Below are 113831 nucleotides of genomic sequence, written 5' to 3'. Positions count from 1 at the left end.
CTGCTGACCATGTCCATGGCGTCGGACGGCGTCATCAGCCGCCTGTGCGGCGAGGTGTTCGGCTCCGCCGCCACCTTCGGCATGGTGGGCCAAGGCTCAGCCCCCGGCCAGATCCCGGCGGATCAACTGGAACAGGTGCTGGAGATCCTCCACAGAGCGCTGTGAGCCCTGATATTTTGTCTGAACAAGGGGGAGAATAGAGCATGAACATCTACGATGACCGGCGCTTTTTTGAAAAATACAGTCAGATGTCCCGTTCCCGCCTGGGACTGGAGGGAGCTGGGGAGTGGAGGACACTGGAGCGCATGCTCCCCGATTTCTCAGGAAAGCGGGTGTTGGACCTGGGGTGCGGCTTCGGATGGCACTGCGTCTACGCAGCGCGGCACGGGGCGGTCCGCGTGCTGGGGCTGGACCGCTCAGAGAACATGCTCCGCCGTGCCCGGGAGCAGACCCGAGAGACGGCGGTGGAGTACCGGCAGATGGAGCTGGAGGAGTACGAATACCCGGAGGGGGCTTTCGACGTGGTCCTCAGCTCGCTGGCCCTGCACTATGTGAAAGACTTCTCCGATGTGTGCCAGAAGGCGGCCCGCACCTTGGTCCGGGGCGGGGACTTCGTCTTTTCTATCGAGCACCCCGTCTTTACGGCCTATGGGGAGCAGGAGTGGATGTACGGCCCGGCGGGGGAGATTCTCTGCTGGCCGGTGGACCGGTATTTTGAGGAGGGGGAGCGGGACGCCGTCTTTTTGGGGGAGCGGGTAAAGAAACAGCACCATACCCTGACAACACTGGTCCGGGGACTGCTGGAGAGCGGGTTTCAGATCACGGATCTGGCAGAGCCTCAGCCGCCGGAGGAGATGATAGATCTGCCCGGCATGGCAGACGAGCTGCGCCGCCCCATGATGCTGCTCATCTGCGCAAAAAAATTGTAAAACACAGCCATGTCTGCCCCGATTTACCGGCAGTAAAGGGCAACGCTGTGGGCACAATAAAGCTCGGATGGAACTTCCGTATGAGAAAAGTGTGGGATCAGGTCCCGTCTGGAACGTGTGCCAGGCGGGACCTGACAGCCCCGGCCGGACCGGCCGGGCTGGAACGGAAAACGGGAGGATTTGGAATGAAAAAAGAGCTGATCGCCCTGGGGGCGGCTCTGGCCCTGGTGGGGACCCTGACCGCGTGCAGCAGCACGCCGGCGGACCAGAATAAGGGGAGCGCCGGCAGCGGCGCTACCGGCAGTACTACCGGCAGCGCCGCCGGGACTGCCTATCCCCGGTCTACCCGCTACGGGATGAACGGGACCGCCAGCGGCCATGACTACACCTATGACGGCCGCTATACCGCCTTCCCCGACGGCAGAGTGGCACCGGGCCGGGGCAATGCGGCCCGGGACATGGAGCGAGTGGGAAAAGGCGTGGCTGACGGGACCCGGGACTTGGTGAACGGCGTGGGCGACGTGGTGCGCGACGCCGGGAACGGTCTGCGGGATGCCGGCCAGGCAGTGAAAAACGCGGCTGACCGGGACATGTGACCCATAAAACGCTGAGAAAAGACCGCGCGGAGATCACTCTCCGCGCGGTCTTTTACTTTGGAGGCCGCTTGCCCCGCTGGTGCGCCGGCTTTGCCCGGCGGCCGGTATGGGAGGCGCGGCCACCGGCTGCCGGGGCCGGGCGGCCCTTCCATGGGGCCTGCCTGCCTTGCCGGTCCTCCTTCCGGCCGGAGCTGCCCCGGGCCTGCTTGGCGGGGGCATCCCCCCGGCGTCCCTGCCGGCTCCCCGCCCCGGAGGCGGGGGCATCCGGACGGATCAGGCACCGCTTCCCATAACCGATCAGATCCTCACGGCCCGTGCGGTGGAGAGCCTCCAACACCAACTTCCGGTTTTGGGGCTTGCGCCACTGCATCAGTGCCCGCTGGAGGGCCTTGTCGTGGGGCGTGCGGGGGACGAAGACCGGCTGCATGGTGCGGGGGTCCAGGCCGGTGTACCACATGCAGGTGGACAGGGTGCCGGGGGTGGGATAGAAGTCCTGCACCTGCTCCGGCATGTGTCCCTGCCGGTTGAGCCACTCCGCCAGCTGGACCGCATCCTCCAGGGTGCAGCCGGGGTGGGAGGAGATGAGGTAGGGGACCAGGTACTGGTCCTTGCCGTAGCGGCGGTTGAGCTTGAAGTACTTCTCCCGGAACTTTTCATAGACCTGGATGTGTGGCTTACCCATATAGTCCAGGGTGTGGGCGGAGCAGTGCTCGGGCGCTACCTTCAGCTGGCCGGAGATGTGGTGCTGGATCAGGTCGGTGAAGAACTCGCCGCTGGGGTCCTTCATCAGAAAATCGAACCGGATGCCGGAACGGATGAAGACCTTTTTTACCTTGGGGAGCTGCCGCAGCTTGCGCAGGAGCATCATATAGTCAGTGTGGTCGGCGTCCAGGTTGGGGCAGGGCTCCGGCGCCAGACAGGCCCGGTTCCTGCACATACCGTGCTTGAGCTGTTTCTGGCAGGAGGGACGGCGGAAGGTGGCAGAGGGGCCACCCACGTCGTGGATATAGCCCTTGAAGCCGGGGTGGCGGGTGAGGGCCTCTGCCTCCCGGAGAACAGACTGGTGGCTGCGGGCGGAGATGGTGCGCCCCTGGTGAAAGGCCAGGGAGCAGAAGCTGCACGCCCCAAAGCACCCCCGGTTGTGGGTGATGGAGAAGCGCACCTCCTCAATGGCGGGGACGCCCCCCATGGAGTCGTACATGGGATGGGGCTCCCGTACATAGGGAAGCTCGGCCACCGCATCCAGCTCCGCCGTGGTCAGGGGATAGGCGGGGGGATTGACCAGCAGGAACTGGCGCCCGTGCTTCTGAAGGATGGCCTTTCCCACGAAGGGGTCGTGCTCGTCATATTCCACCATGTTGGCCCGGGCGTAGGCCTCCTTGGAGGCGGACACCTCCTCAAAGGAGGGGACCTCCACGAAGGGGTAGGCACATGCACCGGGGTGGGGGACGGCGGCGCATGTGCCGCGAACATCGGTGATCTCCCCCACCGGTGTGCCGGAGGCCAGCCGGGCGGCGATCTCCCGGGAGGCGGTCTCCCCCATGCCGTAGGTGAGAAGGTCCGCCTGGGCATCGAAGAGGATGGAGCGGCGCACCTTGTCTTCCCAGTAGTCGTAGTGGGCGAAGCGGCGCAGGCTGGCCTCCAGCCCACCGATGACGATGGGGATGTCGCCGAACACCTCCCGCACCCGGTTGGAGTAGACGATAGTGGCCCGGTCGGGGCGCAGGCCCGCCTTCCGGCCGGGAGAGTAGGCGTCATCGTGGCGGCGCTTTTTCGCCGCCGTATAGTGGGCCACCATGGAGTCCAGGTTCCCGCCGGAGATCAGCACCCCCAGCCGGGGGCGTCCCAGGGCGGAGAAGGCCTCCGGCCGCCGCCAGTTGGGCTGGGAGAGAACGGCCACCCGGTAGCCCTCCGCCTCCAGTACCCGGCCGATGATGGCGGGGCCGAAGGAGGGGTGATCCACATAGGCATCCCCAGTGATGAGGAGAAAGTCGTAAAAGTCCCAGCCCCGGCGGGCCATGTCCTCCCGGGAGACCGGGAGAAAAAGATCGCGGTCAAGTTCCATGGTGAACCTCGTTTCTCAGTGTGATCAGGCATGGGTCCCTCAGAACCAGAGGGCCCTTTCCTCCCGGAACATGGGCGGATCTCCGTTCCGGTAGGGGTCATAGGTGTCCAGGTTGCAGCCGAACTCCTGGAGACGGCGGATGGTGCCCTCCTGGGTCCACTCCACCAGAGAGAGGCCGTCAAAGGTCTGGACCGCGCCGTCGTTCATCACACAGCGGAAGCGCCACTCCACAATGGTGGCGTCCTCCCGGTGGAAGAAGCGGCCGCTGTCCCAGACCTCCACCCGGCCCCGGGTGTTCCACTCCTGGAACCAGTGACGGATGGCGGCGGCGCCGTGGTACTCGGGGCCCCAGCTTTCAAGATAAACGGCATCAGGAGCAAAGAGCTCCAGAATACCCAGGTCTTCCCGCCGCAGCCACATGTCCAGCCAGAGGCGGATCTTTTGTTCCCGTTCCTGCGTATGGTGCATATGGGTCTCTCCTGAAAATATAAAGATGTTTGAGATCGGGGTCCCGGGAGCGTCCTTATCCCTGTGCAGTCAGGACCTCCTGGTAGATGCGCTTCATGGTAAGGGCATCTTTGGCCTGCGTGCCGGCGCTCTCGCAGATGAAAGTGGGGGACCAGCCCCGGCGGGCGATCGCCCGGGCCAGCGGAGCCCAGTCAGGGCCGTATCCGTCGTCGTCGTCAAAGGTGCGGTGGCACTTTTCTCCCCCGCCGGGGGTGAACTGGATGTGGGAGAAATGGCTGTGAAAGACGCTGGCCCTGGACTGCCCCAGAACGGACTCCACCCGGTCCAGCATCCGCCCGAAGGCCTCCGCTCCGTCATCCGCCCCCAGGGAGCGGGCGTACAGGTGGCCGAAGTCGATGCAGGGGATCAAGCGCTCGTCCAGGGTGCACAGCTCCAGCACCTCCTCCAGATCCCCCAGTTGGTTGATCTTGCCCATGGTCTCGGGACACAGGGCGATGTGGCCGAAGCCTTGGCCGTCGCAGGTCCGGATCACCTCCCTCAGGGAGCGGAGGGCAGTGTCCAGCGCCTCCCGACGGGTGCGCTTCATCAGGGCGCCGGAGTGGATCACAACCCGGGAGGCCCCCATCTGACTGGCCACCAGGCAGGCGGAGGTGATATAGCCGATGGTCTTTTGCAGGCTGTCCGGGTCCGGGTTGGCCAGATTGATGAAATAAGGGGCATGGAGAGAGAGGGAGATCCCGTGCTTCCGGGCGTTCTCCCCTACCCTCCGGGCGGTGTCCTCCCCCACATGGACCCCCTTGCCGCATTGATATTCGTAGCAGTCCAGCCCCTGCTCCGCGATCCACTGGGGGGCGGCCAGGGAGGACTTGTGGACGGCGGAGAAAGCGTCGCTGTTGCCGGCGGGCCCGAATTTGGCGCTCATAGGAAGGGCCTCCTTTTGCCCAGCAGGCGGAAGGGGGTCTCCGCCGCGTAGCGGAGATAGCGCCCCGGGTTGCCCGCCAGCTGGATGGGTTCCACCAGCAAAGGGGTAACTCCGGCGTTGTTGGCCCCCAGGGTGTCGGTGAAGATCTGGTCGCCCACCATCACCGTCTGAGCGGGGGTGCAGCCCATGCGCTCCATGGCCTGAAGATACCCCCGGCGGCGGGGCTTGCCTGAGCGGCCCTGAAAGGGCACACCCAGGGCCTGGGCGAAGTTCTGGGCCCGGCCCGGCTTGCGGCTGTTGGAGAGGATGAACAGGGCGATGCCCTGGGCGGCCAGGGCGTCCCGCCAGGCGGTCAGCTGGGGGGAGGGCTGGGCGACCCGGTAGGGGACCAGAGTGTTGTCCAGGTCAGCCAGCACCAGCCGGATGCCCCTGGCGGCCAGGGCCTCTGGGTCCAGGGCGGAAAAACCGGGGTAGACCCCCCGGGGAATGGGTGAGAATCGCAATGAAGGTCGTCCTCCTGTCGGTGTTCTAGGATGGAGCGGGACGGCATAGAGTGGGGGTGTGAGGCGGCGGGGCCGGGCGGAAGCCCGGGCCGGACCGCTCCGTTGAGGTTGAGATTATATCATTATATCATTTCCAAAGAAAATGGACAAGGGGGAGCTAGATATGAGCATGGAACCGCTGATCGTCACCGTCCCGCCGGCCCGGATCGGGGAACTGAGGGGGCTGCGGGCCGTGCCGGCCCACCAGGGTTACCGGATCGGCCGGGGGCCCCACCTCTTCCGGGCGGCGGCGGGGCCGGTCCCTCAGGGCGGACTGATGGCCCTGGACTGCGTGGGCTTTGACGGCAGAGGGGAGGCCGCTCCCCTGTGTGATGAGGTGGTGCGGGAGTGCGCCGCCAGGGGCTTCCGGGGCGCGGTGTGCGACTTTGAGCAGGGCGGTGTGCCGCTGCTGGATCAGGTGGTGCGGCGGCTGGGGGAGGGCTTCGCCCGCCGGGGCTGGACGTTGTATGTGACGGAGCCCTATGGACACAGTTCTCCCCGGGCCCGGGTGATGATCCCGTCGGCCCTGTCCGGAGGCTCGCTGTCCCGGCGTCTGGAGGAGGCGGCGGAGCGCTTCGGCCGGGAGCGGGTGACCCTGGCGGTGCAGCGGGTGGCGGAGGACTTTTTTCTGCCCTCCCCCACAGGGAGCGGGGTGCCCCTGAGCCGGCGGGAGCTGGAGGAGAAGCTGGAGCAGCTGCACCCCTCGGTGTTCTTCTCCCATGAGCTGTGCGCCCGCTACTTCACCTACATGAGCCGGGAGAGCGGGGCCCACTTCGTCCTCTTTGACGACAGGGACACCCTGCGCAAGAAGCTGGAGGTGGCCCAAGAGCTGGGCATCACTTCGGCGGTGGCGGCGCTGCCTGAGGTGCTGGACGCGGCGGGGGAGCTGGGAATTCGGAATTGACGGCAGGGGGGCCAGGGAGTAAAATTGGGGTACAACAACTGTGAGGAGGCGGCCCCAATGGTACGTCATATCGTGTCCTGGAATTTCAAGCCCGAGCTGAGTGAGGAGGAGCGCAGGGCGGCGGCGGAGACCCTGGTGGCCCGGATGACCGCACTGCGGGATCTGGTGCCCTGCGTGGAGAGGCTGGAGGTGTTTCAGCCCCCCATCGGTCTGAGCAACTGCGACCTGTGCATGTACACGGAGATCGACAAGGAGGAAAATCTGGTGGTCTACCGGGACCACCCGGAGCACCAGAAGGTGGTCAAGCTGATCCATCAGTGGTGCTGTGACCGGCGGTGCACCGACATGCCCATGTGATGGGAAAAAGAGAGGCAGGCGGAGGGCGTGAGCCCTCCGCCTGCTGGCAGTTTTGAGGGGATGGATATGATGGGGAGCGGGGCCGGGTCTCTGTACTACATGGGGAACGGTGCCCTGCCCCGTCTGGGTGTGCGGCCCGATGGGGCAGGGGGCCCTGTATGGTGCACAGTTCTCCCTCAGTCCTTTGCAGGGGGGGCCTGCCCCCGCCCGCAGTTCCTGGATTTGCGGCGTAGCGTAGGGGCGAGTCCCAGACCGGCCCCTTCCGCCGATGCCGGCGGAAGGACACCCCTCATCCGTCACGGCTTCGCCGTGCCACCTTCCCCCCGGAGGGGGGAAGGCTTTGGGGGGCGGCTCTGGGGGCCGCCCCTGCGGGGTATCTCCGCCCTTTGCGTGATCCTTGAGGTGCAGGGTCCGATGGGGGCATCGGGCCCTGCATGGCGGGCATTTCTCCTGGTTTTGGTGTAGGGCGGATTCGGGGGTATTGAAACGCTCAGGCAGGGTCCTGGGCGTTTTCAGCATTTCGGCTGTCCATCATCTCCTGCAGGTGGCGGAAAAATTCCTCTGGAGGCATGATGGATTTAAAGCGGCGGTAGAAGGCCACGCCGAACCCCATGGACAGGAAAAGACTGACCTCTTTGTTCTCCTCGGTATTCGGGAGCATCTTGACGGCGGACAGGATGGTGGAGCCCAAAATGTCCACGATCTCCCCCGCCTCCTCCATTGTGGCGGGTCGTTTCAGATATGTTTGGAATTCTTCCAATGTCATAACACTCACCTCAACTCCTAACATACCAAAAACAATTAGAAAAAACAAGTTGTAATTTTGATTATATTAAACATCAAAAGAACAAAATATAATTTCCTCATAGAATAGTGAGGAGAAAGTGCAATGGCCTTTACGATAAAACCAACAAAGAGGAAAAAGGAATCCGTAAACCGTTCTATTTATTTGAGCAAAGAAGTTCATGACAAGGTGTTGAAAATTGCGGCAGAGAACGACACCAGCTTCAGCAACGTGGTGGTCAGCATGATCGAATACTGCCTGAAGGAGCAGGAGTCAGAGCAGGAAAGAGAGACATAAAACAGCGGGCGCCGGGATCTCCGGCGCCCGCTTCAATTTGCTAAAATTCGCGCCCGCAGGCGCGGATCAAGTTGAGAAGTGTTTTCCCCGGCGGCATGTGCGTCGGGGAAAACACTTCTCAGGCTGCAGGTGTGGGGTTTGTCCGCCTGCGGCGGACAAACCCTGCGCGCGGCAGACTGCATCTTTCTCCTCGAAAAAGCGGCAAAGCCGCTTTTTCGACAGTTTCCGGCGCCCGCTCCAGCTTTTGGAAAAACCTCGCAGAGTCCGCGCCCGCCGGCGGGGCGGGGCGTTCTCAATAGGTGTGGGTGCACAGCTCCTGGATCTTGGCCTGGAGCTTTTTCAGGTCCTCAAAGGTCTCGGGCCTGCGCCGGGGGTCACGGAGGATGGCGGCGGGGTGGAACAGGGCCATCATCTGGACGCCGGACTTCTCGAACCACTGGCCGTGCTCCTTGGTGATTTTGAAATCCTCCTTGATGATGCGCATGGCGGCGATGCGGCCCAGACATACGATGATCTTGGGGCGGATCAGGGCCGCCTGATTGCGGAGATAGCCGATGCAGGCATCCTGCTCCGTATTCAGGGGGTCCCGGTTCTGAGGCGGACGGCACTTGACGATGTTGGCAATGTAGACGTTCTTATGCCGGTCCAGGTCGATGAGCTCCAGCATGTCGTCCAGCAGCTTGCCCCCCCGGCCCACAAAGGGCTCGCCCTGAAGGTCCTCGTTCTCGCCGGGGCCCTCACCGATGAACATGACCTCGGCGTCCCGGGGGCCTACGCCGAACACCACATTGGTGCGCTTATCCGCCAGGGCGCACTTCTGACAGGAGAGGCACTGGGCCTCCAGCTCGTTCCAATTCAGCATCATGAAAAACCTCACTCCAAATGATCCGGGTCCGGGGGCGCGGCCCCCTCCTTTGTGCCAGTCTAGCATAAAATTTCCTCGTGTGCAACCAAAAATCGGATACGGATTCTGTATAAAATGACCATTGACAGGGAAAAGTAAAGAAGCGTATAATCCGACCATGAAAAATCCATATGGCAAAAGCGCTGATGAAGACCGCGCTCCAAGGCGTCCAACAGAGAGACCGGGTCACCGACTGAAAGCCTGGTTGGGAAAGACGGAGCTGCGCAACACTTCTGAGCTGGCGGTTCGAACCGGAGAGATCCGGCTGAGGGCCGCACGTATTCCCCACGTTAGCGGGGCTCGAAAGAGGTTCCTTGTTGGAGGAGCAACGCGGGTGGCACCGCGGAATGATTTGAAATTCCGTCCCGGGTCGTATCATTTTTAGATACGGCCCGGGATTTTTGCGTTCCTCCGGAAAGATCGATCAGGAAAGGATGAGATCAGCATGAAGTATGTCACGGAAACAAAGCACGTCCCCCTGGGGTTCGGGGAAATCGCGGGAGGAGCGCTGGACGGGCAGGCCGTCACCCTGAAGGGGGCGGTCCACAGCCTGCGGGCCATGGGCGGGATCACCTTCCTTGCCCTGCGGGTGCGGGACGGGGCGGTCCAGTGCGTATGCCGGCCGGAGGAACTGCCGGAGGGGCTGTGCGAGGAGTGTGCCGCGGTGGTCACCGGGACGGTGCGGCGGGAGGAACGGGCCCCCGGGGGCCGGGAGCTGGCGGCGGAGGAGGTGCGGGTGCTGTCCCGGCCCGCCGCGCCCATGCCGGTGGCCGTCTCCAAGCGGCGGCTGAGGCTGAACCTGGACACGGAGCTGTCCCTGAGGCCCCTTGTGCTGCGCAGCCTGCGCATCCGCTCCGTCTTCAAGGTGCAGGAGGGGATCAGCCGGGCCTTCCGGGAGTACCTCACCGCCCAGGGCTTCACCGAGATCCACACCCCCAAGATCGTCCACGCCGGGGCCGAGGGGGGCAGCAATATCTTCCGGCTGGACTACTTCGGGCGCAAGGCATTTCTCGCCCAGTCCCCCCAGTTCTATAAGCAGACTATGGTGGGCTCCTTCCAGCGGGTCTTTGAGATCGGCCCCGTCTTCCGGGCGGAGAAGCACTCCACCCCCCGGCACCTGAATGAGTACACCGGCCTGGACCTGGAGATGGGCTTCATCGACTCCTTCTACGATGTGATGGAGGTGGAGGCCGGGTTTTTGAAATACTGCATGGAGCTGCTGGCGCGGGAGTACAGCGAGGACCTGAAGCGGCTGGAGGCGGAGCTGCCCCGGGTGGACCGTATCCCCTGCGTGCGGTTCGATGAGGCCAAGCGGCTGGCCGCGGAGAAGTATGGCCGCCCTATCCGGGACCCCTTTGACCTGGAGCCGGAGGAGGAGGCCAACATCGGACGCTATTTCCAGGAGGAGTATGGAGCGGACTTTGTCTTTGTCACCCACTACCCCAGCAAGAAGCGCCCCTTCTACGCCATGGACGACCCGGAGGACCCCCGCTGCACCCTGTCCTTCGACCTGCTGTTCCGGGGGATGGAGGTGACCACCGGCGGCCAGCGGGTCCACGACTACCAGGCCCAGGTGGCCAAGATGGAGGCCCGGGGGATGCACCCGGAGGAGTTCCGGGACTTCCTCACCATCCACCAGCACGGCATGCCGCCCCATGGCGGCCTGGGCATCGGCCTGGAGCGGCTGACCATGAAGCTGTGCGGCCTGGAGAACGTGCGGGAGGCCAGCCTGTTCCCCCGGGACCAGAGCCGCCTGGAGCCGTGAGTTTGAAAACATGCAGAGAGGTGAAACAGAATGAAGATCACAACGGAAATGGCGGCCCATATCGCCGCCCTCTCCCGGCTGAAGCTGTCGGAGGAGGAGGCCGGGCGGATGGCGGGGGAGCTGGAACAGATCCTCTCCTATATGGACGTGCTGGACGGCCTGGACACCAGCGGGGCGGAGCCCATGAGCCACATCGTCCCCCTGAAGAACGTGCTGCGGGAGGATGAGACAGCCCCCTCCATGGACCGGGGGGAGCTGCTGAAGAACGCGCCGGCCACCGACGGAGGGACCTTCCTGGTCCCCAAGGCCGTGGAATAGGAGGGAAGGACGATGCAGGAGATCATGAAACTCACCGCGCTCCAGCTGGGGGCGGCCATCAGGCGGGGCGAGGTCAGCCCCACGGAGGCGGTGAAGGCGGCGCTGGAGCGCATTGAGGAGACGGCGGGGGACAACGCCTTTACTGAAATTACGGCGGAGCGGGCCTTGGAGCGGGCCGCCTGGGCGGAAAAGGAGCTGGCGGCGGGGCGGCTGGCGGGCCCCCTGGCGGGGGTCCCCATGGCCCTCAAGGACAACATCTGCACCAGAGGGGTGTCCACCACCTGCGCCTCCCGGATCCTGGCCGGGTTCCGCCCCCCTTATGACGCCACCCTGGTAGAGCGGCTGGAGGGGGCGGGGGCCGTCTCCCTGGGCAAGCTGAACATGGACGAGTTCGCCATGGGGTCCACCAGCGAGACCTCTTTCCTGGGGCCGGTGCGCAACCCCTGGGACCGGAAGCGGGTTCCCGGCGGCTCCTCCGGCGGTGCCGCGGCGGCGGTGGCCGCCCGCTCCAGCTGGTACGCCATCGGGTCGGACACCGGCGGCTCCATCAGCCAGCCAGCCGCATTCTGCGGCGTCACCGGGATCAAGCCCACCTACGGGACCGTGTCCCGGTACGGGCTGATCGCCTACGCCTCATCCCTGGACCAGATGGGTCCCCTGGCCCGGGACGCAGCCGACTGCGCCGCCGTGCTGGACCTGGTGATGGGCCGCGACCCGAGGGACGGCACCTCTCTGGATGTGCCCGCTGGGGGGCTGCTGGCCTCCCTGACCGGAGACGTGAGGGGCCTGCGGATCGGGCTGCCCCGGGAGTGCTTCGGGGAGGGGCTGGACAGTGCGGTGCGGGCCTGCGTCCTGGCGGCGGCGGACGTGCTGCGGGACCGGGGGGCAGAACTGGTGCCCCTGTCCTTCCCCATGATGGAGTATGTCATCCCGACCTATTATATCATTGCCTGCGCGGAGGCGTCCTCAAACCTGTCACGGTTCGACGGGGTGAAGTATGGCTGGCGGGCGGAGGGGTACGGGGACCTGCGGGAGCTGTATCAGCAGACCCGCACCGAGGGCTTCGGCCCCGAGGTCCGGCGGCGGATCCTGCTGGGCACCTTCGTGCTCTCCTCCGGCTACTACGACGCCTACTACCTGAAGGCTCTGCGGGCAAAGGGGATGATCAAGAGGGCCTTGGACGAGGCATTCTGTCAGTGTGATGTGATGCTCACTCCCACCGCTCCTGCCGCGGCCCCCCGGCTGGGGGAGAGCCTGTCCGACCCCTTGCGGATGTACCTGAGCGACATCGACACCGTGCCGGTGAACCTGGCGGGGCTGCCGGGGCTGTCTATGCCCTGCGGCTTTGACGAGACGGGGCTGCCGGTGGGCGCCCAGCTCATCGGCCCTCCGCTGGGGGAGAAGAACGTGCTGAACGCCGCCCACGCCTTCCAGATGGAGACAGACTGGCATACGCGGGCTCCGGCGGAAAAGGAGGTTGGATGACATGACCTGGGAAACTGTGATCGGGCTGGAGACCCACGCGGAGCTGGCCACCCGCACCAAGATATTCTGCTCCTGCACCACCCGGTTCGGGGGAGAGCCCAACACCCACTGCTGCCCCATCTGCACTGGAATGCCGGGGACCCTGCCCATGGTGAACCGAAAGGTGGTGGAGTACGCCTGCCGTGCCGGGCTGGCGCTGAACTGCGAGATCACCCGGCGCAGCCGGTTCGACCGGAAAAACTACTTCTATCCCGACCTGCCCAAGGCGTACCAAGTCTCCCAGCTCTACCTCCCCATTGCCCGGAACGGGCGTGTGAGCATCGCCACGGCGGCGGGGGAGAAGGTGGTCCGCATCCACGAGCTGCACATGGAGGAGGACGCGGGCAAGCTGGTCCACGACCCCTGGCTGGACCAGACCCGGGCGGACTACAACCGCTGCGGCGTGCCGCTGGTCGAGATCGTCACCGAGCCCGACTTCCGCTCCGCTGAGGAGGTGATCGCCTATCTGGAGAAGCTGAAGTCCATCCTGGAGTATCTGGGGATCTCGGACTGCAAGATGCAGGAGGGCTCCCTGCGCTGTGACGTGAACCTCTCCGTCCGGCCGGCGGGCTCCCGGGAGCTTGGGGCCCGGACGGAGATGAAGAACCTGAACTCCTTCAAGGCCATTGCCCGGGCCATCGCCTACGAGGCCCGCCGCCAGGCGGAGCTGCTGGAGGAGGGCGGGCGCGTGGTCCAGGAGACCCGGCGCTGGGACGACAACAAGGACGCCACCTTCTCCATGCGCTCCAAGGAGGACGCCCAGGACTACCGCTACTTCCCGGAACCGGACATCCCGCCTCTGGAGCTGTCGGAGGAGTACCTGGAGGGGCTGCGGGCGGAGCAGCCCGAGATGGCGGAGGAGCGGAAGCGGCGGTATCAGACCCAGCTGGGCCTGCCGGAGTACGACGCCGGCATCATCACCGGGCAGAAGGCCCTGGTGGACTTCTTCGAGGAGGTGACGGCCCTGGGGGTGCCGGCCAAGGAGGCGGCCAACTGGATGCTGGGGGACATGATGCGCCGCCTGAAGGAGGAGGAGCTGGAGCCAAAGGACATGAGGCTGACCCCCGCCACCCTGGTCAAGCTGATCGGGATGGTCCAAGCGGGACGGATCAACCGAAACACCGCATCCAAGGTGTTCCGGGGCATTTTCGCGGAGGACCTGGACCCGGAGGAGTGGGTGACGGTCCACGGCCTGGAGCAGATCCGGGACGAAAGGGTCATTGCCGGCGCGGTGGCCCGGGTCCTGGAGGAGCATCCCCAGTCTGCGGCGGATTATCGGGCGGGCAAGGAGAAGGCCCTTGGTTTCCTCATGGGCCGGGTGATGAAGGAGCTGAAGGGCAAGGCGGACCCGGGGGCGGTGAACGCTCTGCTGAAGAGCCGCCTGGAGACAGGAGGATCGGAGGGGGGATAAAAGAGTGCCCCGGAAAGGGAAAAAAGCCCGGTGTATCCTGAACGGAGGGGCGGTGCCACATATTGTGCGCTGAAAACCGGTCTATACAACGCCTTGCATGGGTCAAAAGATGTAAACCAAAATCGGGCGGCGGAAACACAGTTTCCGTGCCGAAAAACCGCTGATTTTCTGAAAAATCAGCGGTTTTTTTCTGTGCCGAATTGAAAAAAAGTCTTGCATTTTATGTAAAGTGCTTTTATACTAAAAGGCAGAGTGGGGCAAAGTGGAGTAAAATCCCGCTGAGATCCATCAAAGTGGGGAGGGAGAGCGATGACCGGCACCTATGAACACAGCATCGATGCCAAGGGCCGTCTCTTTATCCCTGCCAAGCTCCGTGAGGAGCTGGGCGTGACCTTCTACCTGGCCATGGGGGTGGACGAGTGTCTGGCCATCTACCCCCAGGAGACCTGGAACCGCTTTACGGAAAAATTTGCCTCCCTGCCCATGAGCCAGTCGGCCGCCATGCGCCCCCTGTTTGCCAACGCCTCGAAATGCGAGCTGGACAGCCAGGGCCGCATCGTCATCCCCCAGAAGCTGAGAAAATACGCGGGCTTGGAGAAGGACGCCGTCATCATCGGCGTCAACGACCGGGCCGAGATATGGAGCGCTGAGACTTGGAATGCCCGGGAAGAGGAGGAGATGACCCCGGAGAAGATGAAGGCCTGTCTGGCCGCACTGGGGTTCTGACGAAATGAGTGAGACCTTTACCCACCGCCCGGTGCTGCTGAATGAGTGCATCCAGGCGCTGAACATCCGCCCGGAGGGCGTCTATGTGGACGGGACCCTGGGCCGGGCAGGACACAGCCGGGAGATCGCCCGGCGGCTGACCACCGGACGGCTGATCTGCGTGGACCGGGACCAGGCCGCCCTGGAGGCGGCGGAGGAGCGGCTGGCCCAATGGCGGGACCGGGTGACCCTGGTCCACAGCAATTTCGACCAGATCGATAGGATCTTGAACGAGCTGTCCCTGTCCGGCGCGGATGGGATGCTCTTTGACCTGGGGGTGTCCTCGCCCCAGCTGGATGACAGCACGAGAGGATTCTCCTACATGGCGGACGCGCCCCTGGACATGCGGATGGACCAGAGCGGCGGGATGACCGCCGCAGAGGTGGTCAACCAGTGGCCGCAGGAGGAGCTGCGGCGCATCCTGTACCAGTATGGAGAGGAGCGGTATGCCCCCCAGATCGCCGCCGCTATCGTCCGGCGTCGGCAGGACAGGCCCATCCAGACCACCATGGAGCTGGCGCAGATCGTCCGGGAGGCCATGCCTGCCCGGGCACTGAAAGAGAAGCAGCACCCGGCCAAGCGGTCTTTCCAGGCCATCCGCATCGCGGTCAACGACGAGCTCGCCTCGGTGGACCGGATGCTCCAGGCGGCTGTGCCCCGGCTGAATCCGGGGGGACGGCTGGCCGTTATCACCTTCCACTCCCTGGAGGATCGGATCGTCAAGACCGGCCTTGCGGAGTTTGCCCGGGGCTGTACCTGCCCGCCCGATTTTCCGGTATGCGTATGCGGGAAAAAACCCCAGATCCGGTTGGTGAGCCGCAAGCCGATCCTGCCCTCGGAGGAGGAGGTCCGGGACAATCCCCGGGCCCGCAGCGCCAAGCTCCGGGCAGCGGAAAAGCTGTAAAAAACGACTCTGCGGTCGTCTGTGATATGTGTGTTATAAAGGATACTGAAGAGAAATGGAGTGAATGCCATGGCCACCCGCCGGCACAGTCAGCTAAGCTCATACCGAACCTATGGCAGTGTGGCCTACGCCCCCGCCTATGACGGCACCGCTGTCCGGGCGCCGAGGCGGGAGGAGGTGCTCCGTCCCAAGCCCCGGGTCCGCCCCAGGGAGCGGGTCCTCACCCGTACCCAGGTCCAGGTCCGAGAGGCGGGGCAGGCCTCGGTATTCGCGGTGATCGGCTTTTTAGCAGTGGGGGTGTTCGCCGCCCTGCTGCTGCTGAGCTACACCCAGTACGCCGTGCTGACTGACCAGGTGGTGACCCTGCGCAGTGAACTGACCACCCTCCAGACGGAGAACGCTACGCTCAGCGCAGAGTATGAGAAGGTATTTGACATGGAGCGGATCCAGGCGGCTGTGGGAGATACCATGATCCGGCCCACCGGTGACCAGGTGGAGTATATCGATCTGTCCGAGCCTGACAGCGTGGTGGTGTACGGGCAGGAGGACGCCAAGACCGGCATCCCGGGCCTGCTGGCGGGGCTGGAGGAGATCATCTCCAGTCTGATCGAATATTTCCGGTGACCCGCCGCATATAGTGATCCATGGGTGGACGAAAGAGATAGACCGGGCGGAAGGGGCTCCCCCCGCGCCCGGAGCAAGGGGGCGCAAGAAAAGAGAGCTTTTCTTGCGCCTCAGATTATCAAGGCAGAGCGGAACGCACGGCAAAGCAGGGAAACGGACCCGGAGGAGGAGACCCCAGGATGGACGATCGCAGAGAACGAAATACCGGCCGCAGTGGACGGGAGAGCGGCTCCAAGCGCAAGATATTCCGTCGCACGGTTTTTCTGATGCTGGTGTGCGGCGTGGGTCTGTTCATCCCGCTGATCGGCCAGCTGTGGAACATCGCCATCGTCCACCATGAGGAGTATCAGGCTGAGGCGGTGGAGCAGCAGACACGGGATGTAGAGGTGGCTGCTTTCCGGGGGAGCATCTACGACAGCAGCGGAGACGTGCTGGCCATGTCAGCCACCGTCTACAACCTGATCCTGTCTCCCAGGGACCTGGAGGCCAGCGTGGACGAGTCCAAATACAAGGATGAGGAGGGCAATGCGGACCTGACAGCCTATCAGGCGGCCCTCCAGGCCAAGAAGGACCTGGTGCTGGACGGCGTGCTGGTCGTGCTGGACCTGGACCGGGAGGCTCTGGCGGACCGATTGGAGCGGACCTACTCCCAGTATGAGGTCCTGAAGACCAACATCGAGAAGGAGCAGGCGGAACAGCTGCGCGCCTTTATCACGGAAAACAAGCTGTCTCATTTCCTGTACCTCACCCCCACCACCAAGCGGTATTACCCCTACGGCGACTTGGCGGCCCATGTGCTGGGCTTCTGCAACAGCGAGGGAGGCGCCTACGGTGTAGAGGCCATCTACAACGATGTGCTGGAGGGCACGGTGGGCCGGGTGGTCACCACCCGCACCGGCACCGGCGTGGAGATGTACGACAGTTACTCCGAGTATGTGGACGCAGAGGACGGCTGCGATCTGACCCTGACCATCGACACCACCATCCAGTCCTATGCCGAGCGCATCCTGGAGGAGGGGATCAAGGCCTATGACGTGCAGCGGGGCGGCTGGTGCATCGTGCTGGACCCCCAGACCGGGGCAGTGCTGGCCATGGCCAGCTCCCCGGACTACGACCCCAACCAGTACGGGACCATCCGGGATGAGAGCCTGCGGGCCCAGGTGGAGGCCGATGTGCAGGCCGAGCTGGAGAAGCGGCAGGGCGAAAAGGCGGAGGGCAAGACCGACGAGGAGATCTACCAGGAGGCGGTGAACGCCGCCACAGGCACGGCCCAGAACAAGCAGTGGAGGAGCCAGGCGGTGAACGACACCTACGAGCCGGGCTCCACCTTCAAGGCCCTGGTGCTGGCCGCAGCACTGGAGGAAGGCGTGGTGTCAGAGAGCGATACCTTCTACTGCCCCGGCTATTACATGGTGGAGGGCTGGCCAAAGCCTATCAGCTGCTCCAAAAAGGCGCCGGGCCACGGCACCCAGACCCTGGCGGAGGCGGTGCAGAACTCCTGCAACCCGGCCTTTATGCAGATCGGCCAGCGGCTGGGCATCGAGAAGTTTTATGAATATTTCCAAGCCTTCGGCCTGACAGAGCCCACCAATATCGATCTGAACGGGGAGGGCGTGAGTACGGTCTGGCCCCTGAACACGATGACCGGCGTGGACCTGGCGGTAGGCTCCTTCGGCCAGCGATTCACCGTCACCCCCATCCAGATGATCACAGCCTTCGCCGCTACCATCAACGGCGGCAAGCTGCTCCAGCCCTATGTGGTCCAAACGGTGACGGCCGCCGACGGCACGGTGGTGGAGAACACGGAGCCCACCGTGGTGCGGCAGGTGGTCAGCCAGGAGACCAGCGACAAGTGCCGGGAGATCCTCACCAGCGTGGTGATGGCCGAGAAGGGCACCGGCAAGAATGCCCGCCAGGCGGGCTACACCATCGGCGGCAAGACGGGCACCTCGGAGACCACCGTCCCCGGCGAGGTGGTGGTGTCCTTCATGGGCTTCGCCCCCGCCGACGACCCCCAGATCCTGGTCCTGCTGGCCTACAACACCCCAGCCCGGTCCGCGGAGGGGAGCAGCATCGGCACCACCGGCACCTGGATCAGCGGCGGCAACATGGGTGCCCCCATGGCGGGCAAGCTGATCGGCGAGATCCTGGACTATCTGGGAGTGGAGAAGGAGTACACCGCCGACGAGGCGGCCCTGGCCGACCTCCAGACTCCCAAGGTCACCGGGATGACCCCCGCCGACGCGGAGGCTGCCCTGGAAAAGAAGGGGCTGGACTCCCGCACCGTGGGTGAGGGCGAGACAGTCACCGCCCAGGTGCCCGCGGCCGGCTCCGTCATCCCCGGTGAGAGCACCGTGATCCTCTATCTGGGCGGCGCGGAGCCGGAGGAGACGGGCACCGTGCCCGACGTCACCGGGATGAGCTTCGCAGCGGCCCGCTCTAAGCTGGAGTCCGCCGGGTTCTTCATGCGGGCAGCAGGAGCGGCCACCTATCTGGGCTCCTCCAGCAAGGCTCAGGGCCAGAGCGTGGCCGGCGGAGAGACTGCGGCCATCGGCACCATCGTAGACGTCACGTTCAGCACACCTCAGGTGGAGGACGGATACCTCTACGACGGATAAGAAGACACAGGCGGAGAAAGACCTGATTTTTTGCGGCGGTCTTTCCTTATTTCGCACCTCTTAAAGAAAATGAAACCCACCCTTGAGGGGTGACACCATGAAGCTGCGAGATCTGCTCGCCGGCGTCCCCCTCACGGGGGGCAACGCCGACCTGAATATGGAAATAAATTCCATATCGTATGACAGCCGGACCCTGGAGCCGGGCGCCCTGTTTGTGACGCTCTCAGGGTCCAAGACAGACGGACACCGGTATGTGGCCCAGGCGCTGGAAAAGGGCGCCGCCGCCATCCTGTGCCGGGAGCCGCCCCGGACAGGGAGCTGGCTCTCCACTCCAGACCCCAGGGCCGCCCTGGCCCGGGTGTCCGCCGCTTGGTTCGGATACCCGGGGGAGGAGATGACCCTGATCGGGGTCACCGGCACCAACGGGAAGACCACCACCACCTATCTTATCAAGGCCATGCTGGAAGGGGCGCTGAAGACCCGTGTGGGCCTGATTGGCACCAACCGGAATCTGATCGGTGCCCTGGAGCTGCCTGCCCACCGCACTACACCGGAGCCCTATGAGCTCCAGGCGCTGCTGCGGCGCATGGCAGACGCGGGATGCACCCATGTGGTGATGGAGGTCTCCTCCCACGCCCTGGCCCAGAGCCGGGTGGAGGGACTGACCTTCCAGGCGGGGGTGTTCACCAACCTGACCCAGGACCATCTGGACTACCACGGGACCATGGAGGCCTACCGGCGGGCTAAGGGGAGGCTGTTCCGCCAGTCGGAGCGTGCGGTGCTCAACCTGGACGACGAGGCGGGCCGGTGGTACCGGGAACGGATCGCCTGCCCCTCCCTGACCTACTCTGAGAACAAGGACACGGCGGACCTGACCGCTAAGAACATCCGCCTCTTTCCCGGCCACGTGGAGTTCGAGGCGGTGGCCCGGGGGCAGATCACCCGGGTCCATCTGCCCATCCCCGGCGGCTTTACCATCTACAACGCCCTGGCGGCGCTGGCATGCGGGCTCTGCCTGGACATCCCGCTGGACAAGGCGGCCGCCCCCCTGCGTGCGGTGCGGGGGGTGAAGGGCCGGGTGGAGGTGGTGCCTGTCCCCACGGCCTACACCGTCATCATCGACTATGCCCACACGCCGGATGCCCTGGAGAACATCCTTACCACCGCCCGGGACTTCACTGCGGGCCGGCTGATCTGTGTGTTCGGCTGCGGCGGAGACCGGGACCGGGGCAAGCGCCCCCTCATGGGGGCGGTGGCCGCCGAGCTGGCTGACCTGGTGGTGGTCACCTCTGACAACCCACGCACCGAGGGGCCGGAGGATATCATCGAGGATATCCTGCCGGGCATGGAGGGGATGGACACCCAGTGCCACGTGGAGCCCGACCGTCCGGAGGCCATCTGCTGGGCCCTGTCCCAGGCGCGCCCGGGGGACGTGGTCGTGCTGGCTGGAAAGGGGCATGAGACCTATCAGGAGATCAACGGCGTCCAGTACCACTTGGACGAGCGGGAAGTCGTGGCCGGCTATTTCCGCGGCCAGCGGGAAGGCGCGGGAAAAAAGCAGGGACAGGGGACAGAAAACGGTGGAAAAGTCCCTGCGTATGTGGTAAAATAATACGCCATTGAGCACAGACCTGTGTGTGATACCCAAGAGAAAGAATGCCTGGAGGGTGGCAGCTATGTCATATATTCTCAGCTTTATCGTGGCCTTTGGAGTGACCTTTATTGCGGGACAGATCTTGGTCCCCCTGCTGCGCAAGTGGAAAGCGGGGCAGAGCATCCGGGAGGACGGACCCACCTGGCACATGTCCAAGCAGGGAACGCCCACCATGGGCGGACTGATGTTTATCCTGGGGATCGGGGTGGCCATTGTGACCGCGGGCTGGGAAGAGATCCAGCGGGGGAACTTTATCTATCTCTTCGTGTACCTCTTCGCTCTGGTGTTTGGAGCCATTGGCTTTGTGGATGACTTTCAAAAGCTGCGCCATCACGCCAACGAGGGGCTGACGGCCCTGCAGAAATTTCTTCTCCAGCTGGCGGCGGCGGTGGCGTTCACCGTGCTGCTGCGCAACTACGGATATCTGACCCCGAGTCTGTACATCCCCTTTTTTAATGTGGAGCTGGCCATGCCATGGGTGGTCTATATGATCTTCGCCGCCTTCGTCATGGTGGCTACCGTCAACGCAGTGAACCTGACGGACGGCATCGACGGGCTGGCCACCGGGGTCACCATCCCCGTCGCCCTCTTCTATGTGGCGGTGTCTGCCTGGTTCAACCGCAGCGACCTGACGGTGGTGTCTGCGGCCCTGGCGGGCGGCCTGTCCGCCTTTCTGATCTATAACTTCCATCCAGCCAAGGTGTTCATGGGGGACACCGGCTCCCTGTTCCTGGGGGGGGCGGTGTGCGGTCTGGCCTTTGCCCTGGACGTCCCCCTGGTCATCCCTCTGGTGGGACTGATCTATGTGCTGGAGACTCTCTCTGATATCATCCAGGTGATCTACTTCAAAGCGACCCACGGCAAACGCTTTTTCCGGATGGCGCCCCTTCATCACCACCTGGAGCTGGGGGGCTGGAGCGAGACCAAGCTGTTCTGCGTTTTCTCCGGCGCCACCCTGGTCCTCTGCGTGCTGGCCTTCCTGGGCGTCATGAACCGATATCCCATGTGACGGACGGGGCGGAGCGCTTTTCTCTCCGGCGGGTCACTGTCACAGTATCTCAGAACAGGGGGTGGTCCTCGTGGCCCGAAAACCAAAGCGCGACCTCACGGTGGAGGAACAGCTGGCCCGGGGGCCGCTGGATCTGCCCTTTCTCATGCTGACCATGCTTCTATTGGGCGTGGGACTCATCATGATGTTCTCCGCCTCCTTTGCCACGGCCTATTACAACGACGGCGACCCGCTGGTATATATCAAAAACCAGGCGGTCTATGCCGCGGCTGGGGTAGTGGTCATGTTCCTTGTCTCCAAGATCAACTACCAGACTTTCCGACTGCTGTCCGTACCTGGCATCGTGGCCGCTATCCTTCTGCTGGTGCTGGCCCTCAGTCCCCTGGGAGTGGAGCTCAATGAGGTGAAGCGCTGGGTGCGCATCGGCCCTATCCAGTTCCAGCCCTCGGAGGTGGCCAAGGTGGCGGTGATCCTGTTTTTTGCCACCCGCCTGTCCAAGCGGGACACAGAGAAAAAGAAGAAGTGGAGCCGCCGCACCCTCACCGGTCGGACGCTGGAGCGGCTGGACCGCATCGGCTTTCTGGAGCTGGTGCCCTATGGGGCCATCCTGATGGTGATCGCCCTGCTGATGCTGATGGAGCCCCACATGTCGGGCACCATCCTAGTGCTGGCGGGGGGAGCCTCGGTCCTCTTCGCCGCCGGGATCAGCCTGGGCTGGTTCGCCGCCGGCGGGACCCTGGTGGCGGGAGCCATGTGGTTCATCATCACCCAGACCCCCTATATGACGGCCCGCATCAATCTGTGGCTGGACCCATGGGCCCAGCGGCAGGGGGACGGCTTTCAGACGGTGCAGTCCCTGCTGGCCATCGGCTCCGGCGGCCTGCTGGGCCTGGGGCTGGGCAAGAGCCGACAGAAATTCCTCTATGTCCCCGAGCCGGAAAACGACTTTGTATTCCCCATCGTGGCGGAAGAGCTGGGATTCATCGGGGCGGTGGTGGTGCTGCTCCTGTTCTCCCTGCTGATCATGCGGGGGTACTGGCTGGCACTCCACGCACGGGACAAATTCGGAGCACTGACCATCGTGGGCATTATCACACTGCTGGCGGTCCAAGTTTTCCTGAACGTGGGCGTGGTCACCAATCTGATCCCCAATACCGGAATCTCCCTCCCCTTCTTCAGCTACGGAGGAACAGCGCTGATGATCCAGCTGGCGGAGATGGGGATCGTATTGAGCATATCCAGACAGATCCCTGCACCCAAAAATGACTGATCCGGAGGAAGACAGGCGGCGGGGCAGCCCCGTCGGAGCGCGCGCCTTCGGCCTAAACGAGAGAGTGGAGTGATACCATGAATATCCTTTTTACCTGCGGCGGCACGGCGGGACATGTCAATCCGGCGGTGGCGCTGGCCCGGATCTTCCAGGAGCGGAACCCGGACTGCAAGGTCCTGTTCGTGGGAGCGGATGGCGGGATGGAAAACCACCTAGTCCCCAAAGAGGGCTATGAGATCCGCTCGGTGACCATCACCAATTTTCACCGCTCCTTCGCGCCGGCGGATATCGCCCACAACCTGGGCACGGTGCGGAACATGGTCCGATCCAAGCAGCAGGCGGCCCGCATCCTGGACGAATTTCAGCCGGATCTGGTGGTGGGCACCGGGGGCTACGCCTCCTACCCCGTAGTGAAGGAGGCCGCCCGGCGGCACATCCCCACCGCCATCCACGAGTCCAACGCCGTGCCCGGCCTGACCACCAAGGGATTGTCCAAGGTGGTGGACCGGGTGATGGTGGGCTTTGAGGAGAGCCGGAGCCACTATGACCACCCGGAGAAGGTGGTGGTCACCGGAACCCCGGTGCGGGGCGACTTTTTCAGCTATACCCGGCAGGAGGCCAGGGAAAAGCTGGGGTTGACCGATGAGCGGCCTCTTCTGCTGTCCTACTGGGGTTCCCTGGGGGCGGAGGTGATGAACCGGAAGATGAGCGAGTTCATTGCCCGTGAATGCTATGACGGAGCCCCCTTCCACCACATCCACGGGGCCGGGCGGGACTATGGCTGGATGCAGGAGGAGATCGGCCGCCGGGGCCTGGCTCTGGAGGGCACGGGCATCGAGGTTCGGGAGTACATCTATGATATGCCCCTGGTGATGGCCGCCGCCGATGTGGTGCTGTGTCGGGCGGGTGCCTCCACCATCTCGGAGCTCACCGCCATCGCCAAGCCCTCTATTCTGGTCCCCTCCCCCAACGTCACCGCCAACCACCAGGAGAAGAACGCCCGGGTGCTGGCCGACCAGGGGGCCGCGGTGCTGCTGCTGGAGCGGGACTGTGTGGAGAACACCCTCTATGACGCAGCGGACCATCTGCTGCGGGACCGCCGCCGCCGGGATGACATGGTCCGGGCACTGACGGCTATGGCGGTGCCCGACGCAGGGGAGAAGATATACTGGACCCTCCGGGCCCTGATGAAGTAACCAAGATCCTCTTTTTTCCATAGAATGACCTGAATCCATAAGGATTGGAGGCCATTCCATGAGCTGTTATCAAATCAACGGCGGAACCCCCCTGCGGGGGCGGCTCGCTGTTCAAGGGGCCAAGAACAGTGTGCTGCCCATCCTGGCCGCCGCCCTGCTGGCCCCCGGAGAGAGCGTGATCCACAACTGTCCGGACCTGTCCGACGTGACCGCTACCCTGGACATCCTGCGCCTGCTGGGCTGCGGGGTGAGCAGGGAGGGGGGCACCGTCGCGCTGGACGCGAGGGAGCTGGATGGGACGGTGATCCCCGCTTCCCTGATGGGGGAGCTGCGGTCCTCTGTGATCTTCCTGGGGGCGCTGCTGACCCGGATGGGGGAGGTGGAGCTGTCCTACCCTGGGGGCTGCGAACTGGGCCCGCGGCCCATCGACCTCCATCTGGGCGCGCTGCGCCAGCTGGGGGCGGAGATCCGGGAGNTGGATGGGACGGTGATCCCCGCTTCCCTGATGGGGGAGCTGCGGTCCTCTGTGATCTTCCTGGGGGCGCTGCTGACCCGGATGGGGGAGGTGGAGCTGTCCTACCCTGGGGGCTGCGAACTGGGCCCGCGGCCCAGCGACCTCCAGCTGGGCGCGCTGCGCCAGCTGGGGGCGGAGATCCGGGAGGAGGGGGGCAGCCTCCTGTGCCGGCGGGGAAAGGAGATGCGGGGGCGGGAGCTGTGCCTCTCCCTGCCCAGCGTGGGGGCCACAGAGAACATCCTGCTGGCCGCCTGTGGCTGTCCTGGCCGGACCACTCTGGTGGGGGCCGCCCAGGAGCCGGAGATCGTAGACCTTCAGGAGTTCCTGAGGGCCATGGGTGCACAGGTGGAGGGGGCGGGGACGCCGGTCATCTCCATAGAGGGCGGACTGCCCCTCCACCCCGCGGAACATACCGTAATCGGAGACCGAATTGCCGCTGCGACCTATCTGTGCGCAGTAGGAGCCGCGGGGGGCGAGATCGTGACCACGGGAGTGGACCCGGACCACCTGACAGCGGTGCTCTGCGCACTCCAGGAGGCGGGCTGCCGGGTGGAGACCGGGGCGGGGGAGATCCGTCTGACCTGCTACAGCCCCTTGAGGGCTATCCGCCCAGTGCGCACCGCCCCCCACCCGGGCTTCCCCACCGATGCCCAGGCCATCCTCATGGCCGCCCTGGCCGGCGGGACTGGGAGCACTATGTTTGTGGAGAACATCTTCTCCAGCCGTTACCACCACGTAGATGAGCTGTCCCGTATGGGGGCTGACATCCAGGTAGCCGGCCGGGTGGCAGTGGTCAACGGGCGCAGGCTCCACGGGGCACGCGTCCGGGGCTGTGACCTGCGGGGCGGCGCTGCGCTGGTAGTGGCCGCCTTGGGGGCGGAGGGGACCTCCCGAATCTCGGGGCTGAAGTACATCCGGCGGGGCTATGACGGACTGGATACCGCCCTGCGCGCCCTGGGGGCGGAGATCACCACGATTTTGTAAGAGAAGGCCGGGCACCCGCTGCGGAGGGCCCGGAGGAACGGAGAGACCCATGTCATCCAGAAGCAAACGAGGGAGAAGGAGAAACCGGGGCCGCTTCAGCCTGCTGTTCAAGCTGCTGGCCGGAGCGGCACTGGTGGCTGCCCTGACCTTCGGGGCCACCGTCTTCTTCCAGGTGGAGCACATCCTGATCGCTGGGAACAGCCGCTACACCGCCCAGGAGGTGGAAGAGGCGTCCGGCATCCAGCTGGGCGACAACCTGTTCCGGCTGAACAAGGGGCAGATCTCAGAGGATATCCGGCGAAAGCTGCCCTATGTGGAGGAGCTGACCATCGTCCGGCACCTGCCCAGCACCATTGCCATCGAGATCCGGGAGTGGGACGCGGTGGCCAGCATCCTGCCCTCCAGCGGGACTTCAACGGCAGAGGCACCAGCGGCGGAGGAGGCAGAGGACACTGAATTGCCCGAAGAGACCGGGACGGCGGCCGGGGAAGCTTGGCTCATCAGCGTGGGCGGCCGTCTGCTGGAACCCGCTCCGGAGGACAGCACAGCGCTGACCGTCACTGGCCTGACCGTCCTCTCCCCCCAGGCAGGGACCCAGATGGCGGTGCCTCAGGCGGAGGAGACACGGCGCCAGGGCCTGATGGCCCTGCTCGCTGCCCTGGAGGAGCGGGGGACCCTGGAGAAGGTGTCCTCCATCGACCTGTCTGCGGGGACGGAGATCCTCCTGCGCTACGACGGCCGGTTCGATGTGAAGCTGCCCATCAGCGGCGATTTTATTCACAAGCTGCGGGCACTGGAGGCGGTGGTGGAGAAGCGGGAGAGCTATGAGACCGGGACAATGGACCTGACCCGGCAGGACTATGATGTGGTCTTCAGCCCCGGATGAAGAGAATTACTGGAAAGTTTGCGAAAAATCCCTGTTTTCTCTTGACCTGTCTGAAAAAGAGCGATACAATGTAACAAAATATAGACTGCGATAGGGCTTCCCCCACAACATGTCAGATCGTGGGGCCCCTAGTTTTTTACATAGGAGGAGCGATCAATGGCCTTCGGATTGGATATGGGTCCCGACAGTGTGGTAAATATCAAAGTAGTGGGTGTCGGCGGCGGCGGAAACAACGTGGTCAACCGGATGGTAAAGACGGGGACCAAGGGCGTGGATTTCATCGCGGTGAATACGGACAAGCAGGCGCTGGCCGTATCCAGCGCAACCTATAAGATCCAGATCGGCGAAAAGCTGACCAATGGCCAGGGGGCGGGCTCTGACCCCGAAGTGGGCCGCAAGTCCGCAGAGGAGAACCGCACGCAGATCTCCAAGGCCCTGGAGGACGCGGATATGGTGTTCATCACCGCCGGCATGGGCGGCGGCACCGGTACGGGAGCGGCTCCCATTGTAGCCGACATCGCCAAGGAACTGGGCGTGCTCACCGTAGGCGTGGTCACCAAGCCCTTCCGCTTCGAGGGTATGCGCCGCATGAAGCAGGCGGAGGGGGGCATTACGGAGCTGCGCAACAAGGTGGACTCCCTGGTCATCATCCCCAATGAGCGGCTGAAGCTGGCCACCGATCAGAAGATCACCATGGTCAACGCTTTCGAGATCGCTGACGACGTGCTTCAGCAGGCCGTCCAGTCCATCTCGGACCTGATCAAGAATACCGGATTCATCAACCTGGACTTTGCTGACGTGTCCGCTGTCATGAAGGACGCCGGCCGGGCCCACATGGGCGTGGGCCGCGCCGCGGGCAAGAACAAGGCGGAGGAGGCCGCCCGGATGGCCATCTCCAGCCCCCTGCTGGAGACCTCCATCAACGGCGCCAAGGGCGTGCTCATCAACGTCACCGGTTCCATGGATATCGGCCTGGAGGAGGTGGAGACCGCCGCCAACCTGGTACAGGAGGCCGCCCACCCCGAGGCCAACATCATCTTCGGCGCCGCCTTCGACGACACCTTGGAGGACGAGCTGCGGGTCACTGTCATTGCCACCGGCTTTGACGAGGTGGAGAGCTCCATGCCCAGCAAGCCCTTCACCCAGGCAGGGGCCAAGGTGGAGGAGAAGAAGGCGGGAGAGCCGGCCGCCCCTGTGGAGGAGCCTGCCCCCGCCCAGGAGAAGGCCGTGGTCAGCGACGACGACTGGGACATCCTGGAGCGTATTTTCAGCAAAAAGCGCTGATCTCATCCCGTTTTATGCACAGCCGCCCGGCGGAACTTTCCGCCGGGCGGTTTCTTATAGATAGATCAGCATTTATAAGGAGCGCATGCGCTGCATAACGACACGACCCTCTCCCTGGTCAGGCTCGTCCGTGCTGTGCTTCTGCCCCTGTTACATTGTCCACCTCATCCTCTATATCCCTCAACTGAAACTTTGCGGTCAGCTCTTTCAGGATTCGGGACTGGTTCGCCATCTCCTGGCTTGCTGCGGCGCTCTGCTCTGCTGTGGCGGAATTCGTTTGGACCACACTGGATATCTGGTCCACGCCCTGGGTGATCTGAGCCAGAGCCTCAGCCTGCTGATCGGACGCCTCGGATATCTGCTGGATCGTCTCTGTGATCTCCTGTGCGCTCTGGACTACCCTCTGCATATATTCCGCCGTCTCATTCATACTGGTTGTGCCCTGTTGGATCGCTGACAGAGACCTTTGGATCAGCTCTGCTGTGTCCTGGGATGCAGCAGAGGACTTCTGCGCCAAATTTCGTACTTCTTCTGCCACCACGGCAAATCCCTTCCCGGCAGTGCCGGCTCTGGCAGCCTCCACCGCTGCATTCAGGGCCAAAATGTTAGTCTGGAAGGCAATGTCCTCGATCGTCTTGATGATATTTCCGATTTCGCCGGAGCTGCGCCGGATCTCCGTCATTGCGGACAGCGACTCCTGCATCTTCTGGTTGCTGTCCACGATTTCACGGCCCACCGTCACCGCCTTTTCGCTGACATTCCGCGCATGCTCCGCATTGCTTTGTACATGCTCCAAAATGTCAGAGGCCGTGGCCGCCAGTTCCTGAATGGCGGATGCCTGCTCCGTGGCGCCCTGCGCCATAGACTGAGCGCCTACAGATGCCTGCTCTGACCCAGAAAAGACATGATTGGCCGCGCCATCGATCTGCCTCAATGTGTGGCTGAGTGTCCGGTTGATACGCCGTATCGAATCCAGGATACGTCCGTACTCCCCGACATAGCGCGCTTCCTCCCGGGTATTGATGCAGAAATTTCCCACGCTCATTTCATCCAGCATATAGTCGATATCCTGAATGATCGCCCTCAGGTTTTCTGTCATCGTCTGGAAGGAACCGGCGAGCAGTCCGATCTCATCATGACGGCTGACATCCAACTGGATCTCCAAGTTACCGCTGGCGATCTCATCTGCGGCCCTGGCCACCCTCTGGACAGGCCGCAGCATTTGCCGGAGAACTACGATCACAACGGCCAGGATCAGCAAAAGGCTCGCCAGGGAGAGGAGCAGGAGCAGGCGCGTCGTCTGGACCAGGGTGCTCTCCGCGTCGGCGGTGTAGAGGCCGGTCATAGACCACCAAGTCTCGTCCCCGGCCTGAAGTGGGTTAAAAAAGCAGGAAATATTTTTTCCTTCCTCAGCGGGTATCTCCGCCTGAAAAGCAGTTCCCTGGGCCATCAGGGACCTCAGCTCCTCCAGCCGGTCAGGGTCTGGCACCATATCAGACAGATTGAGCCCGGTGGACTCCGCGCTTTTACTGTTCCAGACAATGATCCCATCCTGATTGAACAGGGTGGCCCACATGGAATCATAATTCGTGCTTGTGGTTTTTACAGAAGAAAAGGCGCCCAGGTCCACACTGGTGATCACCACACCTACGACCCGTCCCCCGTAGGTGATAGGCGTGCCATAGGCCACCACCATGCCATCTCCATCCTGATAGGGCTGGGAGATGTAGGGATGTCCCTCTCCAGCGGGAATGCGGTAGGAGTCCTCTTTCGCATATCCCTCGTAGGCGTCATAGATATGAATGGAAGTATCCGCTGTATCCATGGTGACGTAAAATCCGTATTCTTCCATATCGCTCTGAAGCTGGTAGGGCTCAAACATAACGCCGAGCATCTTGATCTCGGGGGTGTTTTTCACTGTATTTCGGGCGGTCTCTACGACAAATTGTTCCAGATTATAGGCGGCGGACGTCAGAGCTCTCCCTGGATAAAGCATGCTCTGCTGCAGGTCAGCGTCGCCTTCTTCCGTGACCTGGCCGCTGTAAAGTCGTCCTATGTAGTCCTGGATGCCCAGGGCCGCCCGCTCCACTGTGTCAAACCCGCTCTGGATCTCCCCGCCGTTGAACTCCGCGATTGAGGCAAGCTCGCCGGAGATCCCCGTGTAAATGCTGGCCCTGGACGTAACGACAGTTATGGTGATGAGGACCGCGAATACCGCCATCACGACCGCGCTGATGACCAGAGTCAATTTTGTCGTGAGCTTCAATTTTTTGAACAATTTTTTCTTCTCCCCTCGTGCTGCCATCGATGATCCATACAGACCCCCATGGCAACTGATCTGTTTCTCCCATGTTTTATTTATTATATCGTCCCCTATTTTAAAAAAATAACATTTGTCATCAATTTTCTTCCTGAAAATGCGTTTTTTTCCGCTGCTTCAAAAAATACAGCAGAAGGGGACGGAGCAGCTCTCTTTCTGCTGGCTTCTTGCGGATTCCGTTCCTGTTCTGTATAATTAAGATATATTGAGTTTTGGGGAGATCCTATGTGTGATATCATTGAGGTGACAGACCTGGACGCGCCGGAGCTGGACGTGTACGCCCGGCTGACACAGGCTCAGCTGCGCAGCCGGCGGGAGCCGGAAAAAGGTATTTTTATTGCGGAAAGCCCTAAGGTGATCGGACATGCCCTGGACGCGGGCTGCGTCCCCCTCTCTCTGCTGATGGAGCGCAGGCAGCTGGAGGGACAGGGCCGGGACCTCGTAGAGCGGTGCGGCCAGGTGCCGGTCTACACCGGGGACCGTGCGGTTCTGGCCGGGCTGACCGGCTATGAGCTGACCCGCGGCATCCTGTGCGCCATGCGCCGGCCCAGGCTCCCCTCTGTGGAGGAGCTGTGCGCCCGGGCCAGCCGGGTGGCGGTGCTGGAGGGCATCGTGGACCCCACCAATGTGGGGGCTATCTTCCGCTCCGCCGCTGCCCTGCATATGGACGCCGTGCTGGTGACCCCCACCTGCTGTGACCCCCTCAGCCGCCGGGCGGTGCGGGTCAGCATGGGCACCCTGTTCCAGATCCCCTGGACTTTTCTGGGCACCGACGCATCCCAGTGGCCCCAGCCGGGGCTGGAGAGGCTGAAGGAGCTGGGCTTCCAGACTGCGGCCATGGCCCTGGACAGCACCGCCCTCAGCATCGAGGACCCCCGGCTCCGCGCGGCGGAGAAGCTGGCCATCCTCCTGGGGACAGAGGGGGACGGCCTGGCCCCCCGGACCATCGCCCAGTGCGACTTCACCGTGTGCATCCCCATGGCCCGGGGGGTGGACTCCCTGAACGTGGCGGCGGCCAGTGCTGTTGCCTTCTGGGAGCTCCGGGCCCGGTAGCGTCCCCATTGTATGGAAAAACGGCGGACCGTCTGGCGGTCCGCCGTTTTCCGGCTTGTGAAAAAAGCCTCGCAGAGTTCGCGCCCGCAGGCGCGAATCCAGTTTTGATCTGTTTTCCCCGGCGACACGTGCGTCGGGGAAAACACTTCTCAGGCTGCAAGTGTGGGGTTTGCCCGCCGCAGGCGGTCAAACCCTGCGCGCGGCAGACTGCTGTTTTCTCGCAAACGTGGCACAGCCACTTTTGCGACAGTCTCAAAAACGGCGGACCGTCTGGCGGTCCGCCGTTTTTCTTGTTTGATTCAGATCACGCCCGCCAGCACCAGGGCAAAGACCACGAAGGTGGCCAGCAGGGACAGGGCAAACAGCACGAATCCGGCGTTGATCCGCTTCTCCTGGGTGCTCTGGGAGGAGGGCACCACTCCGGCTCTCCGCATGGCGGACACCACCGGGGGGTAAAGCAGCAGGGTGGCCGCCATGTTCATCCCGCCCTTGGCCAGATTGAAGGGGAGGAACAGGGTGGGCAGCAGCCCGGCCACGTCGGCCCGGGAATAGCCGGTCATATACAGGGGGGTGATGAGGTAGTTCCACAGCAGCATCACCGCGACCAGGCACGCCACGCCGCAGGCCAGGCCCAGGACCGCGCCCTTCTTGGAATGGACCTTCTTGTAGATGAAGCAGGCGGTGCAGGAGAAGGCGCAGGTGGCCAGGACATTCATGATAAAGCCAATGGGGCCGGTGTGGCTGATGGTGAGCATCTCGATGAAGGCCACCAGGATGGAGATGATGGCGGCGGCGAAGGGGCCGAAGGTGAAGCCGCCGATGCAGACCACCACGTCCTTGAAGTCGAAGTCCAAAAACATGACGCTGGGCATCAGCTTGGACAGGAGCATCACGATGTAGGCGATGCCGGTGAGCATGGCGATGCTCACCATGGTCTTGGTGTCCATCTTGGGACGGGAGGGGGTCTGGACTGCGGAAGGTGCGGACATAAAAAACACTCCTTTTTGTTTTGGTACACCTGAAAGCCCATGTCTTCCAGGTGTAAAACAATAAAGGAGGTGCGCAGGACCGCGCGCCTGACGGCGCACGACATTGTTTTGACACACATCTTCTTCCATCCGGACTTTAACCGTTGGTCCCGGAGTTTCACCGGGTCAGCGGGCGCATTGCTGCGCCCGGTCGCGGACTGTACCGCCAGTGGGGGATCTCACCCCGCCCTGAAGACATTCGATTCAGTTGCCCGAACTCATTATAGTGCATCCCCGCGCCAAATGCAACAAAAATTTTGTTCCCCACTCCCACAGCCCCTGCGGTTCCGCGCCTCCTTCCATATGCCGCTTCCTTTTTTCGTCGAAATCTGATATAGTAGTCAGGTCACAGCCCCGGCCCTGCCGGTCTGGGGCCGCATGGGAGGGATCTTATGACCGGCATCGGTACGCTCGTCAATGTGTGCGCCATTATTTTAGGCGGATTCCTGGGCCTGCTTTTTAAAGGCGGCCTGAAGCAGCACTACCAGGATGCGGTCCTGCGATGTCTGGGCCTGTGCACCCTGTTCATCGGCGCGGCCGGCGGTTTGTCCGGCCTGCTGTCCGTCTCCGGCACCCGCCTGGAGTCCGGCGGCTCCCTGGGGATGATCCTCTCTCTGGTGCTGGGCACCCTGGTGGGGGAGCGCTTGAACTTGGAGGGCCGGCTGGAGCAGTTGGGCGAGTGGCTCAAGGCCAGGGCCTCCCGCGGGGAGGACAGCCGCTTTGTGGAGGGCTTCGTCACTGCCTCCCTGGTGGTGTGTGTAGGCGCCATGGCTATCGTGGGTTCCCTTCAGGACGCACTGGACCACGATCCCTCCACCCTTTTCACAAAGGCCATCCTGGACTTCATGATTATCATGGTATTCTCCTCCACCTACGGCAGGGGGGCCATCTTTTCTGCCCTTCCCGTAGGGGTCCTTCAGGGGAGCGTCACCCTCTTTGCCGGCCTTCTCGCACCCCTGCTCAGCGGCACCGTTATCGACAGTCTCTCCTTTATCGGCTCCCTGCTCATCTTCTGCGTGGGCGTCAACCTGGCTTTCGGGGATCGGTTCCGCGTGGCCAATATGCTCCCCGCGCTGATTTTCGGCGGCATCTGGGCTTCCCTCATGGGATGATTTAAAAAATGGCATGCCGGCAGACTGACCCAAACACTTGTTCAGTAACATGAATCATTCAAATCGCTCCAATCTTGTACTGAATGGGCTGAATCGCTCTTATCATGTCCCATACGAATGACTTCTTTTGCTCATGTATGCTGATAAGAATATTTTTCTGGATATCGCTAAAAAATTTTGAACACCACCGATACAACCGGTGGTGTTCATTTTGGGCGGCTTCCAGAGCCATCTCTACAAAAAATTCGGACGGCCGTGGCATCGGACCCTGCGTGGTTTGTACCATTCCTGCTCCCTGTCCGTGATATTGCTTTAAATTTTCTTTCCGTCCAGCTACATGGACCATTCTCTACCTGTACCGATATATAATGCATAACAGAGTCCTGTCTGTGTACAAGTATGTACTCGAACAGGCACACCGGAAAAGTCTTTTTTGTACATTACCTTAGTTTGAAAAGTATGGTAAATTGGATGCAGAACATGTCGAAGCGGGTGATTTTATGGATGATTTTTGGATCGAGCGGGCCCCGGAGAAACTTTCCAGCATCAGCCGGACCATCCGCTTGGATGCGGCGCTCTTTGAGCGCATCATGGAGGAGAGCGAAAAAACAGGGGTCTCATTTAATAAGATAGTCAACCAGTGCATTACATATGCGTTCCAGCACTACCGGGAACCGAAGGTAACACCGGATGGAAGATAAGACGATCCTGTATTCTGTGCGCTATCCTTCGGCCCAGGAGGAGGGGGAGCGCATCAAGGTCCGGGGGGACAGGCAGGCGGCAGAGGCGAAGCTGACCGAATTCCTGCGCCGCATGAGGGAGGAGCGGACTTATGAGCCCATCCCGGGGCGGGAGGAGAAGGGCAGGCGCTTCGCCGCCCTGGCCCGGGAGCTGTCCCAGATCTATGAGGTGGGCCTGGACATCCTGCGGACGCCCGACTCCATCGAGGCCGCCCTGCACCTGTACTGTTCCGCCTATTCCAGGGATATGACGCGGCGGCTGGCAGAGCTGTTGGGGATGTGTGATGTCTGTGCCGCCAGCCGGCCCAGAACGGAGCCCAGTGATCTCACCCTCTCCCTCATGCTGTACACCCACCGCTGTTATGTGTCCGGCCGGCTGATCAGCGGCTGACCGGCCCAAGGGATAAAAAGGCGCGCCGCCCGGCTGGGCGGCGCGCCTGTCTGCGTCCATCAATAGTTCATCTGCTTGCGGCGGGACAGGTTCATGGTCCCGTCCTGCATGTGGTCCAGGTCATCCAGGGACTTGCCCGTGCCGTAGGCCACACAGGAGATGGCGTCGTCGGCCACATGGGTCTCGATGCCGGTGTGGGACTCCACCAGCTTGTCGAAGCCCCAGATCAGGGAGCCGCCGCCAGTCATCACGATGCCGTTGGTGGAGATGTCGGCCACCAGCTCGGGGGGCGTGCGCTCCAGCACGCCGTGGATGGCCTCCAGGATGCGGGTGGAGGGCTCCTCAAAGGCCTCGATCATCTCGCTGGAGGAGACGGTGAACACCCGGGGCAGGCCGGTCATCAGACAGCGGCCCTTGATGTCCATGGTGACCTCCTCCGGGCGGGGGAAGACACAGCCGATGGTCATCTTCAGCTCCTCAGCAGTACGCTCACCGATGAGCACGTTGTGCTTGCGGCGTATGTACTTGATGACAGCCTCGTCGAACTTGTCGCCGGCGATCTTGATGGAGGCGGACTCCACCACGCCGGACAGGGAGATGACCGCGATGTCGGCGGTGCCGCCGCCGATGTCCACCACCATGTGGCCGTCGGGCTTGGCGATGTCGATGCCAGCGCCGATGGCGGCGGCCACAGGCTCCTCGATCAGGTAGACCCGGCGGGCGCCCGCCTGGATGCCCGCATCAATGACGGCGCGCTCCTCCACCTCCGTGATGCCGGAGGGGACGCAGATGACCACACGGGGCTTGAACAGGCGGAAGGAGGTGACCTTCTTGATGAACTCCTTCAACATCCGCTCCGTCATATCGTAGTCGGAGATGACGCCCTCCCGCAGGGGGCGCATGGCGATGATGTTGCCGGGGGTGCGGCCCAGCATGGCGTTGGCCTCGGCCCCCACCTTCAGCAGCTTGCCGGTGTTCTTGTCCATGGCCACCACAGAGGGCTCGCGGAGAACCACGCCTTTTCCCTTGACATATACCAGAACGGAGGCGGTACCCAGGTCGATACCGATGTCCTTGCTAAACCAATTCATATCATTACCTCATTCGATTTATCTTGTATTCCAGGAGAGTATAACCCTGAAACTGGAAAATATGCAAAAACAGGAGCTTTCTTATTTATTATAACGGCAAGCAGGCTGCATTTCAACTGTTATTTCGCAGTTTTTCGCGGCTTTTCCGGCCTGTCCTTCCGGGCTTGTGCCAGGGTGACGCACACCACCTCCGCCGCTCCGGCGGTGAGGAGGGTCCTGGCACATTCGGACAGGGTGGAGCCGGTGGTGACCACGTCGTCGGCCAGCAGGACCCGGAGGCCGGCGGCGGCATCAGGCGCTCTGTACACCCCCAGCACGTTGGCCCGGCGCTGGCCCGCCTCCTCCAGACCGGACTGGGGCGGGATATCCCGGGTCTTGTTCAGCAGGGGGAGGGCGGGGACCTCCAGCACCCGGGCGGCCTCCTCCGCCAGCAGGCGGGCCTGGTCATAGCCCCGCTGCCGCAGGCGCCTGGCGCTGAGAGGAGCCCAGGTCACGCAGTCGAACCGTCCGTCCAGCTGGTCCCGGACGCACTGGGCCATGAGCTGGCCGAAGGGGCGGGCATAGCTCCGGCTGCCGGAGAATTTGTAGCGGTGGACGGCCTCCCGCACCGGGCCCCGGTAGGCCAGGGGAGAGACGCACACCCCGAAAAATTCCCCCGTGCGCCGGGCGGAGTCCCCCTCCAGCCAAGGCAGCGTCCGCTGACAATCCGGGCAGAGCAGGGCGTGCCGCTCCGTCAGGAGCCGGCGGCAGAAGGGACAGCGGGGCGGGAACAGGAGGTCGAGGAGCGCGCTGCCCATCTTCACGGAACATCAGCCCTTTCCGGTCCGGCCTGCCGCGGGGGCACGGCAGCCGGGGATCATGCCCTCATGATAATACGCATCGGAAAAAGACGCAAGTGAAAGCGGAGAAAAATGACAGAGATCGGGGAAAAAGCAAGGGTGCCAGCCCCGTGGGCGGGCACCCTTGCTTCTTAAAAACACCCTCCCCGGAGGAGGGCGGAGGTCAGGTGGACTGGACAGAGGGGTCCTCCAGATCCTCTTTGGTGATCTTTCCATACTCCTTTTCATGCTCCTGAACGCATTTCCGAAGCAGATAGAGGACCTGACCGCTCATGGAGCGTCCCTCATAGGCCGCCACGTACTGGAATTTATCGTGAAGTTCCCCGTCCATTCGAATACTCAGATGTTTTTTGACGTTCAAAGCGCACTGCCTCCTTTCACCTGCTGCTTCAAAGCATAGCCTGCGCCGTTTTTTCGTCATTTAATCTTAGTGCAAATGTACGGCTTAAAATCTTAAACCGCTGGAAAAATATCGAAATTTGGCCGAATTGCAGGAGAAAAATGGTATGTTTTGGGCCGGGGAGAACTCAGGGCCCGGACAGGGGGAAATCTTAAACTGGGATGCAGGGAATATGAAAAAAAGATTAAATCGCGGCTGCCTGCCTTGCGCTGGCCGGGAAAGTAGTATAAAATGAAGCCACCAAGCGGAAGGACCGCGTTTGAAGCATTTGAAGGAGGTTTTGACCATGGCATTTTCTTTTGATGATCTGCGGGAGAAGGTCACGGACCTGGCCCAGAGCGGTGTGGCGAAGTCAAAGCAGCTGGCGGAGATCGCGAAGCTGAAGACCAGTAATATGGGCGAGGAGGACACCATCAAGAAGGCGTACCTGGAGCTGGGCCGGCTGTACTACGCGGAGCGGGGCGCCGCCCCGGCGGGGGCCTATGCCGCCGCCTGCGGACGGATCAGCCAGGCTAAGGCGGCCATTGAGACCAACAACGCCCGCATTGCGGAGCTGAAGGCCCAGGGCTGTGTGGAGGAGGAGGCAGAGAGCGTCACCGCTGAGCCGGTGGTGGAGGATGTCCCCCCCGAGGAGCCCGCCCCCGAGCAGGAGGTCCCGGAGACCCCGGCAGAGGAGGCCGCTGCCCCCGAGGGGGCGCCTGCGGCCCCGGAGGAGCCCAAGCAGGACGTATGACCCCATAGGCCAAAGGCCCGGACAGCTTCTGTCCGGGCCTTTTCCGCATAGGAATGGGGCCGGCGGGGGACACTGTGGGCGGAGGAGGATGACTATGAAGCAGTATTTCCGCCGACCCCAGGACGTGGTGGGGGAGGACCGCGACCTGCTCACCTACTGGAACACTATGTCTGGCAAGGTCCAGCTCCGGCTGCTGGAGAGCGGACTGTCGGTGTCCACCCTGGGGGAGCTGAAGATGCTCCAGGAGCAGATCGAGCACGAGGGCTGAGGAAGGGGCCGCGGGTTGCAATCCGCGGCCCGTTTCGGTATAATGGAGCAAGAAAACTGCGGTCCCGGTCCGGGGCCGGGATGGAGTGGGAGACATGCTTCTGGCTATTGATATTGGGAACAGCAACATCACCCTGGGGGGGATCCAGGAGGGGGAGATCCTCTTTGAGGCCCGCCTGGCCACTGACGCCACCAAGACCTCCGACGAGTATGGGGTGGAGATCAAGGACATGCTGGATCTCTTCGGCGCCAGGGTGGAGGAGATCCGGGACTGCATCGTGGCGTCGGTGGTGCCGCCGGTGTTCAACTCCGTCCGCAACGGCATCGTGAAGCTGACGGGGAAGGAGCCCATGGTGGTAGGCCCTGGCATCAAGACCGGGATCAACATCCTGCTGGAGGACCCGGGGGCCACCGGGGCGGACCTGATCGCGGCGGCGGTGGCGGCGGTGGACGCCTACCCCACCCCTCTCACCGTGGTGGACATGGGGACGGCCACCACCATCGCGGTCATCGACGACGGGAACGCCTTCCTGGGCGGGGCTGTGCTGCCAGGCCTGCGCATCTCCGCAGAGGCCCTGTCCAGCCGGGCCTCCCTCCTGCCGGGCATCCAGCTGGAACGGCCCCGGCGGGCCATTGGGAAGAACACTGTGGAGTGCATGCAGAGCGGCCTGATGTTCGGCGCCGCGGCCATGGTGGACGGCCTTATTGACCGGATGGAGGCGGAGCTGGGCCGGCCCACTACCGTGGTGGCCACCGGGGGAGTGGCACGGTTCGTGGTCCCCCTGTGCCGGCATGAGATCGCCCTGGAGCGGGACCTCCAGCTGAAGGGGCTGGACCTCCTGTATCGAAAGAACCGCCCTCGGAAGGAGGCGGCCCCCAATCCACGGTGAAGGAAAAAGGAGACTGTCGAAAAAGCGGCTTTGCCACATTTTTGAGAAAGCTTCAGTCAACCGCGCCCAGGGTTTGACCGCCTGCGGGCGCGAACTCTGCGAGGCTTTTCCGCAAGCTGAAAGGACCTCCCGGCCCAGGCCGGGAGGTCCTTCGCGTCCTATAGAGGCCTCACGAGAAAAAGGGGACATACCAGCCGCCAGGGACGCATACATTGGGAGCAACAAACGATAGGGGTGTTGCCGCAATGCAGACTGAATGGAATGAAAATCGGATCGTCCTCCACGGGCGGGTGTGTCAGGCCCCCGTGCCCTCCCATACAAACCACGGGGAGTCCTACCTGAAATTCCCCCTGGCGGTGTGCCGGCTGTCCGGAGCGGAGGACCGGGTCAATGTGGTGGCCTCGGCCGCCCTGCTGGAGCGCTGCCCGCTGACGGAGGGAGAGGAGCTGTCCGTAGAGGGGGAGGTCCGCTCCTTCAACAACAGGAGCGGGGTGGGCAGCCGGCTGGTGATCTCGGTCTACGCCAGACAGATGCACCGGGAACCGGGGGAGGAGGAGAACCGCCTGCGGCTGACGGGCACTCTGTGCAAGGTACCGGTGTACCGCAGGACCCCGCTGGGCCGGGACATCTGTGACCTGATGCTGGCGGTGAACCGGCGGTACGGGCGGACGGACTATCTTCCCTGCATCGCCTGGGGCTCCCTGGCCAGAAGATGCGCGGAGCTGGCTCCCGGCAATCGGGTGGAGCTGGAGGGCCGCCTCCAGAGCCGGGTGTACACCAAGCGCCTGGGGGAGACCAGCGAGGAGCGGACGGCCTTTGAGGTGTCGGTCTCGGTGCTGGAGCGGCTGGATGCCCCGGCTCCGGCGGAACAGCCCTGCGGATGAGCGCACGTGCCTGTGAATGAAATGTGAATTTTTTGACATAGTTCCAAAAGAACGGTTGCGCTTCGGCGGAGAAGCTGGTATGATATATCACAAATGAAAGGGGCGCGTCCACGGCTTTCCCGCCGCGCCCCCCGGCGGCCCGGGCCACCGGAGAGAAGCGGCTCGCGGAAGGCGGGCGGGAGGGACACTTACATGAGCAAAAAATATCGGATGGGGAAGCGGTTCCAAAAGGTGCTGACCATGGGCATCCTGGCGGAGATCGCGGTCCTGGTGGTCGCCTACTTTGTCTATGACTGGCTGCTTGGCGAATGGATCCCCAGTCTGACCGGCGGGCCTCTGCTGGCCATCTTCGGTTCCATCGGCATCCTGGCTGTCTGGTGCACCAATAAGTTTCTCCGGCGTTTTAACGAGAACTACTGGTATGAGGTGACGGAGAAGGGCCTGCGGATGAATCGCGGACAGACGGCCCGGTTCTATCCCTGGGAGGACTTCAAGGGAGCGCGGGTGAACCGCTTCAGCTTCCTCAGCGCGCTGCCGGTGATCTTTGACATGACCAACGGCCCCATGGAGCTGGACCGGAGCCTGGAGGACTCCTACGGCCTGACGATGGAGGTGCTCCGACACATCAAGGACCATGCGGACATCTCCCAGGACGTGAAGGATCGGATCAATCTGGTGGACCTGATGGCGAAATAAATGCAGAGATCCCGGCAGAGACCATGTCTCTGCCGGGATCTTTTAGATTCTGGCCGCACCGATCAGGCCAGGGCCTTCTTGGCGGTCTCGGTCAGCTGGGTGAACGCGGCCTTGTCATTGACGGCCATCTCAGCCAGCATCTTGCGGTTGATGGCGATACCGGCCTTCTTCAGTCCGTTCATGAAGGTGGAGTAATTCATGCCGTTCAGCTTGCAGGCGGCGTTGATCCGGGTGATCCACAGCTGCCGGAAGTCGCGCTTCTTCAGCCGGCGGCCGGTATAAGCATAGGTCAGGGACTTCATCACGGCCTGGTTGGCCATCTTGAAGTGCTTGGACTTGGAACCCCAGTAGCCCTTGGCCATCTTGAGGATCTTATTTCTTCTCTTGCGCGTCATCATCGCGCCTTTCACACGTGCCATTTGTCTGTTCCTCCCTCTATCTTACTTGTACAGGATCATGCGCTTGATGGCGGCCTCGTTGGTCTTGTCGGCGTAGGTGGTGCCGCGCAGAGCCCGCTTGAGCTTGGTGGTCTTGCCGTGGCCGTTGAGCAGGTGACGCTTCTTGGTCATGGCGCGCTTGACCTTGCCGGTCTTGGTGAGGGAAAAACGCTTCTTGGCGCCGCTGTGGGTCTTGATCTTGATCTTCGGCATAACAGAGAACTCCTTTACTTACTTTTTCGCGTCCTTGGCGGGTTTGGGGGAGAGGAAAATGGACATGTGCCGCCCCTCCAGCTTGGGGCTCTTGTCCATCACGGCGATCTCGCCGCACTCCTCGGCAAACTTCAGAAGCAGGTCCTGACCGATGTTGGTGTGGGCCATCTCCCGGCCGCGGAAGCGCACGGTGATTTTGCACCGGTTGCCGTCGGCCAGGAATTTCTGCGCGTTGCGGAGCTTGACGTTGAAATCGTTGACGTCGATGCTGGGAGACATCCGGATCTCCTTGATCTCTACCACGCGCTGATTCTTGCGGGCTTCCTTCTCGCGCTTGGTCTGCTCGAACCGGAACTTGCCGTAATCCATCAGCTTGCATACGGGGGGGACAGCGTTGGGAGAGATCTTGACCAGATCCAGCCCCTGCTCCTCGGCCATGCGCAGCGCCTCCTGAGAGGACATGAGGCCAAGCTGCTCGCCGGACTCAGAGATCAGACGGACCTCTTTATCCCGGATCTCTTCATTGGTTTGATGACCTGTGTTAGCGATGGGAAAGCACCTCCTGACAAAAAATAAATGCAGCTGCCAGAACAGGCACCCGCATCACGTGAAGACTACCGCCGGGAGACCCGGCGGAGCAGATCCATGTTGACCCTTCGGCGCTGGCCTGGGGTGAGGACGGGGTACCGTTCCTGCTTTGTTTTGCTCAACTACTATATCAGAAAGTTCCGTCCTTGTCAAGGGTGATTTTCAGAGATTACCCAGTGTATTTCAAAAGGGGCCGGGCAGAGAGGGCGGGACTTCTCCCTGCTCCGGCCTTCTCTGAGGCGCCTAAAAAATCCGGAGTTTCCAGCCAAATAAGGCAGCGCACCGACTGGCTTTTTATTTTACATAATACAGACATGGAATTTTTGTTTACGGAAAGTTATACACATTTTCCACAGGGTTATCCACAGCCTGTGTGGAAAACTCCGGCTCTCCAACCGGGGAGCGTAGGACTGTGGCGGGGAAGGAGGGCCGGGCGGCGGAGGGCCGGTAAACGAAACGCAGGTGACATAATGACAAAAAAGGTGTCATCCCAGGGAGATGTCCCGAGTGGCATAGGCATTCAGGTCCAGGCCCGCAGTGCGGCCGGCCAGAAATTCGTAGTACCCCTGGCAGCCGATCATGGCAGCGTTGTCGCCGCAGTATTTGAGCTCCGGGAGGAAGAGGCGGTCACCGCTCTGCCGGCAGGCAGCCTCCAGGTCGGCCNGCCGGCAGGCAGCCCCCAGGCCGGCCCGGATGCGGCGGTTGGCCGCCCCCCCTCCGGCCACCGCCAGCCTGCCGTATCCCTTCCGGCGGGAGGCCTCCATGGCCCGGGGGACCAGGCTCTCGCTCACCGCCCGGCCGAAAGAGGCGGCAAAGGAGGGCAGGTCCAGGGCATCCCCCTTCTGCTGGGCGTTGTGGATCAGGTTCAGGCAGGCGGTCTTCAGGCCGGAGAAGGACATGTCCAGCTCGGCCCCCTGGACGTGGGCCCGGGGCAGCTCATATTTGGCGTCGTCCCCCCCGTCAGCCAGGCGGTCCATGGGGGCACCGCCGGGATAGCCGATGCCCAGCACCCTGGCCACCTTGTCGAAGCACTCCCCGGCGGCGTCGTCCCGGGTCCCGCCCAGCACCTCCATCTCTGTATAGGAGCGAACATCAACGATGGCGGTGGTGCCGCCGGAGACGCACAGACAGACGAAGGGGGGCTCCAGGTCCGGGTGGGTAAGGTAGTTGGCGGCGATGTGGCCCCGCACATGGTGAACAGGAATCAGGGGCCGGTCCAGGGCCAGCGCGGCCCCCTTGGCAAAGTTGACCCCCACCAGCACCGCACCGATCAGGCCCGGGGCATAGGTCACCGCCACACCGTCCACCTCCTCCCGGCTCAGGCCGGCCCGCTCCAGGGCCTCCCGGGCCAGACCGCTCACTGCCTCCACATGTTTGCGGGAGGCGATCTCGGGCACCACGCCGCCGTAGATAGTGTGCATCTCAATCTGAGAGGCCACACAGTTGGACAGCACGGTCCTGCCGTCCCGCACCACCGCAGCGGCGGTCTCGTCGCAGGAGGACTCAATGGCCAGAATGTTCATTGGGAAACACCGTCCTTTTCCTCTTCCATCCAGCGTCCGGGGGGATTGGGCCGCTCCCCGGGCCGGAGGGGGATCTGTATGAAGCGCTGATAGAGTGCCGGCGGGAAGTGCCGGCGATAGATGGACTGATGGACCTGGAGCAGTTCCTCAGCCGTCACATCCTCCGCCCCACGGATCAGGGCCCGGTAGTGGACGCCGAACAGGGCGCAGTCGTACCCGCCGTAGCGGAAGCCGTTGCGCTGATAGAAGGCCAGCCGCCTGCGGCGCAGGGGCTCCCCGGCGGGGTCCCCGTTTTCAGGGGCCTCCGCCTCCCCGAAGATGCCCCGGAAGTGGGCGTAGTGCTCCGCAAGCAGGTCCAGCATCCGGCCGCCCAGGCCCCGGTCCCGCAGGCCGGCCATGGTGCCCAGGTAGTCCAGCAGGGCAAAGGGACAGCCCGGATCCAGCCAAATCAGGGCGTAGGCGACCAGATCCTCCCCGTCGTACAGGCCCAGGGCCTGGTAGCGTCCCTGCTCCATGAGGGAGAGCATGGAGCGCAGGGGCTTGAGCTCCTCTGGGGGAAAGGCGGAGGTCAGCTCCTGACGGTACAGCTGGGCCAGCTGCTGGGGGGAGAGCTCATTCAGCTTCATGGTGTTCAAACTCCCTTGTCATGATGATGGCGTCCTCCCGGGGCTGCTGGTAGTAGTTTTTCCGGCGGCCCGCCTCCTGAAAGCCATGCTTGCGGTACAGGGCGATGGCGGGGGCGTTGGAGGCCCGCACCTCCAGGGTCAGGAAGGAGAGATGGGCCTGCCCGAAGCGGCAGAACACGTCCAGAAGGGCATCCCCCACCCCGTGACGGCGGGCGGCCTCCTCCACGGCGATGTTGTCGATGTAGCCCTCGTCCAGCACCACCTGGAGACCGGCGTAGCCCAGCACGCCGCCCTCCCCGTCCTCGGCGACAATGAAGCTGGCCTTGGGGTCAAAGAGCGCGTCCGAGAGCATGTTCTCGCTCCAGGGCGTGGAGAAGCACTCCCGCTCCAGCGCCGCGATCTGGGGGATATGGCCCCGGTCCATGGGGACGATGATGTATTCCATAGGGTCCTCCTGTTCTCCCGGTGTGACGGGTAGATGTCATATTATCATATACCAGAGGCAGGCGTTTTGTAAAGGGAGAAGGGGGGGCTTTTCAAGAGGACCGGCGGCGCAAAGCCCGCCAGTCCAGTATGATCGGTGCTGCAGGGCGTAGAGAGGGGGCCCGGGAGCCATGCGCACTAAGCAGGACACGATGCCGGGAGGCCTCCGCCAGGAAAGACGGGCTTGTTGCGGGGGTATCTCATATGGTAAAATACAGCCAAACCACAGAGAAGAAGGGATCGGTGGAGATGAAGGGAATCAGAGCGGCGGTCCTGGCACTGGGGGGCGCCTTCCTACTGGCTGGATGCGGTGGGGAGAGCGGCGTTCTGGCGCCCATCCCGGCAGAGGGCTTCTCTCAGGGGGTGTACGACGCACTGGAGGAGAACTGGACGGCCTGGGAGGCGGTGGACGAGTTGGAACGCATGCTGAGCAGCACACTTCCGGGCCACTGCGCCCAGGAGTTTGACAGCTGGGCGCAGTGCGCGGATTTTCTGGGGCCGTCCATCCCGGACCCGGCGGCGGACTGCGGCTGGCTGGAGGAGGCCACCTATGCGGGCATGCCCCTGGAAGCCTCCGACGCCCCGCGGGTGAAGGCCGAGTGGTACGGCACACGGGAGGGCCAGGTGGAGTGGGTCAGCGTCCAGTCGGGCTGGCGGGACGGAGCAGTCCGGGTGATGGTATCCGCGGCCCTGTACGGGACCCGGGCGGAGGACATGCCCTCGGACAAGGGCTGGGGGACAGAGCTGGCGCGGCAGGCCTATCTGGAGGCGGCGGAGGCGGGGACGCCGGTGGTGACCGCAGAGAGCGGGGCGAGCTGGTGCTCCGTCCAGGCGGAGCACGCCCGAGGCAGCGTGCTCTATACCATCCGCGCGGTGGGGGAGTCTGGGACGGAGGAGCAGGTGCGGACGTCTCTGGATCGGGTGCTGGAGACCTGGCTTTCGGCCCCGGAAGGGGAAAAACATCTGAAATATGTTAAATACATACAAAAATTTAGCGATTATAATCTGGAATTATAGATGAAACGGCGATTGCAATTTTCACTTTATCGGGTTAAACTAAGAAAAAATGATTTTCAGTGAGGTGCCACATGAAGCAGCACATCCTCACAACTGCATCTTTCTATTTTACCAACAGCTGGGCTCGATTTATGAGCACCGGCTATTTCGTGCTGGGAAAATACAGAGAGATGGAATGGATGTGCCGGTCCCAGAGTGGGACGGCGGCCCTCTCCGTGTGATCAGATCTGGATGCTGATGCGGGGGACACATCGATTTCATCGGTGTGTCCCCCGTTTTTTTGCAGCACAGCGAGAAAAGGAGCGGAACATATGACAGTGATGATCGAGCCTGGGCTGCTGGCCGGTGCGGTGACGCCGCCTCCCTCCAAGAGCCAGGCCCACCGGCTGCTGATCGCCCGGGCGCTGGCGGGGGAGAACCTGGACGACCCCGCTCACCGGGCGGATTCCCAGGATATCCGGGCCACCCGGGACTGCCTGAAGAGCCTGCGGGAAGGGGAGGGGGAGCTCCCGGTGCTGGAGTGCGGAGAGTCGGGCTCCACACTGCGGTTCCTGATCCCGGTAGCGCTGGCCCTGCGGGGCGGAGGCGTGTTTCGGGGACGGGGGAGGCTGATGGACCGGCCCCAGGAGCCCTACTTCCGGATCTTTGACGGGATGGGGATCACCCACCGCCGGGAGGGGGACTCCCTGACGGTCCGGGGCCGGCTGCGTCCCGGGGAGTATCCCCTGCCGGGGGATGTGTCTTCTCAGTTCGTCACGGGCCTGCTCTTTGCCCTGCCTCTGCTGGAGGGGGAGAGCATCATCCGGCTCACCTCCCCGCTGGAGTCCAGAGGGTATGTGGACATGACCCTCCAGGTGCTGCGGGACCGGGGCATCCGGGTGGAGGAGCTGCCCGAGGGCTTCCGGGTGCCCGGAGGCCAGCAGTACGGCCGCGGTACTCTGGGGGAGGAGGCGGACTACTCCCAGGCCGCCTTCTGGCTGGCCGCCGCCGGGCTGGGGAGCCCGCTGACGGTGGATGGCCTGGACCCGGACTCCACCCAGGGGGACCGGTGTGTTGTACCCTATTTCCAGCAGCTGGCCGGGCCGGGCCGGGTGGAGCTGGACATTGCCCAGTGTCCGGACCTGGCTCCAGCCCTGGCGGTGCGGGCCGCCCTCCGGCCCGGGCAGACGGCCCGGCTGGTCAACGCGGGGCGGCTGCGGCTGAAGGAGTGTGACCGCCTGGCGGCTATCCCGGAGGAGCTGAACAAGCTGGGCGGCCAGCTCACCGAGGGGGCGGATTTTCTGGAGATCCGCGGCGTGGAGCGGCTGCTGGGGGGCGTTGCGGACAGCCACAACGACCACCGCATCGCCATGATGCTGGCGGTGGCCGCCACCCGGGCGGAAGGGACAGTGACCATCCGGGGCGCGGAGAGCGTGGCCAAGTCCTACCCCGACTTCTGGGAGGTCTATGAGAGCCTGGGCGGGCGCGTCCTGCGGCAGAGAGAGGAGCGAGAAGCATGCGATATGTGATCTTTGGAGAGTCCCACGGCCCCGCCATCGGTGTGGTGCTGGAGGGGGTGCCTGCGGGGCTGGAGCTGGACCTGGAGCGGGTATCCGACGAGATGGCCCGCCGGGCCCCGGGGGGAAGTCCCCTGTCCACCGCCCGGAAGGAGGAGGATGTGCCGGAGATCCTCTCCGGCCTGTTTGAGGGCAGGACCACGGGCACCCCGCTGTGCGCGGTGATCGCAAATACCGACACCCGTTCCAGGGACTACGCGAAGCTGAAGGACCTGCCCCGCCCAGGACACGGGGACTACGCCGGCTATGTGCGTTATCAGGGGTGCAACGACTACCGGGGCGGAGGCCATTTCTCCGGCCGGCTCACTGCGCCGCTGGTCTTTGCAGGGGCGGTGGCCAAGCAGCTGCTGGAGCAGAAGGGAGTCCAGGTGGCCGCCCGCATCTCCAACGTGGCGGGCATCCCGGACCCCACGCCGGAGCAGTATGAGCAGGCGGTGCTGGAGGCCAGGAGCCAGCTGGACTCGGTAGGCGGGTGCATCCGCTGTGCCGTCACCGGTCTGCCCGCCGGCCTGGGGGCGCCGGACTACGGGGAGAACGTGGAGGGCATCTTCTCCCAGTACCTCTTCGCGGTGCCCGCGGTGAAGGCGGTGGGCTTCGGAGACGGAGTGGGCTTTGCCTCTCTGCGGGGGAGCCAGGCCAACGACAGCTTTTATATGGATGGAGACACAGTGAAGACCCGGACCAACCACTCCGGCGGGGTGAACGGGGGCATCACCAACGGGATGCCGGTGGAGTTCGAGGTATGCATCCGGCCCACCCCCTCCATCGCCCAGCCTCAGCAGACGGTGGATCTGGTCCAGCGAAAAGACGCGGAGCTGACCATCACCGGCCGGCACGACCCCTGCATCCTGCATCGGGCGCTGCCCGTGATCGAGGCCGCCGCCGCCCTGGCTGCCTGCCAGCTGATGGACCTATGACCGATTTGGACAGAGAGAGGGACGCGATATGAGCGATTTGGAACAGTACAGACAGGAGATCGACGAGCTGGACGAACAGCTGGTCCGGCTCTTCCTCCGGCGGATGGAGGTCACTGGCAAGGTAGGGGAGTACAAGCTGGCCCACGGGATGCAGGTGCTGGACCGGGAGCGGGAGCGCCGGGTGCTGGCCAAGCGGGCCAGCCTGGCGGTGGACATCCGGCAGGAGGAGGACGTAAAGGAGCTATTCCAGACCATCATGGCCATCAGCCGCCGCCGGCAGCAGGAGCTGATCGACCGCAGCGGCACTGGCACGGTCCGAAAGACCAATGTGGTGCTCATCGGCATGCCGGGCAGCGGGAAGTCCTGCGTGGGGGCGGCCCTGGCGGAGCGGCTGGGGATGCCCCTGGTGGAGACGGACGCCATGGTGGTGGAAAAGACGGGGCGCTCCATCCCGGACATTTTTGCCCAGGACGGGGAGGCCGCCTTCCGCCGGGAGGAGACCGCCGCCGCCCGCCGGGCCGCGGCCATGGAGGGGACGGTCATCTCCACCGGCGGCGGGATCATCCTCCGGCCGGAGAATATGGAGATCCTCAGCGCCACCGGCACCGTCTATTTCCTGGACCGGGACCCCAGGGACATCGCCAACACGGAGCTGGACGGCCGGCCCCTGCTCAGCGGGGGGCGGGACCGGGTATTCCTGTTGTATGATCAGCGCATCAACCTGTACCGCAAATATGCCCGGTACACCGTCCCCAGCACCACGGTGGATGAGACGGTGGACTCCGTCCTGGCCCTGGTGCGGCGGGGCCAGGACGTGCGCTGACCGAGAAGGAGCGCCGCCGTGTCCCGCCGCCCGGAGAGGGGCGGGAGACCGGCGTGGGAAAGTGAGGCTGACATCATGATGGAAAAAACGGAGCAGGGCCTGGGCAGGCTGTGCGTCATCGGTGACCCGGTGGAGCACTCCAAATCGCCCCTGATCCAGAACGCGATGATCGCGAAGCTGGGCATCCCTTATCACTACACCAAGCGCCTGGTCCACCAGGGGGATACCCAGGAGTGGCTGGATACCGCCCGCCGGGAGGGCTTCGCGGGCTTTAACGCTACCATGCCCCACAAGGTGGCCCTGGTCCCACTGATGGATGAGCTGGGGGAGGATGCCCGGCTGTACGGCGCGGTCAACACCGTGTGCATCCGGGGAAAGCGGTGCATCGGCCACAACACCGACGGGATGGGTTTCTACCAGGCTCTCACCGACCTGGGGGTGGAGGTGCCGGGCCGCCGCATCACCCTGCTGGGCGCGGGGGGTGCGGCCAAGGCTGTGGCCCTGAAGCTGGTGCAGCAGGGGGCGGGCCCCATCACCGTGTGCAACCGGACCCCCCAGAAGGCGGAGGCCCTGTGCAATCTGGCAAAGGGCCGGATGGGGCACATCGGTTTCGCCCTTGAGGACCTGCGCCGGGGCGCCAGGGACTGCGACATCCTCATCAACTGCACCAGTCTGGGCATGACAGGGACGAACAGCCAGTTCCGGGACCTGAGCTTCCTGGACGAACTGCCCGGGCACGCGGCGGTGTTCGACCTCATTTACAGCCCGGCCGAGACCGAGCTGCTACGGCAGGCCCGGCTGCGGGGGCTGAAAGCGGCCAACGGCCTGGGGATGCTGATCTATCAGGCGGTCTTCGCCCTGGAGTATTTCGCCGGCGTAAGGATCAACGCCAAGGAGATGGAACAGCACGTGATCGAGGCCTGCGGCCTGGGCGGAGAGGCATAAAAACGGTCCCCGCGGAAAAGAAACCCCTTTTCCGCGGGGACCGTTCTCTTTGGGGCGTCGGTCCTTCCAGCCAGTTACGGGAACACAGACAAAATAAAACGAGAAAATCATAATGAGGCCGGTTGCGCCGGGATAACCTATGTGGTAGGATAAAAGAGCAGAAGGATTTTCCATACGAAAGAAGGTTTATGATATGCATTGTGTGCGGAACGTGACAGAGGATCTGATCTGGATCGGCGGCAACGACCGGCAGAGCCCCCGCTTTGAAAGTGACCACCCGGTCCCCAGGGGGATGTCCTACAACTCCTACCTGCTGCTGGATGAGAAGACGGTGCTCTTCGACACGGTGGACCGGGCGGTCCAGCACCAGTTCTTCGAGAACCTGGAGCACGCCCTCCAGGGCCGGAGGCTGGACTATGTATTCGTCCACCACATGGAGCCCGACCACGCCGCTACCCTGGGCGACCTGCTGGTCCGCTACCCCGGGACTACCATCGTCTGTAATGGGAAGTCGATGAACCTGCTCCGCCAGTTCCACTGGAGCGCCCCCAAGGGGGCCATGCTGGTGAAGGAGGGGGACACCCTGTGCACGGGGCGGCACACCTTCACCTTTTACTCCGCCCCCATGGTCCACTGGCCGGAGGTAATGGTGAGCTACGATGCTGCGGACCACATCCTTTTCTCCGCCGATGCTTTCGGCACCTTCGGCGCCCTCAACGGCGTGCTGTTTGCCGATGAGGTGGATTTTGACCGGGACTGGCTGGACGAGGCCCGCCGCTACTACACCAACATCGTGGGCAAGTACGGCCCTCAGGTGCTGGCCCTGCTGAAAAAGGTGGAGGGGCTGGACGTCCGGATGGTCTGCCCCCTGCACGGTCCGATCTGGCGCAGGGACCTGGGCTATCTGATGGACAAATATAAAAAGTGGGCCTCCTACCAGCCGGAAGTGCGGGGAGTGCTTATTGCCTGCGCTTCCATCTACGGGGGGACGGAGACGGCGGCCGGTATCCTGGCCTGCCGCCTGGCGGAGCGGGGCATCCCGGTGGAGCTGTATGACGTGTCGGTGACCCACTGCTCCTACGTGCTGTCTGACGCCTTTAAGTACAGCCATATCGTCTTTGCCTCCGCCACCTATAACAACGGCATCTTCACCCCCATGGAGGAGTTGCTGCGGGACATCGCCCATCACGCCCTCCAGGATCGGACGGTGGCTCTGATCCAGAACGGCTCCTGGGCTCCAGCCAGCGGAAAGCTGATGGCCCAGATACTGGGGGAGATGAAGAACATGGAGCTGCTGGAGCAGACCGTGACGTTGAAGTCCGCCCTGGCTCCAGGGCAGGACCAGGAGCTGGAGGCGCTGGCCGATGCCCTGGCCACCTCCGTGAGGGGGGAGCAGGAAGCGCCGGAGCAGGCGGTGGCGGACGCCCCCAAGGCCAAGGGCTTTATCTGCAAGATCTGCGGCTTCATCTACGAGTCGGACACCCTGCCGGAGGACTTCCGGTGCCCCATCTGCGGCCGTCCGGCCTCTGATTTTGAGCCGGTCACCTGAGAGAATGAGCGGGTCCCCCGGGCGGCATCGCCGCGCCGGGGGACCCGCTGCTCCTCTGGGGATACCCCCAGGGAAACGCCGCTGGCGTTCAGAGCTCAGCCGGCCGGGGTGACCGAGGCGGCGGTGAGCCCCGACTCCTTGGGCTCCGCCGAGACCACACCGGAGACCTCGTCTCCCGTGTCCACCGTGACGGTGGAGGAATCCGCTCCCCCGCCGGTATAGGTGTAGACCGGTCCCTCCTCGCCCTCGCCGTGGACCGAGCAGGTGAGGGTCCAGTCCTGCACACTGCCAGTGACGGTCAGGTCCAGTACGGTGCCCTCACTCTGCTGCTGAAAGGTGTAGTGCCCATCCTGGGCCAGGGCGTCTGTGATGTCCGTCTCCTCCCCGTCCAGAAGGAGGATCGCCCGGCCGTCCCGGTCCTCCAGGCTGACCTCAGGCATGTGGTAGATGGTGAGGTCCACCCCCTCCTCTGTGGTGATGTCCTGGCGGAACACGCCCACCTGAACGGCGGTGGAGATGTGGTACAGGAACTCCTGGACCGGTTCGGTGTTGACAGCGCCCACGGAGATGCCCAGCAGGGCCAGGGCGGCGGCCACCGCGGCCACGGGGCGCAGGGAGTGCGGGATATGTCTGCGGTCATTCTCTTTCATCTTGATGATCTCCTCCAGCTTGTCGGGATCGGCCCGCAGGGCCGAAATGGTGTCAAGGTACGATCTGCGGTCGAACATGCTCAGGTCCCTCCCCTTCCTCTTCCTCAGAAAGTGTGCGGCGCAGGCGGGCCCGGGCCCGCTGCAGCCAGGTCTGAACGGTGGATGGCTTTGCGCGGAGGGCGGCTGCCGTCTCGCTGACGGAGCAGCCCTCATAGTAGTAGAGATAGATGGTCAGGCGGTATTTGGCGTCCAAAGCCATCACGGCCTGAAACAGCTCGGACTGAGCCGGGTCCTGGAACACGGGGGCATCCCGCCACTCATCCAGGGGGACGGCGTGCCTGCGCCAGAAGGAGCGCAGCAGCTTCCGGCTTTCGTTGACGGCCACCCGGAGCAGCCAGTGCTTCATGTGCTCCTCGCTCTCAAAGGGCTGCCGGTGCTCCAGCAGCCGGAGCAGGGTGGTCTGCATCACATCCTCGGCGTCGGCCCGGTTTTTCAGGGCGTGATAGGCCACGCGGTAGACTGTGTCTCCATAGGTCCGAACGGCCGAGGTAAAGGACTCGTCTGTCAGGGGAGCTCACCTCCTTTGCGGGATCTTGAAAAGCTTTTCACCAGGAATATCCCCGGACACGGAAAAATATCTCATAGGGAACAAAAAAATTTCTCCAGAGGGGGAACTTTTTTACCCTTTGACCGTCTATCTCAGTGCAAGGAAAAATTTCCGAGCGTTTGAAAGAAAAAGGAGTGTTATGATATGAAACGAACCTTCTCTGCTCTCGTGATAAGCGGCGCCCTGCTCTGCACCCTTGCGGTCCCCGGTATGGCAGCGGAAGCCGAAGGTCAGCCTGGAGATTCCGCCGCCGCCTCTGCACCTCAGGCCCAGACTCTCCCGGCCAGCGTGCTGTACTTTGGACAAGTGACCCAGGTCGTTCGGGATGAAGCGGGCACAGTCACCCGCCTGGTCCTCTCCTCTGAGCGCTACGGTGAGTATATCATGAATATTTCTTCTGATACAGTATGGATCGACAGCGGGAACCGCACTGCATCAGATCCCGCGGACCTGAAGGAGGGGGAGAGCGTCTATGTGTTCCACAGCCCCATTTCCACCCGCTCCCTTCCGCCCCAGTCCGCAGCCTATGCGGTGGTCCGGAATATCCCTCAGGATATCTCCTGCGCCCAGTACCATGTGGTGGAGGAGATCACAGAGGGGGAGGACGGCGGCCTGATCGTCACGACAGACAACGGCGGACTGCTGATCTATCTGGACGGTGATACCCAGACTGTCCGTTATGCGGGCGGCTCTGCCGCACTGGAGGACCTGAAGGCAGGAGACCGGATCATGGCCTGGTATCAGGCGGTGGCCCTGTCCTATCCCGGACAGACCCACGCTGACGGCCTGATGCTCCTGCCCAGTGAGAAGGAGGAACCGTCCTCCGTTCTCCCGGAGAACGGCACGGCGCTGGACCTGGTGCTGGAGGGAGATATGGTCCTGCCCGTTACCGGCCTCGTTGAAAACGGCACCGCCATGGTCCCCGTGGCCGCTGTGGCCCAGGCGCTTGGCTATCAGGTGATCTACACCCCCGGCGAAGATGGAGAGGGTGACAGGATCGCCGTGGAGAGCGATCAGTTCTCTGTCCAGATGACGGTGGGAGAGGACCAGATCATTGGCGTGACGAAGATCAAGGGGGCAGTGGGGATGACCGCCCCTGCGGACTATGGGATGGCCCCCTACATTGCCGCCCCCGGCACCACCTGGGCTCCTGCCCGGCTCTTTGAGATGTTGGGCCGCACAGTCACCCTGGAGGGCGATGCCCTGTCCATCCGGTGAGCCGGGGCCCCCTGAAAAAGGAGCTCTGGAATATCGAGAACGCTCAGCCGGCACTGTCTTTTGGACAGTGCCGGCTGTCGTGGATTTAGAAGGCGATACCGCCCAGATCAGCCGTCTCTCTTTTTTTGCATTTTCCTACGGAATGTGGTATGCTGTTTCTGCCATTTCGATCCGAGAGGAGTTTTTCATATGGAAAAGCTGTACCAGCAGGACCCCTTCCTGACACGCTTCACTGCCCAGGTGGTGTCCTGTGCTGCTGACAAGGGTGGGTGGTCTGTGGTGCTGGACCGCACGGCCTTCTATCCTGAAGGGGGAGGGCAGCCCTGGGACACCGGTACGCTGAACGGCATCCCAGTCACCCAGGTCCAGGAGCAGGATGGAGCGGTGGTCCACACCTGCGCCGCCCGCCTGGAGCCGGGGACTCAGGTGGAGGGGGCTGTAGACTGGGCGCGGCGCTTCGACCTGATGCAGCAGCACTCCGGGGAGCATATCGTCTCCGGCCTGATCCACAGTACCTACGGCTATGACAACGTGGGCTTCCATCTGGGCAGCGACCTGGTGACCATCGATTTCAACGGGCCGCTGGAGGAGGAAGACCTGCGGGACATCGAGCTGCGGGCCAACCAGTACATCTGGGAGGACCGCCCCGTATCGGTCACCTACCCCACGACGAAGGAGCTGGCTGCGCTGGACTATCGGAGCAAAAAGGCGATCTCTGGGCAGGTCCGCATTGTCTCCTTCCCTGGGGCGGACACCTGCGCCTGCTGCGGGACCCATGTGGCATCCGCCGGGCAGGTGGGGCTGGTCAAGCTTCTCTCCGTACAGAAGTTCCGGGAGGGCGTGCGGGTGGAGCTGCTCTGCGGCGGCCGGGCCCTGAGCTATCTGGATCGGGTGCTGGGCCAGAACCGGCGGATCTCCAATCTGCTTTCCGCCAAGCCCTTTGAGACGGCCGGCGGGGTGGAGCGCCTGCTGGGGGAGAATCAGGACCTGAAGACCCGCCTCGCCCGTATGGAGGAGGCACGGTTTGCCCAGCTGGCCGATGGTCTGGCTGGGGCGGGGGATGTGATCCTTTTCGAGGAGGGGCTGTCCCCCGACGGACTGCGCCGCCTGTGTGACGCAGTCCTCCAAGTCTGCGGAGGCCGCTGTGCCTGCTTTTCCGGGGGCGATGGGGAGGGGTATAAATACGCCATCGGCCTGCGGGGCGGAGATCTGCGCTCCTTTGTGAGGGAACTGAATCAGGCCCTGGACGGCCGGGGCGGAGGCAGGCCGGACTTTGTTCAGGGTTCGGTCCGGGCCGGGAGGACTGCCATAGAGGAGTTCCTGTCCGCCGAAAAACAGAGATAAACAAATGGTGTACGCCTCCCGGCACAGAGGTCGGGAAAAACGGCATACTGCCTTTCGACCATCTTGATAAGGAGATCCTATGGATTATACTGTCTATCAGCTGCTCTGGCTCTTCCTGTTCTATTCCTTCCTGGGCTGGCTGGCCGAAACCGTTCTAGCCGCGCTGAAACGCCGCCGCCTCCTCAACCGCGGCTTCCTCAGCGCCCCCTTCTCTCCCACCTATGGCCTGGGGGCGCTGCTTTTTGCCATTTTTCTGCCTGAACTGCGGGGAGACCCATTTTTCCTCTTCCTTTTGGGCATGATCCTCGCCACATTTCTGGAGTTTGTTACCGGTGTATTCCTGGAGCGCATCTTTCATCAGAAATGGTGGGACTATTCCGGCCAGCGATTTCAGTTTGAAGGACATATCTGCCTGAAATACTCTGTTATCTGGGGCTTGTCCGCTCTGCTGGCCATCTTTGTTCTGAATCCCATCTTCCTTACATTGGTGGGCCTGATCCCCAGGACGGCGGGAGAGATCGCACTGCTGGTGGTGTATATTCTGCTGGGAGTGGACTTTGTTGGCTCCTGGGCCGCTGTGCTCCAGCTCCACGGCGCCCTGAGCGAGCCTACCCATATCTCCCGCTTCCTGAGCCGGCTTACCCATACCCTAGATACCACCGTGACCCGACACATCCAGAGACGTATGGAAAGGGCATACCCCAGCCTGGAGCGGGAACGGCTGAGCGGAAAGCAGGCTCCAAAGGTCAAGCCGGAGCGGTTTGCCCAGGGATGCGGCTTTTACAAGTTGGCCGCGCTGTTCTTCATCGGTTCTTTCCTGGGGGATATCACCGAAACTATTTGGTGCTGGGCAGTGTTGGGGAAGCTGATGAGCCGCAGCAGTGTGCTCTACGGCCCCTTCTCCATTGTCTGGGGGCTGGGCTGTGTCCTGCTCACTGCGCTGCTCTACAAATACAAGGACCGCAGCGACCGATATATTTTCCTGGCCGGCACAGTGCTGGGGGGCGCATACGAGTACAGCTGCTCCGTCTTTACTGAGTTGGTGTTCGGTACCGTCTTCTGGGATTACAGCCATATTCCCTTCAACCTTGGGGGACGGATCAATCTGCTGTTTTGCTTTTTCTGGGGAATTGCGGCCGTGGTATGGCTGAAGGGCCTCTATCCCAGACTCTCAGCGTGGATCGAGCGGATCCCCATCCGCTGGGGAAAGGCGGGCACCTGGGTGCTTATCGTCTTTATGGTGTGCAACATCATCATATCTGCCCTGGCACTGGACCGATACACCCAGCGCAGCGCCGGGGACGCCCCCCAGACTACTCTGGGGCTCTTCCTGGACCGCCATTACCCCGACCAGCGGATTGAGCGGGTCTACCCCAACGCCAAGATCGTGGACTGAGAGGACGGCCGCCTGCCCCCTGAGAGGGAGAATGTCCCAGGATAACAGCGCCCGGAAGCGGGCTGAGGTCCGCCCCTTAGGGGGCGGACCTCTCCGTCTCTCCAAGCAACTGTTCCAGCACCGCTACATTGCCCCGCAGCCGCGGGTCCGATGGAGCACAGGCGAGGGCAGCCCTGGCCTCATCCAGCGCCAAGGCCCTCCGCCCAGTCTGAAAAAGGGCCTGACAGCGAAGGTCGTGGGGCAAGCTGCCCCAGGAGTCCGCCTCACAGATATAGGTTTTTGGGCGGATAGTGATGGACAGGGCACAGCCGGTAAAGTAGAGCACTCCATCCCATTCCTCCATGTCATACAGCATCCTGGCTAGATCCATATACGGCTCCCGCAGATGGGGGGCCTCTGCAATGGCACGGAGATACCAGTCCCGTGCTCGGGCCCGGTCTCCCTTTCGGAGCCAGGACAGGGCGATATACCGCATGGAGGCCGCCCGCTCATCTTTCCAGGTGGCGGTGGGCATGGACAGGTGGTGCTCCAGGGTGCGGATGCAGTCGTCCCAGCGGCCCCGGTACATGTACTCCCGGCCCAAATAGTGGGTGTTCCGGTCATCCTCCGGCTCCTCCTCCACGGACAGCTCCAGCAGAGGCAAGTACTGTCCCCGGGACTTTGTGGGGTCGGGGTGGTGGTCCAGCTGCATCCCCTCTACCGTCACGGTGGGGCCGGGGACCCCCTCGCCCACCCATTTAAGGACCTCGTGGACCGGGTGTATCCACTGATAGCCGTACCTGGCATGGGCCTTTTCATACCAGAAGACCACCCCCTCGCTGCCGTCAGGGTTGAAACTCCAAGTATAGCGGTAGGTCGCCTGTCCGGCCCCCGGCTGCCAGGCCCGCTCCAGCGCAGCCCGCCATCCGGGGTGAAACACCTCATCCAGATCGGTGCACACACAGATGTCTGTGTCCTCCGATACTAGGTCCAGAGAGCGGTTGCGGGCCACATCGAACCGCCAAGGAGAGATGAGCTCTACCGTGACCTGAGCGCCCCGCTTCTTAAGGCGTTCCACTGTGTCATCCGTAGAACCAGTATCCAGCACCACCACCTGATCTGCTTCGGACATGGAATCCATCCACCGGTCCACAAACTGGGATTCGTTTTTACAGATCGCATAGACCGCGATCCTCATGACTGTCACTCCTCCTTCTGAGAGGCGGGGTGGACGGCACATCGTACCATCCACCCCGCTTTATGCCTCAAGGCGCTGCCCGGGCAGTATCTTTTGATCAGTTCAGCTTTTGAATCACGATGGCGGCCTCAGTCAGGGTCACATTGTTTTCGGTAGAGGCCAGTGTAATGGTAGCCGTTCCGGTCACATTTACCAGCACCGTGGCCGCCAGGTTGGCGACATTGGAGGTGGTGGCAATGGTGGCTTGGCTCTCGCTGCCGGGGACGGGAGTCGAGTTGTTCTCCAGCTCCACACCTACAGTCCCGGTGCTGGTGGTGTTGGACGCCACCGCAGAGTAGGAGATCAGGTAAATCCCTGACTCACCCAGCGTAAAGGTGGGGGTGCTGGCGGTATGGGTAATGGCAGACCCTTCTTCCACCTGGTTGGTGTCAAAGGAGGCGTCATCGCCGGTGGAAGCCAGTGTCTGAGTCCCCACATTGGTGGCATACAGTGCATTCAGCGGGGGAGGAGAGCCGGCAGGTCCGGTAGCGCCCGTTGCGCCGGCAGGGCCGGTGGGACCGGTGGGGCCCTCAGCGCCGGCGGCACCCGCCGCTCCAGTTGCACCGGCAGGCCCAGTAGGTCCAGTAGGACCGGTTGGCCCGGCAGGGCCGGCAGGTCCGGTGGCACCCGTTGCGCCAGCGGGTCCGGCAGGACCAGCAGGCCCGGTGGGGCCCTCGGCACCCGTCGCACCCGTCGCGCCTGTCGCACCAGCAGGGCCGGCAGGTCCGGTAGGACCGGTGGCACCTGTCGCGCCTGTGGCACCTGTCGCGCCTGTGGCGCCGGCAGGGCCTGTGGCTCCGGTGGGGCCGGTCACGGTGACCAGATCAAAGTCCGCCGAGGAGCCCGGCGTCCCGGTAGCGCCGCTGCGGTTGGTGCGGTAGAGGGCACCGTTGTAGTAGACCAGTGTGCCCAGGTCATACGGTACCCCGGGAACGAACTGCGTGACATCATTCAGCCCTTCACCGGCAGGGCCGGTGGGACCTGTGGGGCCGATGGGACCGGCAGGACCGGCCGGTCCAGTGGGACCCGTGGCTCCGGTAGCGCCCGTTGCGCCCGTGGCACCCGTAGCCCCGGTGGCTCCCGTGGGCCCGGTAGGTCCAATGGGGCCGGCCGCGCCGTTGGGGGAACCTGATATAATTGGGATAATCAGTAGGGACCCTTGTGCTGCCGCGGTTTCACTGGTCTAGTCCCATTTTTCACAAAAAATGCGGCCGCTTTTGCCGAGATAACAAAATAAAGGACCAGGTCATTTGACCTGGTCCTTCATTTTGTGACACTGCCCTATTTGTTGGCGCGCTGCAGGAAGCGGGTGGCCTGGACAGGCTGACCCGGCAGGGCAATTCCATTAGCTTATGAACTTCCATTTCCAGAAGCCTTACAGAACACCATGGTGTCTCTGACGGGAAAGATCATTCAGGAAGAACTGTTGCCTCAGCCGGAAAAATGTATCCTTGACTATCAGTAGGGATTTGGAGCCCTCAGACAAGAAAATGTTTCGATAGGAACGAAACCTGTGAACATGGACTTTGAAGAGTATCGATTGCAGGGATACATCACCCAGATCTCCACCCTCTGCGGCAGCAAACGTATTCCAGATCTTAACATGGTGCTCATCAACAAGAACATGCACAGGTCCGGGATGGAGCACAGTGCGCAAGAGCTGGGATCAGGGATGAAGCAGAGATTTTTCCAGATCCTCCACCAATTTGACGCAATCCACATTGGCCGAGTCAAGGTTGACAGAGGCCGCCTGTTGGAGCTCGCTGCGCAGGATCAGCACGTCTTTTGGGGCATTGATGCCCAGCATGACGGTGCCGCTGGCGTCGACCGAGAGGATGGTCACACTGATCTGATCGCCTATGACAAGCGATTCTCCGCCCTTTCGACGCAAAATCAGCATACAGACCCCGCCTCCTCAGATCGAAACTCAGAAAGCCGGTGGCGCATATGATAAGTTCCGGTATCCAAAATGACCTGGACCGCTTTTTTCTCCTCAGCATGGATCACAATGGGACATTTCAAATTCACGGTACTCTCGCCTACAGGCTCCCGGACGACACACAGGACATAATAGCACAGGTCCTGGCTGGAGGAGACCCCCATAAGGTAGAGTTCCTCATCTGACAGAACAGGAGCATAATTTGGATCCAGAGAAAAAGGATTCATGGCTACAAAAGCAAGTGAAGGGGTGCCAACGCTCTGAAAGCAGAGAAGATTGCCTCCGCCCCCATGAAAGGGGAGAAGCAGAAACTGCTTCTCCTCTTCAAATCCAAAGATCCCATTCGGAAACGAGAGCACCTCGGTGGGATCATAGTCGATTTGGCCAAAATATTTTGTCATGAGATGCAAGATCGATCCCTCCTGTTATGCCTGCATATCAATGGGCTCATAATTTGGATCAGAGGAGGGGGGGACGTACAGCGGACCGCCCACATATTTGATGATGACATCTGGGCGCTGAGTCATGGTAAATTCAATATCCCCGGGTACAAAGGTGAAATTCATCTGATTCATGCGCCAGTTGAAGTTCAGTTTGTCCATCTCATAGCGGATGCTCAGCTCACCTCCCTCCCAGGAGAGGTCAGGGGCGGCGCTGGGGAGAAAATCGATGTTTACATTCAAAGGTCCTTCCGCAGTCTGCTGCCGGGCAAGCTGAGGAATGATATCCTGATCGATTTTGGCTTCCATCATCATACGCCCCTCCCGGGCCAATACAGAGGTGGCCTGATAAGCACCCTGTACTCCGTTTTGCGCCTGCTGCTGGATCAGCTGGGCTGTGGTGGGAGTAACGGAGCTGCGAGCCTCAAAGGTGTCAATATTGACCCGGATGGGATGGCTGCGGATATTGAGCCCGCCCTGTTCACGGGAGATCTCCATCTGAGCCGTTCCTCGGGCATATTCCAGGTGAGCGTCAGTGACCTTCATCTGGATCTCGATTGGAACTGTGGTGATTTCGATCAACGGATACATCGATGTTCACACTCCTTTTTAATCAGATCCGCAGCTGGGATTTCGATCTCACGGGCGGGCGGGTCTCCTTCCGGCCCGGCCCTAGAGCCGTTACCGCAGATAATCCATCAAAGACTGGGGAATGACATTAGCGCCTACCTGAAGAGCGGCGTTATAGCAGGTCTGGGCATAGGAGAGCTGCAGGATCGCGTCTACCCGGTCGATGTCCTCAATGGCGACCAGCTCATTGTTCAGCGAGTCAAAGGTGCTTTTCAGGCGGGTCTGATTGGTCTCCAGATAGTCGGCCTGGGAGCTGAGCTCCACGTGCTCCTGAATAAGGCCGTTGTGGGCTTTTTCAAATTTGCTTACCAGACGGCTGGCATCGTCATAGTTGCCGGCGGGGCCCCATGTCCCCTCTGTATTGGCCGCGTCATTGTGCTGATAGCCGCCGAACACATCAGAGATGCGCAGCATGATGGAAACGATGTTTTTGGGATCTCCATCTTCATCCAGCCCAAAGCCGAGGATATCCATCCCGGACAGAGCGGAATCAAAGGCGGTGGAGGGGATCACGGCTCCATTTCTGTCCAGCTGGAAGCCGAGTCCCACATCCACATACAGAGTTTCTCCGGCCATGTCCGTCAGCTTGTCGTGGACGTCTGAGTTTGTCAACGGCACTCCATTTTCCAGAACTTCTTTTCCGTTCAGGTCCAGATAGACGTCATCGTTGTCCGGAACATCCACCCTCCAGCCCCGGAAGGTAAGCACATCCACGGGGGGATTCTGGCTCTGATCCTCCTGAATGGCGAAGGGAGCCTCTCCTGTTTCGGAGCCGTTAAAAATAAAGTCGTTCTCATACTTGCCATTGAGCACTTGAACAATGGCGTCCGCGCCCGAGCGGATGACCTGGGCGTAGGAGTTGAGCGAGCTGAGATGGCTGTTGTCCAGGCCGCCCAGTGCGGGAGCCTGCGCCAGGTCGTGGGTGAGCTCGTTGGTCACCTCATCCAAAATGGAGTAAGCGGTGCCAAATTTATTCAGGACAGTTTCGTTGTTGGCAGCTTGGGCATTGACGGCGTTCAGCGCACTGTGAAGCTTAAAGGCGCGGGTGGCCCCGGCGGGATTGGAGGCGTAGGAGTCAAAATTCCGCCCCGTCATGAGCTTTTCCATGGCGCTGTACAGCTGATTGGAACTCTGCATCAGATTGGACTGATACATATGGAGCGTGCTGTTGGTGGTCACGCGGATCATAGTTGATTCACCTCATTATGAAAAAATGCCGAAGGTCAGACCACAGTGCCGTTGATGAGGGAGTCCAAAGCCTCCTCCAGCACGGTCATCAGCCGGCAGGCGGCGGTATAAGCCTTTTGATAGGTCATCAGGCTGGTGGCTTCATCGTTTAGATCCACCCCCATGACGCCCTCGCGGTCTGTATAGACCTCGCTGGCCGTTGCGGAGTAGTTGGTCAGCAGGGCGGTGGTGGTCATCTGGTCCTCGGCCAGAACGGACTGCACATGGAGCAGCATGTCCTCGAAGGTGCCGTGATAAGCCTCTCCCACTGCATCTCCCCCGGCGACGTGGTCGGGATCGAATTTTATCTTCTGGTCAAAGAGGGCCAGGAACTTGGAGAGATTGGAGGTATCACCACTGGGGGCATCCGGTTTGGTGGAGGCCTGGAGGGAGACCTTATCCTCTGCCCAGGCCTGGGAGATGGAGATGTTCGCTGCGGTGATGGCGCTGGCGTCGTTGGTGGCGCTGCCCATGCTGAACAGATTTCCACCCGCGAGCAGATTTCCCTTATCATCGTAAATATGATTCAGCTCGTTCATAGCGGCGGCAAATTCATGGGCCAGGGAATCCAAAGCCTTCTGATAGTAGGGGATGCCCCGCTTTACAGCGGCATTCGGGTCATTGGTGGTGCCGTCTATCGTGTATTCGCCGGCTTCGGTCAGCATTTCACGGGTGGACTGGAGCGCGCCGTACAGGTCGTTATCATCCAAGATCTTCGGATCGGTGGCGTTGGGCTCCTGCTTCTCCCCGTTTTTGTCCCGCAGGGCGTACAGGCTGACCGGACAGCCGTCCTTGGCGCTGCCAGCCAGGAGTTTGGCAGAAAATCCCCCATCCACCAGCTTGTCCTTGCCGCCGGTGCCCAGCGTAACGGTCATTTTTTCCACCATCAGGCCGGCGCCCACGTCCTCCATCTCATATTTTACGTCGATATCCATGTACTGACTCAGCTGATCCAGCAGGAGATTGCGCTGGTCCCGCAGCTCCAGGGCGGCATCTCCCCGGATGTCCGCATCCCGGATGGATATATTCAGGTCCCGCAGGCTGGTCAGGATGTTATTGACGGTGTCTACCTGGTCCTTGAGCTGAGTCTCCCAGGTCTCCGTCATGTCCGCAAGCTTATCTGCGGCATCGTTGAACAGGGAGCAGAGGGCCTTGGCCGAGGCGCGGATCAGTCCCTCCTGGGTGGAGTCAAGACCGCTGGTGATGGCCTTGTTGATCAGATCGCGCAGGTCGTTGAGCTGGTTGAGGAGAACGCCGTCATCCTGCTCACCGTCCCCCTTGCCCACCTCATCCAGGATGGAGGCCAGCTTTTCCAGACCGGCCAGCTTGGCGTCGGCGGCGCCCACGTCAGCCGAAGCATTGCGGTAGGCGATATCCAGCCCGGGGTCCCGGAGCTGGGAGACCCCGGTGGTCAAAACGCCCTGCCCCACCCGGGTCTTATAGGGGGAATAATACCGGTCCGAGGCGGAGGTGATCAGGCTGACCTGATCCAGCCGCTGGCGGGTATATCCCGCTGTATTGATGTTGGTGATATTGTTTCCAGTCACGTCCAGCCCCTTTTGGGCGGCATAGATGCCGAGACGGACTGTATTGAAGGAACCAAATGTACTGCTCATGATCGGCCTCCTCAGACTCTGAGATCGGTGTGTGTGTCGGAGCCGGTGCGGCTGGCGGTGGAGGGACCTTCTTCCTCCAGCCCTCTGCGCTGCAACTCCTCTTCGATCAGCCGGAGCCGGCTCTCCATCAAAATGCGGGAGGGCTCCTGGGCGCTGCTCAGGATGCGGTATTGGTTGATAAGCCGCTCTGACATGCGCCTGGCGGCCTCCCGGTGCTCTGGAGGACAGCGGCTGGGAAGCTCCCGGAGGGAGACATCCTCCAGCCCCAGTGCGGCGAGGAGCCGCGCGCGCTTTTGCTCAAAGCCCTTCAGGGTCATGGAAAAGGCCTGCTCCCGCTTCATGCAGTCGTTCAGCGCATCCAGATCCCGGGCGCTGACAGCGGCTGACTTCTTCTGTTCAACGTCAACGAGCTGCTGGAGCGTGTGCTCCAGCTCCTCCAGAAAATTCAGATATTCAGAAAAATCCACCATATGTCAGTCCTTTCCCTGCAGCAGCATGCGGGCGGCGATCTGACCGGGGTCCACGGANGTCCACGGAAGAGAGGCCGTCCGGGACCGGGGGTCGGAGCGCCTCTCTCGCGGGACGGGGGGGGCGGGTCCGGATCTGTTGAGAGACCTGCGGGGTCAGGGGGCGCACCCGCCCCTGCATGCCGGCGGGCTGCCCTGAAAACTGGATCTGATCGAAGCTCTGCCGGAAGCCCCCGGAGACCTTTTGGGTGCGGGAGGAAGAATACCGGCCGACCTCTCCCAAGGGAGAGAATCCGCCGCGATCGATACGGAATTCCATGGAAATGTCTCCTTTCGCGGATGCTCAACAAATATGGAGCGGGACCCTGGTCCGGGGACTTGGGGGAGCGGACAGCCGGGAAGATAGGAGGGGGGATAAGAGACGGCTGCGGATATCCTTCCAAAGTCCCGGACCAGTACACTGTAAATATCGTCCGGAAAATCTAAAAGTTAAGCGGCGGGGGCAAGTTTTCTTGGAGAGCATGCCCGTTTGCAGGCAGTGAAGAAAAATTTTTGTCAGGGGCAAGGGGTTATTTTTTAAAATATTTGAACGATATAGAAATAGGGGAGACCTATAAAAAATAAGCCGCGGTTTTTGGGATGCTCCCTCTCTGGCGGATGGGCGGAGCATGAAAGGAAAACCTTCCCCAGGCGCCAAAACAAGATCCGACCGATCATAATTTTGAGGGGAGATAGAGCTATGGCAATGAAATATGAGCTGACCAGTGATCTGATGACAGGAAACAGTCTGATCGATGCGGAGCACAAGCAGCTGTTCGACGCCATCAATGACCTGATGGATGCCTGTGCCCAGGGGGTGGGGCGGGAGAAGATCATGTCCACCACCCAGTTTCTGAACAGCTATGTCAATAAGCATTTCGGCGACGAGGAGAAGCTGCAGGTCCAGAGCAAGTATCCCGGCTATGCGGCCCACAAGCAGTTTCATGACGGCTATAAGCGCCAGCTTTCCCAGACGACTCAGGCGCTGATCGCAGAGGGCCCCACCGTCAAGGCGCTGGGCGACCTGAACCGGATCGTGGGGGTGCTGGTGTCCCACATCCGGATCGAGGACAAGAAGCTGGCCCGCCATGTGAAGGGCGCCTGAGACGGACACGGCGCCCCCGGAGGCGGCGGAATAAAACTGTGAGACTGCCCGGGAAAGCGGCGGAGCCGCTTTCCCGGGCAGTCTCAGGGGAGCGGAAAATTTTCCTGCTCCCCTTATTTTTTTCAAAACCTGGACGATGAGACTCACAGAGGAGGCAGAGAGATCCGGAGTCTCCCGCCTGCTCGTCAGCAGGATCTTTTGGCCGCCGTGAAGGCCTGCGGAGGCTGGGAGATCAGAGCAGGGCAAGAAGGAACTTGCCCGCAAAACATCAAGGAGGAATAAAAATCATGCGTATTCAGCACAACATCATGGCGATGAACGCCTACCGCAACTACACCAACAACACCAGCGCCCTGTCCAAGAACCTGGAGAAGCTGTCTTCCGGCTATAAGATCAACCGGGCCGGCGACGACGCCGCGGGTCTGGCCATCTCCGAGAAGATGCGTGCCCAGATCACCGGCCTGGACAAGGCCCAGGACAACGCCAAGGACGGTATCTCCCTGGTGCAGACCGCCGAGGGCGCCCTCACCGAGGTCCACGACATGCTCAACCGCATGTACGAGCTGGCCGAGCAGTCCGCCAACGGCACCTATGAGAATGAGACTGACCGTGCCCAGCTCCAGAAGGAGGTCACCCAGCTCAAGGACGAGATCAACCGCATTGCTGACTCCGCCAACTTCAACGGCATCAAGCTGCTGGATGGTTCTATGGCGGCTAAGGCTGGCGTAGAAACTGTTAAAACAAGCATTGCAGGTACATCCGCTAATGTTACCGCTGGAAATGGCGCTACCTTTAAGCAGGACATCACAGTGCAGGCCGGCACAGCAAACAAGGATGTTTCCTTGACGCTGAAGTATCTGGACAAAGAGGGAAATCTGAAAGAGACCACAGTAAGTGCCACCCTCGGTATGGATGCCGCTGCGAAGGACGTGGGTGCAGCTTTGGCTGCCGAGCTGCAGAAGGTTTTCGGAAATGACTATACGGTGGAAGCGGATGGCGGAAGCGGAAAAATTACCATCACAAATGCCAATGGGAATGAGGCGGACCAGACCCAGATCATTTCCGCTGTTCAGAAAAATGATGGTACCGCAACAACCGCTCCTACAATTGGCGCGGTGACTGCGGGTAAGGACGATGTCTTTACGGTTGCAGGCGCCAGCATTACCGATGTTACCAAAGAAAACTTCCTGGAGATTGATGGCCAGAAGTACCAGATTCTTACCCGCGGCCAGACAGCGGAAAGCGGCGCTAAAGCGCTGTATATCGACAAGAGCAGCGGAGCGTTGGATGCGGACGCAGTTGCCCAGATCGTGGAGCAGCTCAAGGATTACGGCGTGAACGCCTCTGTCAATGCGAATACTAAGACGAGCATCGACATTGCCAAGGCAACTGATGGCTCCAAGGCTTCCGGCGGGCTGACCCTGCAGATTGGAGACACCAGCGATAGCTGGAACCAGCTGAGTGTTTCCATTGACGACTGCCATACTGCAGCTATCGGCATTGATGGAATTGATATTTCCAATCAGAAAGGTGCCGCCGCTGCGCTGGACACCATCAAGGACGCCATCAACTACGTGTCCAACGTCCGCGGCACCCTGGGCGCCACCCAGAACCGTCTGGACCACACCATCAACAACCTGTCCGTCATGCAGGAGAACATCCAGGATGCCGAGTCCACCATCCGGGACACCGACGTGGCCGACGAGATGATGGCCTATACCAAGAACAACATCCTGATCCAGTCCGCCCAGGCCATGCTGGCCCAGGCGAACCAGGTGCCCCAGGGTGTGCTGCAGCTGCTGCAGTAATCCCAGGAAAGTTCATACGCAAAAGAGAACGGCCAGTGGCCGTTCTCTTTTTTGCCGGGGGAGGAGCAGGGGCTTTCCCCGCCCTGGGGGAGGGGCCCCCGCGCGAGCCCAGCGGAGCGGGTCGCGTGGGGAGAGGAGGCGCGACGAAGAGAGGGAGCTTTGCCGCAGGCGGCAAAGCGAGCGGTTCGAAGTCCGTGCCGACGAAGGGCGTGCTGCAGCTGCTTCAGTAATCCCAGGAAAGTTCATACGCAAAAGAGAACGGCCAGTGGCCGTTCTCTTTTTTGCCGGGGGAGGAGCAGGGGCTTTCCCCGCCCTGGGGGAGGGGCCCCCGCGCGAGCCCAGCGGAGCGGGTCGCGTGGGGAGAGGAGGCGCGACGGAGAGAGGGAGCTTTGCCGCAGGCGGCAAAGTGAGCGGTTCGAAGTCCGTGCCGACGAAGGGCGTGCTGCAGCTGCTTCAGTAATCCCAGGAAAGTTCATACGCAAAAGAGAACGGCCGGTGGCCGTTCTCTTTTTTTGCCTGTTAAAAAAGCCGCGCAGAATTTTGTGCCATCATGGGCGAAAGCGTCCAGATCCGTTTTCTCTGGCCGCGTGTGCGTGGAAGAAAACACGCCCCGCCCCGCGAGTGCGGGGCCTTTTCACGGCCAGCAGACAAATGATGCGCGCGGCAGGCTGAGAAATCATTTGTCCCCTTTGAGGTGGGCCATCAGAACACCGGCAATGTTCTCGCAGGAGGCCTGGACAGCCACCGCACCGATATCATAGGCGACCATGGGCATTCCGTAGACCACGCAGGAGTCCTTGTCCTGACCAATGGTATAGGCGCCGGCCCGGCGCATTTGGAGCAGGCCGTCAGCGCCATCCCGTCCCATGCCGGTCATGATGATGCCCACCATAGGGCACTTCACAGCCGAGGCCATGGAGGAGAACAGGGCGTCCACGGAGGGGCGGTGGCCGCTGACCTTTTCTCCGGGCAGGCAGGACAGGGTGTAGCGGCTTCCCATACGGACTACCCGCGCCTGGAGGTCGGCGGGGGCGATCAGGGCCAGGCCGCGGCGGATCTCGTCTCCGTTCACCGCCTCCCGGACTTCCATCCGGCACAGCCGGTTGAGCCGCTCCGCATACATCTTGGTAAAACCCACCGGCATGTGCTGGACGATCACCATGCCGGGGATATCGGCAGGGAGGCGCTTCAGGACTTCCAGGGTGGCTTCTGTGCCCCCTGTGGAAGCGCCCAGGCCGATGATGGTGCGATCCAGATCCGAACGCCCCCCGACGCCAGCGGGAGAGACGGAGGACAGAGAGGGGGCGGCGGGAGAGACAGCGGCGCGGCGGCGGACCTTGGCGCAGGAGGCGACCACGATCTTTTGGGCGAGGGAGTCCAGAAAGGACTGCTTGCTCTCTGTGCCGTCCGGCTTCCGGACAAAATCCACTGCCCCGGCGGCCAGGGCGTCAAAGACCTTGAGGTTCAGAGACGAGACCAGGATCACCGGAAGAGGGGTGACAGGGAGCAGCTCCTTGAGAAAATCGATCCCATTGGTGCCTGGCATCTCCACGTCCAGGGTCATCACATCGGGCGCAAGACTGGAGATCTTTCCCCTGGCGTCCAAAGCGTTGACCGCATAGCCAACGACTTCGATATTAGGATAGGAAGAAAGCCCGCGAGTAAGAAAGGTGCGGGCGACAGCGGAGTCGTCCACAACGAGAACGCGAACTTTGCGGTTGATCGAGAGCATGGTAACGTCCTTTCCGGCTTGCCTGAATAAAAAGCCATTGTCACTTTTTGCGGTAGACTGCAGGGGCAACTGTCTGAAACAGGGGATTCTGGTTCAGGGATTCGGAGTGGCTGATGAACAGATAGGCCCCTGGGTTCATGGCATCGTAAAAGCGCCGGACAAGGGCATCTCGGGTGGGCTGATCAAAATAGATCATGACATTGCGGCAGAAAATGACATCGAATTTGAGACGGAAGCGGATCGGCTCCATCAGATTGAAGGAACGGAATATCACGTTGTCCCGGATGGGCTGGGAGACACGGTAGAGCCCCCCTGTCCCCTCCCGCTGGAAATATCGCTTGAGCCAGGCGTCGGGCATGTCAGCGGGTGGCTGGTAGACGCCGGCCATGGCCTTGGACAAGGCCTGCTGAGAGATGTCAGTGGCCAGCACCCGGGTATCCCACTGGGAGGCCCGGGTGCCAAAAAATTCCTTGAGACAGATGGAAAGCGTGTAGGGCTCTTCTCCGCTGGAGCAGCCAGCGCTCCAGATGGAGAGCACCTGGTCCCGCTGATGCTTTGCGGAGAGCTCGGGGAGGATCTTATCCTGAAAATAGGCGAAGTGATCCTGTTCACGGAGAAAAAACGTGTAATTGGTGGTGAGCTTGTTCAGCACCAGCTCCAGGTCCGCAGGATCACGGGTGGAAAACAGATGCTCCAGAAAGGTGCGGAAATCCTTATAGCCCAGCTCCCTCAAAGAATGGGAGAGACGGCTGCTGATCAGCTGGCGCTTTTTGCTCAGGTCGATGCCGTAATTCTGCTGGATGAACTGGACCAGTCTGTGGAAGTCGGCGTCCGATATGGTAAAGTCATGGGAAAATATATCCAAGATAACACCTTCTACTTTCCGGGCATCAGGTATGGGTCAGGATCTGAGGGCAGTCAAAGACCAGCATGGTCTGCCCGTCCTCCAGGGAGCACATGCCGGAGACCATGTCCTGGGTGTTCTGTGCCGGAGCGGGGAGAATGGCGGATTTCTCAATGTCCATCATTTTCTGTACGGTATCCACCAGAATGCCCACCATGGTGTCGTTGATGTTCAGAATGATAATACAGGTGTCCTGCTGGGCCGGACAGCCCAGCAGGATGCGCATGTCTACAATAGGAATGATCTGTCCGCGGAGGTTGATGATACCCAGGATATAGCTGGGGACCAGGGGGAGCAGGGTAATGGTGTGATTCGTGATGATCTCCACCACATATTCTGCCTTTACTCCAAACAGGAGCTGATCGGACAAAAAGAGAAGATATTTTTCCGTCTGGGAGTCAAGGGGGGCGGAAGGTGCCTCCTCCATCCCTGCGGGCAGAAGTAAAGCGTCTTGTGCCATAGCTGGCAGACCTCCTCTAATAAAAATGGGTCAGGCGGGGGTGTAAAGGTTGGAGATATCCAAGATGATGCTGATATTGCCATCCCCCAGGATCGTGCATCCGGCGATGCCGCTCTGCTTGATGTTGAAGCGGGAGAGATAGCTGGGCAGAGGCTTCACCACGACCTGCTGCTCTCCCAGCAGCTCATCCACAAACAGGCAGTAGGAGAGCTCGCCGGATTCCAGCCAGATCAGGATCCCATCGCTGATCTGGGAGCAGCCCCCCTCCAGCTGGTAGCGGTCCCGCATCCGGATAACAGGATAAAAACTGCCCATGCATTTGAACAGCTCCCCCCCGGAGGCGTCATGGATCAGGTCGGAGTCGTTGACCTTGAAGGACTGGCGGATGTTCTGAATGGGAATGGTGAAGATGGAGGAACCTACCGAGACCTCCATGCCGTCCATGATCGCCATGGTCAGGGGGATCTTCAGCGTTGTGGTCATTCCCCTGCCGGGATCACTGGTGATGACCACCGTGCCGCCCACGTCCTCCACATTCCGCTTGACCACATCCATGCCAACGCCGCGGCCGGAATACTCCGTCACCTCCGTGTTGGTGGAGAAGCCTGGGGCCATCAGAAAGTTGAGAATATCCCTGTGGGAATATTCCACGTCCGGCAGAGCGATGCCGTTTCGGATGGCCTTGTTGAGCACGGCGTCATAGTTAACGCCCTGGCCGTCATCCCGGATCTCAATGATGACCTCGCTCCCGGTGTGCCGTGCGGATAGGATGATCTCACCCACCGGGTCCTTTCCGGCATCGATCCGATCCTGAGGGGTCTCCTCGATCCCGTGGTCCATAGAGTTCCGAACGATATGCATGATGGGGTCGCTGATACTGTCTACGATGGTCTTGTCCACCTCAGTGTCCTCCCCCACCAGGGTGAGCTTGACCTGTTTCCCCAGCTTTTTGCACATGTCGCGCACGATCCGATGCATTTTTTGGAACGTCCCGGAGACTGGGACCATGCGCAGGGACATGGAAACATCCTGAAGCTCATCCGTAAGTTTGCGGAGCTGACGGGCGGATTTGGTGAAGGCATCCAGCTTGAGCCCCTTCAGGTCCGGAGAGGAGGTGACCATGGACTCGGTAATGACGATCTCCCCCACAACAGCGGCCAATTGATCCAGCTTGCTCAGATTGACGCTGATGAGACTTTCGCGGTGGTGAGCGCCGGCATCGGAAGAGGACTGAGAAGAGGGGGAGGGCGCAGCGGGCTTAGCATTGGCGGTGGTTTTCTGCTCCGGGGGCTCCGGGGCAGAGACCTTCTGCTCGGCGGGGAGCGCCTGCGGGGCAGGGGCAGGAATGGAGCTGGACTGCGGGCGGTCAAAGGCCTGATAGGTCCGGACAGAGCCCGCGCCCGTGACTGCATGGACGGCATTTTCACGGTCCTCTGCATCCCGGAAGTACATCATGAAGCCGGAGTCGATGATCTGGCCCGCGGTGCTGGGATCTGTGGAGATGTCGGCGGGAGAAAAGTGAAAATTCCCCTCACCGCAGATGTCACGGACCGCATTGACCAGCATAAAGGCACGGGCATTTTCCATGCCGCAGCCCTCATCAAAAAAGATTTGAAGTGCATAGGGGAAATCAGGATATTCTGTCGGCTGATCCTGGGCGACCGCCCCCGCCTGCCCTGGGGAAGGGGGCTGGGGAGCACCGGTGTTTTGAATTTGCTGGATCAGGGTATTAACTTTTTGCAGCAAGCTGTCGATATTTTCAGTAAGGGGTTGCCCATTTTCGATATGATCGATCTCCTGACGGAAGAAGTCGATGGTCTGGAAAAGCAGCTCGAACAGCTCAGGGCGGTTGGCCTCTGGGACGATGTCCATGGACTTGTCCCGAATGATGGAAAACAGGTCCTCAGCGCGGTGGGCGATCGTCATGATGGAGCGATACTCCATCATGGCAGAGGAGCCTTTGATGGTGTGCATAATACGGAAGATAGTATTGATATCCTCCTCAGAGAAGGTGTCCTTTTCCTCTGACGCCAGTACGATACTGTCCAGCTGCTCCAGCAGAGTGTTTGTTTCATAAAGATAGGCGTCCAAAATGCTGTCGTTCCCAGTACTCATAAAGCCGTATCCTTCCTTTGCAGTTTAACATTCACTCTGTTTATCGACCGTGAGAGAGAAAAAATAAGGCTTGAATTTCCAAAAGACACACTTTGGGCGCTGGAAATGGCGGAACTGCCGCTGATGCAGCGGGAAAGTCCAGACAGATGCAGAATAGAAAGGTGATTTGAAGTATGGCAGACCTGCTCGGTGCGACCAATCCGGTCCCAGGCTACGATGGCGCCAGCCAAAACAGAAGTCATTCCGCCTTGCCGCAGGTCCAGGACCCCAGGGTGCAGAACGTGCCGGACCTATCCAGGGTCAGCCGGGCGGACGGACGGACAGAGCAGCAGGGTGCCGGCAACCATCTGGATGCCGGCAGGCTGCGGTATGATTCCAATCTGCAGACCTTTTTGCAGCAGCTGCGGGACGCGCCGGATCTGGCCGCAGTGCTGGCAAAGACCGTGGTTTGGATGCGTGGACTGGTATCGGCACCCGGACTGTCTGAGGGGATCGCCCAGGAGATGGCACAGCTGCTGGAGATGCTGCGGATGGATCAGGAGGGATTTCAGCGCTTTTTTCTGAACCAGATGCAGGCGGGGAACCGATTTTCCGGACCGCTGTTCTCCCTGCTCCGACAGGCATATCAGAACATGCCCAGCGAAGGGATGCGGGAGGCTATTCTTAATTTTGCAAAGCGCTATGGAGATTTTTCGGCGGAGCAGCACCTGGCAGAGAATATGACGCTTCGGCTGAAGCAGATGGCAGACTATCTGCCCAAAAGCTGGCGCGGCCAGCTGATGGAGCTAACAGCAAGGCTGGAAAACGGACTTCAGGCAGGCAGCCGGACGGAAAATCTGAAGCTGCTCCAGGGAGAGATCATTCCATATCTGGGCTCCTATGTGGAGCGGACCCATGATATTGGGAAGCTGAGGACTCTGATCGGACTTCTGATGCTGGATGTGGCGCGCTATGAAAACGGCGGGGAGGAGGGGGTCCTGGCCGCCTTCCGCCAGCTGAGCGGATATGGAGAGATGCTGGCCGGACTGAACGAACTTGACGATGCGGCCCTGCTGCGCCTCCTGCGGGAGAACAGCTTCACAAGAGCCGTTCAGGAGGACCAATTTGCCCAGCGCCTGGCCCACACGGCGGCGCAGGCACTCCAAGGGAAGTATGGGGCTGATGTCCGGGAGGGCTTCCAGGAACTGGTGCGGGCGTTCCTGCTGAATGAAAGCGTTTTTATGCCGCTCAACCATATGATCATCCCGCTGGAGTGGAACGGAAGAGCGATGTATTCTGAGCTTTGGGTAGATCCTGACGCGGAGGACCGGGAGAAGGGGAGCCGCCAGCCGGGCCAAGAAAAAATTCAGTTCCTCTTCAAGCTGGATATCCAGTCGCTGGGGTATCTGGAGATGACGCTGGCCGCCCGGCAGGAAGAGATCGAACTGGATATTTATGGTCCGGATGCGGTGATGGAGTGCGGCGGGGTGGTCGCAGAGGACCTTCGGGAGATACTGGCCTCCCACGGATTGTCTGGAAAAAACGTCCGCGTGATGAAACGGGAAAGACCACTGGCTCTGACGGAGGTGTTTCCCGACCTGTTTGAGGGAAAGAGGAGTGTAAATGTCAAGGTCTAGCAGAGGCCAGATCCCCGGGGAGGGGGAGCGGGCGGTAGCCCTGCAGTATTCTCCGGGAAATGGGGCACCGGTCATAGTGGCGTCAGGTATGGGCCACTTGGCAGAGAAGATCGTGGAAGTGGCGGTGGAGAGCGGAGTGCCGGTCTATGAGGACAACTCGCTGGCCACGGTGCTGTCCCAGATGGAACTGGGACGGGAGATCCCGGAGGAGCTGTATCAGGCAATTGTGGAGATTTATGTGTATTTTCTCAATTTCGACCCAAAGGACCCTGAGAAATTTCGGAGAGAACGAAACAAGCAGACTGGACCAGCCGCAGGAGGGGAAAAGACATGAGACATCAATATTTGATGATCGACAGCCGCGGGAACCCCGTGGCCCACGGAACATCTGATGACGGGCTGGAAAAGTCGGTCTGGGAGATCCAAGTGGACAGCGGGGATATCAAGCGGGTGCTGTCCCATGAGTATGTCAGCTTGGTGAGCTCATCGGAAAAAGTTCCGGCGATGGAGGGACGGATCATCCGCCGGGATGGAAATATCATCTCAGTCGAGTCGGTCCGAAGGCTGGGAGAAGATGTGCGGCGCAACCTGCGGATGCCGGTCCGGTTTGAGAGCTACCTGTACCCGGTCTCAGGGGAATGGAAGGGCAGACTGCCTATTTTGAGCAATGACCTGAGCTGCGGGGGGATATCTTTTTTCTGCGCAAGGACGCTGGCGGAGGGAGAGATCGTGCAGATCGCCGTGCCGATCACGGCTCAGCCCCTGCTGCTGAACATAAAAGTGCTACGGCAGCGTCCCTCAGGGGAACCGATCCCACTGTTTGCAGCGGCGTTTGAGGAACTGGTCCATGAGGAAGAAAAGATGATCCGGGAGGCAGTATTCAGTCTGCAGCTGAGCGGGACGACCGGGATCTGAGTGAAGCTGAAAGAGAAAGGAAGCAGTGGACAGAGATGAAGAGATGGAAAGAGTTTCGTTTTGAATATCTGAGGACGGCGGCTGTCTTCCTGCTGCTGTGTGCCATGGCCTGCACCTTGATATGGGCGCTCCCGGCACAGGTCCATGCGGACTATACAGAGCCATATATGAAAAGAATGGAAGAGCTGGGACTGCTTCAGGGGGATGCAGATGGGGATCTGAGGCCGGGAGACCCCATCACCCGGGCGGAATTTGTCACTATCATCAACCGGGCATTTGGCTATCAATCTGCGGGGGGACATCCCTTCCGGGATGTTCCGGGCACCGCATGGTATGCGGAAGATGTAGACATCGGCTATACGGAGGGATATATTACGGGGACCTCCCCTACCGCCTTTTCCCCGAACCTGAGCATCACCCGGGAGGAAGCGGCTTTCATTCTGGCGAAGAACCTGATGATGGAACCGGCAGTGGGGGAGAACACCAGTTTTGCGGACGGAAGAAGCATCAGTACATGGAGCCGAGGAATGGTCTCCGCGGCAGCGGAGAATAACCTGATCAGCGGTTATCCGGACGGCACCTTCCGGCCGCAGAAAAGCATCACCCGGGGGGAGGCTGCGGTGATCCTCCTGAACGCCGTTGGCACCCCGGTCAGCAGGCCTGGTACTACTACACTGGGAGATGTTTGGGGCAACGTGACGATCACATCCTCCGGTGTTACTCTGAAAGATACCGTTGTGGCGGGAAATCTGTACGTCACTGCGGGGGTGGAACTGGGTGACGTGGTGCTGGAGAACGTGAAGGTGCTGGGGGAGATCGTGGTCAGCGGCGGCGGCGTCAGTGAAGCGGGCGAGGACAGCGTGATCCTCCGCAATGTGGACGCCCCCAAGCTGGTGGTGGACAACATCAAAAACCAGCAGGTCTCCCTCCGGGTGGAGGGAGATGGCCTGATCCAGCAGGCCAGCGTCCGGACAGACGCCTTTTTGGCGGACAATACCCCAGCCGGACACGGCATCGAGGAGATCGAGCTCAACGGAGAAAACGGCCTGGAGCTGAAGCTGGCAGGCAACATCAAGAATGTGGTCAACCGCACACCGGAGTCTGCACTGAGCATCTCTAGCGGACGTGTGGACACCATTACAGTGGATGAGAAGGCAGTGGACAGCACACTGGAGATCTCTTCCGGCGCGGAGGCAGATCATGTCAATCTGGATGTGGGGACCACAGTCACCGGGGACGGAGACATCGGAGATCTGGTGGTGAACGCACCGGGGAGCAATGTGTCCATGCTGCCCGATCAGATCGTGATCCGGCCGGGGGATACGGCCAACATCGACGGAGAAAACATGGACAGTGAGGCAGCGGCAGAGTCCTCTGCAGATCCGCGTCTGCTCTCAGGGTATCCCAAAATCACTGACCTGGCCCCATCCTCTGCCACAGCGCAGTTCAGCGGCAATAAGCGTGGGACCGTGTACTGGGCTGTCACCTCGGTGACAGATGGTTCGGTGGGGACGGATGAGCTGATCGATCCGCCCTCCTATACCACGAAGATCGTGGCAAATGGCTCTGCCGCTCTGAGCGGAGCGGGAGAGAGGTCTACGGCAAAAATCAGCAAGCTCGTCTCCGACGGCTCCTACTATCTTTCCGCGGTGCTGGTGGATGCCAGAGGGGATCAGAGTCCGTTGAAGGTGCTCTCCTTCACGACTCCGGACAATACGGTGCCAGGCTTTGCCGATGGGTACCCCTATATGTCCAAGGTCACAAATGTGTCTGCGCAGGTGACTGTGATGGCGACCAAGAGCTGCCGGCTTTACTGGGCGCTGCTGCCCAAAGGCGCGCAGGCTCCCACGGCGCAGGACTTCAAGGCCAACGCCGTAACAGGAAATCTTGGCTATGGAAGCAGAGATGTGACCAAAAACACCGCCTATTCCTTTGATGTGAACAACGTGGCACTGGAGGAACTGGAGAGCTATGATCTGTATCTGTGGCTCACTGATGTGGAAGGGGGACAGAGCTCCCGGGTGGAGAAGCTGTCCTTCACGACTGTGGACCGCACCCCGCCCAAGTTCAACACCAACGCCACAGTAAACAAGGTGGAGCGGACCACGGTGGGCCTCTATGCCAATCTAAATGAGGCGGGAACCCTGTATTGGGTGGTGGTGGAACAGGGGACAGAGTACCCCAAGCCTCTGGCGGGGCAGTCCGGCCCGGTGGACCTGTCCAGTGATACGGCCAAGATGCAGGTTTCTGCGGGGATGAACGCCCTGAAAAGCGGCAAGGTGAACATGAGCCAGGACAAAGATGTGAGCTTCAATGTCAGCGGGCTCGACCCAGAGAAGGCCTATGACCTGTATTATGTAGCGCAGGACAAAGCAGGCAACTACTCCGCCAGAGTTCAGGTGATCACCATCCATACCCTGGACCCCAGCGCCCCAACCGTGGTCCAGGAGTTTACCCGCTACAACGGGGACGAATCGGGGACGCCTTATCCGGACACAGATATCCGGCTGGTGTTCAGTGAGGAGGTCCAGGACGCGGCAGCCAATGTGACACTGAAGGAGTATTACGACCGGGTGACTGCCGCCAAGGGGGAGACGGAGAAGGAACAGGCCAGAACGGCCCTGGGAAATGTGCTGAGAAACAGCATCAAGCTATATGTGGACACAGGGAGCGGGCGCCCGGAGCTGGTGGCCGATGGTGTGGATGCCGCAGACAAGACCCAGGGAGGCTGGGTGATCGACTACCGTTATGCCGAGGTTACCATGGAAGAGGGAAAAACGGTGGTGATCTTCCGGACTGCGGACAGCGAGAAGGAGAGTGCTCTGAATCTCCAGAGCGGTGCAGAGTACCACTTTGAGATCGAGGCCAACACCATTTCCGACACCTCAGACGCCAAAAATATCATGGGAAAGACCAAGCTGGATACCTTCAAGACCATTTTCGCAGTGGTCAACCTGAGCAACCCCAATGAGTCCACGCTGGAGGGAACGATCACAGACTACCATGACCCGGGGCAGGAGATCCAGCTGACGGGGGATGACAAGCTGGTAGATATCAGCTGGCTGCTGGCCCCCGCCACTACTGAGAGCGTGCCGGACAACGTGGACTGGGATATGATCATCTGGTCAGACACCAGCATTGCCTTTGATCTGTACCGCCGGACCAATCTTGCTGAAACGCCGGGGAAATGGGAGCGGATCGGCGAGGAGATCGAGCTGACAGTGCCGGACGGAGACGACCGGAGGGGCGTCAGCCTGACTCGGATCCTCCAGAAGGGAAACAACCCCCAGTTCCAGCAGTTGAATCAGCTGCTGGAGGAGAACCAGTATGAGTATGCCGTCCACTTTACCCGGGTGGGCACCCTGGGGGACCGGGATACCTGGAGCCAGCGGGTAACGATGGGGGTCACTGTGGTGGCGGGCAGCACCAGCGATCTGGGAAGCCTGGCCAACGGACGGCTGGACAGCTCCGCACTGGAGGAAGCGCTGGCTGAAGGGGTGACCAACATTGGACAGCCGGACGACTTTACGCTGCGCAAGCAGTTCAGCGACCAGACCCCGCCCATCTTTGTGGATAACCGGCCGAACTTTGAGACGGGAGATTCCAGTGTCAAAATGTACCTGATGCTGGACCGGCCGGGGACCATCTATTATATGGTGGCTCCATACGGGACGGTAACTACAGAGGGCGAGGAGCGGGACGGCTCAAAGAAATATCATTTCAGTACCGATAAAACAGACTACGAAGCGCTTCCAAAAAATGGGGAGAACGATCCGGGCAGCGGCGGAATGGAATACCCATTTAACATCACCGCACCCACGCCCTTGTCTATCATCAACGCGGGGAATCAGGCCAACGCACGCATCAAGCACGGCTCCATTCAGGGCGGCGCCACAGAGGTGGAGAAGATCGTCCAGGATCTGGAAGTCAAAACGGACTACATCGCCTATTTTGTGATCCAGGGCAGCTCCTCCCAGGTCTATTCGGAGGTCTATGCCTACCGGTTCAGCACAGACGATGTGACTCCGGCCTACATCACGATGCGGGCGGTCAACCCGGAGGTGGAGTTCACCACCTCCCAGGATGCCACCCTGTACTATTCCCTGTTTGCCTCCAACAAGCTGCCCCCCCTGTTTGGGCAAAACCTGGCGGGAAATCATCTGGACCCAGAGTACCGAGATAAGGTTGGAACAGAGATAACTGACCTGACGCTGCTGGAGGCCATTCAAAAGACCATCAACGGTGTGACAGGCGAATCCTATTTTGACCGCTATGCCAGTGAGGAGACCAAGGAGCAGGTGCGTCAGGCCATCACCAGCCAGACCAGCAGCGAGGCGCTGGACAAGGGCAGTATCCCCAATATGGCGCAGAAAGAGCCCCAGGCCCATGACTTTACCAATGCCATGGACCCGGAGAGCGCCACTGCCTATGTCTGTTTGGCTACAGCCCAGAATGCGCTGGGCGGGAAGTGGACCTTCAAGGCGGTGGACGGGGTGCGCATCCCAGACGAAGACGCCCCTGTGCTGCTCAAGGTGACGACCACGGTGACCAAGGTAAACGATGCTGCAGATCCTGTACGGGTCTCCGGAACTGTGACGCTCCAGTTCAGCGAGACCATCTACCACATCAACGATTCCGGCAATCCGGACACCCTCCGGGCCATCATCCAGCGCGATGTGGACAAACAGAAGGAAGTGGGGTTCCTGAATCTGGTCAACCAGAGTCAGAGCAATTTGAAGTACAGCAAGGAATCGGGCAATACCACCAACACCATTACGCTGGATTTCTGGGATGCACCGGTGGGGGCCACGTTCAGCTTCTGCAACACGGGCCATCTGGCGGACGCATCCGCCAACAGCCGCCAGAACGACAGCTATACGCTGGAGCTGCAGCCGACAGAGGGGATCGGGCTGATCACAGGAGGGACCACCTATCGCTTTGTGGTGACACAGGGCAATTATCCGGGAAACTAAAGGAAAAAGCCCACATGGGCGGGCAAAGCATTGCCCGCCCATGGCTTAAGATCCGGGAGGGATCATGATGAAAAGAAGTATCGCGAACAGGATCGCCGCCCTGGCATTGGCACTGGTGCTGGCGGGCTCTCTGGTGCCCGGGGCCTGGGCGGCAGAGGGGGAGCCGGAGGGCGGCGGACAGCTGACCGGTGTGACGGTCACACCCTCCAACCTCTCCATGAAAGTGGGGGAGCGGGCCTCTGTGAGGGCTTCGGCCGCCGGGCTGAGCCAGGACCAGATGGAAGACGCGCGGATCGAGTGGTCCCTTGAGAACAACGATCCGGAGCGGGTCAGGATCGCCTCTGGTCGGGACAGCTGGACCGTGGAGGTGGAGGCAGTCAACACCGCCGAGACCACGGAGACAGACCCGGTGACCCTGGTGGCCACTGTGACCTGTCAGGGCGGCGCGGAGAGGGACACCTGCGCGATCACTGTGGTTCCGGATCAGCCGGCCGGCCTTCGGATCACCCCGGAGGGGGATCAGGAGCTGGAGCCGGGTGAGACCCTCCAGCTCCGGGCCGAGATCACCCCGGCAGATCAGGCTGAGCCTGTGACTTGGTCCAGCTCGGACCCGGATGCCGCCGAGGTGGACAGGGACACTGGACTGGTGACCGCGGGGCGGGAACCGGGGCGCACAAAAATTACGGCCCGGTCGCAGAGCGGCCTGACAGATTCCTGTGAGGCTGCCGTGCGGGGCATCGTTCTGCCGGAGAACCTTATTATGCGGGAAAATGAAAATCAGCGCCTGATCCCGGAAGTCTATGGCGCGGCGCTGGAGCGGGAGGATGCCGCCTGGACCAGCAGCGATGAGAGGATCTTGAAGGTGGACAATGGGTATCTCTATCCTGTATCCGTGGGAGAGGCCACGGTCACCGCCGAGATCCGGGCGGGCGGCCGCCTTTATACGGCTTCCTGCCAGGTCACTGTAGAGGCCAACACCGCTGATGTGATCACGGCAGCTGCAGGAGCGGGGGACCCGCTGCGCTTTGACGAGATCCAGAGAGAGTTGGAGCGGGAGTGCCGAAGCGTGCTGGGAAGCTCACTGGACTATGTGGGCGGCCTGTGGGTGAATACCCGGCAGGGCACGCTCTACTATCGCTATAATTCTGAAGGGGATACTGGAGCTGGGGTGGGGACCAGCGAGAACTACTATGCCGATCCCTCGGCCAGCCAGATGGGCCTGGGCGATGTGGCTTTTGTCCCCAAGGGAGATTTCAGCGGAACGGCGGTGATCTCCTATACCGGCTATGCAAGGGATGGGGGCTCCTTTCAGGGGACCATTGAGGTAGAGGTGGAGGAGACAGAGGAGATCGAGTATGCTGCCTCCGCCGATAAGGCGGTCCAGTTTGACCCGGATGACTTCAACCGAGTCTGCCGGAACCGGACAGGCCGGGATCTGAGCTATGTGGAATTCTCTCATCCGGACAGTGGAAAGGGAACTCTGTATTACCGTTATATCTCCCCGGCCAATCCGGGCAGCGAGGTAGACCCCTCCAAGGAGTACAAGCGTTCCGGAACTCCCAGTCTGTCCGATGTCTATTTTGTACCTGAGGGAGGCAGCGGTCAGGTCGTGATCTCCTATACCGGATACAACGTCTACGGCGACTCCTTCCGGGGGAGGATCACGATCCGGATCTCTGAGGCCAGCGGTCGGGGCGACCTGAATTATTCCATCGCTCAGGGGGGACGGCTGAACCTGGACGAGAGTGATTTCAATGACCTGGCCAAACGGATCACGGGATATGCTTTGGACTATGTCCAGTTTGAACTGCCTGCTTCTTCAGAGGGGACTCTGTATTACAACTATACCGGAAACGGCTCCTATGACAGCCGGGTAACAGAGGGACGCAGCTATTACCGGTCGTCTTCCCCTTACCTCAGACGGGTCACCTTTGTGGCAGATAGGGATTTCTCCGGAACGGCGGAGATCGATTTTAACGCCTGGGATACAAAGGGAAACCGGTTTGCCGGTACTATGGAGGTGGCCGTTGGCCGGGGCGGCAAAGGAGATATCCGCTATTCCGTCCATCAAAATGGAAAAGTCACACTGGATGACAACGATTTCAACGCGCTGTGCCGTGAACTGACGGGGAGCACGCTCGATCATGTCAGCTTTGACCCTCCCCCCGCAGCCCAGGGGACCCTGTACTATCGCTATGATAACGGAGATTATGACAGCAAGGTGACCAGCTCTAAATGCTATTACCGCTCCGGGAGTCCCTATCTTGACCAGGTGACCTTCGTGCCGGCCCGGAATTTTTCTGGCGTGGTCTCCATTCCCTTTACCGGGCGGGGGACGAATGGAGAGGACTTCTCGGGCCAGCTGGAGATCGGCGTGGATACTGGATCGGACCTCATCGAGTACCGGGTGAAGCCCAACAGCTTTGTCACCTTTGACGATGGAGATTTTGACGATCTCTGTCAGGAGATGACTGGAAGCCGGCTGCGCTATGTCCGCTTCGAGCTGCCCAGCTCCTCCAAGGGGACGCTGTATTACGGATATGACGATGGTGACTATGACAGTAAGGTGACGGAGTCCAAGAGCTACTACCGTGGGACAGATCCCTATCTGGACCGGGTGTGCTTTGTCCCCGCTGAAGGTGTTTTCGGAGCGGTGGATCTGGAATTTACCGGCTGGAGCACAGATGGCGGCAAATTTGAAGGGACTGTGAGAGTTACGGTGGAGGAGCCGAAAGGGCCTTCTGTGATTACCTACACGACAGACGGCCGCCCGCTCTCCTTCTACGCCCGGGACTTTCAAGAGGCATGTGAGGACCGCGGGATGGGCGGACTGGCCTATGTGCGTTTTGATATACCCAGCAGCAGTGTAGGAAGACTCTATTTTCAATACCAGGGAGCGGGGGAAAGCAATACAGAGGTCCGGATGACCACCAGCTATTATCCGGCGAAGTCCCCTGGAATTTCGGAGATCACCTTTGTTCCGAAAGTGGGCTATCAGGGGACAGCAAGTATCTCCTATACAGGATGGGACACAAAAGGAAACGAATACCGCGGTCGGATCCAGATCTCGGTAAGGCCCGCCACAGCCTCACGGTATTTTTGGGATATGAGCTCCTTTGAGTGGGCGGTTCCGGCGGTGGATCTCCTGTATGAAAACGGAGTGGTCCACGGGACGGGAAATGGGACATACAGCCCCGGACAGCAGATCACCCGGGGAGACTATGTACTGATGCTCTGTCAGGCGTTTCAGCTCTCTGGGCAGGGAAAGGCTGGATTCTGGGATGTTCCCCGGGACAGCTACTATGCCCAGGCTGTTATGACTGCCCAAGCGCTGGGCATTACAGGCGGCTATCCGGACAGAGGGTTCCATCCAGGATCACCGGTTACCCGCCAGGATGCTGCGGTGTTCCTGATGAAGGCAATGCAGGCGGATGGATGGAGCCTGGGCAGCGGAAATGAGCAGATGCTCAGCCGCTTCCGGGACGAAAGCAGCATTTCAGCCTATGCGCGAAGCGCCATGGCAGTTATGGTGGAGTATGGAGTCCTGTCAGGAACAGCAGATCAAACCATAAGTCCGCAAAAGGCGATCACTCGCGCTGAGATGGCTGTGATGCTGGCCAACGCGCTGACCCTTTGAGCGTTGAATATATGAGAATAGGATCCCTGCCGGACCTCCGTGAATACGGAGGTCCGGCAGGGATTTTTCTATGCAGCAGGGCAGGCAGTGAAATAGACTTCCGTACTTGGACTCATAATATATGTAAAAACATTCACTAAAACAAGGGAACTTTGTGTCCCACCTACTACAATAGATGCATACCTCAACATGAAAAAAGCGATTTGGAGGAGAAATTATGAGTCTAAAAAATGCAGGAAAGAATGTTTTTGAGAAAGAAGATGGGGCACTGGAAGCCTTTCGCCGATATCTGGAGCTGGATGAAAAAAGCGAGGCGACGATCAGAAAATATATGCATGATGTCAAAGTGTTCCTGACCTTTCAGAAGGGGAAAGGCTCCTTCCGGAAGGAGCAGATCATTGGATATAAAAATTGGCTGGGAGAGCGGTACGCGGTGCGCAGCGCAAATTCCATGCTGACTGCAGTGAATCAGTTTCTGAAATTTGTCGGGGCAGGGGAATGCTGCGTCAAGCTGTTCAAGCTGCAGTACCAGACTTTTTGTGACCAGAGAAAGGAGCTGGGGCGGGAGGAATATAGGCGCCTTTTGGAGACAGCCCGGCGGAAAAAACAGATCCGTCTGTACTTCCTGATCTTGACGCTGTGCGCTACTGGGATCCGGATCAGTGAGCTGCAATATATTACAGTTGAGGCGGCAGTGAGTGGAAACACTATTGCAAAAAATAAAGGCAAGAGCCGGGTGATCCTGATCCCGCAAAAGCTTTGCGATGTCCTTCTGGACTATGCGGCATGGATAGGGATCTCTCACGGCCCGATTTTTATTACCCGCGGTGGAAGGCCCGTGGACCGGAGCAATGTGTGGAGGGCGATGCAGAAGCTGTGCAGGGAAGCCGGAGTGCCAGAGGAAAAAGTATATCCCCATAATCTGCGGCATCTGTTTGCCAGCACCTTTTACGAAAAAGAGAAGGATATCCTGCATTTAGCGGATATCCTTGGACATAAAAACGTCAATACAACGCGTATATATACCCTGGCAACAGGTGAGGTTCACCGAGCACAGATCGAATCTTTAAACCTGTTCGTTCCGGTGCTGAATACGGAGCAGCCGTCTCGCAATAGAAAACAACGTAATAATAAGTTATGTTGTTTACATACGAAAAAAAAGTTCTGAAAAATCTTTTGGCGCTATTATTCTACAGTTTTCTCCATGCTTTTGCAAGTCGAATTTTGCCTCTTTTTATACAAAAAAACAAGAGGCCATTCTTTTTTCTTTTACATTTTCTAAGATATTTTTTGAAAAATCGCATTAAACCACCGAAAAAGTTTACATTTTGCTGGGATAACATCGATAAAACCGCTCAAATACAGGTCGGCATTTTGACCGCTTTCTAATCATGCCCACAATGGAAGAAACAACATAACTTATTATTATGTTGTTTCTTTTTTGTGCGCAAACAACATATCTTATTATTATGTGGTAACGGGTTTGTTTTTTTGCAGATTTTGTCGAAAAACCATGAAAATGACCGAAAAAGAAGAGAGGGCTGGTCGATAAAATGGATGGTCTCAGCAGCAACTCATTCCTGATGATGCAGCGCTCCATGGAATTTCTGTGGAGCAAGCAATCCTGCATTTTAGACAACATCGCAAATGTGGAGACACCGGGCTATCAGGTGAAATACGCTACGTTTGAGGAGGCGCTCAAAAATGCCGTCCTCTCCTCCGCCCAAAATGGAATCTCCTCTTCTTCCATCCGGAAGGCCATTGAAGAGACGCCCGTAGTCGTGCGGGAGGCGCAGGAGAGTGTCCGCATGGACGGAAACGGTGTCAATATCACAGAACAGTCCGTGGAGCTGGCACGCAACGGGTATCAAATGCAGTATGTATTTGGGGCCATTTCCAGCGACATTGCTACGCTTCAGGCCGTCATCCGCGGCTAATGAGACAGGGAGGGACCTAATATGGCGTTTTTAAGCTCAATGAATGTGGTGGGATCAGGGCTGACCGCTCAGCAGCTCCGCCTGGACGTAGTATCGGAGAACATCACGAACAGGACCACCACACGGACAGAGGGGGGCGGAGCCTACCGACGCAAGATGGTGGTATTTGAGGCGGAGGGAGAGCGCAGCCCGTTTCAGGCGGCACTGGACCGTGCCTTGGGGAGAGGAGCCTCCGGCACCGAGGGAGGCGTTCGGGTAACTGAAATTGTGGAGGACCCCTCTGACTTTAAGCTCGTCTATGATCCTGAGCACCCTGATGCCAATGCGGAGGGATATGTAGAGATGCCCAACGTGGATCTGATGCAGGAGATGGCGGATGCCATGGCGGCCAGTCAGGCCTATTCGGCCAATGTGACCGCATTCAATGTGCTCAAACAGGTGGCGGCTAAGGGACTTGAGATCGGGAAATAAGAGAAAGATTGAAACCAGCACCTGCTGATCAGGTGCTGGTAGTGCAGATGCGGAGGAGAAAACAGTGATGGATTTTCGGCCTATAGACCCCATCCAACCCCTTTTTCGGGGAGATACTGCAGGAGGCGTCGGGACAGCCGGGGACAGCCGGGAGCAGGGCTCGCTGTTTGCTGATATTTTTCAGGCGGCAGTGGAAAATGTGAAAGAGACAGAGCGGGTAAAGAATGATGCAGAATATCGTTTGGCGACCGGTCAGATGGACAACCCTGCGGAGATGTCCATTGCCAGCAGCCAGTGGTCAATGTCTGTCAATCTGTTGATTCAGCTGAGGAATAAGGCTCTGGATGCTTACAACGAGCTCATGCGGATCAGTTTGTAATCACAGCAGGAGCCGGAGGGAGTAAGCAGTGCAAGAGAAGGTAAAGGGATTCTTCCAGAAGATCAAACAGTGGTGGCTGTCTGCGGCAAAAAAAACAAAGATCCTTTTAGGGGCCGGAGCGGCTGCGGTCCTTGTGGTGATCGCTCTGGTACTGGTTGTGAGCCTGAACCAGCCCTATACAGTCCTTTTTACCGGGCTGAACCAGACGGATCTGACCGCGATCGTCTCCTATCTGTCTGATAACGGGGTGACGGATTACCAGATCCAGGGAGAGGACACGGTCCTGGTTCCGGAAAGTCAGGAGGAGCAGCTGAAGGCGGCACTTCTGATAGAGGGCTATCCAAACTCCGGGTCGGGTTATTCCATGTATCTGGACCACGTGAGCAGTCTGACCACAGAATCAGAGCGCAGTCAGTTGGCACTGTATGACTTACAGGACAGGCTGGCGGGCGTGATCCGCAATTTTTCCTCTGTGCGGGACGCGGCAGTCTTTATCACGCCTGGAGAGGATCATACCTATGTGCTGGACAGCGGCAATGTGGTGGAGGCCAGCGCCACAGTGATCGTGACCATGGAGGAAGGGGCCTCCCTCACAGACGGGCAGGTGAAGGCAATCCGCAATGCGGTCAGCCATGCGGTTCAGGGGCTGAGCATCGACGCTGTGGCCATTGAGGACCAGTTCGGCAACAACTATACTGCCCAGGACGGGATCACCGATGTACAGGACATCTCTGCGCTGAAGATGCGCCTGGAAGAGCAGACAAACAACAAGATCCGCACCCAGGTGATGCAGGTGCTGATCCCCTTGTTTGGGGAAGAAAACATCCGGGTGAGCGTTAACAGCATCGTAAACATGGACCGGACCTATACCGATTCCACCAACTACAGCGGTGAGGAAGATGGAGAGGGCATCATCGGAGACCGGGTCTTCGAGCAGGAGATCATCCGGGGGGGAGACGAGACGGCCGGGGGTACGGTCGGGACCCCTTCAAACGCAGATCTGAATACCTATGTTCAGGAGCAGCTGAATGCCAACGGGGATGAGGTGCTCATCTCTAACAGCGGTGAGGAGCACAGCCTGGTGGACACGGAGAAGGTCCAGGTGGAGCATCTGGCCGGAACTGTGGCGGATGTGATGGTGTCTGTCACCATTAACCAATCGGCGGCGGGGGGTGCCAGCGCAAACAGCCTCTATCCCCATGTGGCCCGGGCGGCCGGAATCGGCACAGAGCTCCAGAATGAAAAGATATCCATTCTGATCCAACCCTTCTATCAGGAGGGAACGGCGCCGATCCCGGTGCCGGATGGCGTTCCGGCATGGATGCTCTATGCGGCGCTGGCCGGGCTGGGCGTATTTGTGATCCTCCTGATGGTAGTCCTGCTGATCCGCAGGCGGTCAAAGCGCCGAAAGAAGCTGGATGGAGTGCAGACGGTCCAGAGGGCGGAGGAGATCCCGGCGCCTGCTCCCGAGGGGGCCGATATCATGGATATGAAGACGGAAAAGAGCTTGGAGCTGCGGAGGGATGTGCGGAAATTTGCGGAGGAAAATCCGGAAATTGCGGCTCAGATGGTGAAAAACTGGCTGCGGGAAGGAGATGACGCGGGATGAGCGAACCTATATCCAAGGGAGGCACCGCCCATCCCAGGCTGACTAGGCAACAGAAAGCGGCAGCGGTGATCGTCTCCCTGGGCACAGACAAGGCATCCCAGCTCTATCAGTACATGGACCCGGAGGACGTGGAACAGATTACCCTGGAGGTGGCAAAACTGGGTTATCTGGATTCCAGCGCCACTGAAGACGTACTGACTGAGTACTACCAGATGTGCATGACCAACAAGGCGGTGACAGAGGGCGGCCTGGAATACGCCAGGGCTGTACTGGAAAAGGCGTTTGGCCAGCAGACGGCTACCAGCCTGTTGGAGAAGGTGACCAAGTCGCTGAAAAACCGAGAATTCGCCTTTTTGAACAAGGCGGATGAGAAGTCCCTGTATGCGGCTTTGCAGCATGAGAGACCGCAGACCATCGCGCTGGTGCTGTCCTATGTGGATGCGGAGAAATCGGCAGCCGTGATCGAGGAGCTGGATGACGAGCGGCAGGTCCGGGTGATTGAGAATATGGCCAATATGGAGAGTGCCTCCCCCACTGCGGTAAAAATCATCGAGGCGGAGATGGAGAAGAAGTTCTCCAGCCTGATGACAGCCAGCAATGTAAAGGTGGGCGGAGTAGACTTTGTGGCGGATGTGATGAACAATCTGGACCGCTCCAGCGAGAAAAACATCTTTGACCGCCTGGCCGAGTACAACGAGCCTCTGGCGGATGAGATCCGCAAGCGCATGTTTGTGTTTGAGGACATCGTTACCATGGATGACCGTTCGGTGCAGCGCTTTGTCCGGGACTGCGATCCCAGAGATCTGGTGCTGGCGCTCAAGGGCGCAAACAGCGATGTGGCCAACAAAATTTTCACCAATATGTCGGCCCGCATGGCACAGAGCATCCGGGAGGATCTGGAGATCACCAGCAATGTCCGCATCCGGGACGTGGAGGAGGCCCAGCAGCGCATTGTTGGGATCATCCGGGACTTGGAGGAACGCAGCGAGCTGATCATCCTCAAGGGCGGAAAGGACGATATCATTGCCTAATATTTTTAAGAGCTTCCTGAAGCCGGCTGTCAACTCCTATGTATTTCCGGATGCAGAGAGCCTCCAGGTGGAGGAGAGCACGGAGCCCGAGGGGGAACAGGCGGAGGAAACGCCGCTCCAGGAGCAGGAGCCGGAAGCGCCCCGTACTGCGGCGGCGGATGCCCTGAATTACGCCAAGATCCAGGCGGAGAAGATCTTGGAGGATGCCCGGCAACAGGCGGAGGAGCTTTTAGAACAGGAGCGGCAGCACATCCGGCAGGAGGCGGAGGCCGAGAAGGAGCTGGCCAGAGCGGACGGCTACCGGCAGGGCTACGGAGAGGGACTGCGGCAGGCCCGGGTGGAGGGCGCGGCCCAGATAGAAGAGCATCGGAAACAGGAGGCAGAGCGTATCCGCAGCTTTCTGGAGCAGGCGGCGGCAGCGCGGGATTCGCTGCTGGAGCAGGCCCAGAATGAACTGTGTGAGCTGAGCCTGGCAGTAGCGGAGAAGGTCATCCACATCAGTCTGCGGACCAGCCGGGATGTGATCGCCCGTATGATCCAGGTGGCGACAGAAAAGCTGAAGCGCCGGGAGTGGGTGCATATCTATGTGGGGGGATATGAGGCCAGGGATCTGGCCCAGATCACCCCAGAGCTTACCACAGCGCTGGCAGGGCTCTCAGAGCATATCAAGATCATCCCTATGTCAGATGATGAGCTGGGTGCCTGTATCATCGAGATGCCGGACGAGATCATAGACGCCAGTGCGTCCACGCAGCTGAACAACATCCGGGACGTTCTCAGCGGAGGCTGACAGCCGGGACAGCGGAAAGGGCACAGATTCCATGTTTGAAGACAAGATCCAGCAGGTCCGAAAGGCGGAGACCATCAGCTATACCGGAAAAATTGAAAATATTGTGGGCATGTCTATCGAGGCATCGGGAGGCCGGGCGGCGGTGGGCGACATCTGTCAGATTTACAACGGAGAATCCGGTGGACAGGTCCTGGCGGAGGTAGTGGGCTTCAAGAACGACAGGATGCTGCTGATGCCCTACTCCGACATGAGCGGGATCTCTTCAGGAAATTTTGTCCGCAATACCGGACGCAGGCTGAGCCTGATGATGGGAGCCTTTCTCAAAGGGCGGGTGATTAACGCACTGGGACAGCCCATCGATGGAAAGGGGCCCTTCCATGGAGGTACGTCCTTCTGTGTGGAACGGAACCAGTATATCAATCCCATGTCACGCCCCCCTATCCGGGAGCGGATGGAGTTTGGCGTGAAGGCGATAGACAGCATGCTGACCATCGGGAAGGGACAGCGCATCGGTATCTTTGCGGGATCTGGTGTAGGCAAAAGCACACTGATGGGGATGATCGCGAAAAATGTGAAAGCGGACATCAATGTTATTGCCCTGGTGGGGGAGCGGGGACGCGAGGTTCTGGAGTTTATGGAAAAGGACCTGGGAGAGGAGGGGATGCGCCGCTCCATCTTGGTAGTGGCAACCTCTGACCAGCCGGCTATGCTGCGCAAGCAGTGCCCCTCAGTAGCCACCGGGATCGCGGAATACTTTCGGGATCAGGGGTGTCATGTGCTGTTGATGATGGACTCACTGACCCGGTTCGCCATGGCACAGCGGGAGATCGGGCTGGCAGTGGGGGAGCCCCCGGTGGCGCGCGGCTATACTCCGTCTATCTATGCGGAACTGCCCAAGCTGCTGGAGCGCAGCGGAAATTTTCAAAAAGGCTCCATTACCGGCGTCTATACCGTGCTGGTGGAGGGCGACGATACCAACGAACCCATCGCGGATACCGTGCGGGGCATTTTGGACGGACACATTGTGCTCTCCAGAAAGCTGGCCAACAGCAACCATTTCCCGGCCATCGACATCAACGCAAGCATCTCCCGCCTGATGAATGACATCGTCGCGCCGGAGCACCTGACTCTGGCGGCCCGGGTACGGGATGTGATGGGGATCTATGAAAAGAATGCAGATCTGGTCTCCATCGGTGCTTACAAGGCGGGGACCAACCCGCGGCTGGATTACGCGATCAGCAAGATTGACGGGATCAACCAATTCCTGACCCAAGGGGTGAATGAGGCATTCTCCTATGAGGAGGATCTGGAGGCAATGCGCGGGCTGCTGTGAAAAGGATGGAACGGAAATGAAGCGGTTTCAATTCGGTCTGGATACGGTCCTCCAGTATAAGCGCCAGGTGCTGGATGGTGCTCAAAATGAATACGCGGAGGCGATCCAGCGGGTCCGGCAGCAGGAGCGGCGGCTGCGGGAAGCGGAGGCGCGCCACCGGAGCCTGAATCAGCAGTTTCGCAGGGCAGAGGCAGAGGGGATCACCATTGCGGACGCCATGGGCTATGAGATGGGGCTGCGGATGCTGGAGGGAGAGATCCAGCGTGAGGAGAGCAGACTGCACCAGCTTCAGACGGAGGCCGAAGAACGGCGGAAGAGGATGATCGCGGCCAGGCAGGACACCTCGTCACTGGAAAAACTGCGGGAAAAAAAGCTGGAGAGCTATGAGAAAGAACTCCAGAGGCAGGAAGAACTGCGGATCGACGAACTGGTGGCCAATACTCGTGCGGTGGAAGCCGGCCTGCTCTGACTTTCAGCATTGAAAGGAGGTGAGAAAGATGAATACAAGTGATTTGACGCTTCAAATGGCTTATTTGGCCGGACAGATCGCCCAGAGCACCCTGCCGGATATCGGGGTGTCTGCTGGCAGGCCGGAGCAGAAGATGGATTTTCAGGCGCTTTTGAATGAAAAGCGAACCCAGGCAGACCGGGAAAGAACGGAGCAGGAGCCTCAGAAGACAGATCCGTCCCAAGATACAGAGACCGGAAAGACGGAGCAGAAGGACGAAGATGTAGCGGCTCAAGCAGCTGGACAGGGCGTTCCACTGATGCTGGATTTGAGTTCGGTCCTGGCCGGCAGGGGGATCGTGCCATTCGTGGGCTGCGCTGTTGTAACGGAGCAGGCAGAACAGATAACAGCACAGGCGCCTGCTTTGCCGGCAGCTGATGCTGTTGTGGAGGGAGAGAAGGCTGCGGAGCCAGCACTCCCGCAGAATATTGAGCGTTTTGGTGAAGCGGCTGTGCCGCAAAAAGTGGAACAGGAGGCCGCACCTGGGTCCCTTATCTCTTCTGCTGGACAGGCGGAGGGTGAAGGACAAGGAGCGGAGCTCCAGGTCAAGGCGGAAGGCCAGCACATGGAGCAGCCTGAGGGGCAGTCGGAGCAGAGTGGAAAGCAGCCGGGCACAGACCAGAAGATGGATGTGGAGGTCACACAGCTCCAGACCGGAGGCGATCAGAAGCTGTTCCAGGGGACGGAGGCCGCTCCCGTAAAGGTAGGAGACGGCGCAGTGCTGGATACCACGTCAGAACAGTTCGATGCCCGACTGAGCAGGACCATTCGCAGCATAGCGGACCAGGGGATCCAGAAGATAGAGCTGAAGCTGACACCGGAGCACTTGGGTAATGTGGTGGTGGAGCTGACCCGGAGTGAGGGCAGCGCACTCCATGTGGTGCTGCGGGCGGAGAGCGAACATACAGCCAACCTCCTGCGAGAGCACCTGGGGACTTTGGGCTCCATGCTTCAGAACGGAAGCCAGCAGGAAGTCCGGATCGAGGTGGCCCACCCTCAGGAGAGCGGGCGGAGCTGGCAGCAGACTGACCAGAACGGCGGCGGGCAGAATGGACAGCCCCAGGAGCAGCACCGGGACCCGAAGCGGGAGGAGTCGGAAAACTTCCTTCATCAGCTGAAGCTGGGGCTGCTGGAGCAGGAGACCGCACCTGTGTAAGAAAATAAGGAGGAAAGCACAGTGAGCAGCGATTTTATGCCCCAGGCGCTGGACAGCCTGCTGGCTAGTCAGCGGGCCAGCGTCTATGGCAGCAGCAAGACCGGCTCCTCGGACAACTCCTGGATGGAGGATTATGAGATCCATCAAAAGGGAGAGGACATGGGGCTGGATTTTACCGACTATCTGCAGCTGATGGTCCAGCAGCTGCAGAATCAGACCATGGACAACACCACAGATACTTCGGATATGCTCAATCAGCTGGTACAGATGTCGGTGGTGCAGATGATGACCACGGTCAAGACCAGCATTGACACGCTGGTGGACGCCAACACGCTGACCTATGCGGCCTCCCTGGTGGGAAAGACCGTGACGGTTGGAGAGTACGGCGAGGATGGAAAGCTCCAGGAGGTAGTGGGAACCGTCACCGGGACAGGGACGTACCAGGGAGTACCAGTGATCTTTGTAGACGGAGAGATGTACGCCCTCAGCGACATCATGGCGGTGGGGACCCTGCCAGATATTCCGGAGACTCCAGATGAGCCGGAGGGAGGCAGCGGTGAGGGCGGAGATACGCAGACGCCCGAGACCTGAGCCGCAGGGGCGGCTGATCCAAAGGAGGTGAGCGCAGTGATCGACAGTACAGCATCTATCACGGGGGCCAGTCTGGAAGCCGGGATAGGCCGACCGCGAGCCGTTCAGGCCAGAGGCGGGGACGGCTTTGTACAAGCTCTGCGCCAGGAGCTGGAACGGACGGGCGGAAGACAGATCGCCTTTTCCAAGCACGCCATGGAGCGGGCAGAGGAGAGGGGGATCGAGGTGACACCCAATCTTCTGGACCGGCTGACGGACTCTGTGGAGCGGGCGGAGGCCAAGGGGGCGACGAATATCCTGGCCCTTGACCAGAGCCTTGCCTTTATCATCAACGTTCCAAACGGCCGGGTCATTACCACCATGTCCCAGGATGAGATGAAAGAGAACATATTTACCAACATTGACGGCGCCGTGATCCTGTGACAAACAGAGGACAGGACCATTTTTGGATGTCCTGGGGGACGTGCGACTGACGGGCCCCCGGCGGCGCGAAACAGAGAACACCAAAAGCAAAGGAGATCTGAAGCATGGCATTGACAGGAGCAATGAGCGCGGGAATTTCCGGGCTGAAGGCACACATGGAGGCATTGAATACAGTGGGCAACAATGTGGCCAATGTAAATACTTATGGCTATAAGCCCGGCCGCGTCACCTTTCGGGAAAGCATCTATTCCACTCAGGCCGCTGGTTCCGCCGGCACAAACATGGTAGGCGGGACCAATCCGCGCCAGACCGGTTATGGATGCAGCATCGGCACCATCGATCTGGATATGACGACCAGCTCTCTGGAGTCCACCGGGATGCCCACCGACTGTTTTATCCAGGGAGATGGTTTTTTCCTGGTGGGGCCTAAGGATGTGGACGTGAACAACGCGGAGGACGCCAAAGCTCTCTCCCTCTCAAGGGTAGGTGATTTCCGATTTGACTCGGATGGATACCTGGTGGACGGCGCGGGCAACGTGGTATATGGCTTCGTGACCTGCAATATGGATGGAGCTGATCAGGCAGATGAGGCCGGTACGAACGGAGATGGGATCAGTACCCAGCTGGTCCCTATCCGCCTGCCTATGAAGGCGGTGGGAGACGCCGCCCAGGGAGATATCAAGCCGGGGGACGCCCTGTTCCCTGGTGTGGATGACACCGGACACAATGTTCCGGCGGAGGAAGGAACGGACGCAGAGAACTCCACCGGTGACTGCATCGCCTATAACAGCCTGAAGATCGACAGCAACGGGCAGGTATCCTGTGTCAACGATGATACCGGGGACCCGGTGGTTGTGGGCTATATTGCACTGGGAAAGGTGACAAACCCCAATGGCCTGGAGCACACCGAGGGCCCTTACTTCACCGCGGGCGACGCAGCAGGGACGCTGACCATCGGAACGGCCAACAGTTCTGTAACGGGATACCTGAACAATCAGGACAAGCTGGGAAATGCGGACCTGGATCCTGAAAACATGCTGGCCGCTGGCAGCAAGACCAGCCTTCAACCTGGCTTTCTGGAGGCATCTGGAACCGATCTGGCCACTGAGTTTGCCAATATGATCGTTTACCAGAGGGGCTATCAGGCCAACACCCGGATCGTCACCGTGACCGACACCATGCTGGAAGAGCTGGTCAACATGAAGCGCTGAGCGCCGCTGGAGTAAACAGATGCCTTCCCCCGCCGGATTCCCGGCGGGGGAAGGCCGGAAGCGAGGAGGCATAATCTTGATCGTATTGCGGAAAATGAATAATGAGCGCTTTTTGGTCAATCACAATCAGATCGAGTGCATCGAGCTGATCCCGGAGTGCAAAATCGTTATGATGAACCATGACTATTACCTGGTCAAGGACACCGTAGAAGAGATCATCCAGAAAATTGCCGACTATAACGCGAAGGTCCAGGACATCCACCGGGAGATCAGTGTTCTGGACAGGCGGAGCTGAGGCGGGGCCGCATCCTGCCTCCCAATAGAGAAAAGAAGGGATACGCGCTATGAATATTGTGTATATCGTCGGCATTGTGATGGCCTTTTTCTTTACTGTGTTTGGAATTGTGGTCGGTTTCGATATGTCGACACTTCAATTCAGCTTCAGTATTGAAAACCTAAAGAACTTTGTGGACCTGTCCAGTATTCTGATCGTCATCGGCGGCACGCTGGCGGTGGTGGTCGCCTGCTATCCCAAGCAGATCAGGTCCCTGCCAAAGCACTTTAAGATCATGCTCCACTCCAACACCTTTGATCCGCAGGTGTATGTGGATCAGCTGACCGAGCTGGCACAGATCGCCAGAAAAAATGGGCTGTTGGCACTGGAAGAGAAGGGGAACGAGCAGGAAAACTCCTTTTTTAAGCAGGCGATCATGCTGGTGGTGGACAACAATGACCCGGAGCGGGTGCGCAGTATCCTGGAAAATGAGATCGAGCAGACCTCCGAGCGGCACCGGGCAGTCATCGCCATGTATGAGCGGGGGTCCAATGCGGCACCGGCCTTTGGCATGATCGGAACTCTGATCGGTCTGATCAATATGCTGAAGAACCTGGATGGAGCGGATATGAACTCCCTGGGGCCTGACATGGCCGTGGCTCTGATCACCACATTTTATGGCTCTCTGCTGGCACATGTGGTATTCAACCCCATTGCCGCCAATCTGACGGCGCGGGATGAGGAGGAGATCCTGTGCCGCCAGATCATCATGGAGGGGATCATGGCCATCCAATCTGGTGAGAATCCCAAGTTCCTGCGGGAGCGGCTGCTGACCTTTATGAATGAGAAGCAGCGGGAAGGCGGAGAGGCGGCAGAGGGAGCCGATGACGGAGGCAAAAAACGCCGGGGAAAAAAGAAATGAGCTTCAGGCGGCTTCAAGGAGGCGGGACCCAGAATGAAGAGAAAGAAAAAAAGCGGAAGCGGCGGAGCGAACTGGATGGACACCTATGGCGACATGGTCACGCTTCTGCTCTGCTTTTTTGTAATGCTGTTCTCCATGTCCAAAATGGATGAATCCAAATGGATCGCCCTGGTCCAGGCACTCAATCCCAGTGCAGTGGTCAACGGGACGAGCATGGAGGAGCCGCCCGAGGGCAGCGTCGTGACACAGGATCAGGTGGACCGGGATATGGAACAGCTTTACCAGGCCATGGCAGAATATTTTCAGCAGGAAAATATGATGGAAAAGGTGAGCATTGGGAAGGGAAACGGCTATGTGTTCATCTCCTTTAATGACACCGTGTTTTTCCGTCCCAATGAATATACCCTTCTGGACGAGGGCAAGGAAGTTTTGGACCAGGTCGCCCGATCCATTGCGGAAGTGGGCCCTTCCATCAATGAGATCAGGGTGCTGGGCCATACGGCGCAGGCGACAGCCAATGAGGAAAATGACTATACAGTGGATCGATTCCTGGCGTCCAATCGGGCCACAGTGGTCACTGTATATTTGCAGGAGAAAGAGATCATTGACCCAGCAAGGCTGGTCAGTGTGGGATATGGCCAGTGGCGGCCGATTTCCAGCAATGCCATTCCGGAAGAACGGGCAAAGAACCGCCGGGTGGAGCTGATCGTCACCGGACTGGATCTGGATGCTTTGGCAGGCGATGATATCAAGCAGTATTACAGCATGCGGGAGAGTACCGGCACGCCGAGCCCGGCGTACCAGCCGGAAGAGCAGAACGCAGCATCCTGATCCATACTCTGCCTGGGAGGGAAAACAATGGCGGAAGTTCTATCACAAAGCCAGATCGACGCCCTGCTGAATGCTGCTCGCAGCGGCGAGATGGATTTGGCAGCGTCGGCAGAGAAAACGACAGAGAAAAAGTACCGAAAATATGACTTTTACAGCCCGAGGAAATTTACAAAGGACCGCATGAAAATGATCAGCGGCATCTTTGAAAATTATACCAGGGTAATTAACTCCAGGATCAATGGACTGCTACATACCACCTGCGAAATTTCTGTGGAGTCGGTGGAGGAGCAGCGCTATTACGAGTTTTCCAACGCACTGACAGAGGGGGATGTGCTGGTGCTGGCAGATGTGCAGTTTGCGCACAACCAGCAGGCGGAGGAACAGCCCGTTCTGCTCCACTTTTCCACCTCACTGATGCTGAGTATGATGGATCGCCTGATGGGTGGAGAAGGCGATGTCGATCCTGCGCTTCCGGCTGGATATAATTTTACGGATCTGGAGTTGAAGCTCTATGAGAGTATTGTGAAGGATCTCATCTCCGTGCTGGGGGGAAGCTGGGAAAACTACATTGACCTGTCCTTCGGAGTCCGGCGCATGGAAACCAACCCGACACTGGTCCAGCTGATCGGCCTGGATGAGACAGTAGTCATCATCGGTATCAACATCCAATTTTCCAACTGTTCCGGACAGATGAACTTCTGCCTGCCCGGTTCCATGCTGTCCGCCATCTTTGCCCGGATCGCCGCGGCCAATCAGGCGGGAAGAGGGGCCGGGGAGGACAATTCAGAGGAGATCCTTGATATTCTCAGGGACTCCGAGCTGGAGATATCTGCGGAGCTTGGCCGCACAGAACTGAGGCTGCAGGATATCTATTATCTCCATCCCGGTGATGTGATCGACCTTGGACACCCAACAGCGCAGCCCATTTACCTGTATATTGGGGGAAAGCCTTGGTTCAGCGGAAAAATGGGGACGTTGAGCAGCAATATGGCGGTAAAGATAGGGGAGACCTATCACAATCAGGGAGGAAGGGACAAGTAGGGACATGAAACAAAATATATTCAGCCCAATGGAGATCGATGCCATTGGTGAGATCATGAATATCAGCTTGGGGTCGTCCGCTACAGCGGTCTCCAATATGCTGGATCACCGTGTGGATATCACCACTCCATCTGTGTCGGTGGTGCCGATCGAGGAATTTACCCTGGGAGAACTAGAGCCTGCGATCGGGATCGAGATCAAATATGTCTCCGGCCTCGAGGGGAGCAACATCATGCTTCTCAAGCGCCACGACGTCAAGACGATCGTAGAGATCTTGATGGGAACGGAGATATCAGATGAGGAGTTCGAGTTTAATGATCTGACGATCAGTGCGGTATGCGAGGTCATGAACCAGATGATGGGCGCGGCGTCCACCGCTCTCTCTGACTTCCTAGGCCGCTCCGTCAATATCTCTACGCCCCAGTCCTTCACTCTGGATGACCTGGATCAGTTTGAGCGGGAACACTTCCAGTATGACAGCGGGATGGTGGTAGTGGCCAAGTTCATGCTGAGCATTGAGAATGTGCTGAAAAGTGAATTCGTCAATGTCATGTCTGTGGACCTGGCCAGGGAGCTGATCGCCGGATTTGGCGTAGATCTGAGTGATGGGGAGGGCAAGGGAGCTAAATCGGAAGAAGAGGTAAAGCCGGAGCCTTCCACCGGCGGAGCCAAGCTGAGTCAGGAGGAGATCGAGCGGCTGATGAGCGGGGGTGCCCCCTCCGCGCCGCCCCCCGCTTCCTCCGGGAGCGGAAAGCTGAGCCAGGAGGAGATCGAGCGGCTGATGAGCGGAGGTGCTCCCTCCGCACCGCCCCCCGCTTCCTCCGGCAGCGGAAAGCTGAGTCAGGAGGAGATTGAGCAGCTGATGAGCGGAATGGCTCCCTCTGCAGCTCAGGCGGCCCCACCCCGGCAGCCGGAGCCGCAGCAGAGTTCGGCGCGGCCTTATGAGGCAGCGGGGCAGTACATGCCGGCTCCTCCGGCATACGCTGGGGAACCGCGGGTGATCAACACGAAGCCGGTCCAGCTGCCGCCCCTGGATGTGGCGGATAAGATCGGCCAGGAGCAGGCTCAGAATCTGGAATTGATTATGTCAGTGCCGCTGGAAGTGTCAGTGGAGATTGGACGGACGCGCCGAAAGGTGGAAGATATCCTTACCTTTTCCAAGGGGTCCCTGGTAGTTTTAGACAAACTGGCGGGGGATCAGGTGGATCTGTTTGTAAACGGGCTGTGCGTGGCCCGGGGCGATGTGGTGGTCATTGACGACAACTTTGGAATCAGAATCACAGAAGTATTGAAGCGTCCTGAGCTGAGTGAGCTGACACGGGCAGACTAACCAATCAAATTTAGAAGAAAAGGATGATGTGACATGGCAAAAATTTTGGTCGTAGACGATGCAGCTTTTATGAGAAAGGTCATTCGCGACACCCTGACGAAGAACGGCTATACCGATGTCCACGAGGCGGTCGACGGAAAGGACGCAGTGGAAAAATACTTTGAGCTCCATCCCAACCTGGTCCTCATGGACATCACCATGCCGAATATGGATGGGCTGGAGGCGCTGAAGGCGATCCGGGCCAAGGACAGCAGCGCCAATGTGGTGATGTGCTCCGCCATGGGCCAGGAGGCTATGGTGATGGAGGCGGTACAAGCGGGGATCAAGGACTTTATCGTCAAGCCTTTCAAGGACGACCGCCTGATGAAAACGGTCAATTCCATTCTGGGCGCACCCTGATCAGAAAAGCAAAATGCGGGATGAAATACTGGAGCTGGTTTGGGCTCTGGCCGCGATCTGTGCTGTACTGCTGCTGTCCTACTGGTTTACCAGATATGTTGTGGCGGGGCGGGCGGCAGCAGGGCGGCTGAAAGGGCGGCATGTAACCGTCTTAGAAGAGATCCAGGTGGGGAAGGATCAAAAGCTGCTGCTGGTTCAGGCCGGAGAGCAGATCTGTCTGCTGGGTGCGGCGCCGGGCGGGATCACCTGTCTGAGGACACTGAACCGGGAAGAGATGGGGCAGTGGGAGCAGGAAGGAGCACCGGAGGGTGCCTGCCAGCGGATAAGCTTTCAGGAGGCCCTGAAAAGTGTGCTTCAGCAGAGAAGGAAATAAGGGGGTGGGAGCTTGGACGCGCTGATCAATGTAAATGGAGAGAATTTTCAGACGCTCCAGATCCTACTTCTGACTACCCTGATCACACTCCTCCCCTCTATTGTGGTGATGATGACCTCCTTTACCCGGTATATCATCTCCCTCTCCTTTCTGCGTTCTGCCATTGGGCTGCAGCAGAATCCGCCCAACATGGTGCTGGTGGGAATGGCACTGTTCCTCACCCTGTTTACCATGTCCCCGGTGATCAGTGACATCCAGACAAACGCTTATGAGCCATACATAGCAGAGAGGATCACTCAAGAGGAGTTTTATGAAAAAGCTAAGGTGCCTCTGAAGGAATTCATGCTGGATCAGACGGAGGACAGCTCTCTGGAGCTGTTCTGTGAGCTCGCCGGAGCGGATATGCCGGCCACACGGGCACAGGCGGAGGGGCTGCCTCTGCGGATCATTGTCCCATCCTTTATGACCAGCGAACTCAAGCACGCATTTCTGATCGGATTTTACCTGTATATTCCCTTTGTTCTGATCGATGTGGTGGTGGCGTCCACCTTGATGTCTATGGGAATGATTATGCTGCCGCCCTCCATGATCTCCATGCCATTTAAATTGCTGCTGTTTATTTCGCTGGATGGCTGGCAGCTGCTGTTTTCTACACTGGTGCGGAGCTTCCAATGAGTAAGGAGGAGTTATGGACGTAGTCGATATCCTGCGGGAGGGCGTGGGAGTAGCGCTGAAGCTGGGGGCACCGCTGCTGCTGCTGAGTATGCTGGTGGGGATCCTGGTGGCTATTTTTCAGGCTGTGACCCAGATCCATGAGCAGTCCCTCTCCTTTATCCTGAAAATGATCGTGGTCGTCCTTATCCTTCTGGCGGCGGGCGGCTGGATGCTGGAGACTCTGAAGGATTTTACACGCTACCTGTTTACCCTGATGTGAGGAACAGACAGTATGGTTGGATGGTCAGAGCTCTTTGGATTTGAAATGGTGTTGGCCAGGATCAGCGGTTTTGTCCTGTTCAGCCCGATCCTAGGCCGCAGCAATATCCCCGGGTACGCAAAGACGGGCCTGATTCTGGTTTTGTCCGTGTTTGTCTACGGGCTTGGACAGCCGATGCCAGCACCGCCAGGAACAGTGGTGGAACTGGTGGTCCGGCTAGGCGTGGAACTTGTGGTGGGATTCGTGCTGGGCTTTCTGATGCAGCTGTGCGCAGCTATCGTCCAGGCAGGAGGAGAGATTATAGACGCTCAGATGGGACTGACAATGGCGCAGATCTACGATGCAAGCAGTCAGGCCAACATGTCTGTGACGGCATCCCTGCTGAATATCCTCTTTTTTCTGAACTTCTTTGCAGAGAACGGCCACTACACCCTGATGCGCATTCTGCTGGGCTCGGCTGAGATCCTGCCCTTTGGCACCGCTGTCCTCGGGGAAGCAGCGGCCTCCTACGTGGCAGAGGTGTTTTTCTCTTCCATGCTTCTGGCGGTAAAGATGGCCCTGCCGATCTTGGCTGCCGAACTGCTGGGAGAGCTGGGAATGGGAATTTTGATGAAGGCTATCCCACAGATCAACGCCTTTGTCATCAACATGGAACTCAAGGTCATCATCGGACTGATCCTGCTCTTCCTGTTCCTGACTCCCCTTAGTGAATTCCTGCTGGGGGCAGAGGCGGACATGCTTTCTGGCCTGAGACGGGGGCTGGCCGTGATGGCAGGCTCCGGTTAGTGGGAAGGGCTCTGGAAGAGAGAAGAGGTGATGGGGCTTGGCAGACGGACAGAAAACGGAAAAAGCCACACCAAAAAAGCGGCGTGATGAGCGGAAAAAAGGAAATATATTTTTCAGTAATGACGCAGTCTCAGTGGTCGTATTGCTGGTCAGCTTCCTTGTCCTCAGGCTGAGCGCCAACTGGATCGCGGCACAAATATATGAGTTCCTGCGGTACTGTATGGATCTCATTACGCAGCCATCCATGGAAGTCCCGGCGGAGGGAAGCGGGCTGTTCATTCATCTTCTGGGAACGTTTGTCAAGGCTGCGGTCCCACTGATGGCTGCGGCTGCAGCAGCAGGGGTGGTGGCCACTTTTTTTCAGACAAAGCTGCTGGTTTCAGGGGAGTCCCTGAGGCCGAAGCTGAGCCGGATCAGCCCTCTGCAGGGAGTGAAACGGCTGTTTTCCCTGCGCAGTGTTGTGGAGGCGCTGAAAGGACTGCTGAAGATCGCAGTTCTTCTGATACTGATTTTCCGGTATATCACCAACGTGCTGGACCTGTTTACCAAATATCTTTACACCGATCTTTTGGCGGCCTGTGCCCATCTGTTTGAGGAGAGCTTCCTGCTGTCCATGCAGATCGGGGCGGCCTTCGCGGTGCTGGCTGCGGCAGATATCTTTTATCAGTGGTGGGACTATGAGCGGCAGATCCGGATGTCCAAACAGGAGATCAAGGAGGAGTTCAAGCAGACAGAGGGAGATCCGAAAATCAAGGGAAAGATCAAGGAGACCCAGCGGAAAATGGCTCAGTCCAGAATGATGCAGCAGGTGCCAAAGGCGGACGTGGTGATCCGGAACCCCACCCATTTCGCGGTGGCTCTGCGCTACCAGCCGGATCGGGACCCGGCGCCCATCGTGCTGGCGAAGGGGCAGGACGAACTGGCGGCCAGGATCGTGCGTACCGCAGAGGAGCACAAGGTGGCCGTGGTGGAGAACGTGCCGCTGGCCCGGGCGCTGTATGCCTCCACAGACCTCAACCAAGTGATCCCGCCTGAGCTGTATAACGCAGTGGCGGAGGTATTGGTTTATCTGTATCGGATGGATCAGAAGATTCCATGAGAAAGTAGGCTCCAGGAAGAGATATGAGACGAATACTCAACAATGCAATATCCCTGATCGTGGTGGTCATCGTTCTGTTCCTGGTGATCCCGCTGCATCCCAGTGTGCTGGATGTGCTGCTGATCCTTAATATCTCGCTGTCCATCATGATCCTGATGATCACCATGAATATTTCCGAGCCGCTGGAATTTTCCATTTTTCCCTCCCTGCTGCTCATTACGACTCTATTCCGGCTGGGATTAAATGTGTCCTCCACCCGTCTGATCCTCAAGAACGGGGGAAACGCCGGTGTGGTCATTAAGGCGTTCGGGGATCTGATCACCCAGGGAAATATCGTCATCGGGATACTGATCTTTTTGATCATTGTACTGGTCCAGTTCATTGTCATCACCAAGGGGGCGGAACGGGTCTCCGAGGTAGCTGCCCGGTTCACCCTGGACGCTATGCCGGGAAAACAGATGGCTATTGACGCGGATCTGAGCTCTGGCCTGATCAATGAGAAAGAGGCCCGTCTGCGCAGGCAGAAGATCCAGCGGGAGGCGGACTTTTATGGCGCCATGGATGGCGCCACCAAGATCGTCAAGGGGGACGCCGTAATGTCCCTGATCATCACGGTTATCAACTTCGTAGCCGGGCTGATCATTGGAATCGTACAGGGCGGGGGAGACCTGAGCACGGTCCTAAGTGTATATTCCATCGCTACCATTGGCGACGGCCTGGTGTCTCAGCTTCCGGCTCTGATGATCTCCACTGCCACTGGAATGATCGTGACTCGCTCCGTATCGGACGGGAGCCTGAACACCGATGTGATCAGCCAGTTCAAGGCCCAGCCCAGAGCTATTATGGCGACCGGCATGATCCTTCTGATGCTGGGGCTTTTCCCAGGGACTCCGACCCTGCCCCTTCTGTTGGTGGGAGCCGTCCTTTCCGTAGGCGGATACTGGAGCGATCACAAAATGGCCCTTGCCAGACAGATGGAGGAAGCGGAGAGCGCAAGGGCCGGTGAGGCGGTGCCAGAGCTCCAGGCGGCCAGCGAGGCGGACTACTACAAGGACATCAACAATGTCTACTCCCTGTTGACTGTGGAGCCCATTGAGATGGAATTCGGATACAGCCTGATCCCTCTGGTGGACGAAGCCAGCGGCGGAAAGCTGATCAGCCGGATCGTCATTTTCCGGCGGCAGTATGCTCAGGACATGGGATTTGTGATCCCGTCCATCCGGCTCCATGACGGCGCATCCCTGGGAACCAACCAATACATCATCAAGATCCGGGGAGAGGAAGTGGCACGGGGAGAGATCCTGGTGGACTACTATCTGGCCCTGGAGCCCTCCAATCCCACAGGAGAGATCGACGGGATCGAGACAGTGGAGCCTGCCTACGGTATTCCCTCACGCTGGATTCTGCCAGAAAACAAGGAGATGGCGGAAATCTACGGCTATACTGTGATCACACCGCTGACGGTGATGCTGACCCACCTGTCTGAGACCATCAAAAAGCATACTTACGAGCTGTTGAATCGTTCGGAGACCATACAGCTGGTCGAGCACTTGAAACAGACAGAGCCAGAGCTGGTGGCGGACGCCATTCCTAATGTGGTTTCTTATGCAAATCTGGAGAAGATCCTGAAAAGCCTGCTCCGGGAGGGCATCCCGATCAAAGATCTCGCAACTATCCTGGAGGCAGTGGTGGAGGCCAGCGGCGCGACCCGTGACATTGATATGATCACGGAACAGGTGCGCAGTGCGCTGAGCCGGACGATTACCCGGCGCTTCTGTGAAAATGGACAGCTGAGGGTGGTGACGTTGGACGCTGAGGTGGAAAAGAAAGTGCTGGCTGCCCTGACGAAAAACGATCACGGGGTGTATCTGGCCCTGAGCCCGGATATCATGCAGCAGATCATTGCGCAGCTGGGAGAGTTGAGAAAGAAGTTCAACGACCTGTCCCAGACACCCATCGTCCTGACCAGCCAGATTATCCGGGTCTACCTCAGCCGAATGATCGCCCAGTTTTATCCTGATGTCTATGTGCTCTCCTTCCACGAGATAACCAGCAGCGTGCAGATCCAGGCGATCGGCAACATTACACTTCAGCAGCAGAATCAGCCTTCATAGGTAAGGGGCGACACGGATGGAAAAGTGCAGAGAAAAAGTTGAGACTGCCGCCCAGCAGACTGAATTGCTTTCAGAGGAAGCAGTGGAGCAGATGAGCAACCAAGAGCTGCTGTTTCTGTACAGGGAAAGCGGAGATGAGGAACTGAAATGGAAGCTGGTACTCCGCATGACAGGCATGGTGCGGGCCATTGCCGCCCAGGTGTGGGGGATCTACAGCAGCTTTGCCCAGCTGGATGATATTGTGGAAGAGGGGATCCTGGTGCTGCTCAGCGCGGTGGACAAGTTCGACCCCTCAAAGGACGTGAAATTCGAGACCTATGTCTCCAAGCGCCTGCGGGGCATGATCGTGGACCTGGCCAGACACCAGGACTGGCTGCCGCGTCAAGTGCGGCAGAAGTCTATCCGTCTGAACCGGGCCAGAGAGGAGCTGTCCATGCAGATGGGGCGCACGCCCAGCAGCGCGGAAATGGCGGACCATCTGGGCGTGACAAGAGAGGAATATGGAGCTATGCTCTCTGAGACAGCGGTGTCCGGCCTGCTTTCCTTTGAGGCGCTGCTGGATACCCAGGGCAGGGGAGCACGGCAGAGGATCTCGGGGGAAAGCGGGAACCCGCCCGAAGAGCTGTGCGAGGAGCAGGAGCTGCATGAGACGCTCAAGCAGGGGATCTCATCCCTGCGGGAGAAGGAGCAGCTGGTCCTTTCCCTGTATTATGAGAAGGAGCTGAGCATGAAGGAAATTGCACAGGTGCTGAATGTGAGCGCCCCCAGGATATCACAGATCCACAGCCGGGCAATCGAGCATCTGAGGCAGTACATGAAGCAATACATGGAAGCGCAGTAAGTGGAAAGGCGGAGCGGTAACATGACAAAAGGCTTTTACAATTTGACCTCCGGCATGCTCTCCCAAAGCCGGAGGCTGGATGTGGTCTCCAATAACATGACAAATTTGACCACCCCAGGCTATAAGGTGGAACAGTACACGGACAGCACCTTTCAGGAAGTGCTGATCAGCCGCATAGGCAACAAGAACAAAAGCGGTGCACAGGAAATTGGAGAAGAGAGCTATATCCTGGCACCCAGTCAGCTTTACATAAACTTTGCCCAGGGGACTCCGGAGGAGACGGGGCTCAATCTGGATTTTGCGATCCAGGGAGAGGGGTTTTTTGCCATTCAGACGGAGAACGGCACAGAATATACCCGGGGAGGGAGCTTTGCGCTGGATCAGGAGGGCTATCTCTCCCTTCCGGCCCATGGCAGGGTGCTGGGACCGGACGGACAGCCTCTCCAACTGACAACGGATGATATCCGGGCCGATGAGTTCGGCCGGATCTATACCGAAGATGGAGATGCATACCTGGGACAGATCGGCGTATTCGCCTTTGCGGATAATGGACAGCTGACTAAGAATGAGAGCGGGCTGTTCGGGGCCGGCGGTCAGGCAGCTGAGCCAGTACAGCCGTCCATTCAGTGGCGGTGGGTCGAGAGCTCCAACGTGGATATGATCCGGGAGATGAGTACCATGATGACTGCGGAGCGGGCGCTACAGAGCGCGGCCCAAGTACTCAAACTCTACGACGGCCTGCTGACGAAGGCGGCCAATGAGCTGGCGCGGATGTAAACGGAGAGGGGGAGAGCTTATGATTCAGGCATTTTACAGCGCTGCGGTGGGCGCACAGCAGCAGATGCAGAAGATGAACGTGCAGGCAAACAATATCGCCAATGTCAATACCTGCGGGTTCAAGGCAGAAAAGCCAGCCTTTCAGGCGCTGATGTACGGCATGGTCAATGGGATTGGAGGGGATCAGCTTCCGAAGGGGAGCGGGACGCGCATGGTATCCACCGCGACAGACTTCAGTCAGGCACCTGTTGAGGAGACTGGAAGGAAACAGGACTACGCCATTGCGGGAGACGGCTTTTTTGCCCTCTTCGACCCATCCAAAAACGAGATATCGTTCACCCGGGACGGCTCCTTTGCGGCTGCAGGCTTTCAGGAGCAGGATGAGGAGGGAGAATGGCACGAAGTCTACTATCTGACGGACGGTGCGGGGCGCCAGGTCCTGAACTCCAGCGGCTACCCGATCCAGATGGAAGATTTTGAGGAAGAGCAGCCTGTGGGCGTGTTTATCGTGCAATACCAGGATGGACTGCAGCACTTGGACGGAGGGCGCTTCCTGGCAACGGAAAAAAGCGGAAATGTTTGGATGGGCAGTTCAGCAGTCCGGCAGGGATTTTTAGAGACATCCAACACGGATCTGGCCACTGAGATCGGAAAGGTGATCGAGGCACAGCGCTCCTACAGCTATGCGCTGAAAATGATAATCACGGCGGATGAGGTGGAGACGACTGTGAACAACCTGGCGAATGGATAAGACGGGGGAATTGTCTTGAAAAATTTTGATGAGCTGAATGTTTTGGAACTGGACACCATCCGGGAGATCGGGAGCATCGGCACGGGAAACGCAGCTACCGCACTGTCCAGCATGCTGGGGTGCGAGGTGCGTATCGACGTGCCGGAGGTCCGAATCATGGGCTACAACGAGGCCATTGACTGGATCGGCGGCCCTGAGGTAATTACGGCCGGCGTTGTAGTGCGCATGGGAGGCGAAGTGAATGGGATCATGCTCTCGGTGCAGCAGATAGAGTTTGTCAATCTGGTGTTGGGGCATATGGTAGGCAGGGAGATCGAAGATTACAGTCAGCTCACAGAGCTGGACCGTTCCGCCTTGGTGGAAGTAGGCAACATCATGATCTCCACGTTCATCAACGCTCTGTCCGGTTTAGCGGACCTCACCATCCAGGTAACGGTGCCCGCCTTCGCGGTGGACATGCAGGGGGCGATTTTGACCGTTCCCATGGCGGAATTTGGCGGTCAGTCAGATTACATTATGACGATCGGCGCAAATTTTATCTGCAATCGCAGGATCGTACCCTGCCGCCTGCTGCTCTCACCGGATATCCGCTCTCTAAATTTTTTGTTGAAGAAGCTGGGTGTTTTGGATGAGTGATAAGTTGGTGGTGGGGATCGCGGATATGAAAATGGCCCAGTATGAAGGGATGCTGGTGACATATGCCCTTGGGTCGTGCATCGGGATCTGTCTCTATGACCCCGGCCTGAGACTGGCGGCGCTGGTCCATGTGATGCTGCCGCTGAACATGGAGACCGGGCGGAGATCACCGATGAAGTATGCGGACACGGGAATTCGGGAGACCCTGCGGCAGATGGAGGCGAGAGGGGCAAGGCGCAGCCGCATGGTGGCCAAAATTGCGGGAGGCGCCCGTATGTTTGAGGTGGCGGGCGGCGGAAGCCTGGGAAATATCGGGCAGCGGAATATTGAAAGCGTGCATATGACGTTGAAAAGGGAAGGCATCAAGCTCCTGCGGGAGGATGTGGGCGGTACAGTGGCAAGGACGCTGCTGTTCGACGCAGAATCCGGAGAGGCATGCATCCGCAGCTATGGAAGACCGGAACTGATTTTCTAGCTAAAATTTTAAATGAGATCAGAAATGGGGGATCAGCATGGCAGAGCGAGGCAACCACGAGATATTACTGGAAACAGGGACAAATGAGATCGAAATTATGGAGTTTACCATTGACGGGAATCTCTATGGGATCAATGTGGCAAAGGTGCGGGAGATCCTGATGTCCGCACCTGTACATCCCATGCCCCATTCTCATCCCGCAGTGGAGGGCATCTTCAAGCCCAGAGACATAGTGATCACAGTGGTGGACTTGCCCAAATATCTGAGTGGACGGGAGGAAGAAAAGGGGAACAAGGACCTGTTCATCATCACCAATTTCAATCAGATGCATATCGCGTTTCGTGTTCATACAGTGGTTGGGATCAGCAGGATCTCCTGGCAGGATATACAGAAGCCGGATAAGACTGTCTCTGGGGGACCAGAGGGTGTGGCCACCGGTATCGCGCAGTGCGGTGAGGAACTGGTCACTATTTTGGACTTTGAAAAGATCGTGGCGGAGATCGCGCCTGAGACAGGGATCCAGCTCTCTGAGGTGGACCGGCTGGGGCCGAGAAGCCGGAACGAGACTCCTATCTGGGTGGCTGAGGACTCTATCCTGCTCACACAGATGATCCGCAGCGCTTTGGTGAAGGCCGGATATGTAAACCTAAATATGTATCCAAACGGCGGTGAACTATGGGACGCCCTCCAGCAGTGGAAGGGAGCGCCGGATCTGCGAGAACATGTGGCGCTGATCATCACGGACTTGGAGATGCCGCAGATGGATGGACACCGCCTGACAAAGCTGATCAAATGCGATCCGGAGTTCAGCCGTATCCCGGTGGTGATCTTCTCCTCCCTGATCACGGAGGAGATGCGCCGGAAGGGAAAAGAGGTGGGCGCGGATGAACAGCTGAGCAAGCCTGAAATTGGGCATCTGATCGGGATCATCGATCAGCTGATCGCCCGTGGAGAGTGACGGAAGCAGGAGGGAAGTCTATGAACAGCAAATATATCGTCCGCCAGCCGATCAAGGATGCAGAAAACCGGATCATCGGCTATGAGATCCAGTACTATGGTGAGAATCAGGCATTCAGCGGGGGAGATGGTCCTGGCGCCAGCGATTTCGCCGCAGCAGACACCATCTACAATTTTCTGACGCTGAACACAGACAAGCTGCTTCGGGGGTCCCTGAATTTTATGACCTTTACCACTACTCTGCTGATGAAAAAGACACCCAGGCTGTTTGACAAGTCGGAACTGGTCATTCAAATCGATGACAGTGTGATCATTCATCCTCTGGCTATGCGGATGGTACAGCAGTACGCGAAGGAAGGGTACCAGATCGCGGTCAATGAGTTTCAATTTGCGCCGCGGTATCTGGGGATTCTGGATGGCATCGACTACATCAAGCTGAATTTTCAGAGCACACCAGAGCTCACACTGAAAAATATCATTGAAATTGCCCGCAGCATGAAGAAAAAGTGCATTGCGGTGGGAATAGACCGGGAGGAGCTCTACCAGAAGGCGCTGAAACTGAAGGTGGATGCGCTGGAGGGCACTTATGTGGCGGAGAAGCTCCGGACAAAGACACACAGCAGCGGCTACCTGCAAAGCAATTTCTTCCGCCTGATGGTGGCGGTGACCAGGGATGAGCCTGATGTGGAGGAGATCGAGCAGATCATTTCGGTGGATGCTACTTTGACCTATGGCCTGCTGAAGATGGCAAATTCCTGCTATTTTGCCCTGAGACACAAGGTGGCTACTGTGCGTCAGGCCATCATGACCATGGGACTGAGCGAACTGAAGCAGTGGGTCTATCTGCTGAGCGCAAGCAATGCAGAAAACCAGATGGAAGAGGGAGCAGAGGAATTCCTGCACTTGTCCTTTATGAGAGCAAGCTTCTGCAGCAACCTGATGAACTATGCGAAAGACATGCCCATCTCCAAGCCGGAGGCATATCTGATGGGAATGTTTTCTACTCTGAACTATCTGATCGACGCACCGCTGGAAGAGATCCTGGAGCAGATCCCCCTGTGCGCAGAGGCGAAGGAGGGGCTTTTGCATCACACAGGGCGGTGCGGTATGCTCTATGATCTGGCACTGTCCTACGAGCGAGCCAACTGGGCAAGAATTGACGAACTCGCGGAGGGGCTGGGTATCCCGACCAACCTGCTGACCAGCCTTTATTTCAGCTGTATGGAGGAAGTAAACCGGGTGTGGAACGAAATCACACGTCCGGAGCCCAGCCAGCTGGAGGCGGGCCTGGCGGAGGAGCGCGGGACCTGACAGGACCGGGACGGCTGACAGAGAACAGGGGGGTCAGCCGTCCCGGTTTTTTGCTGCAGTGGAAAGTCGAGTATGAGGGTGAAGAGACATGATACCAGTTTGGGAGCACTTTGAGGACCTGGAAGAGATCCTCTATGTGGCGGATGTAGAGACCTATGAGCTGGTGTACCTGAACCGGTACGGCCGCTCCGTATTTAGAATCGAGGATGAGGACAACTACGCAGGGAAAAAGTGTTATGAGGTTTTGCAGGGAAGGAGAGAGCCATGTCCATTCTGTACAAATTCACAGCTGAAGGAAGGCAAATTCATTGAATGGACCTATCGAAATCCTCTGCTCAAAGCCCCCTATCGGATCAAGGACACCATCGTTGAGTACGAGGGCAGACAGTACCGCATGGAATTTGCCATGGATGTGGAGAAGGAAAAGCAGGAAGCGCAGAAGCTGGATCTTGCCGCGGTGCGTCATTATGAAGAGCTGATCAATGAGTGCTTTCTGAAGGTGCGTGCCGTCACAGACATGGATGAGGCATTAAGCTTCATGCTCCATTATCTCGGGACCCATATTTCCTGCAATGCAGTGATGATCTACGAGAGCAGGGAGCGAAAATGGCTGCTCAACACCTATAGCTGGAGCAGGGCGGGGAAGGCACCGGAGAAAAAACTGCTAGAGCTGAGTGTGGCGGAACCCGTGACAAAGTGGTATGAAACATTTTTTCATAACGAGCCGCTGCTGCTGACAGATATGGAAAAGCTGTGCCGGGATATGCCGGCGCTGTCTAAGGTGCTGTCTCCGGAGCAGGTCCGGCGTATGATCCTGATCCCGCTTCTGGCCAAAGCGGAGGTAGTCGGCTTTGTGCGCATAGACGACCCACCAGAGAAACCGATGAGCGCAGTGGCGGAGATGTGCAAGATCCTGTCTCATTTTATTGTCTCTCTCATACAGCAGAGGGACCTGATCCGGAATCTGGAGCAGATCAGCTTTCGTGATCAGATGACTGGCGCGATGAATCGGTACGCGCTCAATTCCTACTTAGCCAGAGCACATCTGGAGCGGGACATGGGGCTGATCTACTGTGATCTGATCGGCCTGAAGCGGGTCAATGACCGGTTTGGGCATGCCAGCGGGGACCGAACGATCATACAAGCCTATCAGGTCTTAGGAGGGATGTTTCCTGAGGACCAGATCTTCCGCATGGGCGGGGACGAGTTTCTGGTGGTGCGGGAAGGGGTAGGCAGGGAGAAGTTTCAGGAGAGTGTGGAGCAGCTGAAAGCGGCGGCGGTATCCAGCCGCTGCTGGCTGTCCATCGGAAGCGCTTGGTGTCAGGCCGGCGGAAAAAGCTTCAATGACCTGATGAATGAGGCGGACGAAAATATGTACGAGAATAAACGGACATATTACCGCCTGTGCGGCCTGACAGATGGACCGGAAGAGCACCGGGTGGAGCATGATGACAGGGAGCTTGTGCAGAGTCAGGATGCGCTCCATGCCTTTGTGAGGGACTGCTATTTTGATGTGACCTCCTTTTTGAAATCGCTGACCATGACAGGCTCTTCCTTCTATATCTATTTCGGAGATATGAGGAAAAATCTATATTATATTTCCGACAATTTAAAGGAGGACTTCTGCTTCCCGGGGAATATTGTTCCCAATTTTGTGTCGCTGCTGGAGCAGCGCATCTATGGGCCGGACCAGCAGATGCATGTCGAGGATACGAGGGCCATGCTCAGGGAAAAGCGGGAGAGTCACAGCGTCCGCTATCGAATCTATGACAAAAATGGAGAGCTGACCTGGCTGCACTGCCGGGGGATCATGAAGTGGAATGAGGATAAGACAGAGCCGCTGTTTTTCTCCGGGAGCATGGTCAGCCTGAAAAATGAGTCGGAGGTGGATCCGATCACCGGACTGCTCAACCTTTCCCTTGCCCTGAAGCGGATCTCGGAGTTCAACAGGCTTGGGATCGAGACAATGCTGATGTGCATCGTGCTCCGAAAATTTTCCGATGTTAACCACGTCTTCGGCCGGGATATTGGAGACGCGGTGATGAAAGAGATCGGCTGGCAGCTGGAGCGGAATCTGGGCGTGCAGTTCTATTTTTATCGGATAGACGGAGCGCGTTTTTTGGCAGTCTCTCAAACGGTGCTGGAGCCGGAAGGGGCGGTGGCATCGATCCAGAAGATCATAAAAGACATATTCAGAAAATATAAGATCCATGTTGTTTCCCCCTGTGCCATTGGGGTGCTCCACAGCGCAGCGGGACAGAGAGAGGCCCAGGAGCTGGTCGACAATGTGATCACGGCAGCCCATACAGCAAAAGCGTTCCCAGATTTGGATTATCTTGAATTTTCGTCCCATATGACAAAGACCTATCAGGAGCATACCGACATGAGCATGGCTCTGAATGCATGCATTGAACATGGGTTCCAAGGCTTCCGCATTGTGATCCAGCCCCAGGTAGAGACAAAAAACGGACGGATGTTCGGCGGTGAGGTGCTGCTGCGCTGGAAGAACGAGGGGAAAGAGATATCACCTTCCAAATTTGTCCCGATACTGGAGCAGACGGGAATGATCGCTCCGGTAGGGAAATGGATTCTGGAGGAGACCATGCGGAAAGGGAAGGAGATCCTGAAGTATCAGCCGGATTTCCGGCTCTCGGTCAATGTCAGCTATCTCCAGATCATGGATCAAAAGTTTTTCCCTTTTTTAGAAGATACCATGGAGCGCTTCCAGATACCGGCGGAAAATCTGCTGATCGAGCTGACAGAGACCCATTTTGACGAGATGCCAGAGCATCTTCAGCGCTTTATCCGGCAGTGCAAGCAGATCGGGATACGGTTTGCTCTGGACGATTTTGGAAGTGCCTACTCCGGGCTGCAGCTTCTTCTGCAGTATCCGGCTGACCTGATCAAGCTGGACCGGACTCTGATGCGGGAGATCACTACCTCCAAGGAAAAGATGAGGTTTATCATGAGCGTGGTCTACGCCTGCCATCAGTTCGGAAAGGAAGTCTGTGTAGAGGGCGTAGAGACAAAAGAGGAGCTGGATATCGTCCGCCAGACAGAGTGCGACTTTATCCAGGGATTTTATTTCTACAAGCCTCTGGAGTGGGAAGAGATGCGTCAGGTTTTGGAGTCGCAGAAAAAAGAAGATATTCTGAGTTGGAAATAGGAAAATGGAAGGTGAGAGGCTATGAGCCCCAAATATGAAGAGGACCTCTCCAGTGCTTTGGGCGCGATATGCGAGGTGCTGACCCGGGAAAATCATCTTCTCTTTGTGGGGAGGATACAGGAATACGACAGGGCAGGCGGCCGGCTCTGTGCAGAGCTGCGTAAAGGGGAGGGAACTCCCGGGGGTGTTTTATACCATGAACCGGTAAAGGTACACATCTATATGGGACAGGAGCAGGGCAAGGTGATGATCGCCTATGGACAGGTGGAGCGGAACGCAGCGGACCACTGGTGGATCGAACTGGAGAACGTTGTATCTGGGCCGGAGAGGCGAGAGAACTTCCGACAGATGGTGAGAGGCCGCGGCATTTTGACTGACCGGGAGGGGAGAAAGCAGCCCTGCAATTTGGTCGATATAAGCATCAGCGGGGTGAAATTTTACAGTCAGGGCCGGTATATAGAGGGGGAAGTGCTGGAGCTGTCTGGATTTCGGTTGAGGCAGGAGGGGGAGCTCTATACCCTGCTTTGCCTGGTGCGGAGGGTGGAGCGGATAGATGCCGGAAAGGGCTGGTATTCTTATGGGTGCAGCTTTTATGACCTGCGTCCGGGGCAGGAGGACCAGCTGTGCAGGGATATCTTCAACCTGCAGGCAAGGTCTATCAACCGGAAGAGCTGAGAGCGCCTGAGGCCCCCCGCCAATATGGCGG

Annotated in this window: 112 protein-coding genes and 1 riboswitch (1 of these 113 only partly in view); of the genes, 81 read left to right on the top strand and 31 right to left on the bottom strand. The window is 59.8% G+C overall.

What is annotated here, in order from left to right; all coding sequences use genetic code 11:
- The 3 genes from aroD to BN1969_RS16760 all read left to right on the top strand — a co-directional run.
- On the top strand, positions 1-165 hold the 3' portion of the coding sequence (gene aroD / locus BN1969_RS16770) for a type I 3-dehydroquinate dehydratase (protein WP_050625324.1). Its footprint begins 603 nt before the window's first position; the window shows 165 of its 768 coding nt (coding positions 604-768); its start codon lies beyond the left edge, outside the window; its stop codon occupies positions 163-165.
- Positions 166-203: 38 nt separating this feature from the next.
- Positions 204-929, top strand: a complete 726-nt coding sequence (locus tag BN1969_RS16765) for a class I SAM-dependent methyltransferase (protein ID WP_050625323.1) — start codon at positions 204-206, stop codon at positions 927-929.
- A gap of 185 nt (positions 930-1114) precedes the next feature.
- Positions 1115-1525, top strand: coding sequence for a hypothetical protein (locus BN1969_RS16760; protein WP_050625322.1), 411 nt, complete (start codon positions 1115-1117; stop codon positions 1523-1525).
- 52 nt (positions 1526-1577) lie between these two features.
- On the opposite strand, the gene BN1969_RS16755 is transcribed toward BN1969_RS16760, so the two are convergent.
- Genes BN1969_RS16755 through BN1969_RS16740 form a run of 4 tightly spaced genes read right to left on the bottom strand, consistent with a single transcriptional unit; the run spans position 1578 to position 5483 of the window.
- Complete coding sequence (locus BN1969_RS16755) at positions 1578-3590, bottom strand: YgiQ family radical SAM protein (RefSeq protein ID WP_050625321.1); 2013 nt, start codon at positions 3588-3590, stop codon at positions 1578-1580.
- A 39-nt stretch (positions 3591-3629) separates the two neighbouring features.
- A complete protein-coding gene (locus BN1969_RS16750) occupies positions 3630-4058 on the bottom strand; it encodes a nuclear transport factor 2 family protein (RefSeq protein WP_050625320.1) in 429 nt (142 codons plus the stop codon).
- Positions 4059-4113: 55 nt separating this feature from the next.
- Positions 4114-4980, bottom strand: a complete 867-nt coding sequence (locus BN1969_RS16745; RefSeq protein ID WP_050625319.1) for a TIM barrel protein — start codon at positions 4978-4980, stop codon at positions 4114-4116.
- Positions 4977-5483: a YqeG family HAD IIIA-type phosphatase gene (locus tag BN1969_RS16740; RefSeq protein WP_082203635.1), complete on the bottom strand. Its 507-nt coding sequence runs from the start codon at positions 5481-5483 to the stop codon at positions 4977-4979. The genes BN1969_RS16745 and BN1969_RS16740 overlap by 4 nt, the downstream gene beginning before the upstream one ends.
- Before the next feature lie 163 nt (positions 5484-5646).
- Between BN1969_RS16740 and BN1969_RS16735 the strand changes: the two genes are divergently transcribed.
- Together BN1969_RS16735 and BN1969_RS16730 are read left to right on the top strand one after the other, a co-directional pair.
- Positions 5647-6426 (top strand): hypothetical protein, encoded by a 780-nt coding sequence (locus BN1969_RS16735; protein ID WP_050625318.1) that lies wholly within the window; start codon positions 5647-5649, stop codon positions 6424-6426.
- 57 nt (positions 6427-6483) lie between these two features.
- Complete coding sequence (locus BN1969_RS16730) at positions 6484-6783, top strand: Dabb family protein (protein WP_050625317.1); 300 nt, start codon at positions 6484-6486, stop codon at positions 6781-6783.
- A 490-nt stretch (positions 6784-7273) separates the two neighbouring features.
- Here BN1969_RS16730 and BN1969_RS16725 read toward each other — a convergent pair whose 3' ends face one another.
- Positions 7274-7549, bottom strand: coding sequence for a hypothetical protein (locus BN1969_RS16725; protein WP_133248255.1), 276 nt, complete (start codon positions 7547-7549; stop codon positions 7274-7276).
- A 123-nt stretch (positions 7550-7672) separates the two neighbouring features.
- Here BN1969_RS16725 and BN1969_RS16720 point away from each other — a divergent pair, with 123 nt between their 5' ends.
- Positions 7673-7864 carry a hypothetical protein gene (locus BN1969_RS16720; protein WP_050625315.1) on the top strand — a complete coding sequence of 64 codons (192 nt, stop codon included), beginning with the start codon at positions 7673-7675 and terminating at the stop codon, positions 7862-7864.
- 292 nt (positions 7865-8156) lie between these two features.
- Here the strand turns inward: BN1969_RS16720 and BN1969_RS16715 are convergent, their stop codons facing one another.
- Positions 8157-8729 carry a uracil-DNA glycosylase gene (locus BN1969_RS16715; protein WP_367981554.1) on the bottom strand — a complete coding sequence of 191 codons (573 nt, stop codon included), beginning with the start codon at positions 8727-8729 and terminating at the stop codon, positions 8157-8159.
- A 484-nt stretch (positions 8730-9213) separates the two neighbouring features.
- Here BN1969_RS16715 and aspS point away from each other — a divergent pair, with 484 nt between their 5' ends.
- From aspS to ftsZ, 15 genes are all read left to right on the top strand, one after another.
- Positions 9214-10533 (top strand): aspartate--tRNA(Asn) ligase, encoded by a 1320-nt coding sequence (gene aspS / locus BN1969_RS16710; protein WP_050625314.1) that lies wholly within the window; start codon positions 9214-9216, stop codon positions 10531-10533.
- 30 nt (positions 10534-10563) lie between these two features.
- Positions 10564-10851 (top strand): Asp-tRNA(Asn)/Glu-tRNA(Gln) amidotransferase subunit GatC, encoded by a 288-nt coding sequence (gene gatC / locus BN1969_RS16705; RefSeq protein ID WP_050625313.1) that lies wholly within the window; start codon positions 10564-10566, stop codon positions 10849-10851.
- Positions 10852-10863: 12 nt separating this feature from the next.
- On the top strand, positions 10864-12336 hold the full coding sequence (gene gatA / locus BN1969_RS16700) for an Asp-tRNA(Asn)/Glu-tRNA(Gln) amidotransferase subunit GatA (RefSeq protein ID WP_050625312.1): 1473 nt from the start codon (positions 10864-10866) through the stop codon (positions 12334-12336).
- Position 12337: 1 nt separating this feature from the next.
- A complete protein-coding gene (gene gatB / locus BN1969_RS16695; protein ID WP_050625311.1) occupies positions 12338-13786 on the top strand; it encodes an Asp-tRNA(Asn)/Glu-tRNA(Gln) amidotransferase subunit GatB in 1449 nt (482 codons plus the stop codon).
- 309 nt (positions 13787-14095) lie between these two features.
- On the top strand, positions 14096-14512 hold the full coding sequence (mraZ, locus tag BN1969_RS16690; protein WP_050625310.1) for a division/cell wall cluster transcriptional repressor MraZ: 417 nt from the start codon (positions 14096-14098) through the stop codon (positions 14510-14512).
- Positions 14513-14516: 4 nt separating this feature from the next.
- A complete protein-coding gene (gene rsmH / locus BN1969_RS16685) occupies positions 14517-15455 on the top strand; it encodes a 16S rRNA (cytosine(1402)-N(4))-methyltransferase RsmH (RefSeq protein WP_050625309.1) in 939 nt (312 codons plus the stop codon).
- Between the two features lie 69 nt (positions 15456-15524).
- Positions 15525-16079, top strand: a complete 555-nt coding sequence (locus tag BN1969_RS16680) for a hypothetical protein (RefSeq protein ID WP_050625308.1) — start codon at positions 15525-15527, stop codon at positions 16077-16079.
- 179 nt (positions 16080-16258) lie between these two features.
- Positions 16259-18697, top strand: coding sequence for a penicillin-binding transpeptidase domain-containing protein (locus BN1969_RS16675; protein WP_050625307.1), 2439 nt, complete (start codon positions 16259-16261; stop codon positions 18695-18697).
- Positions 18698-18794: 97 nt separating this feature from the next.
- On the top strand, positions 18795-20309 hold the full coding sequence (locus BN1969_RS16670) for a UDP-N-acetylmuramoyl-L-alanyl-D-glutamate--2,6-diaminopimelate ligase (protein WP_082203634.1): 1515 nt from the start codon (positions 18795-18797) through the stop codon (positions 20307-20309).
- A gap of 64 nt (positions 20310-20373) precedes the next feature.
- Positions 20374-21360 carry a phospho-N-acetylmuramoyl-pentapeptide-transferase gene (gene mraY / locus BN1969_RS16665; protein ID WP_050625306.1) on the top strand — a complete coding sequence of 329 codons (987 nt, stop codon included), beginning with the start codon at positions 20374-20376 and terminating at the stop codon, positions 21358-21360.
- A 70-nt stretch (positions 21361-21430) separates the two neighbouring features.
- Positions 21431-22630, top strand: a complete 1200-nt coding sequence (gene ftsW, locus BN1969_RS16660; RefSeq protein ID WP_242850375.1) for a putative lipid II flippase FtsW — start codon at positions 21431-21433, stop codon at positions 22628-22630.
- Between the two features lie 77 nt (positions 22631-22707).
- Positions 22708-23826 carry a UDP-N-acetylglucosamine--N-acetylmuramyl-(pentapeptide) pyrophosphoryl-undecaprenol N-acetylglucosamine transferase gene (locus tag BN1969_RS16655; protein WP_050625305.1) on the top strand — a complete coding sequence of 373 codons (1119 nt, stop codon included), beginning with the start codon at positions 22708-22710 and terminating at the stop codon, positions 23824-23826.
- Positions 23827-23884: 58 nt separating this feature from the next.
- Entirely contained in the window at positions 23885-25324 is a 1440-nt protein-coding gene (locus BN1969_RS16650; protein WP_050625304.1) for a UDP-N-acetylglucosamine 1-carboxyvinyltransferase, read from the top strand.
- A gap of 49 nt (positions 25325-25373) precedes the next feature.
- A complete protein-coding gene (locus BN1969_RS16645) occupies positions 25374-26210 on the top strand; it encodes a cell division protein FtsQ/DivIB (protein ID WP_050625303.1) in 837 nt (278 codons plus the stop codon).
- Between the two features lie 156 nt (positions 26211-26366).
- Complete coding sequence (ftsZ, locus tag BN1969_RS16640) at positions 26367-27494, top strand: cell division protein FtsZ (protein WP_050625302.1); 1128 nt, start codon at positions 26367-26369, stop codon at positions 27492-27494.
- 118 nt (positions 27495-27612) lie between these two features.
- On the opposite strand, the gene BN1969_RS16635 is transcribed toward ftsZ, so the two are convergent.
- On the bottom strand, positions 27613-29772 hold the full coding sequence (locus BN1969_RS16635; protein ID WP_242850374.1) for a methyl-accepting chemotaxis protein: 2160 nt from the start codon (positions 29770-29772) through the stop codon (positions 27613-27615).
- Positions 29773-30039: 267 nt separating this feature from the next.
- On the opposite strand from BN1969_RS16635, the gene BN1969_RS16630 reads away from it, so the two are divergent.
- Complete coding sequence (locus BN1969_RS16630) at positions 30040-30867, top strand: TrmH family RNA methyltransferase (RefSeq protein WP_050625300.1); 828 nt, start codon at positions 30040-30042, stop codon at positions 30865-30867.
- A 299-nt stretch (positions 30868-31166) separates the two neighbouring features.
- Here BN1969_RS16630 and BN1969_RS16625 read toward each other — a convergent pair whose 3' ends face one another.
- Positions 31167-31856 carry an ECF transporter S component gene (locus tag BN1969_RS16625; RefSeq protein WP_050625299.1) on the bottom strand — a complete coding sequence of 230 codons (690 nt, stop codon included), beginning with the start codon at positions 31854-31856 and terminating at the stop codon, positions 31167-31169.
- Between the two features lie 113 nt (positions 31857-31969).
- Positions 31970-32096, bottom strand: a riboswitch (FMN riboswitch).
- A gap of 191 nt (positions 32097-32287) precedes the next feature.
- On the opposite strand from BN1969_RS16625, the gene BN1969_RS16620 reads away from it, so the two are divergent.
- From BN1969_RS16620 to BN1969_RS16605, 3 genes are all read left to right on the top strand, one after another.
- Positions 32288-33007 (top strand): DUF554 domain-containing protein, encoded by a 720-nt coding sequence (locus tag BN1969_RS16620; RefSeq protein WP_187120361.1) that lies wholly within the window; start codon positions 32288-32290, stop codon positions 33005-33007.
- Between the two features lie 500 nt (positions 33008-33507).
- Positions 33508-33708 carry a hypothetical protein gene (locus BN1969_RS16610; protein ID WP_050625297.1) on the top strand — a complete coding sequence of 67 codons (201 nt, stop codon included), beginning with the start codon at positions 33508-33510 and terminating at the stop codon, positions 33706-33708.
- Positions 33698-34138: a hypothetical protein gene (locus BN1969_RS16605; RefSeq protein ID WP_050625296.1), complete on the top strand. Its 441-nt coding sequence runs from the start codon at positions 33698-33700 to the stop codon at positions 34136-34138. Before BN1969_RS16610 ends, BN1969_RS16605 begins: the two co-directional genes overlap by 11 nt.
- 59 nt (positions 34139-34197) lie before the next feature.
- On the opposite strand, the gene mreB is transcribed toward BN1969_RS16605, so the two are convergent.
- The 3 genes from mreB to BN1969_RS16590 all read right to left on the bottom strand — a co-directional run bounded on the left by mreB (position 34198) and on the right by BN1969_RS16590 (position 36429).
- The gene (gene mreB / locus BN1969_RS16600; protein ID WP_050625295.1) at positions 34198-35229 is read right to left on the bottom strand and encodes a rod shape-determining protein; all 1032 of its coding nucleotides are present in this window, start codon (positions 35227-35229) and stop codon (positions 34198-34200) included.
- A 119-nt stretch (positions 35230-35348) separates the two neighbouring features.
- Entirely contained in the window at positions 35349-36026 is a 678-nt protein-coding gene (locus tag BN1969_RS16595; protein ID WP_050625523.1) for a ComF family protein, read from the bottom strand.
- 205 nt (positions 36027-36231) lie between these two features.
- Positions 36232-36429 carry a type II toxin-antitoxin system antitoxin gene (locus BN1969_RS16590; protein WP_050625294.1) on the bottom strand — a complete coding sequence of 66 codons (198 nt, stop codon included), beginning with the start codon at positions 36427-36429 and terminating at the stop codon, positions 36232-36234.
- Positions 36430-36754: 325 nt separating this feature from the next.
- On the opposite strand from BN1969_RS16590, the gene BN1969_RS17665 reads away from it, so the two are divergent.
- The 5 genes from BN1969_RS17665 to BN1969_RS16570 all read left to right on the top strand — a co-directional run bounded on the left by BN1969_RS17665 (position 36755) and on the right by BN1969_RS16570 (position 39938).
- Entirely contained in the window at positions 36755-37201 is a 447-nt protein-coding gene (locus tag BN1969_RS17665; RefSeq protein ID WP_187120360.1) for a serine proteinase, read from the top strand.
- Positions 37202-37295: 94 nt separating this feature from the next.
- Entirely contained in the window at positions 37296-37469 is a 174-nt protein-coding gene (locus BN1969_RS18150; RefSeq protein WP_154669741.1) for a hypothetical protein, read from the top strand.
- Positions 37470-37563: 94 nt separating this feature from the next.
- Positions 37564-38358 carry a type III pantothenate kinase gene (locus BN1969_RS16580; protein WP_050625293.1) on the top strand — a complete coding sequence of 265 codons (795 nt, stop codon included), beginning with the start codon at positions 37564-37566 and terminating at the stop codon, positions 38356-38358.
- 245 nt (positions 38359-38603) lie between these two features.
- Positions 38604-39242, top strand: coding sequence for a single-stranded DNA-binding protein (locus BN1969_RS16575; RefSeq protein ID WP_050625292.1), 639 nt, complete (start codon positions 38604-38606; stop codon positions 39240-39242).
- Positions 39243-39434: 192 nt separating this feature from the next.
- Positions 39435-39938, top strand: a complete 504-nt coding sequence (locus BN1969_RS16570; RefSeq protein WP_050625291.1) for a hypothetical protein — start codon at positions 39435-39437, stop codon at positions 39936-39938.
- Positions 39939-40000: 62 nt separating this feature from the next.
- Here the strand turns inward: BN1969_RS16570 and rplT are convergent, their stop codons facing one another.
- The 6 genes from rplT to rimI all read right to left on the bottom strand — a co-directional run bounded on the left by rplT (position 40001) and on the right by rimI (position 43770).
- Entirely contained in the window at positions 40001-40357 is a 357-nt protein-coding gene (gene rplT / locus BN1969_RS16565; protein ID WP_050625290.1) for a 50S ribosomal protein L20, read from the bottom strand.
- 21 nt (positions 40358-40378) lie between these two features.
- Positions 40379-40588, bottom strand: coding sequence for a 50S ribosomal protein L35 (gene rpmI, locus BN1969_RS16560; RefSeq protein WP_050625289.1), 210 nt, complete (start codon positions 40586-40588; stop codon positions 40379-40381).
- 18 nt (positions 40589-40606) lie between these two features.
- Positions 40607-41170 carry a translation initiation factor IF-3 gene (gene infC, locus BN1969_RS16555; protein WP_108979545.1) on the bottom strand — a complete coding sequence of 188 codons (564 nt, stop codon included), beginning with the start codon at positions 41168-41170 and terminating at the stop codon, positions 40607-40609.
- A gap of 491 nt (positions 41171-41661) precedes the next feature.
- Positions 41662-42699, bottom strand: coding sequence for a tRNA (adenosine(37)-N6)-threonylcarbamoyltransferase complex transferase subunit TsaD (gene tsaD / locus BN1969_RS16550; RefSeq protein ID WP_050625287.1), 1038 nt, complete (start codon positions 42697-42699; stop codon positions 41662-41664).
- On the bottom strand, positions 42696-43325 hold the full coding sequence (locus tag BN1969_RS16545) for a GNAT family N-acetyltransferase (protein ID WP_050625286.1): 630 nt from the start codon (positions 43323-43325) through the stop codon (positions 42696-42698). The genes tsaD and BN1969_RS16545 overlap by 4 nt, the downstream gene beginning before the upstream one ends.
- The gene (gene rimI / locus BN1969_RS16540) at positions 43312-43770 is read right to left on the bottom strand and encodes a ribosomal protein S18-alanine N-acetyltransferase (protein ID WP_050625285.1); all 459 of its coding nucleotides are present in this window, start codon (positions 43768-43770) and stop codon (positions 43312-43314) included. Before rimI ends, BN1969_RS16545 begins: the two co-directional genes overlap by 14 nt.
- A gap of 242 nt (positions 43771-44012) precedes the next feature.
- On the opposite strand from rimI, the gene BN1969_RS16535 reads away from it, so the two are divergent.
- The 7 genes from BN1969_RS16535 to BN1969_RS16510 all read left to right on the top strand — a co-directional run bounded on the left by BN1969_RS16535 (position 44013) and on the right by BN1969_RS16510 (position 50615).
- Positions 44013-44825, top strand: coding sequence for a hypothetical protein (locus tag BN1969_RS16535; RefSeq protein ID WP_050625284.1), 813 nt, complete (start codon positions 44013-44015; stop codon positions 44823-44825).
- Positions 44826-44896: 71 nt separating this feature from the next.
- Positions 44897-45046 carry a hypothetical protein gene (locus BN1969_RS18145; protein ID WP_154669740.1) on the top strand — a complete coding sequence of 50 codons (150 nt, stop codon included), beginning with the start codon at positions 44897-44899 and terminating at the stop codon, positions 45044-45046.
- Between the two features lie 90 nt (positions 45047-45136).
- Positions 45137-46333 carry a 3-phosphoshikimate 1-carboxyvinyltransferase gene (locus BN1969_RS16530; RefSeq protein WP_050625283.1) on the top strand — a complete coding sequence of 399 codons (1197 nt, stop codon included), beginning with the start codon at positions 45137-45139 and terminating at the stop codon, positions 46331-46333.
- Positions 46321-47298, top strand: a complete 978-nt coding sequence (locus BN1969_RS16525) for a chorismate synthase (protein WP_050625282.1) — start codon at positions 46321-46323, stop codon at positions 47296-47298. Before BN1969_RS16530 ends, BN1969_RS16525 begins: the two co-directional genes overlap by 13 nt.
- 28 nt (positions 47299-47326) lie before the next feature.
- Positions 47327-48121 (top strand): shikimate kinase, encoded by a 795-nt coding sequence (locus tag BN1969_RS17660; protein WP_050625281.1) that lies wholly within the window; start codon positions 47327-47329, stop codon positions 48119-48121.
- Positions 48122-48196: 75 nt separating this feature from the next.
- Positions 48197-49066: a shikimate dehydrogenase gene (gene aroE, locus BN1969_RS16515; protein WP_050625280.1), complete on the top strand. Its 870-nt coding sequence runs from the start codon at positions 48197-48199 to the stop codon at positions 49064-49066.
- 193 nt (positions 49067-49259) lie between these two features.
- On the top strand, positions 49260-50615 hold the full coding sequence (locus BN1969_RS16510) for an oxygen-binding di-iron domain-containing protein (protein WP_050625279.1): 1356 nt from the start codon (positions 49260-49262) through the stop codon (positions 50613-50615).
- A 95-nt stretch (positions 50616-50710) separates the two neighbouring features.
- Here BN1969_RS16510 and BN1969_RS16505 read toward each other — a convergent pair whose 3' ends face one another.
- Both BN1969_RS16505 and BN1969_RS16500 read right to left on the bottom strand, forming a co-directional pair.
- A complete protein-coding gene (locus tag BN1969_RS16505) occupies positions 50711-51343 on the bottom strand; it encodes a DUF3617 domain-containing protein (RefSeq protein ID WP_050625278.1) in 633 nt (210 codons plus the stop codon).
- Complete coding sequence (locus tag BN1969_RS16500; protein ID WP_050625277.1) at positions 51318-51833, bottom strand: RNA polymerase sigma factor; 516 nt, start codon at positions 51831-51833, stop codon at positions 51318-51320. Before BN1969_RS16500 ends, BN1969_RS16505 begins: the two co-directional genes overlap by 26 nt.
- Before the next feature lie 183 nt (positions 51834-52016).
- Here BN1969_RS16500 and BN1969_RS16495 point away from each other — a divergent pair, with 183 nt between their 5' ends.
- The 3 genes from BN1969_RS16495 to BN1969_RS16485 all read left to right on the top strand — a co-directional run bounded on the left by BN1969_RS16495 (position 52017) and on the right by BN1969_RS16485 (position 55830).
- The gene (locus BN1969_RS16495) at positions 52017-53090 is read left to right on the top strand and encodes a stalk domain-containing protein (RefSeq protein WP_050625276.1); all 1074 of its coding nucleotides are present in this window, start codon (positions 52017-52019) and stop codon (positions 53088-53090) included.
- A 189-nt stretch (positions 53091-53279) separates the two neighbouring features.
- The gene (locus tag BN1969_RS16490) at positions 53280-54434 is read left to right on the top strand and encodes a serine-tRNA(Ala) deacylase AlaX (protein ID WP_050625275.1); all 1155 of its coding nucleotides are present in this window, start codon (positions 53280-53282) and stop codon (positions 54432-54434) included.
- Between the two features lie 79 nt (positions 54435-54513).
- The gene (locus tag BN1969_RS16485) at positions 54514-55830 is read left to right on the top strand and encodes a putative ABC transporter permease (protein ID WP_050625274.1); all 1317 of its coding nucleotides are present in this window, start codon (positions 54514-54516) and stop codon (positions 55828-55830) included.
- A 76-nt stretch (positions 55831-55906) separates the two neighbouring features.
- Here BN1969_RS16485 and BN1969_RS16480 read toward each other — a convergent pair whose 3' ends face one another.
- The 8 genes from BN1969_RS16480 to flgN form a co-directional block, all read right to left on the bottom strand.
- On the bottom strand, positions 55907-57007 hold the full coding sequence (locus tag BN1969_RS16480) for a tetratricopeptide repeat-containing glycosyltransferase (protein WP_050625273.1): 1101 nt from the start codon (positions 57005-57007) through the stop codon (positions 55907-55909).
- 97 nt (positions 57008-57104) lie between these two features.
- Positions 57105-57482 (bottom strand): BclA C-terminal domain-containing protein, encoded by a 378-nt coding sequence (locus BN1969_RS18750; RefSeq protein WP_050625272.1) that lies wholly within the window; start codon positions 57480-57482, stop codon positions 57105-57107.
- A 1230-nt stretch (positions 57483-58712) separates the two neighbouring features.
- Complete coding sequence (locus BN1969_RS19200) at positions 58713-58946, bottom strand: carbon storage regulator (RefSeq protein WP_050625271.1); 234 nt, start codon at positions 58944-58946, stop codon at positions 58713-58715.
- A complete protein-coding gene (gene fliW / locus BN1969_RS16465; RefSeq protein WP_050625522.1) occupies positions 58940-59386 on the bottom strand; it encodes a flagellar assembly protein FliW in 447 nt (148 codons plus the stop codon). The genes BN1969_RS19200 and fliW overlap by 7 nt, the downstream gene beginning before the upstream one ends.
- Positions 59387-59410: 24 nt before the next feature.
- Positions 59411-60016, bottom strand: a complete 606-nt coding sequence (locus tag BN1969_RS16460; RefSeq protein WP_050625270.1) for a DUF6470 family protein — start codon at positions 60014-60016, stop codon at positions 59411-59413.
- Positions 60017-60106: 90 nt separating this feature from the next.
- The gene (locus BN1969_RS16455) at positions 60107-61243 is read right to left on the bottom strand and encodes a flagellin N-terminal helical domain-containing protein (RefSeq protein WP_050625269.1); all 1137 of its coding nucleotides are present in this window, start codon (positions 61241-61243) and stop codon (positions 60107-60109) included.
- Positions 61244-61278: 35 nt separating this feature from the next.
- Complete coding sequence (flgK, locus tag BN1969_RS16450; protein ID WP_050625268.1) at positions 61279-62898, bottom strand: flagellar hook-associated protein FlgK; 1620 nt, start codon at positions 62896-62898, stop codon at positions 61279-61281.
- Positions 62899-62909: 11 nt separating this feature from the next.
- Complete coding sequence (gene flgN / locus BN1969_RS16445; RefSeq protein ID WP_050625267.1) at positions 62910-63368, bottom strand: flagellar export chaperone FlgN; 459 nt, start codon at positions 63366-63368, stop codon at positions 62910-62912.
- Positions 63369-64104: 736 nt separating this feature from the next.
- Here flgN and BN1969_RS16435 point away from each other — a divergent pair.
- Both BN1969_RS16435 and BN1969_RS16430 read left to right on the top strand, forming a co-directional pair.
- Entirely contained in the window at positions 64105-64509 is a 405-nt protein-coding gene (locus tag BN1969_RS16435; RefSeq protein ID WP_242850372.1) for a bacteriohemerythrin, read from the top strand.
- 287 nt (positions 64510-64796) lie between these two features.
- Positions 64797-66317, top strand: a complete 1521-nt coding sequence (locus BN1969_RS16430; protein ID WP_050625265.1) for a flagellin N-terminal helical domain-containing protein — start codon at positions 64797-64799, stop codon at positions 66315-66317.
- A 676-nt stretch (positions 66318-66993) separates the two neighbouring features.
- On the opposite strand, the gene BN1969_RS16415 is transcribed toward BN1969_RS16430, so the two are convergent.
- Genes BN1969_RS16415 through BN1969_RS16400 form a run of 4 tightly spaced genes read right to left on the bottom strand, consistent with a single transcriptional unit; the run spans position 66994 to position 71528 of the window.
- Positions 66994-68049 carry a protein-glutamate methylesterase/protein-glutamine glutaminase gene (locus BN1969_RS16415; protein WP_050625262.1) on the bottom strand — a complete coding sequence of 352 codons (1056 nt, stop codon included), beginning with the start codon at positions 68047-68049 and terminating at the stop codon, positions 66994-66996.
- Between the two features lie 40 nt (positions 68050-68089).
- On the bottom strand, positions 68090-68914 hold the full coding sequence (locus BN1969_RS16410; RefSeq protein ID WP_305147846.1) for a CheR family methyltransferase: 825 nt from the start codon (positions 68912-68914) through the stop codon (positions 68090-68092).
- Between the two features lie 25 nt (positions 68915-68939).
- On the bottom strand, positions 68940-69413 hold the full coding sequence (locus tag BN1969_RS16405) for a chemotaxis protein CheW (RefSeq protein WP_050625261.1): 474 nt from the start codon (positions 69411-69413) through the stop codon (positions 68940-68942).
- Positions 69414-69443: 30 nt separating this feature from the next.
- The gene (locus BN1969_RS16400) at positions 69444-71528 is read right to left on the bottom strand and encodes a chemotaxis protein CheA (protein WP_050625260.1); all 2085 of its coding nucleotides are present in this window, start codon (positions 71526-71528) and stop codon (positions 69444-69446) included.
- 173 nt (positions 71529-71701) lie between these two features.
- On the opposite strand from BN1969_RS16400, the gene BN1969_RS16395 reads away from it, so the two are divergent.
- The 39 genes from BN1969_RS16395 (at position 71702) to BN1969_RS16205 (ending at position 113800) form a co-directional block, all read left to right on the top strand.
- Complete coding sequence (locus BN1969_RS16395) at positions 71702-73144, top strand: hypothetical protein (RefSeq protein ID WP_050625259.1); 1443 nt, start codon at positions 71702-71704, stop codon at positions 73142-73144.
- Positions 73131-73478 (top strand): EscU/YscU/HrcU family type III secretion system export apparatus switch protein, encoded by a 348-nt coding sequence (locus BN1969_RS16390; RefSeq protein ID WP_050625258.1) that lies wholly within the window; start codon positions 73131-73133, stop codon positions 73476-73478. The genes BN1969_RS16395 and BN1969_RS16390 overlap by 14 nt, the downstream gene beginning before the upstream one ends.
- On the top strand, positions 73475-74059 hold the full coding sequence (locus BN1969_RS16385) for a PilZ domain-containing protein (RefSeq protein WP_050625257.1): 585 nt from the start codon (positions 73475-73477) through the stop codon (positions 74057-74059). The genes BN1969_RS16390 and BN1969_RS16385 overlap by 4 nt, the downstream gene beginning before the upstream one ends.
- A gap of 35 nt (positions 74060-74094) precedes the next feature.
- Positions 74095-79032, top strand: coding sequence for an S-layer homology domain-containing protein (locus tag BN1969_RS16380; RefSeq protein WP_050625256.1), 4938 nt, complete (start codon positions 74095-74097; stop codon positions 79030-79032).
- A gap of 67 nt (positions 79033-79099) precedes the next feature.
- Positions 79100-82669 (top strand): S-layer homology domain-containing protein, encoded by a 3570-nt coding sequence (locus BN1969_RS16375; RefSeq protein WP_242850371.1) that lies wholly within the window; start codon positions 79100-79102, stop codon positions 82667-82669.
- A gap of 217 nt (positions 82670-82886) precedes the next feature.
- Entirely contained in the window at positions 82887-83837 is a 951-nt protein-coding gene (locus BN1969_RS16370) for a tyrosine-type recombinase/integrase (RefSeq protein WP_050625255.1), read from the top strand.
- Positions 83838-84222: 385 nt separating this feature from the next.
- A complete protein-coding gene (flgB, locus tag BN1969_RS16365) occupies positions 84223-84606 on the top strand; it encodes a flagellar basal body rod protein FlgB (protein WP_050625254.1) in 384 nt (127 codons plus the stop codon).
- 21 nt (positions 84607-84627) lie between these two features.
- Positions 84628-85077, top strand: a complete 450-nt coding sequence (flgC, locus tag BN1969_RS16360; protein ID WP_050625253.1) for a flagellar basal body rod protein FlgC — start codon at positions 84628-84630, stop codon at positions 85075-85077.
- 67 nt (positions 85078-85144) lie between these two features.
- Entirely contained in the window at positions 85145-85456 is a 312-nt protein-coding gene (fliE, locus tag BN1969_RS16355) for a flagellar hook-basal body complex protein FliE (RefSeq protein ID WP_050625252.1), read from the top strand.
- A gap of 28 nt (positions 85457-85484) precedes the next feature.
- Positions 85485-87065, top strand: a complete 1581-nt coding sequence (locus BN1969_RS16350) for a flagellar M-ring protein FliF C-terminal domain-containing protein (RefSeq protein ID WP_050625251.1) — start codon at positions 85485-85487, stop codon at positions 87063-87065.
- Positions 87062-88096, top strand: a complete 1035-nt coding sequence (gene fliG / locus BN1969_RS16345; protein ID WP_050625250.1) for a flagellar motor switch protein FliG — start codon at positions 87062-87064, stop codon at positions 88094-88096. Before BN1969_RS16350 ends, fliG begins: the two co-directional genes overlap by 4 nt.
- Positions 88089-88886 (top strand): FliH/SctL family protein, encoded by a 798-nt coding sequence (locus BN1969_RS16340; protein WP_050625249.1) that lies wholly within the window; start codon positions 88089-88091, stop codon positions 88884-88886. Before fliG ends, BN1969_RS16340 begins: the two co-directional genes overlap by 8 nt.
- A gap of 31 nt (positions 88887-88917) precedes the next feature.
- Positions 88918-90219, top strand: coding sequence for a FliI/YscN family ATPase (locus tag BN1969_RS16335; protein ID WP_050625248.1), 1302 nt, complete (start codon positions 88918-88920; stop codon positions 90217-90219).
- A 16-nt stretch (positions 90220-90235) separates the two neighbouring features.
- On the top strand, positions 90236-90688 hold the full coding sequence (fliJ, locus tag BN1969_RS16330) for a flagellar export protein FliJ (RefSeq protein WP_050625247.1): 453 nt from the start codon (positions 90236-90238) through the stop codon (positions 90686-90688).
- A gap of 28 nt (positions 90689-90716) precedes the next feature.
- On the top strand, positions 90717-91883 hold the full coding sequence (locus BN1969_RS16325; protein WP_050625246.1) for a flagellar hook-length control protein FliK: 1167 nt from the start codon (positions 90717-90719) through the stop codon (positions 91881-91883).
- 21 nt (positions 91884-91904) lie between these two features.
- Positions 91905-92474, top strand: coding sequence for a flagellar hook capping FlgD N-terminal domain-containing protein (locus BN1969_RS16320; RefSeq protein ID WP_050625245.1), 570 nt, complete (start codon positions 91905-91907; stop codon positions 92472-92474).
- Between the two features lie 36 nt (positions 92475-92510).
- Complete coding sequence (locus BN1969_RS16315) at positions 92511-92897, top strand: TIGR02530 family flagellar biosynthesis protein (RefSeq protein ID WP_242850369.1); 387 nt, start codon at positions 92511-92513, stop codon at positions 92895-92897.
- Between the two features lie 104 nt (positions 92898-93001).
- Positions 93002-94108 (top strand): flagellar hook-basal body complex protein, encoded by a 1107-nt coding sequence (locus tag BN1969_RS16310; RefSeq protein ID WP_050625244.1) that lies wholly within the window; start codon positions 93002-93004, stop codon positions 94106-94108.
- Between the two features lie 76 nt (positions 94109-94184).
- Entirely contained in the window at positions 94185-94403 is a 219-nt protein-coding gene (locus BN1969_RS16305) for a flagellar FlbD family protein (protein ID WP_050625243.1), read from the top strand.
- Between the two features lie 49 nt (positions 94404-94452).
- Positions 94453-95304, top strand: a complete 852-nt coding sequence (locus tag BN1969_RS16300; protein WP_050625242.1) for a motility protein A — start codon at positions 94453-94455, stop codon at positions 95302-95304.
- Positions 95305-95337: 33 nt separating this feature from the next.
- Positions 95338-96135 carry an OmpA/MotB family protein gene (locus BN1969_RS16295; RefSeq protein ID WP_050625241.1) on the top strand — a complete coding sequence of 266 codons (798 nt, stop codon included), beginning with the start codon at positions 95338-95340 and terminating at the stop codon, positions 96133-96135.
- Positions 96136-96162: 27 nt separating this feature from the next.
- Positions 96163-97176: a flagellar motor switch protein FliM gene (locus BN1969_RS16290; protein ID WP_050625240.1), complete on the top strand. Its 1014-nt coding sequence runs from the start codon at positions 96163-96165 to the stop codon at positions 97174-97176.
- Between the two features lie 4 nt (positions 97177-97180).
- A complete protein-coding gene (gene fliN / locus BN1969_RS16285) occupies positions 97181-98506 on the top strand; it encodes a flagellar motor switch protein FliN (RefSeq protein ID WP_050625239.1) in 1326 nt (441 codons plus the stop codon).
- A 33-nt stretch (positions 98507-98539) separates the two neighbouring features.
- On the top strand, positions 98540-98905 hold the full coding sequence (locus tag BN1969_RS16280; RefSeq protein WP_050625238.1) for a response regulator: 366 nt from the start codon (positions 98540-98542) through the stop codon (positions 98903-98905).
- Positions 98906-98918: 13 nt separating this feature from the next.
- Positions 98919-99278 carry a FliO/MopB family protein gene (locus BN1969_RS16275; protein ID WP_050625237.1) on the top strand — a complete coding sequence of 120 codons (360 nt, stop codon included), beginning with the start codon at positions 98919-98921 and terminating at the stop codon, positions 99276-99278.
- A gap of 12 nt (positions 99279-99290) precedes the next feature.
- Positions 99291-99953: a flagellar type III secretion system pore protein FliP gene (fliP, locus tag BN1969_RS16270; protein ID WP_050625236.1), complete on the top strand. Its 663-nt coding sequence runs from the start codon at positions 99291-99293 to the stop codon at positions 99951-99953.
- 13 nt (positions 99954-99966) lie between these two features.
- Positions 99967-100212: a flagellar biosynthetic protein FliQ gene (locus BN1969_RS16265; protein WP_050625235.1), complete on the top strand. Its 246-nt coding sequence runs from the start codon at positions 99967-99969 to the stop codon at positions 100210-100212.
- A 12-nt stretch (positions 100213-100224) separates the two neighbouring features.
- Entirely contained in the window at positions 100225-100998 is a 774-nt protein-coding gene (locus BN1969_RS16260; RefSeq protein ID WP_050625234.1) for a flagellar biosynthetic protein FliR, read from the top strand.
- 37 nt (positions 100999-101035) lie between these two features.
- On the top strand, positions 101036-102097 hold the full coding sequence (flhB, locus tag BN1969_RS16255) for a flagellar biosynthesis protein FlhB (RefSeq protein ID WP_050625233.1): 1062 nt from the start codon (positions 101036-101038) through the stop codon (positions 102095-102097).
- A 23-nt stretch (positions 102098-102120) separates the two neighbouring features.
- Positions 102121-104211 carry a flagellar biosynthesis protein FlhA gene (flhA, locus tag BN1969_RS16250; protein ID WP_050625232.1) on the top strand — a complete coding sequence of 697 codons (2091 nt, stop codon included), beginning with the start codon at positions 102121-102123 and terminating at the stop codon, positions 104209-104211.
- A gap of 16 nt (positions 104212-104227) precedes the next feature.
- Positions 104228-105052, top strand: a complete 825-nt coding sequence (locus tag BN1969_RS16245) for a FliA/WhiG family RNA polymerase sigma factor (protein WP_050625231.1) — start codon at positions 104228-104230, stop codon at positions 105050-105052.
- Between the two features lie 21 nt (positions 105053-105073).
- On the top strand, positions 105074-105829 hold the full coding sequence (locus BN1969_RS16240) for a flagellar hook-basal body protein (RefSeq protein WP_050625230.1): 756 nt from the start codon (positions 105074-105076) through the stop codon (positions 105827-105829).
- Positions 105830-105848: 19 nt separating this feature from the next.
- Positions 105849-106580 carry a flagellar hook-basal body protein gene (locus BN1969_RS16235; RefSeq protein ID WP_050625229.1) on the top strand — a complete coding sequence of 244 codons (732 nt, stop codon included), beginning with the start codon at positions 105849-105851 and terminating at the stop codon, positions 106578-106580.
- A 15-nt stretch (positions 106581-106595) separates the two neighbouring features.
- Positions 106596-107216, top strand: a complete 621-nt coding sequence (locus tag BN1969_RS16230) for a chemotaxis protein CheC (protein WP_050625228.1) — start codon at positions 106596-106598, stop codon at positions 107214-107216.
- Entirely contained in the window at positions 107209-107691 is a 483-nt protein-coding gene (locus BN1969_RS16225; protein ID WP_050625227.1) for a chemotaxis protein CheD, read from the top strand. Before BN1969_RS16230 ends, BN1969_RS16225 begins: the two co-directional genes overlap by 8 nt.
- 37 nt (positions 107692-107728) lie before the next feature.
- Entirely contained in the window at positions 107729-108649 is a 921-nt protein-coding gene (locus BN1969_RS16220; RefSeq protein ID WP_050625226.1) for a chemotaxis protein, read from the top strand.
- Positions 108650-108669: 20 nt separating this feature from the next.
- Positions 108670-109959, top strand: coding sequence for an EAL and HDOD domain-containing protein (locus tag BN1969_RS16215; RefSeq protein ID WP_050625225.1), 1290 nt, complete (start codon positions 108670-108672; stop codon positions 109957-109959).
- An 88-nt stretch (positions 109960-110047) separates the two neighbouring features.
- A complete protein-coding gene (locus BN1969_RS16210) occupies positions 110048-113125 on the top strand; it encodes an EAL domain-containing protein (protein WP_050625224.1) in 3078 nt (1025 codons plus the stop codon).
- Between the two features lie 21 nt (positions 113126-113146).
- Positions 113147-113800 (top strand): PilZ domain-containing protein, encoded by a 654-nt coding sequence (locus tag BN1969_RS16205; RefSeq protein WP_050625223.1) that lies wholly within the window; start codon positions 113147-113149, stop codon positions 113798-113800.
- Positions 113801-113831 lie beyond the last annotated feature (31 nt).

This window comes from Clostridium phoceensis, assembly GCF_001244495.1.
Lineage (GTDB): Bacteria > Bacillota > Clostridia > Oscillospirales > Oscillospiraceae > Lawsonibacter > Lawsonibacter asaccharolyticus.
Note: the sequence above shows the minus strand (reverse complement) of the source record. Positions and strands in the feature narration are given on the sequence as shown.

Excerpts from the sequence above, each read along its gene's own strand:
- aroE (WP_050625280.1), top strand. The coding sequence starts at position 48,197 with ATGATGGAAAAAACGGAGCAGGGCCTGGGCAGGCTGTGCGTCATCGGT.
- BN1969_RS16535 (WP_050625284.1), top strand. The coding sequence starts at position 44,013 with ATGGTAAAATACAGCCAAACCACAGAGAAGAAGGGATCGGTGGAGATG.
- BN1969_RS16630 (WP_050625300.1), top strand. The coding sequence starts at position 30,040 with ATGTGTGATATCATTGAGGTGACAGACCTGGACGCGCCGGAGCTGGAC.
- BN1969_RS16380 (WP_050625256.1), top strand. The coding sequence starts at position 74,095 with ATGAAGAGATGGAAAGAGTTTCGTTTTGAATATCTGAGGACGGCGGCT.
- BN1969_RS16680 (WP_050625308.1), top strand. The coding sequence starts at position 15,525 with ATGGCCACCCGCCGGCACAGTCAGCTAAGCTCATACCGAACCTATGGC.
- mreB (WP_050625295.1), bottom strand. The coding sequence starts at position 35,229 with ATGAATTGGTTTAGCAAGGACATCGGTATCGACCTGGGTACCGCCTCC.
- BN1969_RS17665 (WP_187120360.1), top strand. The coding sequence starts at position 36,755 with ATGGCATTTTCTTTTGATGATCTGCGGGAGAAGGTCACGGACCTGGCC.
- BN1969_RS16335 (WP_050625248.1), top strand. The coding sequence starts at position 88,918 with ATGTTTGAAGACAAGATCCAGCAGGTCCGAAAGGCGGAGACCATCAGC.
- BN1969_RS16375 (WP_242850371.1), top strand. The coding sequence starts at position 79,100 with ATGAAAAGAAGTATCGCGAACAGGATCGCCGCCCTGGCATTGGCACTG.
- BN1969_RS16290 (WP_050625240.1), top strand. The coding sequence starts at position 96,163 with ATGGCGGAAGTTCTATCACAAAGCCAGATCGACGCCCTGCTGAATGCT.
- flgB (WP_050625254.1), top strand. The coding sequence starts at position 84,223 with ATGGATGGTCTCAGCAGCAACTCATTCCTGATGATGCAGCGCTCCATG.
- BN1969_RS16525 (WP_050625282.1), top strand. The coding sequence starts at position 46,321 with ATGCGATATGTGATCTTTGGAGAGTCCCACGGCCCCGCCATCGGTGTG.
- BN1969_RS16460 (WP_050625270.1), bottom strand. The coding sequence starts at position 60,016 with ATGTATCCGTTGATCGAAATCACCACAGTTCCAATCGAGATCCAGATG.
- BN1969_RS16370 (WP_050625255.1), top strand. The coding sequence starts at position 82,887 with ATGAGTCTAAAAAATGCAGGAAAGAATGTTTTTGAGAAAGAAGATGGG.
- BN1969_RS16385 (WP_050625257.1), top strand. The coding sequence starts at position 73,475 with ATGAGACATCAATATTTGATGATCGACAGCCGCGGGAACCCCGTGGCC.
- BN1969_RS16210 (WP_050625224.1), top strand. The coding sequence starts at position 110,048 with ATGATACCAGTTTGGGAGCACTTTGAGGACCTGGAAGAGATCCTCTAT.
- BN1969_RS16730 (WP_050625317.1), top strand. The coding sequence starts at position 6,484 with ATGGTACGTCATATCGTGTCCTGGAATTTCAAGCCCGAGCTGAGTGAG.
- BN1969_RS16575 (WP_050625292.1), top strand. The coding sequence starts at position 38,604 with ATGCAGACTGAATGGAATGAAAATCGGATCGTCCTCCACGGGCGGGTG.
- flhA (WP_050625232.1), top strand. The coding sequence starts at position 102,121 with ATGAGACGAATACTCAACAATGCAATATCCCTGATCGTGGTGGTCATC.
- BN1969_RS16670 (WP_082203634.1), top strand. The coding sequence starts at position 18,795 with ATGAAGCTGCGAGATCTGCTCGCCGGCGTCCCCCTCACGGGGGGCAAC.
- gatC (WP_050625313.1), top strand. The coding sequence starts at position 10,564 with ATGAAGATCACAACGGAAATGGCGGCCCATATCGCCGCCCTCTCCCGG.
- BN1969_RS16395 (WP_050625259.1), top strand. The coding sequence starts at position 71,702 with ATGGCAGACCTGCTCGGTGCGACCAATCCGGTCCCAGGCTACGATGGC.
- BN1969_RS16225 (WP_050625227.1), top strand. The coding sequence starts at position 107,209 with ATGAGTGATAAGTTGGTGGTGGGGATCGCGGATATGAAAATGGCCCAG.
- rpmI (WP_050625289.1), bottom strand. The coding sequence starts at position 40,588 with ATGCCGAAGATCAAGATCAAGACCCACAGCGGCGCCAAGAAGCGTTTT.
- aspS (WP_050625314.1), top strand. The coding sequence starts at position 9,214 with ATGAAGTATGTCACGGAAACAAAGCACGTCCCCCTGGGGTTCGGGGAA.
- fliG (WP_050625250.1), top strand. The coding sequence starts at position 87,062 with ATGAGCGAACCTATATCCAAGGGAGGCACCGCCCATCCCAGGCTGACT.
- BN1969_RS16240 (WP_050625230.1), top strand. The coding sequence starts at position 105,074 with ATGACAAAAGGCTTTTACAATTTGACCTCCGGCATGCTCTCCCAAAGC.
- BN1969_RS16545 (WP_050625286.1), bottom strand. The coding sequence starts at position 43,325 with ATGAAGCTGAATGAGCTCTCCCCCCAGCAGCTGGCCCAGCTGTACCGT.
- BN1969_RS16215 (WP_050625225.1), top strand. The coding sequence starts at position 108,670 with ATGAACAGCAAATATATCGTCCGCCAGCCGATCAAGGATGCAGAAAAC.
- BN1969_RS16725 (WP_133248255.1), bottom strand. The coding sequence starts at position 7,549 with ATGACATTGGAAGAATTCCAAACATATCTGAAACGACCCGCCACAATG.
- ftsZ (WP_050625302.1), top strand. The coding sequence starts at position 26,367 with ATGGCCTTCGGATTGGATATGGGTCCCGACAGTGTGGTAAATATCAAA.
- fliN (WP_050625239.1), top strand. The coding sequence starts at position 97,181 with ATGAAACAAAATATATTCAGCCCAATGGAGATCGATGCCATTGGTGAG.
- BN1969_RS16260 (WP_050625234.1), top strand. The coding sequence starts at position 100,225 with ATGGTTGGATGGTCAGAGCTCTTTGGATTTGAAATGGTGTTGGCCAGG.
- BN1969_RS16745 (WP_050625319.1), bottom strand. The coding sequence starts at position 4,980 with ATGAGCGCCAAATTCGGGCCCGCCGGCAACAGCGACGCTTTCTCCGCC.
- BN1969_RS16405 (WP_050625261.1), bottom strand. The coding sequence starts at position 69,413 with ATGGCACAAGACGCTTTACTTCTGCCCGCAGGGATGGAGGAGGCACCT.
- BN1969_RS16275 (WP_050625237.1), top strand. The coding sequence starts at position 98,919 with ATGCGGGATGAAATACTGGAGCTGGTTTGGGCTCTGGCCGCGATCTGT.
- flgK (WP_050625268.1), bottom strand. The coding sequence starts at position 62,898 with ATGAGCAGTACATTTGGTTCCTTCAATACAGTCCGTCTCGGCATCTAT.
- BN1969_RS16280 (WP_050625238.1), top strand. The coding sequence starts at position 98,540 with ATGGCAAAAATTTTGGTCGTAGACGATGCAGCTTTTATGAGAAAGGTC.
- BN1969_RS17660 (WP_050625281.1), top strand. The coding sequence starts at position 47,327 with ATGAGCGATTTGGAACAGTACAGACAGGAGATCGACGAGCTGGACGAA.
- BN1969_RS16620 (WP_187120361.1), top strand. The coding sequence starts at position 32,288 with ATGACCGGCATCGGTACGCTCGTCAATGTGTGCGCCATTATTTTAGGC.
- flgN (WP_050625267.1), bottom strand. The coding sequence starts at position 63,368 with ATGGTGGATTTTTCTGAATATCTGAATTTTCTGGAGGAGCTGGAGCAC.
- BN1969_RS16310 (WP_050625244.1), top strand. The coding sequence starts at position 93,002 with ATGGCATTGACAGGAGCAATGAGCGCGGGAATTTCCGGGCTGAAGGCA.
- flgC (WP_050625253.1), top strand. The coding sequence starts at position 84,628 with ATGGCGTTTTTAAGCTCAATGAATGTGGTGGGATCAGGGCTGACCGCT.
- BN1969_RS16295 (WP_050625241.1), top strand. The coding sequence starts at position 95,338 with ATGAAGAGAAAGAAAAAAAGCGGAAGCGGCGGAGCGAACTGGATGGAC.
- BN1969_RS16245 (WP_050625231.1), top strand. The coding sequence starts at position 104,228 with ATGGAAAAGTGCAGAGAAAAAGTTGAGACTGCCGCCCAGCAGACTGAA.
- BN1969_RS16755 (WP_050625321.1), bottom strand. The coding sequence starts at position 3,590 with ATGGAACTTGACCGCGATCTTTTTCTCCCGGTCTCCCGGGAGGACATG.
- gatA (WP_050625312.1), top strand. The coding sequence starts at position 10,864 with ATGCAGGAGATCATGAAACTCACCGCGCTCCAGCTGGGGGCGGCCATC.
- gatB (WP_050625311.1), top strand. The coding sequence starts at position 12,338 with ATGACCTGGGAAACTGTGATCGGGCTGGAGACCCACGCGGAGCTGGCC.
- BN1969_RS16595 (WP_050625523.1), bottom strand. The coding sequence starts at position 36,026 with ATGGGCAGCGCGCTCCTCGACCTCCTGTTCCCGCCCCGCTGTCCCTTC.
- rplT (WP_050625290.1), bottom strand. The coding sequence starts at position 40,357 with ATGGCACGTGTGAAAGGCGCGATGATGACGCGCAAGAGAAGAAATAAG.
- BN1969_RS16510 (WP_050625279.1), top strand. The coding sequence starts at position 49,260 with ATGCATTGTGTGCGGAACGTGACAGAGGATCTGATCTGGATCGGCGGC.
- BN1969_RS16760 (WP_050625322.1), top strand. The coding sequence starts at position 1,115 with ATGAAAAAAGAGCTGATCGCCCTGGGGGCGGCTCTGGCCCTGGTGGGG.
- rimI (WP_050625285.1), bottom strand. The coding sequence starts at position 43,770 with ATGGAATACATCATCGTCCCCATGGACCGGGGCCATATCCCCCAGATC.
- BN1969_RS16435 (WP_242850372.1), top strand. The coding sequence starts at position 64,105 with ATGGCAATGAAATATGAGCTGACCAGTGATCTGATGACAGGAAACAGT.
- BN1969_RS16645 (WP_050625303.1), top strand. The coding sequence starts at position 25,374 with ATGTCATCCAGAAGCAAACGAGGGAGAAGGAGAAACCGGGGCCGCTTC.
- BN1969_RS16610 (WP_050625297.1), top strand. The coding sequence starts at position 33,508 with ATGGATGATTTTTGGATCGAGCGGGCCCCGGAGAAACTTTCCAGCATC.
- fliW (WP_050625522.1), bottom strand. The coding sequence starts at position 59,386 with ATGACAAAATATTTTGGCCAAATCGACTATGATCCCACCGAGGTGCTC.
- BN1969_RS16655 (WP_050625305.1), top strand. The coding sequence starts at position 22,708 with ATGAATATCCTTTTTACCTGCGGCGGCACGGCGGGACATGTCAATCCG.
- BN1969_RS16675 (WP_050625307.1), top strand. The coding sequence starts at position 16,259 with ATGGACGATCGCAGAGAACGAAATACCGGCCGCAGTGGACGGGAGAGC.
- BN1969_RS16235 (WP_050625229.1), top strand. The coding sequence starts at position 105,849 with ATGATTCAGGCATTTTACAGCGCTGCGGTGGGCGCACAGCAGCAGATG.
- BN1969_RS16495 (WP_050625276.1), top strand. The coding sequence starts at position 52,017 with ATGAAACGAACCTTCTCTGCTCTCGTGATAAGCGGCGCCCTGCTCTGC.
- BN1969_RS16415 (WP_050625262.1), bottom strand. The coding sequence starts at position 68,049 with ATGCTCTCGATCAACCGCAAAGTTCGCGTTCTCGTTGTGGACGACTCC.
- BN1969_RS16715 (WP_367981554.1), bottom strand. The coding sequence starts at position 8,729 with ATGATGCTGAATTGGAACGAGCTGGAGGCCCAGTGCCTCTCCTGTCAG.
- BN1969_RS18150 (WP_154669741.1), top strand. The coding sequence starts at position 37,296 with ATGAAGCAGTATTTCCGCCGACCCCAGGACGTGGTGGGGGAGGACCGC.
- BN1969_RS16490 (WP_050625275.1), top strand. The coding sequence starts at position 53,280 with ATGGAAAAGCTGTACCAGCAGGACCCCTTCCTGACACGCTTCACTGCC.
- BN1969_RS16625 (WP_050625299.1), bottom strand. The coding sequence starts at position 31,856 with ATGTCCGCACCTTCCGCAGTCCAGACCCCCTCCCGTCCCAAGATGGAC.
- BN1969_RS19200 (WP_050625271.1), bottom strand. The coding sequence starts at position 58,946 with ATGCTGATTTTGCGTCGAAAGGGCGGAGAATCGCTTGTCATAGGCGAT.
- BN1969_RS18145 (WP_154669740.1), top strand. The coding sequence starts at position 44,897 with ATGAAGCAGCACATCCTCACAACTGCATCTTTCTATTTTACCAACAGC.
- BN1969_RS16605 (WP_050625296.1), top strand. The coding sequence starts at position 33,698 with ATGGAAGATAAGACGATCCTGTATTCTGTGCGCTATCCTTCGGCCCAG.
- BN1969_RS16220 (WP_050625226.1), top strand. The coding sequence starts at position 107,729 with ATGGCAGAGCGAGGCAACCACGAGATATTACTGGAAACAGGGACAAAT.
- BN1969_RS16430 (WP_050625265.1), top strand. The coding sequence starts at position 64,797 with ATGCGTATTCAGCACAACATCATGGCGATGAACGCCTACCGCAACTAC.
- rsmH (WP_050625309.1), top strand. The coding sequence starts at position 14,517 with ATGAGTGAGACCTTTACCCACCGCCCGGTGCTGCTGAATGAGTGCATC.
- BN1969_RS16265 (WP_050625235.1), top strand. The coding sequence starts at position 99,967 with ATGGACGTAGTCGATATCCTGCGGGAGGGCGTGGGAGTAGCGCTGAAG.
- mraY (WP_050625306.1), top strand. The coding sequence starts at position 20,374 with ATGTCATATATTCTCAGCTTTATCGTGGCCTTTGGAGTGACCTTTATT.
- BN1969_RS16455 (WP_050625269.1), bottom strand. The coding sequence starts at position 61,243 with ATGATCCGCGTGACCACCAACAGCACGCTCCATATGTATCAGTCCAAT.
- BN1969_RS16580 (WP_050625293.1), top strand. The coding sequence starts at position 37,564 with ATGCTTCTGGCTATTGATATTGGGAACAGCAACATCACCCTGGGGGGG.
- BN1969_RS16485 (WP_050625274.1), top strand. The coding sequence starts at position 54,514 with ATGGATTATACTGTCTATCAGCTGCTCTGGCTCTTCCTGTTCTATTCC.
- BN1969_RS16765 (WP_050625323.1), top strand. The coding sequence starts at position 204 with ATGAACATCTACGATGACCGGCGCTTTTTTGAAAAATACAGTCAGATG.
- BN1969_RS16530 (WP_050625283.1), top strand. The coding sequence starts at position 45,137 with ATGACAGTGATGATCGAGCCTGGGCTGCTGGCCGGTGCGGTGACGCCG.
- BN1969_RS16720 (WP_050625315.1), top strand. The coding sequence starts at position 7,673 with ATGGCCTTTACGATAAAACCAACAAAGAGGAAAAAGGAATCCGTAAAC.
- fliJ (WP_050625247.1), top strand. The coding sequence starts at position 90,236 with ATGAAGCGGTTTCAATTCGGTCTGGATACGGTCCTCCAGTATAAGCGC.
- BN1969_RS16390 (WP_050625258.1), top strand. The coding sequence starts at position 73,131 with ATGTCAAGGTCTAGCAGAGGCCAGATCCCCGGGGAGGGGGAGCGGGCG.
- BN1969_RS16300 (WP_050625242.1), top strand. The coding sequence starts at position 94,453 with ATGAATATTGTGTATATCGTCGGCATTGTGATGGCCTTTTTCTTTACT.
- fliE (WP_050625252.1), top strand. The coding sequence starts at position 85,145 with ATGGATTTTCGGCCTATAGACCCCATCCAACCCCTTTTTCGGGGAGAT.
- BN1969_RS16750 (WP_050625320.1), bottom strand. The coding sequence starts at position 4,058 with ATGCACCATACGCAGGAACGGGAACAAAAGATCCGCCTCTGGCTGGAC.
- mraZ (WP_050625310.1), top strand. The coding sequence starts at position 14,096 with ATGACCGGCACCTATGAACACAGCATCGATGCCAAGGGCCGTCTCTTT.
- BN1969_RS16735 (WP_050625318.1), top strand. The coding sequence starts at position 5,647 with ATGAGCATGGAACCGCTGATCGTCACCGTCCCGCCGGCCCGGATCGGG.
- BN1969_RS16325 (WP_050625246.1), top strand. The coding sequence starts at position 90,717 with ATGAATACAAGTGATTTGACGCTTCAAATGGCTTATTTGGCCGGACAG.
- BN1969_RS16505 (WP_050625278.1), bottom strand. The coding sequence starts at position 51,343 with ATGTTCGACCGCAGATCGTACCTTGACACCATTTCGGCCCTGCGGGCC.
- BN1969_RS16570 (WP_050625291.1), top strand. The coding sequence starts at position 39,435 with ATGAGCAAAAAATATCGGATGGGGAAGCGGTTCCAAAAGGTGCTGACC.
- BN1969_RS16400 (WP_050625260.1), bottom strand. The coding sequence starts at position 71,528 with ATGAGTACTGGGAACGACAGCATTTTGGACGCCTATCTTTATGAAACA.
- BN1969_RS16205 (WP_050625223.1), top strand. The coding sequence starts at position 113,147 with ATGAGCCCCAAATATGAAGAGGACCTCTCCAGTGCTTTGGGCGCGATA.
- BN1969_RS16480 (WP_050625273.1), bottom strand. The coding sequence starts at position 57,007 with ATGAGGATCGCGGTCTATGCGATCTGTAAAAACGAATCCCAGTTTGTG.